General features: G+C 42.2%; 117 protein-coding genes and 1 other RNA gene (2 of these 118 running past the window's edge). 63 read left to right on the forward strand and 55 right to left on the reverse strand.

Annotated features, from left to right (window positions below; all coding sequences use genetic code 11):
* Window positions 1-571 carry the start of a tyrosine-type recombinase/integrase gene (locus D0907_RS02350; protein ID WP_118843971.1) on the reverse strand. Its footprint begins 626 nt before the window's first position, so 571 of the gene's 1,197 nt are visible here — the first part of the coding sequence; its start codon is at window positions 569-571; its stop codon lies off the left edge, out of view.
* Window positions 572-784: 213 nt separating this feature from the next.
* Here D0907_RS02350 and dusA point away from each other — a divergent pair, with 213 nt between their 5' ends.
* From dusA to D0907_RS02385, 7 genes are all read left to right on the forward strand, one after another.
* Window positions 785-1,720 (forward strand): tRNA dihydrouridine(20/20a) synthase DusA, encoded by a 936-nt coding sequence (gene dusA / locus D0907_RS02355; RefSeq protein ID WP_065978262.1) that lies wholly within the window; start codon window positions 785-787, stop codon window positions 1,718-1,720.
* 241 nt (window positions 1,721-1,961) lie between these two features.
* On the forward strand, window positions 1,962-2,636 hold the full coding sequence (locus tag D0907_RS02360; protein ID WP_036971361.1) for a PspA/IM30 family protein: 675 nt from the start codon (window positions 1,962-1,964) through the stop codon (window positions 2,634-2,636).
* Between the two features lie 10 nt (window positions 2,637-2,646).
* Complete coding sequence (locus D0907_RS02365; RefSeq protein ID WP_036971358.1) at window positions 2,647-2,853, forward strand: PspC domain-containing protein; 207 nt, start codon at window positions 2,647-2,649, stop codon at window positions 2,851-2,853.
* 9 nt (window positions 2,854-2,862) lie between these two features.
* Window positions 2,863-3,189, forward strand: a complete 327-nt coding sequence (locus D0907_RS02370; protein ID WP_036971355.1) for a hypothetical protein — start codon at window positions 2,863-2,865, stop codon at window positions 3,187-3,189.
* Between the two features lie 80 nt (window positions 3,190-3,269).
* A complete protein-coding gene (locus D0907_RS02375; protein ID WP_075594344.1) occupies window positions 3,270-3,776 on the forward strand; it encodes a copper chaperone PCu(A)C in 507 nt (168 codons plus the stop codon).
* A gap of 8 nt (window positions 3,777-3,784) precedes the next feature.
* Window positions 3,785-4,771: a DUF2333 family protein gene (locus D0907_RS02380; RefSeq protein WP_065978189.1), complete on the forward strand. Its 987-nt coding sequence runs from the start codon at window positions 3,785-3,787 to the stop codon at window positions 4,769-4,771.
* A gap of 4 nt (window positions 4,772-4,775) precedes the next feature.
* Window positions 4,776-5,543: a TIGR04219 family outer membrane beta-barrel protein gene (locus tag D0907_RS02385; RefSeq protein ID WP_075594345.1), complete on the forward strand. Its 768-nt coding sequence runs from the start codon at window positions 4,776-4,778 to the stop codon at window positions 5,541-5,543.
* Between the two features lie 17 nt (window positions 5,544-5,560).
* Here the strand turns inward: D0907_RS02385 and D0907_RS02390 are convergent, their stop codons facing one another.
* Complete coding sequence (locus tag D0907_RS02390) at window positions 5,561-6,448, reverse strand: TIGR03899 family protein (protein WP_065978187.1); 888 nt, start codon at window positions 6,446-6,448, stop codon at window positions 5,561-5,563.
* Entirely contained in the window at window positions 6,417-6,923 is a 507-nt protein-coding gene (locus D0907_RS02395; RefSeq protein WP_065978186.1) for an SRPBCC family protein, read from the reverse strand. Before D0907_RS02395 ends, D0907_RS02390 begins: the two co-directional genes overlap by 32 nt.
* A 254-nt stretch (window positions 6,924-7,177) precedes the next feature.
* On the opposite strand from D0907_RS02395, the gene D0907_RS02400 reads away from it, so the two are divergent.
* Both D0907_RS02400 and D0907_RS02405 read left to right on the forward strand, forming a co-directional pair.
* Window positions 7,178-9,373, forward strand: coding sequence for a bifunctional diguanylate cyclase/phosphodiesterase (locus tag D0907_RS02400; protein ID WP_118843973.1), 2,196 nt, complete (start codon window positions 7,178-7,180; stop codon window positions 9,371-9,373).
* Between the two features lie 121 nt (window positions 9,374-9,494).
* Window positions 9,495-11,672, forward strand: coding sequence for a YgiQ family radical SAM protein (locus D0907_RS02405; protein ID WP_065978184.1), 2,178 nt, complete (start codon window positions 9,495-9,497; stop codon window positions 11,670-11,672).
* 40 nt (window positions 11,673-11,712) lie between these two features.
* On the opposite strand, the gene mgtE is transcribed toward D0907_RS02405, so the two are convergent.
* From mgtE to D0907_RS02465, 12 genes are all read right to left on the reverse strand, one after another.
* Complete coding sequence (mgtE, locus tag D0907_RS02410; RefSeq protein ID WP_036971332.1) at window positions 11,713-13,071, reverse strand: magnesium transporter; 1,359 nt, start codon at window positions 13,069-13,071, stop codon at window positions 11,713-11,715.
* Window positions 13,072-13,286: 215 nt separating this feature from the next.
* The gene (locus D0907_RS02415) at window positions 13,287-13,559 is read right to left on the reverse strand and encodes an HPr family phosphocarrier protein (RefSeq protein ID WP_036971331.1); all 273 of its coding nucleotides are present in this window, start codon (window positions 13,557-13,559) and stop codon (window positions 13,287-13,289) included.
* Window positions 13,560-13,568: 9 nt separating this feature from the next.
* Window positions 13,569-14,417, reverse strand: a complete 849-nt coding sequence (gene rapZ, locus D0907_RS02420; protein ID WP_036971328.1) for an RNase adapter RapZ — start codon at window positions 14,415-14,417, stop codon at window positions 13,569-13,571.
* Window positions 14,418-14,870 (reverse strand): PTS IIA-like nitrogen regulatory protein PtsN, encoded by a 453-nt coding sequence (gene ptsN, locus D0907_RS02425; protein ID WP_036971327.1) that lies wholly within the window; start codon window positions 14,868-14,870, stop codon window positions 14,418-14,420. It lies immediately after the preceding gene.
* 3 nt (window positions 14,871-14,873) lie between these two features.
* Window positions 14,874-15,161 carry a ribosome hibernation promoting factor gene (gene hpf, locus D0907_RS02430; protein WP_036971325.1) on the reverse strand — a complete coding sequence of 96 codons (288 nt, stop codon included), beginning with the start codon at window positions 15,159-15,161 and terminating at the stop codon, window positions 14,874-14,876.
* Between the two features lie 26 nt (window positions 15,162-15,187).
* Window positions 15,188-16,684, reverse strand: coding sequence for an RNA polymerase factor sigma-54 (locus D0907_RS02435; RefSeq protein ID WP_036971323.1), 1,497 nt, complete (start codon window positions 16,682-16,684; stop codon window positions 15,188-15,190).
* A 114-nt stretch (window positions 16,685-16,798) separates the two neighbouring features.
* Window positions 16,799-17,524, reverse strand: a complete 726-nt coding sequence (lptB, locus tag D0907_RS02440; RefSeq protein WP_036971319.1) for an LPS export ABC transporter ATP-binding protein — start codon at window positions 17,522-17,524, stop codon at window positions 16,799-16,801.
* Window positions 17,521-18,042 carry a lipopolysaccharide transport periplasmic protein LptA gene (lptA, locus tag D0907_RS02445; protein ID WP_036971315.1) on the reverse strand — a complete coding sequence of 174 codons (522 nt, stop codon included), beginning with the start codon at window positions 18,040-18,042 and terminating at the stop codon, window positions 17,521-17,523. The genes lptB and lptA overlap by 4 nt, the downstream gene beginning before the upstream one ends.
* Window positions 18,032-18,586, reverse strand: a complete 555-nt coding sequence (gene lptC, locus D0907_RS02450; protein WP_036971312.1) for an LPS export ABC transporter periplasmic protein LptC — start codon at window positions 18,584-18,586, stop codon at window positions 18,032-18,034. The genes lptA and lptC overlap by 11 nt, the downstream gene beginning before the upstream one ends.
* On the reverse strand, window positions 18,583-19,134 hold the full coding sequence (gene kdsC, locus D0907_RS02455) for a 3-deoxy-manno-octulosonate-8-phosphatase KdsC (protein ID WP_036971309.1): 552 nt from the start codon (window positions 19,132-19,134) through the stop codon (window positions 18,583-18,585). The genes lptC and kdsC overlap by 4 nt, the downstream gene beginning before the upstream one ends.
* Window positions 19,135-19,136: 2 nt before the next feature.
* On the reverse strand, window positions 19,137-20,108 hold the full coding sequence (locus tag D0907_RS02460) for a KpsF/GutQ family sugar-phosphate isomerase (protein WP_118843974.1): 972 nt from the start codon (window positions 20,106-20,108) through the stop codon (window positions 19,137-19,139).
* Between the two features lie 3 nt (window positions 20,109-20,111).
* Window positions 20,112-21,080 (reverse strand): calcium/sodium antiporter, encoded by a 969-nt coding sequence (locus D0907_RS02465; protein ID WP_036971303.1) that lies wholly within the window; start codon window positions 21,078-21,080, stop codon window positions 20,112-20,114.
* 248 nt (window positions 21,081-21,328) lie between these two features.
* On the opposite strand from D0907_RS02465, the gene D0907_RS02470 reads away from it, so the two are divergent.
* From D0907_RS02470 to murA, 7 genes are read left to right on the forward strand one after another with little or no spacing between them, the layout of a single operon-like run.
* On the forward strand, window positions 21,329-22,147 hold the full coding sequence (locus D0907_RS02470) for an ATP-binding cassette domain-containing protein (protein WP_074989679.1): 819 nt from the start codon (window positions 21,329-21,331) through the stop codon (window positions 22,145-22,147).
* Window positions 22,140-22,919, forward strand: coding sequence for a lipid asymmetry maintenance ABC transporter permease subunit MlaE (gene mlaE / locus D0907_RS02475; protein ID WP_065978179.1), 780 nt, complete (start codon window positions 22,140-22,142; stop codon window positions 22,917-22,919). Before D0907_RS02470 ends, mlaE begins: the two co-directional genes overlap by 8 nt.
* Before the next feature lie 13 nt (window positions 22,920-22,932).
* Window positions 22,933-23,481, forward strand: a complete 549-nt coding sequence (gene mlaD, locus D0907_RS02480; RefSeq protein ID WP_036971296.1) for an outer membrane lipid asymmetry maintenance protein MlaD — start codon at window positions 22,933-22,935, stop codon at window positions 23,479-23,481.
* Window positions 23,482-23,483: 2 nt separating this feature from the next.
* On the forward strand, window positions 23,484-24,161 hold the full coding sequence (locus tag D0907_RS02485; RefSeq protein ID WP_036971294.1) for an MlaC/ttg2D family ABC transporter substrate-binding protein: 678 nt from the start codon (window positions 23,484-23,486) through the stop codon (window positions 24,159-24,161).
* Window positions 24,154-24,447, forward strand: coding sequence for an STAS domain-containing protein (locus D0907_RS02490; RefSeq protein WP_036971292.1), 294 nt, complete (start codon window positions 24,154-24,156; stop codon window positions 24,445-24,447). Before D0907_RS02485 ends, D0907_RS02490 begins: the two co-directional genes overlap by 8 nt.
* A gap of 5 nt (window positions 24,448-24,452) precedes the next feature.
* Window positions 24,453-24,710 (forward strand): BolA family protein, encoded by a 258-nt coding sequence (locus tag D0907_RS02495; RefSeq protein ID WP_065978178.1) that lies wholly within the window; start codon window positions 24,453-24,455, stop codon window positions 24,708-24,710.
* Between the two features lie 15 nt (window positions 24,711-24,725).
* Window positions 24,726-25,985 (forward strand): UDP-N-acetylglucosamine 1-carboxyvinyltransferase, encoded by a 1,260-nt coding sequence (gene murA, locus D0907_RS02500; protein ID WP_036971287.1) that lies wholly within the window; start codon window positions 24,726-24,728, stop codon window positions 25,983-25,985.
* Between the two features lie 54 nt (window positions 25,986-26,039).
* On the opposite strand, the gene D0907_RS02505 is transcribed toward murA, so the two are convergent.
* The 3 genes from D0907_RS02505 to D0907_RS02515 form a co-directional block, all read right to left on the reverse strand.
* A complete protein-coding gene (locus D0907_RS02505; RefSeq protein WP_036971284.1) occupies window positions 26,040-27,122 on the reverse strand; it encodes a trypsin-like peptidase domain-containing protein in 1,083 nt (360 codons plus the stop codon).
* 98 nt (window positions 27,123-27,220) lie between these two features.
* Window positions 27,221-28,573 (reverse strand): Do family serine endopeptidase, encoded by a 1,353-nt coding sequence (locus D0907_RS02510; protein ID WP_036971282.1) that lies wholly within the window; start codon window positions 28,571-28,573, stop codon window positions 27,221-27,223.
* A 123-nt stretch (window positions 28,574-28,696) separates the two neighbouring features.
* Window positions 28,697-29,140 carry a Z-ring associated ZapG family protein gene (locus D0907_RS02515; protein ID WP_036971279.1) on the reverse strand — a complete coding sequence of 148 codons (444 nt, stop codon included), beginning with the start codon at window positions 29,138-29,140 and terminating at the stop codon, window positions 28,697-28,699.
* 177 nt (window positions 29,141-29,317) lie between these two features.
* Here D0907_RS02515 and zapE point away from each other — a divergent pair, with 177 nt between their 5' ends.
* The 8 genes from zapE to D0907_RS02555 all read left to right on the forward strand — a co-directional run bounded on the left by zapE (window position 29,318) and on the right by D0907_RS02555 (window position 36,181).
* Window positions 29,318-30,406, forward strand: a complete 1,089-nt coding sequence (gene zapE, locus D0907_RS02520) for a cell division protein ZapE (protein WP_036971276.1) — start codon at window positions 29,318-29,320, stop codon at window positions 30,404-30,406.
* Between the two features lie 378 nt (window positions 30,407-30,784).
* Window positions 30,785-31,213, forward strand: a complete 429-nt coding sequence (gene rplM / locus D0907_RS02525; RefSeq protein ID WP_036971273.1) for a 50S ribosomal protein L13 — start codon at window positions 30,785-30,787, stop codon at window positions 31,211-31,213.
* Between the two features lie 8 nt (window positions 31,214-31,221).
* The gene (rpsI, locus tag D0907_RS02530) at window positions 31,222-31,614 is read left to right on the forward strand and encodes a 30S ribosomal protein S9 (RefSeq protein WP_095209788.1); all 393 of its coding nucleotides are present in this window, start codon (window positions 31,222-31,224) and stop codon (window positions 31,612-31,614) included.
* An 831-nt stretch (window positions 31,615-32,445) separates the two neighbouring features.
* On the forward strand, window positions 32,446-33,036 hold the full coding sequence (gene petA / locus D0907_RS02535; protein WP_036971266.1) for a ubiquinol-cytochrome c reductase iron-sulfur subunit: 591 nt from the start codon (window positions 32,446-32,448) through the stop codon (window positions 33,034-33,036).
* The gene (locus D0907_RS02540) at window positions 33,036-34,301 is read left to right on the forward strand and encodes a cytochrome b (RefSeq protein WP_036971263.1); all 1,266 of its coding nucleotides are present in this window, start codon (window positions 33,036-33,038) and stop codon (window positions 34,299-34,301) included. The genes petA and D0907_RS02540 overlap by 1 nt, the downstream gene beginning before the upstream one ends.
* On the forward strand, window positions 34,298-35,035 hold the full coding sequence (locus D0907_RS02545) for a cytochrome c1 (RefSeq protein WP_036971260.1): 738 nt from the start codon (window positions 34,298-34,300) through the stop codon (window positions 35,033-35,035). The genes D0907_RS02540 and D0907_RS02545 overlap by 4 nt, the downstream gene beginning before the upstream one ends.
* A gap of 79 nt (window positions 35,036-35,114) precedes the next feature.
* The gene (gene sspA, locus D0907_RS02550; protein WP_036971257.1) at window positions 35,115-35,741 is read left to right on the forward strand and encodes a stringent starvation protein SspA; all 627 of its coding nucleotides are present in this window, start codon (window positions 35,115-35,117) and stop codon (window positions 35,739-35,741) included.
* The gene (locus tag D0907_RS02555; protein ID WP_036971255.1) at window positions 35,741-36,181 is read left to right on the forward strand and encodes a ClpXP protease specificity-enhancing factor; all 441 of its coding nucleotides are present in this window, start codon (window positions 35,741-35,743) and stop codon (window positions 36,179-36,181) included. The genes sspA and D0907_RS02555 overlap by 1 nt, the downstream gene beginning before the upstream one ends.
* Window positions 36,182-36,249: 68 nt before the next feature.
* Here D0907_RS02555 and dolP read toward each other — a convergent pair whose 3' ends face one another.
* The 4 genes from dolP to D0907_RS02575 are packed head-to-tail and all read right to left on the reverse strand — an operon-like array spanning window position 36,250 to window position 39,709.
* Window positions 36,250-36,816 carry a division/outer membrane stress-associated lipid-binding lipoprotein gene (gene dolP / locus D0907_RS02560; RefSeq protein WP_036971254.1) on the reverse strand — a complete coding sequence of 189 codons (567 nt, stop codon included), beginning with the start codon at window positions 36,814-36,816 and terminating at the stop codon, window positions 36,250-36,252.
* Window positions 36,816-37,403, reverse strand: a complete 588-nt coding sequence (locus D0907_RS02565; RefSeq protein WP_036971252.1) for an SIS domain-containing protein — start codon at window positions 37,401-37,403, stop codon at window positions 36,816-36,818. Before D0907_RS02565 ends, dolP begins: the two co-directional genes overlap by 1 nt.
* Window positions 37,404-37,434: 31 nt before the next feature.
* Window positions 37,435-37,806, reverse strand: a complete 372-nt coding sequence (locus D0907_RS02570) for a YraN family protein (protein ID WP_036971250.1) — start codon at window positions 37,804-37,806, stop codon at window positions 37,435-37,437.
* 25 nt (window positions 37,807-37,831) lie between these two features.
* The gene (locus tag D0907_RS02575) at window positions 37,832-39,709 is read right to left on the reverse strand and encodes a penicillin-binding protein activator (RefSeq protein ID WP_065978175.1); all 1,878 of its coding nucleotides are present in this window, start codon (window positions 39,707-39,709) and stop codon (window positions 37,832-37,834) included.
* Window positions 39,710-39,770: 61 nt separating this feature from the next.
* Here D0907_RS02575 and rsmI point away from each other — a divergent pair, with 61 nt between their 5' ends.
* From rsmI to D0907_RS02595, 4 genes are all read left to right on the forward strand, one after another.
* Window positions 39,771-40,628, forward strand: coding sequence for a 16S rRNA (cytidine(1402)-2'-O)-methyltransferase (gene rsmI, locus D0907_RS02580; RefSeq protein ID WP_036971244.1), 858 nt, complete (start codon window positions 39,771-39,773; stop codon window positions 40,626-40,628).
* 42 nt (window positions 40,629-40,670) lie between these two features.
* Window positions 40,671-41,036, forward strand: an RNA gene (gene rnpB, locus D0907_RS02585) — RNase P RNA component class A.
* A 185-nt stretch (window positions 41,037-41,221) separates the two neighbouring features.
* The gene (locus D0907_RS02590; protein WP_036971241.1) at window positions 41,222-41,464 is read left to right on the forward strand and encodes an HP1242/YdcH family protein; all 243 of its coding nucleotides are present in this window, start codon (window positions 41,222-41,224) and stop codon (window positions 41,462-41,464) included.
* A 171-nt stretch (window positions 41,465-41,635) separates the two neighbouring features.
* Window positions 41,636-44,320, forward strand: a complete 2,685-nt coding sequence (locus tag D0907_RS02595; RefSeq protein WP_065978174.1) for a M14 family metallopeptidase — start codon at window positions 41,636-41,638, stop codon at window positions 44,318-44,320.
* 130 nt (window positions 44,321-44,450) lie between these two features.
* Here the strand turns inward: D0907_RS02595 and D0907_RS02600 are convergent, their stop codons facing one another.
* Together D0907_RS02600 and D0907_RS02605 are read right to left on the reverse strand one after the other, a co-directional pair.
* Window positions 44,451-45,911, reverse strand: a complete 1,461-nt coding sequence (locus D0907_RS02600; RefSeq protein WP_074988818.1) for a Gfo/Idh/MocA family protein — start codon at window positions 45,909-45,911, stop codon at window positions 44,451-44,453.
* Window positions 45,912-46,093: 182 nt separating this feature from the next.
* A complete protein-coding gene (locus tag D0907_RS02605) occupies window positions 46,094-47,167 on the reverse strand; it encodes a mechanosensitive ion channel family protein (protein WP_036971234.1) in 1,074 nt (357 codons plus the stop codon).
* Between the two features lie 122 nt (window positions 47,168-47,289).
* Between D0907_RS02605 and D0907_RS02610 the strand changes: the two genes are divergently transcribed.
* The 3 genes from D0907_RS02610 (at window position 47,290) to D0907_RS02620 (ending at window position 50,170) form a co-directional block, all read left to right on the forward strand.
* Entirely contained in the window at window positions 47,290-48,258 is a 969-nt protein-coding gene (locus D0907_RS02610) for a YihY/virulence factor BrkB family protein (RefSeq protein ID WP_075594467.1), read from the forward strand.
* 82 nt (window positions 48,259-48,340) lie between these two features.
* Window positions 48,341-49,183: a pirin family protein gene (locus D0907_RS02615; RefSeq protein WP_036971229.1), complete on the forward strand. Its 843-nt coding sequence runs from the start codon at window positions 48,341-48,343 to the stop codon at window positions 49,181-49,183.
* A gap of 9 nt (window positions 49,184-49,192) precedes the next feature.
* Complete coding sequence (locus D0907_RS02620; RefSeq protein ID WP_065978171.1) at window positions 49,193-50,170, forward strand: glutathione S-transferase family protein; 978 nt, start codon at window positions 49,193-49,195, stop codon at window positions 50,168-50,170.
* A gap of 28 nt (window positions 50,171-50,198) precedes the next feature.
* Here D0907_RS02620 and D0907_RS02625 read toward each other — a convergent pair whose 3' ends face one another.
* The 4 genes from D0907_RS02625 to D0907_RS02640 form a co-directional block, all read right to left on the reverse strand.
* Window positions 50,199-50,774 (reverse strand): AAA family ATPase, encoded by a 576-nt coding sequence (locus D0907_RS02625; RefSeq protein WP_075594466.1) that lies wholly within the window; start codon window positions 50,772-50,774, stop codon window positions 50,199-50,201.
* 92 nt (window positions 50,775-50,866) lie between these two features.
* The gene (locus D0907_RS02630) at window positions 50,867-51,127 is read right to left on the reverse strand and encodes a hypothetical protein (RefSeq protein ID WP_371915648.1); all 261 of its coding nucleotides are present in this window, start codon (window positions 51,125-51,127) and stop codon (window positions 50,867-50,869) included.
* Window positions 51,124-51,570 (reverse strand): hypothetical protein, encoded by a 447-nt coding sequence (locus D0907_RS02635; protein ID WP_075594465.1) that lies wholly within the window; start codon window positions 51,568-51,570, stop codon window positions 51,124-51,126. The genes D0907_RS02630 and D0907_RS02635 overlap by 4 nt, the downstream gene beginning before the upstream one ends.
* 5 nt (window positions 51,571-51,575) lie before the next feature.
* The gene (locus tag D0907_RS02640; RefSeq protein WP_074988822.1) at window positions 51,576-51,914 is read right to left on the reverse strand and encodes a DUF883 domain-containing protein; all 339 of its coding nucleotides are present in this window, start codon (window positions 51,912-51,914) and stop codon (window positions 51,576-51,578) included.
* A 470-nt stretch (window positions 51,915-52,384) separates the two neighbouring features.
* Between D0907_RS02640 and mraZ the strand changes: the two genes are divergently transcribed.
* The 16 genes from mraZ to lpxC all read left to right on the forward strand — a co-directional run bounded on the left by mraZ (window position 52,385) and on the right by lpxC (window position 70,115).
* Complete coding sequence (gene mraZ, locus D0907_RS02645) at window positions 52,385-52,843, forward strand: division/cell wall cluster transcriptional repressor MraZ (RefSeq protein WP_036971213.1); 459 nt, start codon at window positions 52,385-52,387, stop codon at window positions 52,841-52,843.
* Between the two features lie 29 nt (window positions 52,844-52,872).
* The gene (rsmH, locus tag D0907_RS02650) at window positions 52,873-53,808 is read left to right on the forward strand and encodes a 16S rRNA (cytosine(1402)-N(4))-methyltransferase RsmH (RefSeq protein ID WP_036971210.1); all 936 of its coding nucleotides are present in this window, start codon (window positions 52,873-52,875) and stop codon (window positions 53,806-53,808) included.
* The gene (gene ftsL, locus D0907_RS02655; RefSeq protein WP_036971208.1) at window positions 53,808-54,134 is read left to right on the forward strand and encodes a cell division protein FtsL; all 327 of its coding nucleotides are present in this window, start codon (window positions 53,808-53,810) and stop codon (window positions 54,132-54,134) included. The genes rsmH and ftsL overlap by 1 nt, the downstream gene beginning before the upstream one ends.
* Complete coding sequence (locus D0907_RS02660; protein WP_036971205.1) at window positions 54,131-55,948, forward strand: penicillin-binding transpeptidase domain-containing protein; 1,818 nt, start codon at window positions 54,131-54,133, stop codon at window positions 55,946-55,948. Before ftsL ends, D0907_RS02660 begins: the two co-directional genes overlap by 4 nt.
* Complete coding sequence (murE, locus tag D0907_RS02665; protein WP_118843975.1) at window positions 55,941-57,419, forward strand: UDP-N-acetylmuramoyl-L-alanyl-D-glutamate--2,6-diaminopimelate ligase; 1,479 nt, start codon at window positions 55,941-55,943, stop codon at window positions 57,417-57,419. The genes D0907_RS02660 and murE overlap by 8 nt, the downstream gene beginning before the upstream one ends.
* Window positions 57,416-58,804 carry a UDP-N-acetylmuramoyl-tripeptide--D-alanyl-D-alanine ligase gene (locus D0907_RS02670; RefSeq protein WP_118843976.1) on the forward strand — a complete coding sequence of 463 codons (1,389 nt, stop codon included), beginning with the start codon at window positions 57,416-57,418 and terminating at the stop codon, window positions 58,802-58,804. Before murE ends, D0907_RS02670 begins: the two co-directional genes overlap by 4 nt.
* Window positions 58,798-59,880, forward strand: coding sequence for a phospho-N-acetylmuramoyl-pentapeptide-transferase (gene mraY / locus D0907_RS02675; RefSeq protein ID WP_036971198.1), 1,083 nt, complete (start codon window positions 58,798-58,800; stop codon window positions 59,878-59,880). Before D0907_RS02670 ends, mraY begins: the two co-directional genes overlap by 7 nt.
* Window positions 59,881-61,206, forward strand: a complete 1,326-nt coding sequence (gene murD / locus D0907_RS02680; RefSeq protein WP_118843977.1) for a UDP-N-acetylmuramoyl-L-alanine--D-glutamate ligase — start codon at window positions 59,881-59,883, stop codon at window positions 61,204-61,206.
* Entirely contained in the window at window positions 61,203-62,378 is a 1,176-nt protein-coding gene (ftsW, locus tag D0907_RS02685) for a cell division protein FtsW (RefSeq protein WP_036971195.1), read from the forward strand. Before murD ends, ftsW begins: the two co-directional genes overlap by 4 nt.
* Complete coding sequence (gene murG / locus D0907_RS02690) at window positions 62,375-63,451, forward strand: undecaprenyldiphospho-muramoylpentapeptide beta-N-acetylglucosaminyltransferase (RefSeq protein WP_118843978.1); 1,077 nt, start codon at window positions 62,375-62,377, stop codon at window positions 63,449-63,451. Before ftsW ends, murG begins: the two co-directional genes overlap by 4 nt.
* Before the next feature lie 14 nt (window positions 63,452-63,465).
* Window positions 63,466-64,902: a UDP-N-acetylmuramate--L-alanine ligase gene (murC, locus tag D0907_RS02695; protein ID WP_206770699.1), complete on the forward strand. Its 1,437-nt coding sequence runs from the start codon at window positions 63,466-63,468 to the stop codon at window positions 64,900-64,902.
* Window positions 64,899-65,819 (forward strand): D-alanine--D-alanine ligase, encoded by a 921-nt coding sequence (locus D0907_RS02700; RefSeq protein ID WP_074988827.1) that lies wholly within the window; start codon window positions 64,899-64,901, stop codon window positions 65,817-65,819. The genes murC and D0907_RS02700 overlap by 4 nt, the downstream gene beginning before the upstream one ends.
* 1 nt (window position 65,820) lies before the next feature.
* Complete coding sequence (locus tag D0907_RS02705) at window positions 65,821-66,600, forward strand: cell division protein FtsQ/DivIB (RefSeq protein WP_065978161.1); 780 nt, start codon at window positions 65,821-65,823, stop codon at window positions 66,598-66,600.
* Complete coding sequence (gene ftsA / locus D0907_RS02710; protein WP_036971185.1) at window positions 66,597-67,829, forward strand: cell division protein FtsA; 1,233 nt, start codon at window positions 66,597-66,599, stop codon at window positions 67,827-67,829. Before D0907_RS02705 ends, ftsA begins: the two co-directional genes overlap by 4 nt.
* 21 nt (window positions 67,830-67,850) lie before the next feature.
* Window positions 67,851-69,101 carry a cell division protein FtsZ gene (ftsZ, locus tag D0907_RS02715; RefSeq protein ID WP_036971183.1) on the forward strand — a complete coding sequence of 417 codons (1,251 nt, stop codon included), beginning with the start codon at window positions 67,851-67,853 and terminating at the stop codon, window positions 69,099-69,101.
* Window positions 69,102-69,203: 102 nt separating this feature from the next.
* The gene (gene lpxC, locus D0907_RS02720; RefSeq protein WP_036971181.1) at window positions 69,204-70,115 is read left to right on the forward strand and encodes a UDP-3-O-acyl-N-acetylglucosamine deacetylase; all 912 of its coding nucleotides are present in this window, start codon (window positions 69,204-69,206) and stop codon (window positions 70,113-70,115) included.
* Between the two features lie 114 nt (window positions 70,116-70,229).
* On the opposite strand, the gene yjjG is transcribed toward lpxC, so the two are convergent.
* The 3 genes from yjjG to D0907_RS02735 are packed head-to-tail and all read right to left on the reverse strand — an operon-like array spanning window position 70,230 to window position 72,405.
* Window positions 70,230-70,904 carry a pyrimidine 5'-nucleotidase gene (gene yjjG, locus D0907_RS02725; RefSeq protein ID WP_075594461.1) on the reverse strand — a complete coding sequence of 225 codons (675 nt, stop codon included), beginning with the start codon at window positions 70,902-70,904 and terminating at the stop codon, window positions 70,230-70,232.
* A 12-nt stretch (window positions 70,905-70,916) separates the two neighbouring features.
* A complete protein-coding gene (gene yjjX, locus D0907_RS02730) occupies window positions 70,917-71,456 on the reverse strand; it encodes an inosine/xanthosine triphosphatase (protein ID WP_065978158.1) in 540 nt (179 codons plus the stop codon).
* Window positions 71,457-71,505: 49 nt separating this feature from the next.
* Window positions 71,506-72,405: a phosphoribulokinase gene (locus D0907_RS02735; protein WP_036971173.1), complete on the reverse strand. Its 900-nt coding sequence runs from the start codon at window positions 72,403-72,405 to the stop codon at window positions 71,506-71,508.
* A 168-nt stretch (window positions 72,406-72,573) separates the two neighbouring features.
* Here D0907_RS02735 and D0907_RS02740 point away from each other — a divergent pair, with 168 nt between their 5' ends.
* Both D0907_RS02740 and D0907_RS02745 read left to right on the forward strand, forming a co-directional pair.
* Window positions 72,574-73,443, forward strand: coding sequence for a TolB-like translocation protein (locus tag D0907_RS02740; protein ID WP_118843979.1), 870 nt, complete (start codon window positions 72,574-72,576; stop codon window positions 73,441-73,443).
* 64 nt (window positions 73,444-73,507) lie between these two features.
* A complete protein-coding gene (locus tag D0907_RS02745; protein WP_118843980.1) occupies window positions 73,508-73,873 on the forward strand; it encodes a hypothetical protein in 366 nt (121 codons plus the stop codon).
* Between the two features lie 164 nt (window positions 73,874-74,037).
* On the opposite strand, the gene D0907_RS02750 is transcribed toward D0907_RS02745, so the two are convergent.
* From D0907_RS02750 to D0907_RS02775, 6 genes are all read right to left on the reverse strand, one after another.
* A complete protein-coding gene (locus D0907_RS02750) occupies window positions 74,038-76,608 on the reverse strand; it encodes a M1 family metallopeptidase (RefSeq protein ID WP_065978155.1) in 2,571 nt (856 codons plus the stop codon).
* 112 nt (window positions 76,609-76,720) lie between these two features.
* On the reverse strand, window positions 76,721-77,398 hold the full coding sequence (locus D0907_RS02755) for a site-specific integrase (RefSeq protein WP_065978154.1): 678 nt from the start codon (window positions 77,396-77,398) through the stop codon (window positions 76,721-76,723).
* A 105-nt stretch (window positions 77,399-77,503) separates the two neighbouring features.
* Window positions 77,504-77,854 (reverse strand): DUF2750 domain-containing protein, encoded by a 351-nt coding sequence (locus D0907_RS02760; protein WP_036971160.1) that lies wholly within the window; start codon window positions 77,852-77,854, stop codon window positions 77,504-77,506.
* A 17-nt stretch (window positions 77,855-77,871) separates the two neighbouring features.
* Window positions 77,872-78,450 carry a glutathione S-transferase family protein gene (locus D0907_RS02765; RefSeq protein WP_118843981.1) on the reverse strand — a complete coding sequence of 193 codons (579 nt, stop codon included), beginning with the start codon at window positions 78,448-78,450 and terminating at the stop codon, window positions 77,872-77,874.
* Between the two features lie 60 nt (window positions 78,451-78,510).
* Window positions 78,511-78,792, reverse strand: coding sequence for a peptidylprolyl isomerase (locus D0907_RS02770; protein WP_036971157.1), 282 nt, complete (start codon window positions 78,790-78,792; stop codon window positions 78,511-78,513).
* Between the two features lie 75 nt (window positions 78,793-78,867).
* A complete protein-coding gene (locus D0907_RS02775; RefSeq protein ID WP_371915649.1) occupies window positions 78,868-79,407 on the reverse strand; it encodes a glutathione peroxidase in 540 nt (179 codons plus the stop codon).
* A gap of 111 nt (window positions 79,408-79,518) precedes the next feature.
* Between D0907_RS02775 and D0907_RS02780 the strand changes: the two genes are divergently transcribed.
* From D0907_RS02780 to D0907_RS02790, 3 genes are all read left to right on the forward strand, one after another.
* Window positions 79,519-80,031: a GNAT family N-acetyltransferase gene (locus tag D0907_RS02780; protein ID WP_036971153.1), complete on the forward strand. Its 513-nt coding sequence runs from the start codon at window positions 79,519-79,521 to the stop codon at window positions 80,029-80,031.
* Between the two features lie 111 nt (window positions 80,032-80,142).
* Window positions 80,143-82,092 carry a hybrid sensor histidine kinase/response regulator gene (locus tag D0907_RS02785; RefSeq protein ID WP_118843982.1) on the forward strand — a complete coding sequence of 650 codons (1,950 nt, stop codon included), beginning with the start codon at window positions 80,143-80,145 and terminating at the stop codon, window positions 82,090-82,092.
* Between the two features lie 19 nt (window positions 82,093-82,111).
* Window positions 82,112-83,239 (forward strand): response regulator, encoded by a 1,128-nt coding sequence (locus D0907_RS02790; RefSeq protein WP_036971147.1) that lies wholly within the window; start codon window positions 82,112-82,114, stop codon window positions 83,237-83,239.
* Between the two features lie 35 nt (window positions 83,240-83,274).
* Here the strand turns inward: D0907_RS02790 and queG are convergent, their stop codons facing one another.
* The 7 genes from queG to D0907_RS02825 all read right to left on the reverse strand — a co-directional run bounded on the left by queG (window position 83,275) and on the right by D0907_RS02825 (window position 90,638).
* Window positions 83,275-84,426: a tRNA epoxyqueuosine(34) reductase QueG gene (queG, locus tag D0907_RS02795; protein ID WP_231387306.1), complete on the reverse strand. Its 1,152-nt coding sequence runs from the start codon at window positions 84,424-84,426 to the stop codon at window positions 83,275-83,277.
* A 59-nt stretch (window positions 84,427-84,485) separates the two neighbouring features.
* The gene (locus tag D0907_RS02800) at window positions 84,486-85,703 is read right to left on the reverse strand and encodes a methyl-accepting chemotaxis protein (protein ID WP_074988893.1); all 1,218 of its coding nucleotides are present in this window, start codon (window positions 85,701-85,703) and stop codon (window positions 84,486-84,488) included.
* Window positions 85,704-85,790: 87 nt separating this feature from the next.
* Window positions 85,791-86,489 (reverse strand): glycerophosphodiester phosphodiesterase, encoded by a 699-nt coding sequence (locus D0907_RS02805; RefSeq protein ID WP_065978148.1) that lies wholly within the window; start codon window positions 86,487-86,489, stop codon window positions 85,791-85,793.
* Entirely contained in the window at window positions 86,486-87,352 is an 867-nt protein-coding gene (locus tag D0907_RS02810; protein ID WP_118843983.1) for a DMT family transporter, read from the reverse strand. Before D0907_RS02810 ends, D0907_RS02805 begins: the two co-directional genes overlap by 4 nt.
* A gap of 86 nt (window positions 87,353-87,438) precedes the next feature.
* Window positions 87,439-88,965 carry a polyamine aminopropyltransferase gene (locus D0907_RS02815; RefSeq protein WP_231387307.1) on the reverse strand — a complete coding sequence of 509 codons (1,527 nt, stop codon included), beginning with the start codon at window positions 88,963-88,965 and terminating at the stop codon, window positions 87,439-87,441.
* Window positions 88,955-89,773, reverse strand: coding sequence for a hypothetical protein (locus D0907_RS02820; RefSeq protein ID WP_036971135.1), 819 nt, complete (start codon window positions 89,771-89,773; stop codon window positions 88,955-88,957). Before D0907_RS02820 ends, D0907_RS02815 begins: the two co-directional genes overlap by 11 nt.
* Window positions 89,774-89,789: 16 nt before the next feature.
* Complete coding sequence (locus D0907_RS02825) at window positions 89,790-90,638, reverse strand: DUF350 domain-containing protein (RefSeq protein ID WP_231387308.1); 849 nt, start codon at window positions 90,636-90,638, stop codon at window positions 89,790-89,792.
* Window positions 90,639-90,819: 181 nt separating this feature from the next.
* On the opposite strand from D0907_RS02825, the gene rnr reads away from it, so the two are divergent.
* Both rnr and rlmB read left to right on the forward strand, forming a co-directional pair.
* Entirely contained in the window at window positions 90,820-93,285 is a 2,466-nt protein-coding gene (gene rnr, locus D0907_RS02830; protein WP_118843985.1) for a ribonuclease R, read from the forward strand.
* Window positions 93,286-93,299: 14 nt separating this feature from the next.
* Window positions 93,300-94,046, forward strand: a complete 747-nt coding sequence (rlmB, locus tag D0907_RS02835; protein ID WP_075594453.1) for a 23S rRNA (guanosine(2251)-2'-O)-methyltransferase RlmB — start codon at window positions 93,300-93,302, stop codon at window positions 94,044-94,046.
* A 75-nt stretch (window positions 94,047-94,121) separates the two neighbouring features.
* On the opposite strand, the gene D0907_RS02840 is transcribed toward rlmB, so the two are convergent.
* On the reverse strand, window positions 94,122-95,048 hold the full coding sequence (locus tag D0907_RS02840) for a manganese-dependent inorganic pyrophosphatase (RefSeq protein ID WP_036971127.1): 927 nt from the start codon (window positions 95,046-95,048) through the stop codon (window positions 94,122-94,124).
* Between the two features lie 151 nt (window positions 95,049-95,199).
* Between D0907_RS02840 and D0907_RS02845 the strand changes: the two genes are divergently transcribed.
* On the forward strand, window positions 95,200-95,709 hold the full coding sequence (locus D0907_RS02845) for a hypothetical protein (RefSeq protein ID WP_075594452.1): 510 nt from the start codon (window positions 95,200-95,202) through the stop codon (window positions 95,707-95,709).
* Window positions 95,702-96,511, forward strand: a complete 810-nt coding sequence (gene mutM, locus D0907_RS02850; protein ID WP_118843986.1) for a bifunctional DNA-formamidopyrimidine glycosylase/DNA-(apurinic or apyrimidinic site) lyase — start codon at window positions 95,702-95,704, stop codon at window positions 96,509-96,511. The genes D0907_RS02845 and mutM overlap by 8 nt, the downstream gene beginning before the upstream one ends.
* Window positions 96,512-96,561: 50 nt before the next feature.
* Here mutM and D0907_RS02855 read toward each other — a convergent pair whose 3' ends face one another.
* The 4 genes from D0907_RS02855 to D0907_RS02870 are packed head-to-tail and all read right to left on the reverse strand — an operon-like array spanning window position 96,562 to window position 100,156.
* On the reverse strand, window positions 96,562-97,050 hold the full coding sequence (locus D0907_RS02855) for a DUF3299 domain-containing protein (protein ID WP_036971118.1): 489 nt from the start codon (window positions 97,048-97,050) through the stop codon (window positions 96,562-96,564).
* Between the two features lie 8 nt (window positions 97,051-97,058).
* Window positions 97,059-98,381, reverse strand: coding sequence for an ABC transporter permease (locus D0907_RS02860; RefSeq protein ID WP_118843987.1), 1,323 nt, complete (start codon window positions 98,379-98,381; stop codon window positions 97,059-97,061).
* Entirely contained in the window at window positions 98,368-99,066 is a 699-nt protein-coding gene (locus D0907_RS02865; protein WP_065978142.1) for an ABC transporter ATP-binding protein, read from the reverse strand. Before D0907_RS02865 ends, D0907_RS02860 begins: the two co-directional genes overlap by 14 nt.
* Before the next feature lie 16 nt (window positions 99,067-99,082).
* Window positions 99,083-100,156, reverse strand: coding sequence for a CDP-glycerol glycerophosphotransferase family protein (locus tag D0907_RS02870; protein WP_176714537.1), 1,074 nt, complete (start codon window positions 100,154-100,156; stop codon window positions 99,083-99,085).
* A 217-nt stretch (window positions 100,157-100,373) separates the two neighbouring features.
* Between D0907_RS02870 and D0907_RS02875 the strand changes: the two genes are divergently transcribed.
* From D0907_RS02875 to D0907_RS02885, 3 genes are all read left to right on the forward strand, one after another.
* The gene (locus D0907_RS02875) at window positions 100,374-101,480 is read left to right on the forward strand and encodes a phosphoribosylaminoimidazolesuccinocarboxamide synthase (RefSeq protein ID WP_065978141.1); all 1,107 of its coding nucleotides are present in this window, start codon (window positions 100,374-100,376) and stop codon (window positions 101,478-101,480) included.
* A gap of 295 nt (window positions 101,481-101,775) precedes the next feature.
* On the forward strand, window positions 101,776-102,843 hold the full coding sequence (locus D0907_RS02880; RefSeq protein ID WP_036971106.1) for a CDP-glycerol glycerophosphotransferase family protein: 1,068 nt from the start codon (window positions 101,776-101,778) through the stop codon (window positions 102,841-102,843).
* A complete protein-coding gene (locus D0907_RS02885; RefSeq protein WP_036971103.1) occupies window positions 102,840-103,241 on the forward strand; it encodes an FAD synthase family protein in 402 nt (133 codons plus the stop codon). Before D0907_RS02880 ends, D0907_RS02885 begins: the two co-directional genes overlap by 4 nt.
* A 62-nt stretch (window positions 103,242-103,303) precedes the next feature.
* Here D0907_RS02885 and D0907_RS02890 read toward each other — a convergent pair whose 3' ends face one another.
* Window positions 103,304-104,056, reverse strand: a complete 753-nt coding sequence (locus D0907_RS02890; RefSeq protein ID WP_118843988.1) for a glycosyltransferase family 25 protein — start codon at window positions 104,054-104,056, stop codon at window positions 103,304-103,306.
* Between the two features lie 126 nt (window positions 104,057-104,182).
* Between D0907_RS02890 and D0907_RS02895 the strand changes: the two genes are divergently transcribed.
* On the forward strand, window positions 104,183-105,019 hold the full coding sequence (locus D0907_RS02895) for a sulfurtransferase (protein ID WP_075594065.1): 837 nt from the start codon (window positions 104,183-104,185) through the stop codon (window positions 105,017-105,019).
* Here D0907_RS02895 and D0907_RS02900 read toward each other — a convergent pair.
* From D0907_RS02900 to D0907_RS02910, 3 genes are all read right to left on the reverse strand, one after another.
* Window positions 104,994-106,532 carry a tetratricopeptide repeat-containing sulfotransferase family protein gene (locus D0907_RS02900; protein ID WP_036971096.1) on the reverse strand — a complete coding sequence of 513 codons (1,539 nt, stop codon included), beginning with the start codon at window positions 106,530-106,532 and terminating at the stop codon, window positions 104,994-104,996. The two genes, D0907_RS02895 and D0907_RS02900, sit on opposite strands and share 26 nt — an antisense overlap.
* A 55-nt stretch (window positions 106,533-106,587) precedes the next feature.
* Window positions 106,588-109,020: a TonB-dependent receptor gene (locus D0907_RS02905; protein ID WP_118843989.1), complete on the reverse strand. Its 2,433-nt coding sequence runs from the start codon at window positions 109,018-109,020 to the stop codon at window positions 106,588-106,590.
* A 181-nt stretch (window positions 109,021-109,201) separates the two neighbouring features.
* Window positions 109,202-109,558: a DUF5522 domain-containing protein gene (locus D0907_RS02910; RefSeq protein ID WP_074988837.1), complete on the reverse strand. Its 357-nt coding sequence runs from the start codon at window positions 109,556-109,558 to the stop codon at window positions 109,202-109,204.
* Window positions 109,559-109,601: 43 nt separating this feature from the next.
* Between D0907_RS02910 and D0907_RS02915 the strand changes: the two genes are divergently transcribed.
* On the forward strand, window positions 109,602-109,922 hold the full coding sequence (locus tag D0907_RS02915) for a hypothetical protein (RefSeq protein WP_036971092.1): 321 nt from the start codon (window positions 109,602-109,604) through the stop codon (window positions 109,920-109,922).
* Between the two features lie 94 nt (window positions 109,923-110,016).
* Here D0907_RS02915 and D0907_RS02920 read toward each other — a convergent pair whose 3' ends face one another.
* Complete coding sequence (locus tag D0907_RS02920; RefSeq protein ID WP_036971090.1) at window positions 110,017-110,985, reverse strand: class 1 fructose-bisphosphatase; 969 nt, start codon at window positions 110,983-110,985, stop codon at window positions 110,017-110,019.
* A 161-nt stretch (window positions 110,986-111,146) separates the two neighbouring features.
* Between D0907_RS02920 and D0907_RS02925 the strand changes: the two genes are divergently transcribed.
* Together D0907_RS02925 and D0907_RS02930 are read left to right on the forward strand one after the other, a co-directional pair.
* Window positions 111,147-113,576, forward strand: coding sequence for a zinc-dependent metalloprotease (locus D0907_RS02925; protein ID WP_118843990.1), 2,430 nt, complete (start codon window positions 111,147-111,149; stop codon window positions 113,574-113,576).
* 151 nt (window positions 113,577-113,727) lie between these two features.
* Entirely contained in the window at window positions 113,728-114,510 is a 783-nt protein-coding gene (locus D0907_RS02930) for a YggN family protein (RefSeq protein ID WP_036971085.1), read from the forward strand.
* A 151-nt stretch (window positions 114,511-114,661) separates the two neighbouring features.
* On the opposite strand, the gene D0907_RS02935 is transcribed toward D0907_RS02930, so the two are convergent.
* On the reverse strand, window positions 114,662-115,343 hold the 3' end of the coding sequence (locus tag D0907_RS02935) for a methyl-accepting chemotaxis protein (RefSeq protein WP_036971082.1). Its footprint extends 944 nt past the window's final position; the window shows 682 of its 1,626 coding nt (coding positions 945-1,626); the start codon falls outside the window, past its right edge; its stop codon occupies window positions 114,662-114,664.

Genomic DNA, 115,343 nt, shown 5'->3' on the forward strand with positions numbered 1-115,343 from the left:
CAGCGAATTCAACAAGACGCTTATGTTTCGGAACATTATTTTTTATGTCGTCTTTGAATTTTTTGATAGCTTCCAAAATAAAGTCAATGTCACCTCTGACTTGAAATTCTTTTTCGTGGGCAACTGCAATAACGGATTTTATGTATAAGATGTCTTGATATGTTGTATATGCAGAGACACCTTCATCCTTTCTTTCTTTGGCGTAGTTTATAATATCTTCTATTGTAAATGCGGATACTAAATTTATAGAAATATCTCTTTTAGTGATTGCTTTTAAAGCATAAAACTTACTTCGACCGAGTTCGTTACGGTATTGTTCTAAGTACATATTTATCAATGCAGACAGCGAAACATCCCTGAAATCAGACTCTTTGACTCGTGCTTGTGGCATACCATGTACATCAAGATATTGAGCACGATTTGTTGCCCAATGCTTAGCCTTCGCTCTCGTGGTAAAGGTATTGCTTTCTTCGTAGTAACCTTTTTCCAGAAGCTCATTCCTTAGGCGGACACGAGCACGAAACTTGATGCCTTTCTTGGTCTTACGTTGTTCTATGTTAACTGTCGCCATTTAGCTATCTCCTGTATAATAACCACAATGTCCTAATTCAGTAGGGTACTATAATTGTACCCTAGCATTGTACCCTTGGGGTACAATCAATGCAAAAACATACAAGAATGTGAAAAAATGAGTGAAAATGTGCATAGAAAAAGTAATGTAAAACATAGTAGTAAAGCTGGGTTTGTAGAGGGAGAGCTTGATAGGCGCTTTTCTGTTGCCCCAATGTTAGATTGGACTGATCGTCATTGTCGAACATTCCATCGTAAAATGACAAAACATGCTGTGCTTTACACCGAAATGGTGACAACAGGTGCTATTTTATTTGGTAAGGGTGATTACTTACACTTTAATCAACATGAAGGTCCTGTTGCGTTGCAGCTGGGTGGGTCTGACCCTGACGCACTTGCTAAATGTGCTAAGTTAGCGGCAGAGCGCGGTTATGACGAGGTTAACCTTAATGTAGGATGCCCATCTGATCGCGTGCAAAACGGTCGTTTTGGTGCGTGTTTAATGGCTGAGCCAAAGCTTGTTGCTGAGTGTGTCGCGGCGATGAAGGCTGAAGTATCGATTCCAGTGACCGTTAAAACACGGATCGGAATTGACGAGCAAGATTCGTATGAGTTTTTATGTGCTCTGATTGAAGCAAGCCACGATGTAGGCTGTGATGACTTTATTATTCATGCCCGTAAGGCATGGCTAAATGGGTTAAGCCCGAAAGAAAACCGTGAAATTCCGCCGCTTGATTATCCGCGAGTTTATCAACTCAAAAAAGACTATCCGCAACTGCACTTGAGTCTAAATGGTGGCGTGAAAACGATTGCTGATACAATTACGCACCTTGATTATGTTGATGGCATTATGATTGGTCGTGAGGCATACAGTAATCCATTCATTTTAAGTGACGTTGACGAAAAAATTTACGGTGATACCCCGTTTACTCTTAATCGTCATCAGGTTGTGCGAGCTATGTATGATTACATTGAAGATGAGATGAGCCAAGGCGCGAATTTTTGGCATATTGCTCGCCATATGTTGGGTATTTTCCAAGGCCAGCCGGGCGCGCGAGGCTTTAGACGCCACCTTTCAGAAAATGGTCATGGCAAAACGGCCGATTTAAGTGTTATGGATAAAGCATTGAGCTTTGTACCAGAAATTTAATGTTCAAATTGGAACAGAAAAAAAGCCACTCTTTTGTGGCTTTTTTTGATCCTAAAATTTGGTTTAAAAGTTAGTTTTTTAGTCAAATTAGTTATTTTCCATTCAGCTTAAAGTCAGTGTTTAGTTACGTGAAAACTAATTAACCTTATGTATTTTAATGGTTATTTTAAAATTTTTTGTAGTTGGCATAAGAATTGGAATCTCCTCGGTGTATTAACCCAATTATCAACAGGAGAATCACATGGGTGTATTAAATCGCGTAAACGACATTATTCAGGCTAATTTATCTGCTGCACTCGATAAAGCAGAAGATCCTGAAAAGCTGCTTAATTTACTCGTGCAAGAAATGCAGGATGCACTTAATGAGTGTCGTGCAACCGCTGCAACATTCTTAACTCAAGAAAAGCAAATAAAGCGTGAAATTGCAGCAAAACAAGCAAAGCAAGCTGATTGGCAAGCGAAAGCTGAAAAAGCACTTAGTAAAGACAGAGATGATCTTGCTAAAGCAGCATTAATTGAAAAACAGCGTTTAAACGCAGAGATTGAAGCGCAGCAACGTGAAATGGATAAAGTGGCTGACTCATTAGCGAAGTTAACAGACGACTGTCAGCGTTTGCAAAATAAGCTTGCAGATGCCAAAGCAAAGCAACTGACTTACATGCAAAAAGAGCGCGTGGTTACGGCACGCTTAAAAGTCAAAGAGCAGCTTCATAGTAACAAAGTTGCGGATGCGTTAGCGCGATTTGATTATTTAGAGCAGCGCGTTGAAAACATCGAGTCGCAAGTTGAAGCCTATGAGCTTACACACAGTGATGCTGCAAATTCGACAGCGGCGCAAATTGCTGCGTTAGAAAAAAATGATGCTATAGACAAAGAGCTGGCCGATTTAAAAGCCACAATGAAACAGTCGGCTTAGGAGGAAAACGATGAATACTTATCATACATCATCACGTTGGTTTAGAGATTTAACTAATAAGAAAATCTCTGGAGTGTGCAGCGGTTTAGCTGCTCGATTGGGCTTCCCTGTATGGTCAACGCGTTTGCTCATGATCATACTGTTTTTACATATGCCCTTCATTGTTGGGGTGGGTTACCTTGTTGCACATTGTAGCTTGCCAGTAAAAGGTTATTAGGAGCTGGTCATGAAAACGTTAGCTATTATTGTCTTAGCAATTTTACTACTGTGCACAGATACATTTGCATTTGTATCCTTTGATTCATGGCAGCTGCCTTTATCAATAGCCGATATGAGCTGGGCTGGGCTTGAGGTGGTTGGTGCACTTGTCGCTGTTATTGCTCTAGTTGCTGGGGTTGCTTTATTTACCATAGGCTTAATTGGTGCAGGTGTGGTTGCTTTAGTCGGGGTAGTGCTTGCGTTTTTATTTGGTTCTGTGGTGATTGCATGGCCCTTGTTATTAATTGCAGCTTTGTGTTGGCTGATTGCTGATAACAAGAAATCACCAGCTTAAGGTACGAATAAACTGCCTTAATAAATAAAGTATGCTAAATTTAGCGGGTAAGTTGATGTCTTAACAAGGATTAAAACATAATGAAACTGTTGCCCGCATTCTCTTTTCTTATCACAAGTTTATTTTATAGTACTTTTTCATCTGCCCACAGCGGTCATGACCATAACGATGTTGCAGAAGTAACCGTGAGCAATGCCCAAGTTCGCGAATTTTTACCTGCCAGTAAGGCCAGTGTCGCTTATTTTACGATTACCAATCCGAGTCAGCAGGCTACAACATTAACAAAGGCAACACTGGATGGTTTAGGGCGCGTTGAAATTCATCAACATACCCATGTTGATGGCATGATGAAAATGGAACAGGTTATTTCGTTAGAGATAGATGCTCACAGCAGCATTGAATTCAAACCCGGTGGTTATCATTTGATGGTGTTTGACCCTGAAGATGAGTTAAAAGCAGGGCAAGAACGAAAACTCACGCTATATTTTAAAGATGGCAACCGAGTATTTACTCAAGCCAAAGTTGTCTCTTTACATGATATGTCTAAAGAGGCATCACAAAAAAGTAAAGAGCACTCACATCACTAGGAGGTACCATGTCTGAGCATAAAGGAAAAATAGCCAGTGCATTACTTATTATCTTAATTATTTTTTACGCGGTTTCGGTTTACTGGAGTAGTGAACCTGACCGTATGGATGTTGTAGGTAAGGCAAAGCAAGAAGCACAAATGCGTGGCGAAAAGTTTGTCACGGGGTACACCACTACGACAACGTTAATTAATGTAGCTAGTACATTATTGAATAAGCCCGGTGGTTACTTGTCTAACGATATTATGCCACCCAGTGTCATGATGGATAATATGCCTGCATGGGAATATGGGGCGCTTGAAATGACGCGTGACCTTGTATTATCAATGCGTAAGGACTTTAGTCGTTCTCAGTCTCAATCAACAGAGCATGAAGCACTTAAAAAAGCGCAGCCGCAGTTTAACATCAGTTCCGAAGCATGGGCGTGGCCAAGCGCTGAAGCTGAATATCAAAAAGGCATTGATTTACTTGTTGTTTATCGCAGCCAAATTGCCGACCAAAATGACAGAGACAGTCAATTTTATGCACGCGCTGATAATTTACGTGGTTGGCTAAAAGAAGCCGAAAAGCGCTTAGGCAGTTTAAGTCAGCGTTTAAGTGCAAGTGTTGGCCAAGAACGCCTAAACACTGACTTGGCCGGTGATACGGCTGCCCACCAAGCAACTTATGCACCATTACAAAACCAAGTGAAAACGTCGTGGTGGGAAATTGATGATGTATTTTACGAATCAAGGGGAGCCACGTGGGCGCTGTTACACTTTTTACAGGCTGTTGAATACGATTTCGCAGATGTCTTAGAAAAGAAAAATGCCCGTGTTAGCCTACAACAAATTATTCGTGAATTAGAAGCCACACAAGAAACGGTGTGGAGCCCAATGATTTTAAATGGCAGTGGTTTTGGTTTTGTTGCCAATCATTCACTGGTAATGGCAAATTATATTTCTCGAGCCAATGCGGCTCTAATTGAACTTAGCGAACTTTTAGCGCAAGGATAAAATGATGAAAAAGTACTGTTTAGCGGCCGCGCTTTCGATGGCCTGTTTAGCTCCTACAGCTCAAGCTGACACTCTATTAGGTTTATACCTTGGGGTAGATGGCTGGCAATCAGATAATAGCGGTAGCTTTGCTCAAGACGGTAATTTACAAAGTTTTAATTTTGAAGATGAGACTTTCACAAGCTACTATGCAGCACTAGAGCACCCAGTGCCTTTAGTGCCTAACATCAAATTAAAATACACAGAGCTTGAGCTGAATGGTTCAACCATGTTGGATGAGTCATTTAGTTTTGGTGGTTCAGATTATGTTGTTGGTACACAAGTAGGCACTGTCAGTGATCTTTCTCACGTAGATTACATTCTTTACTACGAAATTTTCGATAATGATTTAGTGTCGATTGATTTAGGTGTGAACGCCAAGCAATTTGACGGTGATATTGTCGTGACAGGTACCTCGCAAGACGGGGGCCCAAGCACAACAGAACGTGTTGATTTCTCTGGTTTTGTTCCTCTTGTATACGGCCGCGCAGAAGTGGGTTTACCGTTTACAGGTTTAAGTGTTTTCTTTGAAGGCAGCTTATTAGCGATTGATGACAGCAAAGTACAAGACTACCAAGCCGGTATTGCGTATGCGTTGCTTGATAATCTTGCTATCGATTTAGATGTTAAAGCGGGCTACCGTTCAATGACATTAGAATTGGATGATATTGATGATATCTATACGGATTTAGATGCATCAGGCCCATTTGCGGGTATCCAAATTCACTTTTAATTGAGTATGCTGGCAGGTTATTTTGTAGCTTGCCAGCTTATTTCAAACTCATCGTCTAATGAGGTTGTTAGTATTTGCTTATAAGCCTTATTGATAGGTGAGACGATCAGTTTTCTTAATTCATCCCCCGTTTGTGTAAACTTATAATAGCTCAATACAAGGTCATTACTTTTTGCTTTTAAAATGAGTCGTTGATTCATAAAGCTTAGTGAGAGTTCTTGGCCAGCTTTCAATACTGCTGACTCTATTTCTTTACGATACAATAAGTTGATATCCATCAACGTTAAAATATCAGGAAAACTAACAGGGGTTTTACCCAAATTAAGGGAGACTTTGTTACCTTTTCTGAGTAAATCAAACAAGGATGGCTTTTTATAAAAGCCTAACAAAATTAGGTGACTGTTGTCTTTTTCGTTGTATCCACATAGCGACGTGCTGCGTTGCAGTGCATCTGCTTCACGTTGTGTCATGTACTTCAGCGTTTGCAAACTCTTGATTGAAAATGTGCCAGGTGAGACGGTTTCACCAGCCAGTATTTTAGCCCATAGTTTTTGCATCGAGATGTTTGCGGTGTCTTCACATAAGCTAATAAATCGTTCTATCCAGTCAGAATCAGGCTGTTGTTGGCCTGTAACATCTGGGCAAAATGCCATCGCCATTGCCATGATGGTTTCAATATTCTCTTGGCGCTTAATAAATTGAATTTCTTGGCGTGTTTGCGCTCGTTGCAGTAAGCTGGCTTCTGCATTTATTTTATACGCTAACTGCTGCTGCCCTTGTGAAGAGTAGCTGTCATCGCTGGGACTGTTGATTTTGACAGTCGATGACTTATGAATGGGATAACCAAGCTGGTTTTCAATGATATTAGCAAGATTAACTCTTGCCTGAGCCGCTTTGACTGTCATCGGGAGCAATGGCCTTGTTGTTAGTAGCTAACTGCGCAGTGGTCTTAATATTATTGAGCGCCAGTTTAACCGTGTTGTTAAGAATATATTGGCTTAGCAAAGCGAGGTAGCCGCCAATAATAGGGGTATTTACTTCACCATGTAGGGTGCAGATAATCTCAACTTCACTGCCTTTACCAACATAGCTTATCGAACCTTGGGCGATATGTTCCTGATTAAACAAAATATTGAAAGTCATTTTATCTGGACTTAACTGGGTGATTGTCATTTCACCTGAGCCAAACTTACTTTGCCAAAATTGATGAGCTCCAACGCCTTTACTTGGCTCAGCGACAGTAAACTTAATACTGGGATCAACTGCTTGCCATGGTTGCCAGCGTGGCCATTGTGTGAAATCGCTCACTAAGCTGGCTATTTCATCCGGCGCTGCTGTGACGTTAACCGACTTATTAACGGTGTATTTTTGTGACAGCATTAGGCCAATTACCAAGGCGATTAGCGCACTGATAAACAGCGTTTTTAGGCATAAAATGAATAATTTAATGATCCCACCTCAGGCAATAATTTGATAGCTTTCATAACATTATACGTATCATAGACTATAATCTACACAGTATAAGTTATCACTAATGTATCATAGCCGAATAAGTGATAGAATTTTAAGCAACACTGTAAACCGGAATTGAGCCATCGTTACTGTTTTACGCTGATTTGTCTAAGGAATTATTAATGGCATCAGAATCTAACGACTTTTTGTTTAGTGACCAAGATGATGAGCCGCTATTGAGCGAAACAGCCTCAGAGTTTTGGGATGTCTTAATTGTTGACGATGATCCAGAAATACATTCAGTAACAAAATTGGCGCTCTCAGGCGTTGAGTTTTGGGATAAAGGTCTGCGTTTTCATCATGCGTATTCCGGAGCAGAAGCACTTTCTGTGCTTAAAGATAATCATTCAATTTCCGTTGTATTACTGGATGTAGTTATGGAATCTGATGATGCGGGCTTGCAAGTTGTGAAGCAAGTTAGAGAGTCCCTCAATAATCATAATGTGCGCATTATTTTGCGCACGGGTCAACCAGGTTACGCACCAGAAGAAAAAGTAATTCGTGAATACGATATAAACGACTATAAAACAAAAACAGAGCTTACCCGCAGTAAGCTTATTACTGCGCTCGTGACGGCGATTCGTTCTTATGAGCAGGTCTGTCAGCTGGAGTTTCAAAGTCGAGCACTCAATAACATCCTCTATGCCTCAAAAGCTATTTTAGGTTTCACAGATATCAAAGCGTTTACCATGGCGGTAATAAAGCAGCTTTCATTTATTTTAGAGTGTGAGCCACAAGGGTTGCTATGCGGATCATTAGACGATGATAACCAAGTCTGTGTGCTTGGTGGTTGTGTCGAATACAACGAGTTTATTGGCCAAGGTGTTGAGCAGTTAGACAATGGGCGTATCATTTTACAGGTGAAAAACTGTTTAGAGCAGGGCACACATCAACACACTGAAATTGATAGCACTTACCTACTAAAAAGTAAAAATCGCCAAGCCGCTATATACTTAGAGACCGCACATATCCCGAGTGAGTCGCAGTTACAATTTGCAGAAATATTTCTCACCAATGTGAGTGTGGGACTTGATAATGTGCGTTTGTTTAACCGTTTACGTGATGCGGCTTATAAAGATACGTTAACCGGCCTTTCTAATCGCAATGATTTTATGAACAAGGTTGAGCGTTTTTATCATCCTGGTAAAAATGATTATGTTTTTTTACTGATCGACGTTGCGCAGTTTTCAGATATTAACAATGGGTTAGGCCAAGAAATTGGCAATTTAATACTCGTTGCTATCGTTGACAGGTTACGTCAAGAGTACCCTCAAGCTGAGTTGATATCGCGAATTGGTGCCGATGTATTTGGCTTATTACTGCCAAAAGAGCAATGTGACATTGAGATGTTATGTGAGCATTTAAGCTTGCCATTCAATGCGGGTGAGCACATTTTGCCGATCAATTTTAAAATTGGTATGTGCTGCCAAGGGGATTTCAAGCCATCAGGTATCGAAACCCTAAAGCTCGGTTATATTGCATTAAACCAAGCAAAAAAACAGTCGATGGAGGCTGTTATTACTTATACGCCTGACATGGAAGAGCAAATGGCATGGCGGTTAGGCATTATCAGACAGCTTCGCCAAGATTTTGAACAGCGTAAACTCGAAGTGTGGTTTCAGCCACAACTCGATTTGAAAACATTAGACATCATAGGATGTGAAGCTTTATTGCGATGGCCCTCAGGTAATGGCCAGTACATTTCACCCGCCATATTTGTGCCGATGGCTGAAGATGCGGGTTTAATTGTCGAAATAGGTCAATGGGTATTAGAGCAAGCATGCATGCAGCAAAAGCGTTTGGAGCAACTCGGTTTTGCAATTAGCATTGCAGTTAATGTCTCGGTGCCGCAATTTAAAGTGAAAGGTTATGCGCAGCGCGTAAAAGACACCTTAATTAATTACCAAGTTGAACCAAAGTTTATTGAGCTTGAAGTAACCGAGAGCGTTGTAATGGACGAACTTAGTAATGTTATTACGACGTTGCAGGAGCTTAAAGACTTTGGGATCGAAATTGCTATCGATGACTTTGGCACAGGCTTTTCATCGTTAAGTTATTTACAACGCTTACCACTCGATCGACTAAAAATAGACAGGGCATTTATCAAAGACCTTCCCGGTGAAGATTGTGAAGCCATTGCGGCGTTAATTATTTCTTTAGGCGCAAGATTAGGGTTGAAAACGATTGCTGAAGGAGTTGAAACACAAGCCCAAGCAGACTATTTAAGTGAACTTGGTTGCGATGAAGTGCAAGGCTTTATGTACGCTAAACCTATGCCAGAGAAAGAGTTAATTACGTATTTACAAGCTAAGCACTAATTGGCTTTGATAAAACTCAACGATTTAAAAGCGCCCTTCCATTTGAAGGGCGTTTTGTTTTCTATAATAATCCTTAATAGTGGGGTATAATTCGCCCCTTTTTGGTAGCAGAGTACATTTTATGAGCGCATTAAAAGCCGAGCGTGGCCTGTTTTCTTACCCTAAGTATTGGGCCGAATGCTATGGCACAGCGCCATTTTTACCAACCACCCGAGCAGAGATGGATGCGCTAGGCTGGGACAGCTGTGATGTCATTATTGTCAGTGGTGATGCCTATGTAGACCACCCAAGCTTTGGAATGGCTGTTATCGGGCGCATGCTTGAATCACAAGGTTTTCGCGTTGGTATTATTGCCCAGCCAGATTGGAATTCTAAAGATGCTTTTATGACACTTGGAAAACCAAACCTCTTTTTTGGGGTGACTGCGGGCAATATGGACTCAATGATCAATCGTTATACTGCCGAAAAACGTATGCGTCATGACGATGCTTACACACCTGGTAATGTTGGGGGAAAGCGTCCTGACCGTGCAGTTGTTGTTTATAGTCAGCGTTGTCGTGAAGCGTATAAAGATGTGCCATTAGTGATTGGTGGTATTGAAGCGAGTTTACGCCGTATTGCGCATTATGATTACTGGCAAGAAAAAGTGCGCCGAAGCATATTGTTCGACGCCAAAGCTGATATTTTGATCTACGGTAATGCTGAGCGTCCATTGGTCGAGGTTGCTCATCGTATTGCAGCCGGTGAGAGTGTCGATTCAATTCAAGACATTCGTGGTACCGCGGTTATTCGTAAAGAGCCATTACCAGGGTGGCGCGGCAGTGATTCAACAGCCATCGATAAAATTGGCAAAATTGACCCGATCCCTAATCCGTATGGTGCGGATGATGTTGGCTGCAGTAAATCTGAATTTAAACAAGCCGGTATTGATTTAAGTGCTGAGGCGGCAAAGCCGATAACAATTCAGCCTGCGCGTCCTAAGCCTTGGGAAAAAACCTATGTTAAGTTGCCAGCTTATGAGCAAGTAAGTGTAAACAAGCCTTTGTATGCGCATGCATCACGTATTTTACACCAAGAAACAAATCCCGGATGTGCACGTGCATTATTTCAGCGCCATGGCGATCGTTCTATTTGGGTTAATCCGCCGGCTTTTCCGCTTGAAACAGAAGAGATGGATGGCGTTTTTGGTTTGCCATATCAACGTATTCCACATCCAAGTTATGGTGATGAAAAAATTCCTGCTTACGAGATGATCAAAACGTCCGTGAATATCATGCGAGGCTGTTTTGGTGGGTGTTCATTTTGTTCGATTACTGAACATGAAGGACGTATTATCCAAAGTCGCTCGGAGCAATCTATCATTGACGAAATTGAACAAATTCGTGACAAGGTGCCAGGGTTTACAGGGGTTATCTCTGACTTAGGCGGCCCAACAGCGAACATGTATAAATTACGTTGTAAGAGTAAAAAAGCAGAAAGTACATGCCGTCGTTTATCGTGTGTTTACCCTGATATTTGTAAACATATGGACACCGACCACACGCCGACGATTGAGTTATACAAAAAAGCACGTGATGTAAAAGGGATTAAAAAGATCTTAATTGCATCGGGTGTGCGTTACGATTTAGCCGTTGAAGACCCTCGCTATGTTAAAGAGCTGGTCACTCACCATGTTGGTGGTTACTTGAAAATCGCACCGGAACACACCGAAGATGGCCCGTTATCGAAAATGATGAAGCCAGGTATGGGCGCTTACGACAAGTTTAAAGAGTTGTTTGATAAATACTCGAAAGAGGCAGGTAAAAAGCAGTATTTGATCCCGTATTTCATCTCAGCTCACCCAGGCACCAAAGATGAAGACATGGTGAATATGGCGCTGTGGTTAAAATCGAATGACTTTAAGCTTGATCAAGTTCAGAACTTTTATCCTTCACCCATGGCGAATGCGACGACAATTTATCATACCGAGATGAACTCGTTGCGTAATATTAAAAATAACACGGAGCAAGTACCTGTTCCAAAAGGGGCACGTCAGCGTCGTCTGCATAAGGCAATTTTGCGTTACCATGATCCGGCTGGTTGGCCGATGATCCGTGAAGCTCTTAAAAAAATGGGTAAAGCGAATCTCATTGGTAAAGGCCCTCATTGTTTAGTTCCTGAGGAAGGGCGCAATGAAAAGGCTGCTAAAGGGAAAGGGCGCACAGGCCGAGCTGCACTAACCCGCCACACAGGTTTTAGCCAATTTAAGAAGGCGAACACCAAACCGCGTGTTGGTAAAAATAAGCAACGAGCAACATAGATTATAAAAAGCAAAACGGCCCACAAGGGCCGTTTTTAGTTTAAATAAGTAACCAAGTCGCAGTGCCTAAAAAGGCAAAAATACCCACTATATCTGTCACCGTCGTAAGCACTACGCTGCCTGCTAATGCAGGGTCAATTTTCATTCTCTTTAAAATAAGCGGAATACTGGCCCCTGCAATACCGGCTGCCACTAAGTTCATGAACATAGCAAAGGCAAGCACCGCACCGAGTTTAAAGTCCCACTGCCACAGCGCGACAACACCCGCAATTAAAATAGACCAAATTACCCCGTTTAGCGCGCCGATAGCGAGCTCTTTGAGTAATAAAAAGCGTTGGTTAGTTTGGTTTATATGGCCAACAGCAATACCACGAATAACAAGTGTAAGCGTTTGGCTGCCTGCTACGCCTCCCATTGAGGGAACAATACCATTTAGTACAGCAAGAATAGGTAAGATAGCTAATGTATTCTCGAAAAAACTAGCGACTATTGCAGCGAGTAAAGCAGTTAATAAGTTGACTCCTAGCCAAATAGAGCGGCGCTGTGAGCTTTTCAATACGGGAGCAAAAGTATCTTCTTCATCATCAAGACCCGCTAAGCTTAATAAGCTATGTTCGGCATCTTCACGGATAACGTCAACGATATCATCGATGGTAATACGCCCTAGTAAGTGCGCGTTATCATCTACAACGGGGGCTGAAATCCAGTTATGGCGTTCGAATAATTGTGCCACGTCGCTTTCATCCATCGATATTAAGATAGATTCACAGTCTTCATCCATTAGGTCGCGAACCACTTTATCTGAGGGATTGGTCAACAACGTCGTTAAAGATAATGCCCCTAAAAAGCAATTATGTTTATCAACGACGTATAAATCATCGGTGCCTTCAGGTAAATCGCCGCGTAAACGCAGGTAGCGTAAAACAACATCTAGTGTGACGTCTGGGCGAATAGTTACCGTATCGCTGTTCATCAAGGCACCAGCTGAGCGCTCTTGATAGGACAGGGCTTGGGTGGCTCTTTCTCTGTCTTGCGAGTCCATGGCGCCGACAACGTCTTGGTAGACTGTATCAGGTAGGCTACGAAGAACCTCACCTAAATCATCGTCGTCCATGTCTTCGGTTGCGGCAGCAATGTGCTCAGGTTCCATTTGGGCAATAATGCCTAAACGTACATCTTCTGAGAGCTCTTCTAATACGTCACCACGCACATCAGGGTCTACCAGCTGCCAAAGCATACGGCGAATTTTATGCGGGGATGATTCTAAAAGGAGTGCGGTATCACACGGTGCTGTTTTTGCTAACATGCCGCGCACTTGAACAAATTGACCACTATTGAGTGACTTGGTCACCTGTTTTAGTTGTTGTAGCGGGTAATCTTGTTCAAAGGCTTCTGGCATTGGCGTCCTTACAACTGAAAAAATAGCTTAAAATCTGACTCAGCAAATACAGCATAGTTGCTAAATTTAGTATTTGCAGGGATATCGCCGCACTGAGATAAATTTACTAAGAAAAATGTATTTTAGAGAAGCGAGCGATATAAAAGTAGGATATTTAACAGGAATTTTAAATACCCAATGCAAGTTTAACGTAAACAGTCAAGGCTTAGCAAATGCTATTCTTGTTCATGAAAGCGTTGTGCAATTAATTCGCCTATTGCATTGAGTGCTGCGTCAGCATCGGGGCCTTCACACACCACACGGACTTCTTTGCCTTGGCTGCTTTCGAGTAACATTAAGGCTAATACACTATCGCCTTCGGCTTCTTTATCGTCTTGGTAAAGCGTTATTTTAGCATCGAATTGCAGTGCAAGTTGTGCCAAAACCGTGGCTGCTCGTGCATGTAAACCAAGCTTATTTTGGATTAAAAAAGTGTCTTCAGCATGCATCGTCGTTGCCTATTGGGTATCTTGCTCGCGGTGGCGTATTTTCACGTTTGCGTGACTTTTCGAAAAGCTCTCACCAATGGTTTGCGCTAAGTAAACCGAGCGATGTTGTCCACCTGTGCAGCCAATCGCAATGGTTAAATAACTGCGATTATTTCGCTCTAAGTGAGGGAGCCATGTTTGTACAAAGGTTTGAATTTGCCATGTAAACTTTTGCACTATGCTGTGACTAGCAAGGTAATCTTTTACTGGTTGGTCTAAGCCTGTCAGTGGTTTTAGATCCGGTTCCCAGTGTGGATTCGGTAAAAAGCGAGCATCAAATACGTAATCAGCTTCTTTTGGAATGCCGTGCTTAAAGCCAAACGACATAAAAGTAATAATGAGCTTTTTGTCTTTTTTACCCAGTATTTTTTCGCGAATAGATTCGGCAAGCTGATGCACGCTGAGATCGGTCGTATCAATCATAAAATCGGCACGGGTGATCAAAACATCCAGTAATACTTTTTCTTGTTTAATCGCTAAATCAAGCGGCAGCGAGTCAATCGATAATGGGTGTAAGCGGCGAGTTTCAGAGAACCGTTTGATTAGTGTTTGATCATCACTATCTAAATAAAACAACGTGGGTTTTGCAAAGCCCGGTAAATACTCAAGAATATCGTTAAATTCTTGCTGTTCTTTCGGCAGGTTACGCACATCGATACTTACAGCAATTTTGTCGTAATTATCTGACACACTGCGTACTAACGAAGGAAGTAGGTTTACAGGAATATTATCAACGCAGTAATAGCCTAAGTCTTCAAGTACTCGTAAAGCGACCGATTTACCTGAACCAGAGCGACCGCTGATAATAATTAATTCCATTTATGCCTCTGATGCAATGACTTTAAACAGATCACTATCTGTTTTAGCACTGCGTAGCTGTTTACAAAATTCTTTGTCTTTAAGTCTATCAGCAATTGTTGATAAGGTCTTTAGATGAAGTTGACAGTCACCATCTGGTACGATGAGTGCGACAAAAATATCCACTGGACGATTATCAATTGCATCAAAATTTATAGGTGACTCACTCACAATTACAAATGCGTGTGGCTGATCTGCACCGCTCATACGACCATGTGGAATCGCAATACCTCGGCCAATACCCGTGCTGCCCAATTTTTCTCTGTTCAATAGGGCATTGAGTATATCTTGCTGAGATAAATGAGGGAGCTGCTCATGAGCCAGTTCGCTGATAAATTCGAGAATTCTTTTTTTGCTATTAAAAAGGACCGCAGCTTTGCTGCAGTCCTGGTTAGTAAGTGAACTAAGTTTCATAATTTAGTGTCGAGCTAATTTCTCTTTGTGTTTAATTACTTGACGATCAAGTTTATCGATTAACGAGTCGATGGCTGCATACATATCTTGGTGTTCAGTAGAGGCAAATAACTCGCCTCCGTTTACATGTAAAGTTGCTTCTGCTTTTTGGCTTAGTTTTTCTACATCTAGAATGACATGAACATTATTAATGTGGTCAAAATGCCTTTCTAGTTTCGCAAACTTGGTGTTTACATAGTCTCTTAATGAATCTGTGATTTCTACATGACGACCAGTTAAATTTAGTTGCATAAGCATTTTCCTTCTATGTAAAACGTCTAAATCAGACTCTTACGCTGATTCGACGGAGGTATTGCTAGAGACTCTCGATATTTTGCTATTGTCCGTCTAGCTACTTTAATTCCTTGCTCAGCCAATATATCTGCAATTTTGCTATCACTCAATGGTTTAGCTGTGTTTTCTGCGGCGATTAGCTTTTTGATTAAAGCGCGAATTGCCGTAGATGAACACTCACCCCCATTTTCAGTGCTTACATGGCTGGAGAAGAAATATTTCAACTCAAAAATTCCCCGCGGGGTATGCATGTATTTTTGTGTTGTTACTCGCGAAATTGTTGATTCATGCATTTCGACCATTTCTGCGACATCATTTAATACCATGGGTTTCATGGCCTCAGGACCATGTTCAAAGAAAGCCTGTTGTTGTTGAACAATACAGTTAGTCACTTTTAATAACGTGTCATTACGGCTTTCTAAGCTTTTAATAAACCATTTTGCTTCTTGTAAATGAGAGCGAATAAATTGGCTATCACTGCTTGATTTTACAGAACGTGACATCGCCGCATAGTGGCTATTCACTCTGATTTTCGGCATGCAGTCTGGGTTTAGTTCAACTACCCAACGGCCTTTTATTTTTTTTACGGATACATCGGGTATCACGTATTCAGACTCTTCTCTAACAATGGTATCCGCAGGCTTTGGATTTAAGCTGTGGATCAATGTCATGACTTCTTTCAGCTCACTTTCTTTAAGCTTAGTCTTTTTCATCAAAGTGCGATAGTCACGACTCGCTAATAATTCAATATGTTCTGATAACACCATTTTAGTTTCAGCTAAATAGGGGGTGTCAGCATCGAATTGGCGTAATTGAATACACAAACATTCTTGTAAACTACGGGCGCCAATACCGACAGGATCGAATAATTGGATTCTTTTTAAGACAGCTTCGACTTCATCAAGTTCGATTTCTTCTTCATCGTTATTTTGATTGAAGCTTTCAACAATGTCTTCGCAGCTTACGGTTAAAATACCCGAATCATCAATTGCCTCAACAATCGCAACGGCAATCGCTTCGTCTGTTGGGCTGAATGGAGTCAGTTGTAACTGCCACATTAGGTATTCGTGGAGAGTTTCGGTTGATGCGCCTTGGTAAATTGATTCATCTTCAGGCATTGGACCTGAGGAACTTGATGGGGCAGCACTCATGTACTCATCCCACGTAACATCCATTGCTAAGTCGTCACTTACGGTGTCTTTGTTGAGGGCATCACTGCTTTCTTGCTCGTACTCGCTTGCAGCTTCGTCAGCCGACGCGCTTAGTTGGGTATCGTCAGATTCGGCTTTCTGCTCGTTCTTGCCAATACTCTCTTCTGCATAATCTGCTTCTTCAACTTCAAGCAAAGGGTTAGAGTCTAACGCTTCTTGAATTTCTTGCTGGAGATCCAATGTACTGAGCTGCAACAAACGGATAGCCTGTTGCAGTTGTGGAGTCATTGTAAGTTGCTGGCCCATGCGCAGCTGTAATGATTGCCTCATGTATCCCTAACAATCCTTTTTAGTCTTATCAAACAATAGCACGATGCCGTTAACTATTTATTTGATTTATTGTCATTGTTATAAGTCTAGCAGATGCTCTAGTCGGTGGCGTATTTAAAGCCTGAATTGCTCGCCTAGATACACATCGCGTACAGTTTGGTCGGCTAACACATGTTCAGGTGTACCTGATGCAATTAGCTCCCCATGAGAAACAATGTAGGCTTTTTCACAAACATCAAGGGTTTCTCTCACATTGTGGTCAGTAATTAATACACCAATACCACGATTTTTTAAGTGCTCAATAATTTTCTTTATATCTAACACTGAAATAGGATCAACACCAGCAAAAGGCTCATCGAGCAAAATAAATTTAGGGTCAGCGGCCAGTGCGCGTGCTATTTCAACACGACGGCGTTCACCCCCTGACAATGCCATACCTTGGCTGTCACGAATGTGTTGAATGCTAAATTCATCAAGTAAGCTGTTAAGTGTTTCTTCGCGGCCTTGTTTATTGAGATCTTTACGGGTCTCTAAAATGGCCATTAAGTTTTGATAAACAGTCAGTTTTCTAAAAATCGATGATTCTTGTGGCAAATAGCCAATACCTAAGCGAGCGCGGCTGTGCATTGGCAATAAGGTGATGTCGTTATCATCAATGCTTATTTTACCTTTGTCACTGGGCACTAATCCCACAATCATGTAAAAGGTGGTTGTTTTACCTGCGCCATTTGGCCCAAGTAAACCGACAATGCTGCCAGCTTCTACCTCAAGGCCTACATTTTTTACAACTTGGCGACCCTTATAGCTTTTAGCTAATAGCTCTGCTTTTAGTGTGCTCATGGCTGGCCTTCATCGTTCTTTTTGTTATCAACAGGCACTAAAATAGTGTGTACACGATCGGTCGAGTTTTCATCTTTCTCGGCACTTATCAGTTGCTGTTCCATATCGTATGTAATGCTCTTGGCACTGACTTTTTGGCCTGCTTGAGTCACTTGTGCATTGCCAACGAGTGTTAATAAGCGTTTAGCAACATCGTATCGAACTTCTTCAGCACTGGCGCTCATAATAGTGCCGTCAGCTTGTTTTTCTTCAAAGTAAGCGGGCTTTCCTGTGGCAATAATTAATTCAACCGTGCCTTCAACTTCACCTGCATGTGCTTCGAGTCGATCCGCTGTAATACGACGGTTACCATGTATGATCTCGACATTATCTTCGAAGATACCAATGCCATTTTTTAGCTGACCTTCTTGGCGATCAGAGCTAATGCTGATTGGTGTGCCAGCCTGCTCAGCAGCTGCGCCAGAAAACGCAATCAATAAGCTTGGGATCAGGAGTAATTTCTTAAGTTTATTGGTCATAGTATATGGTTCGTGTATGGTTAGTTAACTCAACAATTTCGGCTTTTAAATCGGCTTTTAAACCTTTACCGGTAATTTTTAAATTCGGTCCTGTCAGCGTGACAGGTTGCTTAGAAAACATGGTCATTTTGTCAATGTCGATGTTAATGTTCTCAGCTTTAATATCTTCGATCATGCCATTATGGGTAAGGTTTTTAGCAACCACATCCCCTTCGAATACAAGCTGATCGTTTTCATATAACGTGGCTTCTTTGGCTTTTACTTGCCAAACTTGCTGATCACCGTAAATGGTGAAAATGGGTTGCTCAAAAAAGGTAAACCCGAGCTGTTGATACAGCTCCATTTTAGCTGCGGCCACTTTATGACTGATTTTACCTTGATCATCATAGGCTGTTTGCTTTAATGCGATTGCGGTGTAATCAGGTGTAGCGATAATCTCGTCTTCACTGAGCACTGTGTTTGTCGGTTGATTAAAGTACGGATACCATAACCAAACCATGCTACAAACAAAAACAATACTTAGTAAAATACGGGCTATATTCATGCGCTCGTTCCATCGCTAGTTAGCGGTTTGCCATTTTCTAGCATTAATAAATCAGTTAGTTCACGCACAGCTCCAAAGCCACCAGGTAACAGGGTGGTGTAATGAGCCAGTTTTTTGATTAATGGATGAGCATCATTAACAGCAACGGCAAATCCGACTTTTTCCATAACCGGTAAGTCTGGACCATCGTCACCAATATAGGCAATTTGCTCATCTGTTAAGCTAAGTTTATCTTTTAACTCTTGATAAGCAATGAGCTTATTCTCTTGGCCCTGATAAATATGTTGTACCGTAAGGCTAGTCATTCGCTGCTGAACTATTTGTGAATGGCGTCCCGTGATTACGGCCACCTGAAAACCACTATTGATAAGGGCTTTAATGCCGAATCCATCTTTTGTATTGAAAGCTTTAAGCTCTTCGCCTTGATTGCCCAAATAAATACGGCCATCTGAAAAAACACCATCAATATCACAAATAAGCAGTTTTATTTTTTGAGCACGTTGACTCACGTCTGTGCTTACTGGTTGGTAAAGCTCAGCAAATGTCATGCTTAAAGTACTCCTGCTTTTAAAAGGTCTTGCATGTTAAGCGCGCCAATGGGGGTGTTGCTTTTGTCGATTACAATCAAACCATTAATACGTTTACGTTCCATAATATTAAGCGCTTCTGCGGCCAGCATATCAGCGTGTGCAGTTGTGCATGAGCGAGTCATTACTTGGCTAATTGCGGTGCTGTGAATATCAACCCGTTGCTCTAAAATACGTCGTAAATCACCATCAGTAAAAAGTCCCGATAGTGTGTTGTCATCACCAACAATTGCAGTCATACCGAGGCCTTTTGCCGACATTTCAATTAATGCATCTTTGATACTTTGCGATTCATTAACAATGGGAGTGGCCTCACCGGCGTGCATAACATCACTAAGAGAAAGCAATAAACGTTTTCCTAAGCTTCCGCCCGGGTGAGAAAGTGCAAAATCGTCTGCTGTAAAGCCTCTTGCCTCAAGCAGTGCTACAGCCATTGCATCGCCCATGACTAGCGTTGCCGTTGTGCTGGCTGTTGGCGCAAGGCCCAGTGGGCACGCTTCTTTGCTTACTTTAATACACACATGTACGTCAGAAAGCGTGGCCATTGTTGAGTCTGGGTTGCCTGTTAGCGAAATCATTTTTGCGCCAATGCGCTTAATGACAGGAATAATACTGACAACTTCGCTCGTTTCCCCTGAATTTGAAATGCACATAACCACGTCATCACGGGTAATCATACCAAGGTCACCGTGGCTTGCTTCACCTGGGTGAACAAAAAATGCAGGTGTTCCTGTGCTGGCGAGTGTGGCAGCAATTTTATTACCTACGTGGCCTGACTTGCCCATGCCAATAACGATAATTCGCCCAGTACATTGGAACATTAATTGACAGGCATTATTGAAATGCTGGTCAATGTATTGATCAATTTCTTTTAATGCTTGCGCTTCAATTTCGAGTACGCGCTTGCCTTGCGCGATAAAGCTATGTTGCGTCATTGATTATCCTATTTGGCTGAAAATATAGCCTTGATATGCAATAAATGCGACTAACAAAAAGCCACCTTCAATTCTATTGATACGACGTGCACCTTTTAAGTTCAATGACATGGCAATTAACACAATGGTGGCCGCTATCATAATAAGTGCATCGCGGTTAGCGGCTGATGGGTCGATAACCGATGGATTAATAATACCTGCCAGTGGCAGTACAGCCAGCAAATTAAAAATATTTGAGCCAACAATGTTGCCCAGTGCTAAATCGTCTTCATTTTTTAAGACACCTGCAATACAGGCAGCAAGCTCAGGTAAACTGGTACCAATAGCAATAATTGTTAAACCAATAACCAGATCAGAAAGACCAAAATATTTGGCAATATCAACCGCCGAACCCACTAGAAAGTGTGAGCTAATTGGTAGCAAAATCATGCCGACCACAAGCCATAATACTGCCGAACGCGTGCTGACATTATCGGGCACATCTTCACAGGCTTCACTAACAAAAGGGTCATCTTGATTTTTTGCTCGCAATGAAATGATCACTAATCCGGCAATAAATACGGCAAAAGCAAGTATTAAAGCAATCCCTTCGGCGAATGAAAAATAGTTGTCTGAAAATACATACCACGCGCCAATCGATACGATTAACACAAGTGGCATTTCGCGTTTTAGCGTCATTGAAGAAACAGACAGAGGACGTAATAGGGCCGTGACGCCCAGTACAAGCAGAATGTTGGTAATATTAGAGCCAATAGCGTTTCCGACAGCGGTATCTGTTTTGTTTGCAAGTGCTGCAGATGCCGACACCATCATTTCAGGTGCTGATGACCCCATAGCCACAACCGTTAAACCGATAATTAGGGTGGGGATCCCCATATTTTTTGCCAGCGCGGCTGCCCCATAAACAAAACGATCGGCACTCCAAACGAGTGCTGCAAAACCAATAATTAAAATGACAAAAGAAGTCACCATTGTGATACGCCAATATTACTTAAACAGATGACTGCAAATAGTAACAAAACCGAACCTGAAAGTATAAGTAAAAGAATGAGCTGGCAATGATTAAGGGCGGTGTTGTTACAATCTTAATTTAAGCGGGGGTTAAGCCATACGTTATTAGTCTTAGATTCATTTGATAGTAAATATTACAAAATTTTACGATTTGTTTTTTCCATCTTGACTAAAAAACCCTTAAAATGGCAGAACTAGTGAAAAAAGTTATGGAGAGCGACTTGTCGCAATCAATAGTAGAAATCAAGGATGTAACCTTTTCACGGGGCGATAGAATCATATATAAAAATATGAGTTTTAACATTCCGAAAGGCAAAATAACCGCTATCATGGGACCCAGCGGCATTGGTAAAACCACCATGTTGCGTTTAATTGGCGGTCAACTTAAGCCTGATTCTGGTGACATTTTATTTGAGGGCAACAGTATTCCAAGCATGTCGCGCAAGGAGCTGTACGCTGCCCGAACCAAAATGAGTATGCTGTTTCAAAGCGGCGCTTTATTTACCGATATGTCTGTATTTGACAATATCGCTTTTCCTTTGCGTGAACATACTCAACTTAGTGAAGATCTTATTCGCCTTGTCGTGCTCATGAAATTACAAGCGGTTGGTTTGCGTGGTGCGCAAGACTTAATGCCTTCAGAGTTATCTGGAGGAATGGCACGCCGTGCGGCGTTAGCGCGCTCTATTGCGCTTGACCCCGAACTTATCATGTATGATGAGCCATTCGCTGGCCAAGACCCAATTTCAATGGGGGTGTTGGTTAAATTAATAAAGTCATTAAACCAAGTGTTAGGTTTATCTTCATTAATTGTGACGCACGATGTGACAGAGGTACTCAGTATTGCTGATCATGTCATTATTATTGCTGATCAAGGCGTGATTGGTGAAGGCTCGCCTGAGCAAATGCTAAATCATCAATCAGAGCTCGTTCAGCAGTTCTTAAAAGGGTTGTCGGATGGTCCTGTCCCATTTCATTATCCTGCTCCTGCGTATGAAGAAGAGTTGTTAGGGGTACACCATGCTTGATCTATTACAGAGGTTAGGTCACAAAACGCTAGGGCGTTTTGCTGCGCTTGGTCGCTCTACGCAAATGCTGTTTGGCGCTTTGGTGAGTGTGCCAAACGTTAAAAAAGGCACGCCATTACTGATCCGCCAATTGTATATGGTGGGGTCACAGTCATTACTCATTATCATGGTATCTGGCTTATTTATCGGTATGGTGCTCGCGCTGCAGGGCTTCACCGTATTAGTTGGCTATGGCGCCGAAGACAGTTTAGGTCCCTTAGTGGCGCTGAGTTTGCTTCGTGAGTTAGGGCCTGTTGTCACCGCTTTGTTATTTGCAGGTCGAGCAGGCAGTGCGCTGACCGCTGAAATTGGTTTAATGAAAGCCACAGAACAATTATCAAGCTTAGAAATGATGGCGATAGACCCACTGAAACGCATTATTGCACCGCGTTTTTGGGCGGGTTTTATAAGCATGCCATTGTTGGCTCTTATTTTTTCTGCCGTCGCTATTATTGGGGCGCATTTAGTAGGGGTTGATTGGCTAGGTGTTGACTCAGGTAGTTTCTGGTCGATTATGCAATCACAAGTGTCATTTCAAGAAGACATTGTAAATGGCATGATTAAAAGTTTTGTTTTTGCCATGATTGTGACGTGGATTGCGCTTTACAAAGGCTATGACTGTATTCCTACTTCTGAGGGGATCAGCAAAGCGACAACAGAAACCGTTGTGCACTCGTCACTGGCAGTTTTAGGTTTTGACTTTATTTTAACAGCGGTAATGTTTACCAGCTAATTAGGGTATAAAGATGAATTCACGGAAATTAGAAATTTTAGTTGGCTTTTTTGTAGCCCTTGGTATTGCTGCGTTTGCTTTATTAGCATTTAAAGTGGCTAACGCTGGCATTAGTGGTAACGGTGAAACTTACCAACTGAATGCAAAGTTTGAAAATATTGGCTCTTTAAAAGCCCGTGCCCCAATTAAAGTCGGGGGCGTGGTGATTGGACGCGTTGAGTCTATTTCAATTCACCCAAAAGAGTTTGTGCCAGTGGTTAATATGGCCATTGACGCCAATTATTTATGTAAGTTTTCAGACACAACGTCTATCTCTATCTTAACATCAGGGATTTTAGGTGAGCAGTATTTGGGGATTAATCCTGTTATTGCACCGCAATCTGCTGAACAACGTTGTATGGGTGAAGATGTGACTGTGGATGAGCAAGATGCAGGATTGGATGATTTGTTCGGTGTTGAAAGTAGAGCGCTCGCCGATGGTGACTTTATTACCGATACAAAATCAGCGTTAGTATTAGAAGAGTTGATTGGTCAGTTCTTATTCAACCAGGGTGGTGAATAATTATGTTTAAGAAATTTTTAATCTGTTTGGCTGTGGTATTTGCGTTTAATACACAGGCCGCTGAACCCGCGGTTGATTTAAAAGACCCTTATAAAATGGTGCGTAAAGTGTCTGATAACACTTTTGCAAGAATCACCAACGATCAACCACTAATAGAGAAAGACAAAGAGTATCTTCGTACCATTGTTGAAGAAGAGTTAATGCCCTACATTGATTACAAATACGCGGCATTGCGTGTATTGGGTAATCATGTCTCAAAAGTGCGTGCGATTGAAGATAAAGAAGAAAAAGCCAAAGCGATTAAAGAGCTTCAGCGCTTTATCGATGTATTTCAAAAATATTTGATTGCCACATACGCCGGTGTGTTTACTCAGTACACCAATCAAAGTGTCGAGTTTGCACCTGCGCAGCCGTTTAAAGGCCAAGATGTTGTCGTTGTAAAAACGAAGATTGTTGAACCAGGTAAACCTGATATTAAAATCGATTTTAAAGTACGCGAAGACAGAGATGGAAATTGGCGTGCATACGATATGATTGCTGAAGGCATCAGTTTACTTGATGCTAAGCAAAGCGAAATGCAAGGTATCCTTCGCCAGCAAGGTATTGAGTATGTGAGTGACTTACTTGAGCAAAAGAGCCAGCTACCTGTTCAGTTTAGAGGCGAAGGTGGTGATGAGTAAAATATCGATTACTCAGCTTGAAGATAACCAGTTTCGAGTCAGTGGTGAACTGACTCGAAATTCAATCGGCCATGAACGCCTTCTTAACGCTAAGCCAGAATCTAAGCATAAAACATGGTATTTTGACCTTTCTGATGTATCGAGGGTTGACACAGCGGGCTTAGCTTGGTTAATTCACTCTTTCGCAGAATTAAAGCAGCAAGGTATTCGCCTTGAACTGCAAAATACACCTGAGCAATTGCAAAAATTAATGCAGTTGGGACAGGTCACAAACTTATTTGAGTGAGATTTATGGAAACAAGCCAAGTCGAAACGTTATTACGCGACGAACTAAAATTAGATGAAGTCATTGTTAAAGCAAATGGTAGCCACTATGAAGTGATTGCAGTGGGTGAGTGTTTTGACGGTTTAACTCGCGTTAAAAAACAGCAATTGGTGTATGCCCCGTTAATGTCAACTATCTCAGACGGTACAATTCATGCGGTGTCAATTAAAGCATTCACACCCACTGAATGGAAACGCGAACAAAAATTCATTTTACCTCAATAGTCGTAGGCTCCACTTATGGATCAATTCGTTATTCAAGGTGGTACCTCACTGGCAGGTGAAGTTACTATCTCTGGCGCTAAAAATGCCGCTCTTCCAATTCTTTTTGCTGCGCTTTTAGGGCAGGGTAAAAGTACTTTTAGCAATGTGCCTCGTTTACGCGATATTGGTACCACAGAGGCTTTATTAAAGACCTTAGGTGCTAATGTTGAATGGCAACAAGATACGCTGGTTATCGACGGTGCAACCGTTAATAAAACACTCGCTCCGTATGAGTTAGTAAAGCAAATGCGTGCATCAGTGCTTGCACTTGGCCCGCTTGTGGCACGTTTTGGTGAAGCACAAGTATCGCTGCCTGGCGGCTGTGCGATAGGTGCACGTCCTGTTGATATCCATATCCAAGGCCTTGAGCGTATGGGGGCGGTTATCAAAGTAGAAAACGGCTACATTAACGCCAAAGTAGACGGTCGTTTGAAAGGCGCTGAAATTTTCATGGAAATGGTAAGTGTAGGGGCCACAGAAAATTTATTGATGGCAGCGACACTGGCTGATGGCAAAACGGTGCTTGAGAATGCAGCACGTGAGCCTGAAATCACGGATCTTGCTAACTGTTTAATTGCCATGGGGGCAAAGATAACCGGAGCCGGTACGAGCCGAATTGAAGTTGAAGGTGTCGAATCACTGTCAGGCTGCGAGTACAGTATTTTACCTGACCGTATCGAAACGGGCACTTTTTTGGTTGCTGCTGCGATGGCCGGTGGTGAAGTGCTTTGTAAAAACACCGATCACCATAGCCTTGACCCTGTTATTGAGAAACTGCGTGCGACAAATGCATTCGTAGAAGTAACCGATAACAGTATTTACTTAGATATGCGTGGCCGTGAATTAAAAGCGGTGAATATTAAGACCATGCCACATCCTGGCTTCCCAACAGACATGCAAGCACAATTTACCGCGCTTAATGTTGTGGCGAAGGGCAGTGCAACAATTACCGAAACGATATTTGAAAATCGTTTTATGCATGTCCCTGAGTTACAGCGTATGGGAGCCAATATCCGCTTAGAGGGCAACACGGCGATTTGTGGTGATACCGAAAGGTTATCGGGTGCACAAGTGATGGCAACGGATTTACGTGCGTCAGCCAGTCTTATACTGACGGGGATTGTGGCACAAGGTGAAACAATCGTTGATAGAATCTATCACGTTGACCGTGGTTATCAACGCATAGAAGATAAGCTCAGTGCATTGGGTGCTAATATTAAGCGTCGTTCGAGTTAAGAACAGCACTGCTTGTTTAAAAAAAGGCCTATATTATATAGGCCTTTTTTATTGCTATAACTTGGTTTCGAGTTCTGCGACGGTGACCATTATTTTTAGAATCTTGCCATCACGGTACAGCTCAAATTCAATTTCTTTACCCGGCTCTGTATTGCCTATTTTCTCAAGCACTTGCTGTGGGTTTGCAACCGATAATCCGGCAATTTTAATGACAATATCTTGCTCTTTTATACCCGCTTGCCATGCAGGACCAAGGGGATCTAGGTTATTTATACGCATACCCGTTACTGGAGTGTAGCTGTCGCTTACATCTTTTCCGGTGCTGTCCACAGCGGTTCCAGTAAAGCCTAGATAACCACGGACGACACGGCCATGTTTAATTAGCTTTTCCATAATATCTTTTGCAAGAGAGTAGGGCACAGCAAAGAAGATACCTTGAATATCTAAGTTTTCACGGGTTTTAAATTGCGCAGATGTGATACCCACAAGGTCGCCTCGTGAGTTAACTAATGCTCCCCCTGAGTTCCCCACATTTATGGCCGCATCCATTTGTAATAGGTTATTGTAGGGGCTGTCGGTGATCTTTTGTTTGCCGGTTGCGCTAATAATCCCTTGGGTAATTGTTTGACCTAAATTGAGTGGGTTACCAATTGCGAGCACAACATCGCCTACTCGGGGCTTGAAGTTATCGTTAACAGGGATCACAGGTAAATGATCAGAATTTATTTTTAGGAGGGCTAAATCAGTTATGGTATCAAAACCAATTAGTTGAACGTCGTAAAAGCGACGGCCATCGGTTAAGATCACAATAATTTGGTCCGCATTATTGATCACATGGTAATTGGTTAATATGTAGCCATCTTGCGACATGATCACGCCAGATCCTAACTCTTGAATCGTATTTTGACGTTTGTATCGCGGTTGGTTTGAAATGCTCTCAGAAAAGATGGTCACCACCGAAGGAGCGGCTCTTTGCACAGCGCTAGAAAAGCTCATATGCTCAGACGACATCGCGGCTGGTAAGTTTACATTAGGAAAAAGTGCGCTGCGTAAACTGGGGCTAAATAACACCACCAAAAAAGCAATCCCTAATCCGGTAAAAAGTGGCGGAAGAATAAATTTAAATAGTTTTAGCACAATATTCTTATTATCAGTGAGCAATCCCCTAATGATGGCACAAAAAAAATAACAGCGGCAAGCACCGCTGTTATTTTTTCATGATTTATCAATTAAGTTTACTGGATCAGAACAAAAACAAGCTCTCTGCCGCGTTTCACACCGAGTACGATGTTACCTTGCGTGTTTTCGATAATTTTATTCATGTCACGAATATTCTCAACACGTTGGCGGTTCACTTGCATGATCACATCACCTTCTTCTAAGCCCACACGTGCGGCAGGTGAACGTGCTTCTACTGAGGCAACTTCAACACCTTTCCCATCGCTCTTTTGCGTGTTTTCAAGCGTTGCGCCTTGGAATGCAGGGTGTGTTTCTTCACCTGCTGAAACAGAAGTCGCGGCGCCATCAAGTGTGACATTTACTATTTTCACTTTGCCATCACGATAGATACCGAGCTTCACTTTTTTGCCTTCACCTAGGGTCGCAATTTTACTGCGTAGTTCGTGGAAGCCACTGATCTCAGTACCATCAACACTAATAATAACATCTCCAGCTTTTATGCCCGCTTTACTCGCTGCGGTGTCATCCATTACCTGCATGACATAGGCACCTTGCTTAACATCAAGCTTTTGCGCTTTTGCAAGCCCTGCATCCAACGGACGGCCTGAAATACCGAGTGAGCCACGGCGTACCTCACCGTGTTCAATAATTTGATCAACAAGGTTTTTCATCATTGTTGATGGAATGGCAAAGCCAATTCCCACGTTACCGCCAGAGGCACCTAAAATTGCGGTGTTAATACCGATTAACTCGCCGTTTAGATTAACAAGCGCGCCTCCCGAGTTACCTTGATTAATCGCAGCATCGGTTTGGATGAAATCTTCATAGCCCTCTATATTTAGACCACTGCGGCCAAGGGCACTTACGATCCCAGAGGTTACAGTGTGGCTTAAACCAAACGGGTTACCAATCGCGACAGCAAAATCACCGACGCGAAGCTTATCTGAATCTGCAATTTTTAAAGCGGTTAAATCCTCAGCATCGATTTGTAACAAGGCAATATCAGACTCTTTGTCACTGCCAATTTTTGTTGCTTCATACTCACGGCCATCTTCAAGCGTGACCACCATTTTTTCGGCATCTTCAACAACGTGATTATTGGTCACTACATAACCTTCATCGGCATCGATAATCACACCAGAACCAAGACCACTAAATTGACGCTTTTGACTGCCCCCACGCGGCACACCAAAAAAGTCATCGAAAGGGGTTGCTCTACGGCGGACTTCTTTAGACCCTGATACTTGAATACTCACGACGCCTGGGGTGATCTGTTCAAGCATTGGTGCGAGCGTTGGCAGTTGTTGACCATTGACAGCCACCGGAAGTTTGGCCATTGAAATACCAGGGGTTAACAATAAGCTAGTAGATAAAATAGCAGCACTAATAACAGATAATTTCATTTTCATAGTCTGGGTTTACTCCACTTCAGAGATAAAGCAAAAACTAAAAAGGGCTGCACAAGCAGCCCTTTTCTTCGTTTAGATATAAAGCTGTTATATCTAAAGACTATGGGGTCAAAAAAAAGTTCATCAAGAGGCTTTAGAATGTTCTGAAACTTTATTTGAACCAGCAAATAGACCTGTTTCACCTACTACATAGTCGGCTGGCTGCGCTTCTGCGTTTGAGCGATCGCTTTGGCGGTCTTGTAATGAATGTTGTAATTGCTCCGTGGTTTCTTTTGAAAAAAACGGCTCATTAGGGTGCTGCTTTTTATCTGTTAGGAGTAACTTATTTGTTTCTTCAACATGATTGAGCAATTGATCGTAGTTGTCTTTCATTTTTGAAACCAGTTTGCCAGTGCTGGCAAGGTGATCGGCAACGTCTTGACGATATTGTTCAAGTGCATTGTTGGCTTGTTCTACTTGATGCTCTAGCTCGTCTTGTTTAAATTGCTTTTTGGTTACAAATGCACCAATAAAGAATGCTGCGATTGCAACGATGATTAAAATACCTACCCAGGTAATTGTGCCCATAAATCCACCCCTTTGGGAAAAATAACTAAAACTTATGCCTTAAAAGCATTTATAGTCCAATCTTTATTAAAATATGCTTAATTTGATTGTGAAATCATACTGCGGGCTAATATACCCTGAGATACGATGCGTGTTAATATACTGTGCAAATTTAACTGTGTTTTATTGTAACGACCTATGACTCCTTGGCAGAAATACCAACAAGATTTACAACGTGAAGACTTCGTACATGATGCAGCGCAAGAAAATGCGGTTCGTCATTTGCAAAGACTCTATGATGACTTAACTGCTGACAAGCCAGCCGCCAAGGGATGGTTTGCCAAGCTCTTTTCTAAAGATAGCACGCCAGCTATAAAAGGGCTTTATTTTTGGGGCGGTGTTGGTAGAGGTAAGACCTATTTGGTTGATACATTTTACGAAGCACTGCCTACTGAGCGTAAAATGCGTGTGCACTTTCACCGGTTTATGCACCGTGTACATGATGAGCTTAAAAAGTTAAAAAACACCAGTAATCCACTGAACGTCGTTGCTGATATCTTTAAGTCGGAGACAGATATTATTTGTTTCGATGAGTTTTTTGTACAAGATATCACGGATGCAATGTTGCTAGGCGGCCTGATGGAAGCCTTGTTCGAGCGCGGTATTGTGCTTGTGGCAACGTCGAATATTGTTCCGGATGAGCTATATAGAAATGGCTTGCAGCGTGCGCGATTCTTACCAGCAATTGAATTAGTAAAAGCAAATACTGAAATAGTAAATGTTGATTCAGGGGTTGATTACCGTTTACGGACCTTAGAGCAGGCCGAAATTTTTCATAGTCCGCTCGATGCGCAAGCAGACGCAAACTTATTTGAATACTTTGATAAGCTTTCACCTGAGCCCGGCATTTTAGATACCGCTATTGAAATAGAAGGGCGCATGATAAAAACCCGTAAAGTGTCTGATTGTATCGTGATGTTTGATTTTAGCGAGTTGTGTGAAACAGCCCGTAGTCAGGTCGACTATATGGAGATCAGCCGTTTATACAACACCGTCATACTCTCGAATGTAAAAGCATTAGGACAAGCAAATGACGATGCCGCACGTCGTTTTATTGCATTGGTTGATGAGTTTTACGAGCGCAATGTGACGCTTATTATTTCTGCAGAAAAACCGATCACTGAACTTTACAGTGAAGGTAACTTAAACTTTGAATTTAAGCGCTGTATTAGCCGATTACAAGAAATGCAGTCGCTCGAATATTTAGCGCGAGAGCATTTAGCATAGTCATTGTTGAGTTGTTTTTTGTGAGTTTTCAGAAATTAGCCACTTGAGATGACGCTTTCTTTATAAATAAGTTGATAAAAAAGCCATCGCTCACATTAAGTGCGTAAATATTATTTCTGATTTCTGATTTCTGATTTCTGATTTCTGATTTCTGATTTCTGATTTCTTAGAATAAAAAACAACCATCATCTAGCAATGTGGTTTAAGTGCTGGTATACTCCCGCGTCTGCCACGTTGCGTTCTATTGCCAGATATTAGTTTAGCCTCTAATTGATGGCGCAAAGTCTTAAACTCGAAGGGGTTAAAGCATTCAACTTAGAGCGGTAATTAAAAATAATTACCTGTGGTTTTAAATTAAAAAACATTGGATTTTAATAAATGAAAACGTTTGTTGCTAAGCCAGAAACAGTAAAACGTGACTGGTACGTAGTTGACGCTGAAGGTAAAACTTTAGGTCGCATCGCTACTGAAATCGCTCGTCGCCTACGCGGTAAGCATAAAGCTGAGTACACTCCTCACGTAGATACTGGTGATTACATCATCGTTATCAACGCAGAGAAAGTTACTGTTACTGGTAATAAAGCAAAAGACAAAATGTACCACTCACATACTGGTTTCCCAGGTGGTCTTAAGTCTACTACTTTCGACAAGCTTCAAGCTGCAAAGCCTGAAATGATCATCGAAAAAGCTGTTAAAGGCATGTTGCCACGTGGTCCTTTAGGCCGCGCTATGTACCGTAAACTTAAAGTTTACGCGGGTACTGAGCACAACCATGCTGCACAACAGCCTCAGGTTCTAGACATTTAAGGAGCACTATCATGGCAAATCAATACTACGGTACAGGTCGTCGTAAAAGTTCAAGTGCTCGCGTATTCTTACGCCCAGGCACTGGTAACATCGTAATTAACAAGCGCTCTCTAGAAGAGTACTTCGGTCGTGAAACTGCTCGCATGGTTGTTCGTCAAGCATTAGAGCACGTTGAAATGACTGAAAAGTTTGACTTACACATCACTGTTTCAGGTGGTGGTACTACTGGTCAAGCTGGTGCTATCCGTCACGGTATCACTCGTGCACTTATGGAGTTTGACGAGTCATTACGTCCTACACTTCGTAAAGCAGGCTTCGTTACTCGTGATGCGCGTAAAGTTGAACGTAAGAAAGTGGGTCTTAAGAAAGCTCGTAAGCGTCCACAATTCTCAAAACGTTAATATTTACGTTTATCAGAATTTCAAAAACCCAGCTTCGGCTGGGTTTTTTGTTTTCAGCTATTTCTTCTAGGAATTAGACGTTAGAAATTAGAAGTTAGAAATTAGAAGTTAGAAGTTAGAAGTTAGAAGTTAGAAGTTAGAAGTTAGAAGTTAGAAGTTAGAAGTTAGAAGTTAGAAGTTAGAAGTTAGAAGTTAGAAGTTAGAAATTAGACGTTAGAAATTAGACGTTAGATCACACACATAAAAAGCGTGTTTGAGGTTAAAGTAATTTATTTTGTTCTAACCACTAACCACTAACCACTAACCACTAACCACTAACCACTAACCACTAACCACTAAATTTACGATTACTGATGTGAATAGGGATCAAACAGAGAAAGTTGTAACCTGCGTATGGTCCATTTTTTTCGTTCGATATTTAACCGGTCTTGGCAATTCCTTCGTATTACATTAAAAAAACTTCACGATTTCGCAAAATAAGCTCAAATCCATCAGTTAATTGATGAATTTTTTTGCTACAATTGGGGGGCAAGTAATGTGAGTGAGTTCAACAACAGCTAATGCAGATTTCTGTTTCCTCTTAGTGAGGTTGATCTTGGTCAGTATATTGTTTTTTATATGCGTTATCATAACCAACGGCTTCATACTCGAGCTTACCCAAATTAATAATTCATTAAATGGGGTTTATTCGAGCATGGGACTGTGAATAACCTTGTTTTAATCAAGGGTTTTAATTATGATCGCGTCTATTTTAAAATTTCTAAAAATTAACCTGCTGTAACTGATGTTCTCAATATGGCAAGTGTTGGGAATCATAGTGGAGATAAGTGGATGAGCAATGCGCCTGTAGACAATGGCCGACGTCGCTTTTTAACCATAGCTACCTCTGTTGTTGGTGGTGTTGGTGCGGCTGGGGCTGCTGTTCCTTTTATTGCGTCTTGGAATCCAAGTGAGCGAGCTAAATCTGCGGGTGCGCCTGTAGAAGTAGATATCAGCAAGCTTGAGCCAGGACAATTAATTCGTGTTGAGTGGCGAGGAAAACCTGTTTGGGTTATCAATCGTACACCAAAAATGCTTGAGCAGATGAAAGCTCACGAGGGGCAACTTCGTGATCCAGCGTCTGAAGAGCCTCAACAACCTGAATCATCAACGAACGAATACCGTTCGCAACGTCCAGAAATTTTCGTTGCTGTTGGTATTTGTACGCACTTAGGTTGTTCACCAAGCTTCTTACAAGGTGGCTTTGGTGAGAAAGTTGAAGGCACAGATGATGGTTTCTTCTGTCCGTGTCACGGTTCTAAATTTGATATGGCGGGTCGTGTATTCCAATCTGTACCTGCACCATTGAATCTAGAGATTCCTCCGTATACCTTCCTTGATGACACGACTATTTTAGTCGGTGAAGAAAAAGGAGCGGCGTAATGTTTGGTAAAATTATTGGTTGGATCGACGATCGTATTCCAATGACTCGTGTTTGGAACATGCACATTGCACAGTATCCAGCACCTAAAAACTTTAACTTCTGGTACTTCTTTGGCTCATTAGCTATGTTAGTGCTTGTTAACCAGATCGTAACAGGCATTTGGTTAACAATGAACTTTGTACCATCAGCTGAAGGTGCATTCGCATCAGTAGAATACATCATGCGTGATGTTGAATACGGTTGGTTACTTCGTTACCTACACTCGACAGGTGCATCAGCGTTCTTTATCGTTGTTTATCTGCACATGTTCCGTGGCATGATCTACGGTTCTTACCAAAAACCACGTGAGTTACTGTGGTTGTTCGGTATGTTCATCTTCTTAGCGCTAATGGCTGAAGCTTTCATGGGTTACTTACTACCTTGGGGACAAATGTCGTTCTGGGGTGCGCAGGTAATCATTTCACTGTTCGGTGCGATTCCGGTTATTGGTGATGATTTAACGCTTTGGATCCGTGGTGACTACGTAATTTCGGGTGCGACGCTTAACCGCTTCTTTGCACTACACGTAATCGCGCTTCCTTTAGTTATCGTTATCTTAGTGTTCTTACACATTGTTGCGTTACACGAAGTGGGTTCAAACAACCCAGACGGTGTTGAAATTAAGCGTAAGAAAGGCTCTGTGGCTGAAGAAGATAAGCCTAAATTTAAATTCCACGAGTATTACACCAACAAGAAAGACATTGTTGATGCAATTCCGTTCCACCCTTACTACACAGTTAAAGATATTGTGGGTGTGGTTGGTTTCTTAATCTTATTCTGTTGGGTTGTATTCTTTATGCCTGCGATGAATGGTTTCTTCTTAGAAGCGCCAAACTTCGAAGCAGCGAACCCACTGAAAACACCTGAGCACATTTTCCCTGTTTGGTACTTTACGCCATTCTATGCGATTCTGCGCGCTATCCCAGATAAACTAATTGGTGTTATCGCGATGGGTGCATCTATCGTAGTGCTTGCGTTACTACCTTGGATTGACCGTGGTTCGGTTCGTTCTATTCGTTATCGTTGTGGCTTACACAAGTTAAACATTGCTCAATTCGTGGTAACGTTTGTTATCTTAGGTTGGGTTGGTGCAACACCACAAACTGATTTCAAAACGCTGTTATCGCAAATCACGACTGTGACATACTTTATGTTCTTCGTATTGTTATTTGTTTACAGCAAGAACGAGAAAACTAAGCCATTACCAACGAGGTTGACGAAATGATGAAAAAGCTAATTATCGGTTTATTCGCATTGTTGCCAACGTTGACGATGGCAGCAGGTCCTTCGGTTCCTTTAATGGACGCGAACATTGACCTAAAAGACAATGCGTCTTTGCAACGTGGTGCTAAATTGTTCATGAACTACTGTCTTGGTTGTCACCAAATGCAGTATCAACGTTATGAGCGTACGTTCCGCGATATCGGTATTCCTACTGAAATTGGTCAAGAGCAACTTATTTTTGACGGTTCAAAAGTAGGTAGCCACATCAAGAATGCAATTGCGAAAGATGACGCAGCTAAATGGTTTGGCGCAGCGCCACCGGACTTAACGCTTGTAGCGCGAGTTCGTGGTACTGACTGGATCTATACGTATCTGAAGTCATTTTATAAAGATGAATCTCGCCCGTTTGGTGTAAACAACATTGTTTTCCCATCGGTAGGTATGCCGCACGTTCTTCAAGAACTACAAGGTTTACCGACACCTATCACTGAAGAAGTCGAGGAACATGGTCACACAGTGACTAAGGTTGTTGGCACTGAAACAGATGGTACAGGTGAAATGAGTGACGACGAGTACGATCGTGCTGCTCGTGACTTAACTAACTTCTTAGCTTACGTAGGCGAACCGTCACGTTTAGAGTCAGAAGCGTTAGGTCTTAAGGTAATTGGTTTCTTAGTGATTCTATTTATCTTGGCATTCATGCTGAAGAAAGAATACTGGAGAGATGTTCACTAATTCTGGACGTTTTGAAAGGTAATTTTGTGATAGGGGCTTAAGCCCCTATTGCTGTTTTTGTAATATAATGGAGGTAGGCATGGCCGTAGCTGCCAATAAGCGCCCTGTAATGACCCTGTTTTCTGGTGCTAACTGTATGTATAGCCATCAAGTACGCATTGTACTTGCTGAAAAAGGTGTAAGTGTTGACATTCACCTGGCTGAAAAGGATAACCTGCCAGAAGCACTTCATGAAATTAACCCTTACGGTACAGTACCCACACTGATCGATCGTGAGCTTGGTTTATATCAGGCAAACATCATCATGGAATACCTTGATGAACGTTTTCCTCATCCTCCACTAATGCCTGTTTATCCGGTTATGCGTGGCCGTAGTCGCTTAATGATGCACCGTATTGATACTGATTGGTACAGCTTAGCGAATAAAATCACAAGCGGTAGCAGTGAAGCAGCACAAGCACGTAAAGAGCTAACTGAAGCATTACTTGCAATTGCACCAATCTTCTCTGAAGCGCCTTATTTCATGAGCGAAGAATTCAGCTTAGTTGATTGTTATTTAGCACCGCTATTATGGCGTTTACCTGAACTGGGCATTGAGCTTTCAGGTTCGGGAGCTAAAGAACTTAAAGAATACATGCTGCGTTTATTTGAGCGTGAATCTTTCCAAGCTTCATTGACTGAAGCAGAGCGTGAGATCCGTTTATAATGACGCCAAATCGTCCTTATTTACTACGCGCTTTCTTTGATTGGATTGTTGATAATCAGTGTACACCGCACCTTGTTGTGAACGCTGATTTTCCTGCTGTACAAGTACCAACGCAATTTGTTCAAGACGGTCAAATTGTCTTAAACATTAGCCCATCGGCAGTTACAAACTTTGCTATGGATAACCAACAGCTAAGCTTTAATGCCCGCTTTGGTGGTCAACCGATGCAAGTGTATGTGCCTATGGGGGCTGTGCTCGCAATTTATGCACGTGAGAATGGTGAAGGGACTGTATTTACTGCAGAAGAATTCATCGAGGACGAAGAAGAGTTTGCTCCGGTATTAGAAAGTGTTGAAACGCCTGACGATATTTCGCCAGATGATGAGCCACCTGCTAAGCCTGAGAAAAAGAAGGGTGCTCACTTACGAGTGATCAAGTAGCCTTTTCAAATGCTCAAAAAAAACCCGCTTAAATGCGGGTTTTTTATTAATGAATATTGAGTGATTAACTATAAATACTCAAACACCTTAATGACACGCTCTACACCTGAGATGTTACGGGCAACATCAACCGCTAAATTAGCCTCCGTATCGCTCACTAAGCCCATTAAAAATACCTCGCCATTCTCTGTGACAACTTTAATGTTATTGGCACTGATGTTCTCTGCGGTAATAAGCTGCGTTTTAACTTTTGAGGTTAACCACGAATCGTGAGTTTGCGTACTCATGCCTATATTTGAGCTGATGCGAATTTGATTATGAATTTTACGAATACCGTCAACACCTTCGATTGCTCGTTGCGCTTCGTCTTTCATTTCTTGGTTGGCGACTTGGCCTATCATCAGCACAATGCCATTAACGCTAACAACATTTACATTCGCGTATTTATGTATGCGCTCGTTTTCACTCAGTGCGATAGAGCTTTTTATTTCGATATTATTATCGTCAATTTGCGAGCCAATAGTACGACGGTCATTGGCCGCAGTGACAGCACCTGCGGTACCAGCAACAACTGCAGCTGCACAGCCTTGCAGCAATAAAATGGTACCAAGTACAATAAGAGACTGTTTAAACATTAATTTTCTTCCTGTGGGAATAAGGTTAAATCGATAAGCTCGCTCAGGCAGTGCAAGTTCACTAAATGAGATTCAACAATGCGGCTAGGGCGTTTTGATGGCACGCGGATTTCAACATCGTTAGGGCCAAGCAAGCCAACTAATTCACCCCCATCGTCACCTACTAACACAATCACTTTCATATCGCGAGTTAAGGCCGCTTCTACGGCAGAAATTATTTGCTTTTCATTACCATTGACGGCGATAGCTAGCAGTAAGTCACCTTGTTGTGCGAAAGCACGGATTTGCCTTGCAAAGGTTTCGTGATCATCAATATTGTTGTTGGGACCTAAGTTAACTTGCTCCTGTGCCAAGGCTACTGCAGGTAGACACGGACGCTCAGTTTCGTAAAAGTTAATTAATAAACCAGCCATATGTTGTGCAAGCATATGGCAACTCGCGGTACCACAGCATAACAATTTATTACCATTGATAAGGCTTTGTGCAATGGTAAATGCCGCTGATTCAAGGGCGCTTGGGAGCACCTCGCCAGCCGCAATTTGAACTTGAATATTCTCGGTGAAAATCTTTTTTATTGTATCTTGCATAACCTACCAATTAAGCCGACGCCAAGCGGCGTTAGTACACATTTTTAAACCAGTTTATTTCGCTATTTAGTTCACCTGTTATGGCAACATAATCAATTCGCATAGCCTGATTTGATAATTTTTTTTCAGCAAGGTAATGGGCGATCGTTCGTCTAAGCCGTTGCTGTTTTTGCTTACTGAGCGCGTAATTTGCACCACCGCGAAGTTTGTTTTTTCTAAATTTCACTTCAACAAACACCAAGGTTTGCCCTTCGCGCATAATGAGATCAAGCTCACCATATTGGCATAAATAATTACGCCCAATGGCTGTTAGGCCATATTGCTTTAAATACTGCTCAGCCTGTTGTTCATAGTACAGGCCTTTTTCGCGGCTATTGTGCCACAATTGTTTAAACCACGACATGCTTTCATCCTTGTGCTGTCGTTACTTAATCAGCCGAATTAATCCCTGTTGCCGATTGCATAAATAACGGAATCGGTTGCTCTGTTGCTAATTCAACGGCAATGATTTGTTTGTTTTTGTACTGCGCCCAATCTAACGTACGGGTAACATACCCATTCGTTTCAATACTTAATTCGCCACTGATGCCAGCAAAACGTTTTCCTTGAATCATACTTAGTTGCTTAACATCACCTAATAGGCTGGTTGCATCATATGCCATGGCAAATAAGCGCTGACTTATATCTGTATTTTCAGGCCATAAGCGTTCGTATTGCTGACGCAAGTTATGCTGCTTTATCTGACCGTCAAGCATCCAAGGTAGTTCAGTAAAATACAGCCCTTCTAGATCACCTTTATCGGTACTGTCTATTTGTTTGCTATGGCTTTTAGAGCTTGCGTATAGCGGAATACGATCTGCGAAAGTACTTACATTAACATCTAAGTACGGTTTGATGAGGCGAGTTTCAGTTGCATCACCTAAAATATAAATAACATCAATATCGCTACGCGAGCGAGTTTCACTTTCGACTTCTTGCTTAAAGAGCGACTTAACCACTTGGATCCGCTCTTTACTTTGGTCCACTTCTAACAAGCCCGTGATAGTTTTTGGCATGTCATCTTTACCTGCGTAAAAACCAACTTGTGGTTTCACTTCACTGTAACGTTGCCATTGTTGGTTAAAGTACTCAACGAGGCGCTGGCCGTTACTGTTGTTTGGAGCAAGTAGCATTGGCTTTTGGTAACCAGCGGTTAAAAAGCGCTCTAATGCTTGTTGTATTTCGTGTTCAGGGCTTAATGCAAAGAAAAAATGCTGCTGTGAGATACGCTCACCCTCAAAACTATTAAGATGCATAACAGGGTAATCAATCAGCGTTTGTGCTGTGCTTAGCTTTTCAATATTACTTTTAAGCAATGGGCCAATCACAAAGTCAGCTTTAAATTCACTGAGTTTTAAGCTGATTTCAGCGGCAGAAAGTGATTCATCAATAAACAGTGTTTGTTCAAGTGGATGAGTATCAAGTGCGGCAAGTACACCCGCTTTTAATGCGTCGCCTAAGCGTTCGTTAGCGCCTGATAGTGGAATAAGCACCGCTAAACGATTGACATTAAGAGGCTCAACTTGCACAAGCTCAGTGACTTTCTTAGGTAAAATCTCTGCTGCAGGGTGACCTGGATAGCGTCGCATCCAGTTATTCATCGCTTGATGCAATTCAACCGGCGCCCCTAAATACACTTGGTGATAAAGCGCCAGATTAACCCAACCTTGTTGTACCACCGAGCCGCGATTAAAGCGCTCAAGCGCATAAGAAGATAGTTGAGTAAGGCTTGCCCATAAGTCTTTATTTAAATCAGCAACCGTGAAATTATTTTCGTTGCTAATGGTTGATGCTGCAAAGTAATAAGGCATTGCTTGTTTAGGCATGCCTTGTGATGCATAAACGCGAGCCGTTAAATATTGATGCCATGCTTTATGCTCTGGCAAGGTGAGTTGTGATTCGAGCAACTGTAGTTGCTCTAATGCGCGATCACTTTTACCTTGTTTCTCTTGTGCTAAAGCAATGTAAAGCTTGTTTTGAATTTGATCTACGCTTGGTGTGCTCTCGAGCTCAAAACAGATTGTTTCAAGCAATGACCAGCGCTGCTCAGTAATTGCTGCATCGCGAGCGGTATAAAGTAATTGAATTTTATCGGCACCTTGGCGATTTAACGCTGCTTGGTACATTGATTGCGCATCGGTTAGTTGTGATAGGGCTGTGTTTGCTTGCCCCGACTGATTTTCTGCCGTATTTGATGGTTTTTCGGTTGTGCTACAAGCCGATAACCCCGACAATACAATTAATAGACTAACAAGTTTAAGTCGCACAATGATTTCCCAATACGTTAACGCGATTTGCTTATATTACTGACTGACGCAGGAGACCTCAATGTTAAATGAGGAGAATTCAGATAAAATCGGCACTCTTTACATTGTAGCCACACCAATTGGCAACTTTGATGACATCAGCCAGCGTGCCATACAAACCCTATCTGAGGTTGACTTAATAGCCGCTGAAGATACTCGTCACACAGGAAAGTTGCTAAGCCACTTTAATATCAAAGCAAAAACCTTTGCTTTGCATGATCACAATGAAAAACAAAAAGCCCAGCAAATCGTCGATTGGCTAGAGCAAGGAATGAATATCGCGTTGGTTTCAGATGCGGGCACGCCACTGATCAGTGACCCGGGTTATGCCGTGGTAAACTTGTGTCGTGAGCAAGGTGCACATGTTACACCAGTACCTGGTGCATGTGCAGCCATTACGGCAGTGTGTTGTTCTGGTTTGCCGACCGACCGCTTTCAGTTTATCGGTTTTACACCTGCGAAAAGTAAAGCCAGACAAACTTTTTTTATTGAGGCTGTTAATTCAGGTATCACGAGCATTATGTACGAAAGTACCCACCGCATCATGGCAAGCCTTGATGATTTAGAAGCCGCATTAGGCTCAGACCAACCGGTGGTATTTGCCAAAGAATTGACCAAAACATTCGAAACTTTTTTCAATGGCAGCGTTGCTGAGCTAAAGCAGTTTTTAACGAATGATCCAACAAAGCAGCGCGGCGAAATAGTATTAATGCTGCCGGGTAAAGCGAAGCAAAGCGATGATATCCCAGAAGATGCCCGCCGTATGCTTGGCTTACTCGAAGCCGAAATGCCACTTAAAAAAGCCTGTGGCGTGGTTGCAGAGTATTTCGGTTTAAAGAAAAACGCGCTTTATAAAGCAATTATTGACGAAAAAGACTAATTCTTTACTGCACTCGGCTGCATGCTCAGGTATACTGCGCGCCGAGTCAGCCGAGATAATCGCTGCCTGCAACGAAAATGCGCAGGGGGAGGAAAGTCCGGGCTCCACAGGGCAGGGTGCCAGCTAACGGCTGGGGGGCGCGAGCCTACGACAAGTGCAGCAGAGAGGAGACCGCCAACTTCGGTTGGTAAGGGTGAAAGGGTGCGGTAAGAGCGCACCGGGCCACTGGTAACAGTTGGTTGCAAGGTAAACTCCACCCGGAGCAAGACCAAATAGGGTTCTATCATTTTAAATAATGAACGCGTGGCCCACGTGAGAACCGGGTAGGTTGCTTGAGCCATAGAGCGATTTATGGCCTAGACGAATGATTATCCACGACAGAACCCGGCTTACTGGCTGACTCACCAAATTAATGAAAGCCCACAGTGAAAACTGTGGGCTTTTTGCTTTCTAAATCACAAGCAATTTTTAACCAAGTATAATCATTCCCTAATCGCCATCATTATTGATCTTGAACAAGGTTGCTACGTTGACTCTGTTTCACAGAATGATACAGTGAATTTGAACTTTAATTCTAGCCAAAGGAGCTGCCCATGCTAGGCGAAAAACACTCGTTATTGAATGAATTCCCAGAGTTTAATGAATTAATCCACAACCTTGCCAAAAGCGATGCCCATTTTAAAAATACCATGCAACGATACGATGACATGGATAAAGAAATTAGAGAGCTTGAGCTTAATAGTTCTCCGATTGATGACAGTGAAATGCATGAAAAGAAACACCAAAGAGCTGCGCTGAAAGACGAACTTTATGATTTCTTAAAAGCGAAAGCATAAAACAGAAAATGACACCTAATGCCCCTTGCTCTTATGACTCTCGCTGACAAGGGGTGTTATTTCCCAGTTAACCCTAATTTATACCTTTCTAACGCTTTTAATTCCCTTATTTTCAATAGTTTTATATGTTAGTAACTGTTTATTCAGATTTTTTAAATGGGTGGAATTTATATGTTTGCGAAGGGAGCAATCAAAGCCGTCTCACTGTGTATTATGGCTATGTCTGTCAGCCTGAGTGCCGCAGCAAGTATCAACAATACAGAGACTATGTGGCCAGGCACGGTTTACAACACGGATATACCTACATTTAAGCAGGTTCTTGGTTATGATGTAGGTGAGCGCATTACTAATTACAACGATATGCGTCGTTATTTAACAGCCCTTGAGCAAGCCGCTCCTGAGCGTATTAAAGTTTTTAAGTATGCAAACAGCTGGGAAGGTCGTGAGCTTGTTTATGCGGTTGTTGGCACCGCTGAGCATATTCGCTCATTAGAAACCCTTGCAAAAAACACGCAATCGCTGGCAGACCCACGAAGTACATCTGCGAAAGATGCAAAGTCACTCATCAAAAACTTACCCACTTCAGTGTGGCTGCAGTATGCAGTACACGGTAATGAAATTAGCTCGACCGATGCGGCACTGTTCACCGCTTACCATTTATTAGCGGCACCGAACGATACCATTAACAGTAAAATATTAGAGAATACCGTTGTATTTATTGATCCCCTACAAAACCCTGATGGCCGTGAGCGCTTTGTTTCTCGCTATTATGCCACTGTCGGATTAGAGCACAGCGCAGACCGTTTAAGTGCAGAGCATAATGAGCCTTGGCCTCGAGGTCGAGTTAATCATTATCTGTTCGATATGAATCGTGATTGGTTAGCACTTACTCAGCCTGAAACAAAGGGGAGAGTAGCTGCAATTAATAAATATAAACCTCAAGTGGTGGTTGATATTCATGAAATGGGCGGCGATCAATCATATTATTTTGCGCCGGCTGCTCAGCCATTCAATCCCCATATGACAAAAACGCAAATAGCCAATATGGATGCTATTGGCCAAAATCATGCTAAATATTTTGATGAGTTTGGCTTTGATTATTTTACCCGCGAAATTTTTGATGCTTTTTATCCTGGGTACGGTGATAGTTGGCCTGTATTTTATGGTGCGTCAGCATCAACCTACGAAGTAGGCTCTGCTCGCGGCCATGTTTTTGAAAAAAACACCGGTGAACTTCTCACTTATTTTAATACAGTGAAGCGTCAGTTTGTGGCATCAATTTCTACCGCCGAAGGTGCAGCTAATCAACGTGAGAAGCTACTTAATGACTTTTACCAATATCAAGTTGATGCAATTGATTCAGGTAAGAAGAGTAAAGAACGTGTGTATATTTTACCGAACCAAAGTAACCGTGAAGGAACGCATAAACTTGCGACGTTAATGGCTGAACACGGCGTAGAAGTTCAACAAGCAAATGAAGATTTCAAAGCATGCGGTGTTAAATACAAAGCGGGTAGCTACTTTATTGATACAGCGCAGCCGCGTGGTGTATTTGTTCGTACTACATTTACAGACCAAGTTGATATGGCTGAAGCCTTTGTGAAAGAACAAGAAAGACGCCGTGCTCGTAACCTAGGCGACGAAATTTATGATGTCACAGGCTGGTCGCTGCCAATGATGTTTAATGTTGATAGCGATAGCTGTAGTAAGGCTGTGAGCGCTGACAGTAAAGCGGTTCAGGCTAACGACACACTGATTGGTAAAGTGAATAACCCAGAAGCCTCAGTGGCTTATATAGTTGCTTGGGGCGACACGGCCGCTGCACGCTTTTTAACCGCAGCGCTGCAAGCAGGCGTTAAGCTTAAAAGTGCTGACCAAGCATTTGTATTAGGTGATAAAACTAACTACCCAGCGGGCAGTTTAGTGATTGAAAAGCGCTTAAACGATAAAGACTTACTGACTAAAATTAGTCAAATTGCAGAGCAAACAGGTGCCATAGTCGATGGTGTTGATTCAAGCTGGGTGATTGATGGCCCCAGTTTTGGTAGTAATAAAACAGTGCCAATGGTGGCGCCAAAAGTGGCGATTGCATGGGATGTACCTACTAGTGAGCTAAGCGCTGGTAACACCCGTTTTGTTATAGAAAGACAGCTCGGCTATCCGGTAACGGCTATTCGTACACCAATGCTTGCATGGGCTGATTTAAGTGATTACCAAGTGTTGATTTTACCGGAAGGTAATTACGAGCAAGCATTAGGTAAATCGGGCGCGGCTAATTTAAAAAGCTGGGTTGAAGCTGGTGGCGTGTTGATTGCACTCGGTAATGCAAACCGCTTTACCACCCATGCTGATTACGGCTTATTAGATGTTAAGCGCGAGCAAGCCTACCGAGAAGAAAAAGCCGACAGCAGCGATGATAAAAGCAGTAAAGTGGCAGGGCAGTTATTCGCTTCTCGTGATGATTTAAAAGCAGCGAGCATCGAACCACACACCTCGCCAGACTATGTAGCCGGTGTACTTGCTAATGTTGAAGTAGACCAAGAGCATTGGTTAACCGCAGGCGTCGATAAAAATTTAGTGGCGGTGGCTTACGGTAATGATATTTACACGCCAATTAAACTTAACTCAGGCAAAAACTTAGCGTGGTTCACAGGTAAAGACGATGTACTGGCGAGTGGTTATTTGTGGCAGCAAAACAAAGCTCAGCTAGCTTACAAGCCGCTCCTTGTTCATCAACCACTAGGTAAAGGCATGGTGATAGGCTTTACACAATCACCGACGTATCGCGCCTACCTTGAAGGCATGAATGTATTGCTCACTAACACGATTTTCCGTGCTGCAGCTCATGCTCAGTAAGGTTTAGAACAAATCGAAATGCCCGGCCAAGTTGCGGGCTTTTTCGTGTTTAAAGCTTCTCTCAACATCTAAAATAAAAAAGCCCGCAGGGCAAAGGGCGGGCTTTTTAGTGTTCCATGGAGAGGAAGTGTTAAGACACAATCCCGAGTGGCTTACCTGTTTGCCAAGCGCCACGGGTAAAGTCTGGTATCGTTTTGCTGTTACTTCTGTCTGCAACCGATGCCATACTTTGTGGAAAGATAGATGACCAGGCTGCAGCATCGTAAACATCTTGATCCAGTGGTTCATTGTTACGCAAGCAGTAAATCATGCGCCATAACATTATGAAATCCATGCCGCCGTGACCACCGTTGCGAACGGCTTCTTCACCCATACGTTGCCATAATGGATGATCAAACTCTGCACGCCATTTTTCCATATCGTGATCCCAGCGATGGAAATTTTGCATATGTGGTTTACGGCCTTGTGAGCCCGCACTTTCCCATGCTGCTACTTCAGCTTCATATTGCTGCTGGTAGATTTTTGCAATGGCTGGTGGTACATCTTCTAGGGCAATGCGGTTAGGAAAACCTGCAAATGTCCCATTAGTACCTTGAATTAGGTTATGGCGGCTGTACGGGCGTGGGCTTGTGGTGTCGTGCTGAACCATAATGCTTCGGCCTTTCACTGTTTTAATAATGCTGGTGTTCATGTCGCCAGCAGTAAATTTCAGTGAACGACGTTCGTGGCCTGCAGGAAATTCACGTTCTGCGTAGGCTGCACGGCCAAGTGCAGGTGAGCTGACTGATGTTACGAAATCAAAGCGATCACCCCGGTTGATGTTCATATATTGAGAAACGGGGCCTAAGCCATGAGTGGGGTATAAGTTACCGTTTACTTTTGTATGCCAGTAAGTACGCCACGAGCCGGTACTGCGGTCAATTTCTTTCATTTGCCAACGCAGGTCATGAATATAAGCGGCTTCACCATGCAGTAACTCGCCAAATACGCCTTTACGAACCATGTTTAGAACCATTAACTCGTCACGGCCGTAGTTAACGTTTTCCATCATCATGCAGTTCTTTTGAGTGCGCTCAGCAGTGTTTACTAGTTGCCAGCACTCTTCCATAGTGGTTGCTGCGGGTACTTCAACAAAGGCATGTTTACCACTTTCCATGGTTTCAACACTCATTGGTGTGTGCCAACGCCAAGGTGTTGAAATGATCACGATGTCGATGTCATTGCGAGCCAGCATGTCTAAATAGGCTTTATCAGACCCCGTGTAAGCAGTTGGTTTAGGTAAGCCTTTTTCAACAACATAGTTAATTGATTTCTCGAGCATTAGCTGATCTGTGTCACAGATAGCTTTAATTTCAACACCTTCAATGTGGCAAAGGTGTTTTACATGGCCGCTACCACGTTGACCAACGCCAATAAAACCAACACGTACCACATCCATCGCAGGCACAGCTAAGCCCATTACGCTTTTACCTTGTGACGCAAGTGGTGTGCTTTGATTATCACCTTGTTGGCTTTTCGCACAGCCAGTCACGACTGTCGCGGCGGTAATAGCTGCGGCAGATTTTAAAAAACGTCGTCTATCTATTGTCATAACGATACCTAAATCACTGAGATTATTTTAATAGTGGGTTTCAGTTGTTTCTTTTTATCTTAATTGAAAGACAATTACAAAAGTTAACAGGTAATCAAAATTGCAGCATGTCCGCAATAATATATACAACTAACACAGTTCAATCTTGGTGTAATAGATGTATTTAATTTACAGGATAAGTATTAAATAATATTACTGCCTTGCTCAGGATCGCGAGACTGATCGGCTTGTTCACGAATATCATCTGCATCACTACTTATATCATCCAAGCTATGGTCGTCGAGAGTGTTTGATGTTTGTGGGGGCGAAGTGGTGTGATGACTGGTGTGCTCGGCATCGGTATTTAAAATAATTCGTTCGCGAGCATCATCTGGCATACTAATTTTTTCTGCTAAATAGGTGTTTACTAACATTCGCATTAGCTGAGATGCTACTTTAACCGTGCTATGTTCACTGCTGTTTACCCAAAAATAAATGGTTAAATTAAGCGTGGCAGATCCAAGCGATTCAATGAGAACCTGACTGGGGGGATCATTAATAACGGCAGGGTTTTGACTTACGACTTGCATGGCTAATTGCTGAGCATAGCGAATGTCATTATCGTAGCCAATGCCTACTGTAAAATGGCCGCGCATTTTGGGGTTCGCAGTAAGGTTTTTAATGACATTTTTATAGACGGTAGCATTCGGTATTTGAATATGATTACCATCAAAATCCACCAAAGTAGTGGCGCGAGCTGTGACTTTTTTTACTACCCCTAAGCGGCCATCTACTTCTATTACATCGTCAATCCGAAACGGTCGCTGTACGCTGAGTAGCATACTCGAGATAAAATTTTCGGCGATATCACGAAATGCGAAGCCAAGGATCAAGCCCACCAATCCTGTACCACTCATGATAGCGACGGCAAAACTGGTTAGCCCTGCAAGACGTAAAAATAAGTACACCCCAAACAAAATAATAACGATGCTAAAAAAGCGCCGTGTAACGACATGTAAAAGCTTACTTTCACTCACAAAACCCAGTGGTTTAATCAGTACATATGACAAAGGGCGAGCCAGTAAGTAGCAAATAATAATGGCGACAATACCGAGTGTGAGAGCCGGTAACATTTGCCAAGCAGTGTGTAAAAACTGCGTAACTTGTGAGTTTAAATCGTACCACGTAAGGCTTTCAATTGGCGTCGACGTCGTGGTTGATAGTATGGGTGTGATTAAATTAGTTACTTGATTAGTAAGATATAAATAAAAATTCATTGCACCACTCCATGGATTATAGCCGGGCAGTTATAAGCGTAGCTCAATGCAAGTTAGACGCCATTATTAGTGGCAAGTAGTTTGCAACGACACCTTAAGCTAAGTAGAAAGTGAGGAAGAATATGTCTCATGGCAATCGCGGTTTTCAGGCTCGCTCGCCGCTGGAAATTCCATTACGGGGTTGGTGGGATATAAGCAAACGGGTATATCATAATTTATCACAAGATAATTTATCGTTTGTTGCGGCAGGTGTCGCATTTTATGCACTGCTAGCAATCTTTCCTGCACTGGCTGCCATTGTGTCTATTTATGCCTATTTTGCTTCACCAACGGACATTCATGAGCAGTTATCTAAAGTGATTGCAATTTTACCTGCCAGTAGTCGCGATATTATTTTACTGCAAGTGAGTGAAGTGACGCAGCAATCGCAAAAAGTCTTGAGTATGAGTGCTATAGGCACTTTATTGTTAACAGTCTGGAGTAGCAGTAAGGGCTGCCAAGCGCTGATCACGGCCTGTAATATTACATACCATCAGCATAACAAACGGCAATTTTTTGTGGCGTTACTGGTCCGTTTTTTATTTTCGTTGGGTGCTATAATCGTCGCTCTCGTGGCGTTATTAATTATTGGTATTTTACCTATTGTGCTTAACCTGGTTGGCCTAACAGAGCTAATAGATTTAATGATCACGCTGATAACTTGGCCGCTGCTGGCAATCATTTTTAACGGTGCATTGGCATTTTTATACCGCTACGCACCTCATCGAAACCCCGCTAAGTGGCGTTGGATCACACCGGGTTCAATGCTCGCGACTGTATTATGGATCGGGGCATCGGTTGGTTTTTCATTTTATGTCTCGCAATTTGCACGTTATAACGAAACCTATGGCTCTTTAGGGGGCGTGGTTATTATGCTGATGTGGCTTTATATCAGTGCTTATATCATTATTTTTGGGGCGGCAATTAATGCCAGTGCTGAACAGCAAACGGTCATTGATAGTACTGTCGGCCCCGAAAAAGAAGTCGGAGAGCGCGGAGCAACCGTAGCAGATACATTGATGACACAGCAGACTAAACATTCTTCTGAATAGAACGATTGGCGCTAATTTTACGCATGGTTGTTAGTTAAATTGGCGTCTACAATCATTTCATATAATTTACGGGAGTAACGTTATGAAAGTGATTCAACAATTAAATAGCCATGCCACTCAAGATGGTGATGGTGTCAATATTAGCCGTATCCCAGGCTTTGATGGAAAATACTTAGATCCATTTTTAATGATCGATGAGCTTAAGTCTGACGATCACAGTGATTTTATGGGGGGCTTTCCTGCACACCCTCATCGTGGCATTGAAACCTTCACTTATATTATTAAAGGAGGGTTTGAGCACCAAGATCAAATGGGTAACAAAAAAGCGATTCGTGCAGGTGATGTGCAATGGATGAGTACTGGCTTTGGTGTGATCCACAGTGAAATGCCGTTAGCAGATGCAAAAGAAGGCATGCATGGATTCCAAATCTGGTTAAATATGCCAAGTGCAGAAAAGCTCAGAGCACCGCGTTACCAAGATACAACAGAAGCCCCCGCACCGGTGACTCGTAATGATCAAGGGGTTGAGTTAAAAGCGCTTGCAGGTAGTTGGCAGTTTGCCAGTGAAGAGCAGGTTTCAAGCTTACAAGATTTAGCCGCTAATGGCATGTTAGCTGATGTGACTTTGCCTGCCGGCACTGAATTTAAACACGCGCCTCTTAAGCAAACTAAAGTGATGTTGTATATACACACGGGAGAAATTAATACTGAACAGGGAGGGCCTGTTAAAGCGGGGAGCTTGTTAATTTTAGAGCCTGGCAGTGACATTGAATTTAATTCGCAAACGGGGGCGGGTGTCTTGGTGCTTGCGGGCGAACCACTAAAGCAGCCGATTGCTCATATGGGACCTTTTGTTATGACGACGCAAGCAGAGTTACATCAGGCTGTACGAGATTATCAACAAGGTAAATTTGGCACACTCTAGGAGGTTATCGTGGGATTACTTGTAAACGGCCAATGGCAAGATAAATGGTACGACACAGACAACAACCAAGGTGAATTTAAGCGTGAATCAGCGCAGTTGCGTAACTGGGTAACGGCTGATGGTAGCAAAGGGGCAAGTGGCGATGGGGGATTCAAGGCTGAGAAAGGTCGGTATCACTTGTATGTTTCATTAGCGTGCCCATGGGCTCATCGCACGCTGATTTTTCGCCATTTAAAAGGCCTTGAAGACTACATTAGTGTCTCGGTTGTGAGTCCTGACATGCTAGAGCATGGGTGGACATTCGATAAAGATAATCACAGCACAGGTGATGCTTTATTTGATAGCGACTATATGCATCAAATTTATACACGTAACAAAGCTGATTATTCTGGCAGAGTGACGGTACCTGTACTTTGGGATAAACAGACCCAGCGCATTGTCAGTAATGAGTCTGCAGAGATTATTCGGATGTTTAATAGTGCATTCAATGAACTTACTAACAATGAACGCGATTTTTACCCTGCAGCGCTACGTACTGAAATTGATGAAATAAACGAGTTTGTTTATCACAATATCAATAACGGTGTGTACCGTGCAGGCTTTGCAACAACGCAAGAAGCGTACACCGAAGCGTTTGATGATTTGTTTGCCGCTCTTGATAAAATAGAACAGCGTTTGACTCATAATCGCTACTTAGTGGGCGACACACTCACAGAGGCTGATTGGCGTTTATTCACGACCTTAATTCGCTTTGACAGTGTTTATGTGGGTCATTTTAAATGTAATTTACGCACCATCGAAAGTTACCCTGCAATTAGTCATTATTTACGCGAGTTATACCAAATTGAAAAGGTGAGTGAGACGGTCGATTTTTACCACATAAAACGTCACTATTACTTCAGCCATACGATGATAAATCCGACGCAAGTGGTGCCAAAAGGACCCGATATAGACTATGGCCGAGCGCACAATCGTGACCAATTATAGTACTCAGAGTAGCAGCTCATGTGAGCTGCTACTGATACCCTTTCATTACGTCGCGAATAGTGTCGATACCAAACATGACTTTTTGAATAAACGACTCAGCGCTTTTTACGAGATTAAAATGCGGGTGCTGTGACCATACTGCTTGTAATTTATCATCTAGCAAAATTGCTTGCTGGTCAGACTCGTTACGAACAGGGTTGTTACTGTGGATACTTTGCCCTGACTTGGCCGCGGTTTCAAAAAAAATCACAGCATCATATTGATTAAGTTCAGTGTGAAGATCGGTCCCTAAGCATTGAAAAAACTCCGCCTGATCACCTGGCCAATATGCGAGACCATCTAAGCTACCACGATCGCACAGCATTAAACGATCAGGGTGTATAGTACGTTGAATATGTTCAAGGTGTTTCTGTAAGCTGAAGATAGCTTGCTGGTGAGCTTTTACAAGGTGAGGGGCATTACCCCGTTCTATTCCGCCGCCAAATAACATGGTTGCCGATTCAGGCACTACCACAATTTGTTTCGAGAACTCGCGTCGTAATAAGTCGATTGCTGTTGTTTTACCGCCACCGGGGCCACCGGTTAATACAATCCGTTTTTTCAATTAGGTTATCCTGTTAACACGCAAAACTTATTTACACGGTAAAGAAAAGACTAACAAATGAGAAGTAAAAAGCGTATTTTTTGTGATAAAGATCACAACAGTCGTAACAGCCAGCTAAATTGACTGAGTTGTTTAAGCTTTCCATGCTGATGATCATCATTTTTTAAAGCCCCATAACCTACACCCGCCGAAAAGGCACTCGCAAGCCCGACTTTAGTAACGGCGAATCGCTTTAAGCGATAATTAAATGCTTGGTGATGTTGGCGTTTCAATTCATCGAGTAAATCCATTTGCTGGCTTAAGTTATTAACCTTTTTCTGCGGTTTTTTTATGAAGTAATCAATAAACATCATTTTTCCTTATTGAGGTTTAGTAACTGTCGAATACTTGTTATGGTTTTATCAAAGCCAATTTTGCTGCTGATATAACCAATATTTTTCCACAGCCAAATTAAGCAAAGTATTTGCATGGTAAACAGCGACACCGCTGACAGCCAAATTGATTCACTTAGACTAAATATAGCAAGACCGATGGATGCTAATAGTCCAGCCCAAAGTAACACCAATCCCCCAGCAAAACAGACGATCAATATTATGGTGAGTGCCAGTGAACGCATTGACAAACGCCATTCAGCAGCAGCTAAATCTTTGCAGATCCCCATTTGTTGACGGTAATCAACGTAAAGCTGTTTAGTGTAGTCAGTGAGTTTGGCAAGATGATCTTGCCACTGATCAGCATGGAGTTGCTGATCAGTGGTTTCTTGCGTTTTCTCATCAGTAGGGTGAGAGTGCGACATAATCGTTACTTATTACGACGGATTAGTGCGCTCACTAGCATACCTGCTGCAAATGCAATACCTGCTGTCGCTAATGGGTTTTCAGATGCTAGTTGACGTGTTTTGCCGCTGTATTCATTTATTTTTTCACGCGCAACCGCTTGTTTTTCAGACAATGTTTTTGCCGAATTAGTAGCTCCCTCTCGAACACTGTGTTCAGCGCTTGCTGCACGTGATGATAGAGCATCAACGGCATGATGCGCTGCTTCGGTTGCTTTTTCAGTAAATGGCGCCTCTACTTGAGCCGCTTTCGTATCTGCACTGCTTGTGGTGCTTGAATTCGATTTGTTTGTTGCGGTAGTCATAATCATTCCTTAAAAATTGCCATTAAATTGGTAAGTACACTGTCGCAACCTTCGTACCAACAAATAATATTATTTAATATCAGGTTGTTATGAAATTAATGGCTCATATAAGTCGGTATTACCCGTAACTATTGCAGGGTTATTGCGTAAAAATTACCGAATTCGATTTTATTCTACTAATTTGTAATTATTCATTGGTCATTCATTAGCCATTTTTACCCAATAGCTTGCCAAGAAAACTGCAAAAAAGATTTTTTTCTTTGTTTCCCACTTTTTCCCACGTAATTCAGTAGCTTTGCTTGAAGCCTTATTTTTTCTGGCTTTACAAGCAAGTTATGATGATCTGCTTACTTGACAAAATAGCTTGTCAAGCCCTAAACTGGAGCACTGTGGTAAAAAGTGGTTTTTAGTGGATCAAATTGGATCAGTAATAATCGTTAACGATTTACAACCTAATTTTAAGGCAAGCTATGTTTCGGGGTGCGAGCTCTCTGAGTTTGGATGATAAAGGACGCTTTGCGGTACCGACTAAGTACCGAGATGCGATCTTGTCTGAAGATCAGGGCACCGTTATTTGCACCGTAGCACTTAATGAGCCTTGTTTGTGGTTATATCCGTTGGCTGAGTGGCTTGAAATTGAATCGCGGTTATTAAAAATTTCTAATATGAATCCACGTGCACGCCGAATGCAACGTATGTTGCTTGGTAACGCTACAGAGTATCAACTCGATAAAAATGGCCGAATTTTGCTTGCACCGTCTTTACGTGCACATGCTGAACTTGGAAAAAAAATCATGTTGGTTGGCTTGATGAATAAGTTTGAGATTTGGGATGAAGATCGTTGGCATGAACAAATGCGCCAAGATACTGAGATAGAACGCCTAGGCGATTTTGAGGCGAATCCCGAATTCGATAATTTCTCACTCTAACCACAAATAAAAAAGGCAAAAAATAGCTAATGACAGCGCAATTTGAACATGTCTCTGTACTGATGGAAGAAACCATAAATGCTTTGGACATAAAGCCCGAAGGTATTTACATGGATGGCACATTTGGTCGCGGTGGACACTCAGGACAAATTTTAGCGCGTCTAAATGATCACGGTCGCTTACAAGCAATCGACCAAGATCCGCAAGCTATTAAAGCTGCCGAAAAATTTGCTGATGATGCCCGTTTTTCAATTGCTCATACCCGTTTTTCTAATTTAAAAACGGTGGCGGAAGACAATGACTTAATTGGTAAAGTCGATGGCATTTTATTAGACATTGGTGTGTCATCACCTCAACTAGACGATGCAGAACGCGGTTTTAGTTTCATGAAAGATGGCCCGCTTGATATGCGCATGGACCCAACCAGTGGTCGCAGTGCTGCACAGTGGTTAGCCGAAGCGGAACTTGAAGACATTACCCATGTGATCAAAACCTTTGGTGAAGAAAAATTTGGTCGTCGTATTGCTCATAAAATTATTGAAACTCGCGAGCACACACCGATTACGAGTACCAAACAATTGGCTGATTTAGTTGATCAAGCCGTGCCAGTAAAAGATAAACATAAGCACCCTGCAACACGCACCTTTCAGGCGATTCGAATTTATATCAACAGTGAGCTCGAAGAAATTCAAACGGCGCTTCAAGCTGCTGTTGAAGTATTAAAGCCGGGTGGACGGCTGGTGGTTATTTCGTTCCACTCACTCGAAGATCGTATTGTTAAGCAGTTTATTAAGAAACAGAGTAAGGGAGAGGCGATACCCAGAGGTCTGCCTTTAACAGATGCACAAATAAATAAAAACCTGACGTTAAAAGCAGTGGGTAAAGCCATTAAGCCGAGCAAGGAAGAAATTGAATTAAATCCTCGTTCGCGCAGCTCGGTGCTAAGGGTTGCACAGAGGTTGTAATGAAAGCAAAAGCGACACATCGCCAACCAAATTTATTTTTAGAGATTTTCAAAGGCCTAGGAGCTAATAAGCTGACCTTGGCCTTGTTGGTTGTGATTCTCGCATCGAGCTTGAGTGTCGTGCAGGTAACTCACTTAGCTCGTCAACAGTTAATAGAACAAGATAAGTTATTGCAAGAGCGTGATGAACTAGACCTTGAATGGCGCTACTTGTTGGTAGAAGAAGAGTTTTATTCACAGCATGCACGTATCGAAGAAGTTGCAACCATGCAATTAGAAATGAAACGGCCAACCAGCCAAGACGAAAAGGTGGTAATACTGCAATGATAAGCAGAAGGAAAAAGCCAACTAATACCTTGATCACATGGCGCTTTATGCTGGTGTGCTCGGTTGTATTTTTAGTCTTTATGACGCTGGTAGCGCGTGCCGCATTTTTGCAAGTAATTGAACCAGACAAAGCGCGTTCAGAAAGTGATAAACGCACAGTACGTGTTGAAAAACAACATGTACAACGCGGTATGATCTTTGATCGCAATGGCAAAGAGCTGGCGGTAAGTGTGCCTGTGGTTAGTGTGTATGCAGACCCCAAAGCATTGCATAAATCGTTGGTCAGCAAAGTGCTTCGCCAAGCGCGTAAAAATGGTGAAGATCAAAATGCACTGGCAGAGAACACCGCAGAATTAAATAGACGCATTGCCGCTTATTACAGCAATGATATTCGTTGGCGTGAGCTGGCGGATGTACTGCGTATTGAGCCAACTAAAATCAATGCGCGCCTGCGCGATAATCCGAAACGCCGATTTGTATATTTAAAGCGTCAGGTAACGCCTGCGGTTGCTAATTATATTGGTGATTTACGTTTGCCTGGTATTCATTTACTCGACGAATCAAAACGTTATTATCCTGCTGGCGAAGTGACTGCGCACGTGATTGGTTTTACGAATATCGACGGTCATGGAATCGAAGGAATCGAAAAACTATACGAACAACAACTAACCGGTGTTGAAGGCCAGCGTACTATTCGTAAAGATGCCCAAGGCCGCGAAGTTGAAGTACTTGATGAGCGTGAGCGTGTAGAACCAGAGAATATCCATTTAAGTATTGATCAACGTATTCAAGCCATTGCTTATAAAGCGGTGAAGTCAGCCGTATTATCTTACAAAGCAACATCGGGCTCGGCTATGGTCGTAGATGTAAAAACCGGTGAAGTACTGGCAATGGTTAATAGCCCTTCATTCAACCCGAATAATTTATCAGACGCAGCACCACACAAACGCCGTAACCGTGCCATTACCGATTTGTTTGAACCGGGTTCGACTGTTAAGCCACTAGCCATTTTGGCTGGTTTAGACTACGGCTCAATCCAACCGGATGAAATTATTGATACTTACCCAGGCTGGATGCGCGTTGGCGGGAGCTTAGTACAAGACACGCGTAATCACGGCGAAATGAGCTTAAGAGAAATCTTAAAGTACTCAAGTAATATGGGTGTGACGAAGGTCAGCCAAACCGTACCGAAAGACTATTTTGTGGGCCTTTATGAAAAAGTTGGCTTTGGCAGTGACAGCGGCACCGGAATGGTCGGTGAAAGTAGTGGCTTATTTTATCCACACCGTCGTTGGTCTGATCACGAAATTGCCGCTTTATCGTTTGGTTATAACTTAGCGGTAAGCACGGCACAAATGGCGCGTTTTTATGCCATGTTAGGGTCGGGTGGCGTTATGCGTCCTTTGACTGTGCTGAAGCAAGATTCAATTCCTGAAGGCGAGCGTGTTTTTCAACAAAAGGATGTTGAAGCCGTTGTTCACATGATGGAAAGTGTATTTGAAAAAGGCGGTACGGCACAAAAAGTTCACGTAGATGGCTACCGTGCAGCGGGTAAAACAGGGACCTCTAAAAAGGCCGCTGTGGGTGGTTATGGTGACGAATATGTCGGTTATTTTGCAGGTATAGCGCCAGCCAGCAATCCTCGTTTAGCTGTTGTGGTAATGATAAATGAACCGGGTGGAGATGTTTATTATGGCGGAGCGACGGCAGGTCCTGCATTTGCAGAGATTGTCTCCAATGCCTTAAGAATTTTAAACGTCGCACCGGACAAAGATGCGGTTGCGTACGTGGAAGGCAAAGATAACGATGCGTGATTTAAAACCCATTCTTAATCATATTGACGTGGAGGCTAATTCTTTATTAGTCAATCAACTGCGTCTAGATAGTCGCGATGTTCATCCCGGTGATGTATTTGTGGCAATTAAAGGCCATCAGCTTGATGGCGGCCAGTTTATAAAGAAAGCCATTGAAAGTGGTGCGGTTGCTGTGATTGCTGATCGCTTATGTGAGTTTGAAAGTCATTTCGAACCACTTTACTTAGTGTCTGATTTAGCTAAAAAGCTGCCAGCACTCGCTGCTGCATTCTACCAACAGCCCTCTGCTGAGTTAGATTTAGTGGGCGTAACAGGCACCAATGGCAAATCAACAACGACGGCAATGATCGCGCATTTAGCGCAGCAATGCCATAAATCTGCAGCGGTTATTGGTACGCTGGGTTATGGTCACCCTGAACAGCTAACACCCTTAGCCAATACCACTCCATCAAGTGTTGATTTACAACGTATTTTATCTGAACTACGTGATCAACACATGAATGTGGTTGCAATGGAAGTTTCATCGCATGGTCTGGTGCAACAGCGCGTTGATCATTGTCAGTTTAAAGCCGCCGTTTTTACCAATTTGTCGCGTGATCACTTAGATTATCATGGCACAATGGATGCGTATGGCGATGCCAAATTGATGTTGCTGCGTGATCATAATCCAGAAACTGTTGTGCTTAATCAAGACGATGCACAAGTCGAACAGTGGTTAGAAAAGTACGACTTCAATAACCTAATTTGTTATGGCCATAAAAATTTAGCACCGAAAGGCGCACGCTATGTCTATTTTAGCGATGTCGTTTATAGCAACACCGGTATTTCGGCAACGTTCGAAACAAGCTGGGGTCACGCTGAGGTGCAATCTGCATTATTTGGTGAATTTAACCTCTATAACCTAGCAGCAGCAATGGCCACGCTATTAGGTATGGGTTACCCGCTTTCACAGTTAGTAGACGCATGTAAATCATTGCAACCGGTTGCTGGGCGCATGCAAGCGTTTAGCGCACCGGGTCAACCAACTTGTATTGTTGACTATGCACATACACCAGATGCACTTGCACTGGCATTGCAGGCTTTACAAAAGCATGTCCCCGGGGGCGTGAGCTGTGTGTTTGGCTGTGGCGGTGACCGCGATAAAGGCAAGCGTCCAATGATGGCAAAAGCGGCTGAAGGTAATGCTGATCGTATTATCGTCACCAGCGATAACCCACGCAGTGAAGACCCAAATGCAATTATTGCTGACGTGGTCGCAGGACTTGAGCACCCAGAGCGCGCGCACTGCGAAGCAGACCGTGCTCGTGCAATTAGTTATGCAATAGAGCAAGCAAATGCCGATGATGTGATTCTTATTGCAGGCAAAGGCCATGAAGACTATCAAATTATTGGCGATCAGCGTATCGACTTCTGCGACCGCCAATATGTACAACAACAACTAAAAGAAAAATCGCAAGGGGCGCAGTTATGATCCCGATGGATTTTGATTGGCTAGCACAGGTTCTAGCAACCGATTACCGCGGTGGTAATCACAAAGTGAAAAATATAAATACCGACACACGCACACTGTGCGAGGGTGAAGTATTTTTAGCATTACAAGGGCCTAACTTTGATGGCCATAAATTTGTAGCGCAAGCAAAAGAAAAAGGGGCGATTGCAGCCATTGTTGCGCGCCCTGTTAACGTTGATATTGTGCAGTTTGTTGTCGCAGATACTCGCATTGCGCTGGGTCATATTGGGGCGGCGGTGATGGCAGAAGTCTCACCAAAAACCATCGCAATAACAGGCAGTGTTGGTAAAACGACCGTAAAAGAAATGTGTGCAGCAATTCTGTCAGGCCACGGTGAAGTGCTCTCGACTAAAGGCAACTTTAATAACGATATTGGTGTGCCGCTAACATTGTTGTGCCTTGAGCCTCAGCATGAATATGCCGTGATTGAATTGGGTGCTAATCATATTGGTGAGATTGCTTACACTGTTGCCATGACAAAACCAGATGTGGCTGTTGTGTGTAATGTTGCCGCGTCGCACTTAGAAGGTTTTGGCTCGTTACAAGGCGTAGCGACAGCGAAGGGTGAAATTTACGATGGCTTAAAACCGGATGGGGTTGCCATTGTTAATTGTGATAGCGACTTTGCTGATTATTGGTTAGATAAACTGACTCACCGAACAGTAAAGCGTTTTTCTACCACACAACAGTTAGATTATTGGGCTGAAGATATAGTGCTTGATGAACAAGCGCGCGCTTCATTTATGCTGTGTACAACAGAGCACAAAGTCCCTGTAACGCTTGCTTTGCCTGGTAAGCACAATATTGCTAATGCGCTTATCGCTACCGCGTTAACCACTGAATTAGGTGTGAGTTTAGACAGTATTGCAACTGCGCTTGCATCCATGGGCGAAGTAAAGGGACGTGTTAACGTACTGAAAGTATCAGATAAGCTAACGGTAATTGATGATACTTACAACGCAAATGTGCAGTCAGTTAAAGCAGCCATTGATTTATTGAGCGATATGCCCGGACGCCGTATTTTCGCCTTGGGTGATATGGGCGAACTTGGTGAAGAAGCACGTTTTTATCACCAACAAGTGGGTGAGTATGCTCAGCAAAAGGGCATTGATGAACTTTACAGCCTTGGCGTATTGAGTAAGTCGGCCAGTGATGTTTTTGAAAAGCCAAATCGTCATTTCTCAAGCCGTGAGCAATTATTACAACAATTACAAAGTGTGCTCGCTGAATCTCAGCAAAAGACCACCATTGTAGTGAAAGGATCGCGAAGTTCTCGTATGGAACTTGTGGTAGCAGATTTAGTTAACAGCCAGCAAGATGGCAACAATGGGGTAACGTCATGTTAGTGTGGTTGGCAGAGTATTTAACACAGTATTACAGCGGCTTTAATGTGTTTTCATACCTGACGCTGCGAGCGATTTTAGGTATTTTAACCGCCTTACTTATTTCACTTTATTATGGCCCTAAGCTTATTCGCGGTTTACAAAAAATGCAGATTGGTCAAGTGGTTCGCCATGATGGTCCGGAATCTCATCTGTCTAAAAAAGGCACGCCTACTATGGGCGGAATTTTGATTCTTGGTGCGATTTTTACCAGTACGCTGTTGTGGGCTGATTTATCAAATAAATATGTGTGGGCAACGTTATTTGTTGTGGGATCATTAGGCGTAGTGGGCTTTATTGATGACTACCGTAAAGTAATTCGTAAAGACCCCAAAGGTCTCATCGCTAAGTGGAAGTACTTTTGGCAGTCAGTGATCGCCTTAGTTGTGGCAAGCGCACTTTATTTTACTGCGCAGCAAGGCACTGAAACATCGTTAGTAGTGCCGTTTTTTAAAGATGTACTGCCACAACTTGGCTTGTTTTATATCGTCATGACTTACTTTGTTATTGTCGGCACATCTAACGCGGTAAACCTTACGGATGGGCTTGACGGTTTAGCAATTGTTCCGACTATTTTAGTCGCGTCGGCTCTGGCCATTATTGCTTATTTAACGGGTAACGTGAATTTCTCTAGCTACTTACATATTCCTCATTTACCGCTGGCAAGCGAACTGGTTGTAGTGTGCACTGCGATTGTGGGGGCAGGGCTTGGTTTCTTATGGTTTAACACTTACCCAGCACAAGTATTTATGGGCGATGTGGGCTCGCTTGCGCTTGGCGGCGCACTGGGCATTATTGCGGTATTAGTTCGCCAAGAATTAGTGCTCATTATTATGGGCGGTGTGTTTGTGATGGAAGCTTTATCGGTAATTTTACAAGTCGGTTCATATAAGTTACGTGGGCAGCGCATTTTTAGAATGGCGCCTATTCATCACCATTATGAGTTAAAGGGATGGCCAGAACCACGTGTGATTGTGCGCTTTTGGATTATTTCGATTGTGCTCGTGCTTGCGGGCCTTGCGACATTGAAGATCAGGTAAATGACAGTAATTAACGAGATTAAAAATAAACACATAACAGTGCTCGGACTCGGTGTAACCGGTCTGGGCATTGTGCGTTTTTTATTGTCTCAGAATATTCAGCCAAAGGTTGTGGATAGCCGAGAGCAGCCGCCAGGTGCTGATTGGCTAGCTGAGCATTCGAGTGAGCTGGTTACCCACTTTGGTGATTTAGATAATGCAGCGCTTAGCAATACCGACATCATTATTATCAGCCCTGGGCTTAGTTTAACAACGCCAGCAGTCGCAAAAGCAATGGCTGCGGGGGTAGAAGTGATTGGCGATGTTGAGCTCTTCGCGCGCTCAACAGATAAGCCTATTGTGGCAGTGACGGGGTCAAACGGAAAATCAACCGTGGTGACGCTGGCATTTGAGGTACTCAAAGCTGCGGGTTATAAAGTGGGCCTTGGCGGCAATATAGGCACGGCTGTACTTGATTTATTAGCGCATGACTACGATGTTTTTGTGCTTGAGTTATCAAGTTTTCAGCTTGATACCACCCAGAGCTTAAAAGCACACAGTGCGTGTGTACTCAATGTGAGTGAAGATCATTTAGATCGCTACCCAAGCTATCAAGCTTATATCGACTCGAAGCAACGTATCTATAATGGCGCAGCGCTTTGTGTTGTGAATGCCATTGATGCGGCAACACACACTGCAAAGCAGCCGCAGTTAAGCTTTGCACTTCGTAATGCCGATTACTCTTTAGTTGATCAACAGGGTGAACAATATTTTGCAGCACAAGGTAAGCCTCTGTTACCTGTAAGCAGCTTAAATGTTGTGGGTTCGCATAATCAACAAAATGCATTGGCAGTGATGGCGTTATTAAGCCCATTTGAAATCACAGCCGAGCACTATCTGCAAGCATTTAGTGCCTTTACTGGACTTGCGCACCGGTGTCAGTTTGTCGCTGAAATTAGTGGTGTAAAGTATTTTAATGACTCAAAAGCAACGAATGTTGGCGCGACTATCGCCGCAATTGAAAGCCTAGCCGATCAAGCAAAGCAATTAGTTGTTATTGCCGGTGGCGATGCGAAGGGGGCTGATTTAGATGCCCTAAAACCGTATTTGAACGACAAAGTAAAAGCCTTGGTCTGCTTTGGTAAAGATGCAAAAGCATTAGTGGCGCTTTCAGATAAAGGCCACCTTACTAACAACATGCATGAAGCAGTGCTACTTGCAAAACAGCTGAGTGATCAGGGCGATATCGTATTACTTGCCCCCGCTTGTGCCAGCATAGATATGTATAACAACTATATGCAGCGTGGGGATGACTTTACCCAGTGCGTATTGGCGGAGGCAGTATGATTGCATTTGCTGATATTCGTGACGCGCTTACACCTAAACAATCTGCACAACTTTATGATGTGCCGTTGATGTATTGCATGTTGATGTTGATTGGGGTTGGCTTTGTGATGGTGACCAGTGCATCGATGCCCACCGCTGAGCGTTTATTTGATAATCCTTATCACATCATTATTCGCCATAGCATGTTCTTAATTATGGGCTTTTTTCTATTCTGGATAGCCACCAATGTCCCAATGGATTGGTGGAAACGCAGTAACCCTTATTTACTCTTGCTGGGCTTAGCTTTACTGGTACTGGTATTGATAGTTGGTCGTGAGGTCAATGGTGCAAAGCGCTGGATACCAGTGGGACCCATTGGTTTTCAGGTAGCAGAAGCCGCTAAGCTGTATTTTTTTAGTTATATTGCTGGCTATTTAGTGCGTAAGCGCGCAGAAGTACAAGAAAACCTGAAAGGCTTCTTTAAGCCGTTAGCCGTGTTTGGTGTGTATGCTTTATTGATATTGATGCAGCCTGACTTAGGCACCGTAGTGGTTCTGTTTGTTACGACGGTGGGCTTGCTCTTTCTAGCGGGTGCAAAACTATGGCAATTCTTTGGTCTTATATTAACGGGGATTGCTGCGGTAGTCGTGCTGATTATTGCTGAACCTTATCGTATGGCACGTGTTACAGGCTTTCTTGAACCTTGGGAAGACCCGTTCGGAAAAGGTTACCAATTAGTACAGTCGCTAATGGCATACAGTCAAGGTGGCTGGTTTGGCCAAGGCTTAGGTAATAGTGTGCAAAAGCTACAGTACCTTCCCGAAGCACACAATGACTTTATCTTCGCTGTTATAGGTGAAGAGTTAGGGTTTTTTGGGGTGTTAAGTATTTTAGTGGTGCTTGCAATATTTGTTTTTAGAGCCTTGCTTATTGGTCAAAAAGCGTTGAAGTGCGGTAAAGAGTATGAAGGTTATTTTGCCTTTGCGATTGGTATTTGGTTTGCCTTTCAAACCATGGTAAATGTCGGCGCAAGTGCGGGGATCTTACCGACCAAAGGCTTAACCTTGCCGTTTATTTCGTACGGTGGTTCTAGTTTATTAATTATGACCATCGCAACAGGTGTACTTTTGCGAATTGATTTTGAAACCAAAATGGCGACAAAGCAAGCTACCTCACGCGGAGGCAAACGATGAGTAAAAAATTACTTGTAGTTGCTGGTGGCACCGGTGGGCATATTTTCCCTGGCATTGCGGTTGCAGATTTTTTAAAGCAGCAAGGTTGGCAGGTAAGCTGGATTGGAACACCCGATAGAATGGAAGCCAATGTTGTGCCCAAACACAATATTGAAATTGACTTTATTAACGTAAAAGGTGTGCGCGGTAATGGTATAAAGCGCTTGATTAAAGCCCCTTTTATGGTGATAAATGCCATTTTGCAGGCGCGTAAAATTTTAAAAGCGCAAAAGCCTGATGTCGTACTCGCCATGGGCGGCTATGTGACAGGCCCAACAGGAATTGCCGCAAAAAGCTTAGGGATCCCTCTGGTTATTCATGAACAGAATGCAGTGGCAGGTATGAGTAACCGTTGGTTAGCAAAGTGTGCGAATAAGGTTTTGGCTGCTTTTCCTTCGGCTTTTGCTAAAGGGCAGTGTGAAATCGTTGGTAACCCAGTGCGCGCTAGTGTTGCGACGGTAACGGCTAAGCAAACGCAAACGCCGATTAATGTGCTAGTGGTTGGTGGTTCGCTGGGGGCGCAAGTATTGAATCAGACTTTACCGGCTGTATTCAGTGAGCTTTCAGCGCAAACAACGCTTAATATATGGCACCAAACGGGTAAAAATAATGAACCTAATGTCACCGCGAGCTATCAACAGTTAGGGTTAGCTGATTTTAGCAAAGTGACTGAATTTATTGATGATATGGATAGCGCTTATCAATGGGCCGATTTGGTAATTTGCCGTGCTGGTGCATTGACAGTAAGTGAAATCGCTGCGGCGGGTCGAATGGCTCTATTTGTGCCGTTTCCACATGCAGTGGATGACCATCAAACGGCTAATGCAGGGTATTTAGTCGCCGCGCAAGCCGCTTTGCTGATGCCGCAAAGTGAGTTTACAAAAGGTGCGGTTGTGAATGTGTTATCACCTTACTTAAACGCACCAGAAAAAATTTCAACTATGGCAAGTAAAGCGAAACAGCTTGCCATTTTAGATGCCACAGCCAATGTTGCGAAGTGCTGTGAGCAGCTAGCAAATAGAAGAGATAAGTAGTGAAAGAAAGCACGATGAAAGAAAACAGCACTCGTCCTGCGATGCGTCGAATTGACACCATCCACTTTATTGGTATTGGTGGCGCAGGGATGGGTGGCATTGCCGAAGTACTTGCTTTTGAAGGCTACCGTATTACCGGCTCAGATATCGCACACAGTGCCATGACAGAACGCTTGATTCATGTCGGCGCAGAAGTGTTTATCGGGCATGATGAAAATAATGTCAAAGATGCCAGCGTGGTCGTGGTATCAAGTGCGATTAACGATCAAAACCCAGAAATTAAAGCAGCAAAAGCGGCGCGTATTCCGATTGTTCGCCGTGCAGAGATGCTTGCAGAATTAATGCGCTTTCGTCATGGCATTGCCGTGGCTGGAACACATGGTAAAACCACGACGACAAGTTTAATTGCGAGCATTTATGCACAAGCAGGGCTTGATCCCACTTTTATTATTGGCGGCTTGCTAAACAGTGCGGGTAGTAATGCAAAGGTTGGGAAAAGTGATTTTTTAATTGCCGAAGCCGATGAGAGTGATGCGTCGTTTTTACACTTACAGCCGATGGTGTCGGTGATCACAAATATCGAAGAAGATCATATGGATACCTATGGTGGCAGTTTTGAGAAAATGAAAGACACCTATGTCGACTTTATTCATAACTTGCCATTTTACGGTTTAGCGGTTGTTTGCATAGATTCTGAGGTGGCTGCAGAGCTTATTCCTCGTTTTGGTCGCCCAGTGATCACCTACGGTGAATCGGCCGATGCTGATTACCGCATGGTTGATTTTAGCCAGACAGCCAATACCTGTTCATTCAATGTAGTGAATAAACACGGTGAAAGCTTAGCTGTTAGCTTGAATATGCCAGGCAAGCACAATGCATTAAATGCAACCGCTGCGATTGCGGTGGCAAAAGATCAAAATATTGCAAATAATGCAATTTTAGAAGCGCTGGTAAAATTTGAAGGTGTAGGCCGTCGTTTTCAACATTACGGCACATTTGAAAATGAACGCGGTAATGTGATGTTAGTCGATGATTATGGGCATCACCCATCTGAAGTGGCCGCAACCATTGCTGCTGTACGTGAAGGCTGGCCAGATAAACGGTTAGTCATGGTATACCAACCGCATCGTTATAGCCGTACTCGAGATTTATACGAAGATTTCGTTAAAGTACTTGCCGATGTCGATCAGTTATTACTGCTTGATGTTTATGCTGCAGGTGAAGAGCCCATAGTCGGTGCTGACAGTAAGAGTTTATGTCGTAGTTTACGCCAACGCGGCAAAGAGCCATTGCATGTAGCAAGCAGTGCAGAGCTTGCAGGTGTGCTTGCTGATGTAATGCAAGATAATGATTTAGTTTTAACGCAAGGCGCTGGTAACATAGGCCAATTAGTGAAAAAGTTAGCAGCAAGCAACTTGTCTATTGAACAACTTAAGCAGGTAAATGTATGAGCCAGACAAGCGACAAATTTGGCAAAGTAGCAGTTCTTTTTGGCGGTACATCAGCTGAACGAGAAGTCTCGCTTAAATCGGGCCAAGCCGTATTGAACGCATTGCAGAGTGTTGGCGTTGATGCCATCGCATTTGATCCTAAAGAACAGCCTCTTTGGCAATTAAAAGAGCGCAATATTGAACGAGTATTTATCGCACTTCATGGCCGAGGCGGTGAAGATGGTACGATTCAAGGTGCGCTTGAATTTATGGGACTTCCTTATACTGGCAGTGATGTATTGGGCTCTGCATTGGCTATGGATAAAGTGCGTTGTAAGCATTTATTTAAAGCAATGGGTTTAAGCACAGCACCTTACACCGTTGTTGATAGCCGCCATGAGTTTGATAGCCAAGCAATCATAAATGAATTTGGTAAGGTGATGGTTAAGCCATCACATGAAGGGTCAAGCATTGGTATGGCTGAAGCGCATACGGCTGAGCAGTTAGATGCCGCTTTAAATGCGGCCTTTAAATTTGACAGCCAAGTACTCGTAGAGCAATGGATTACGGGTCGTGAATTTACCGTTGCTGTTTTAGGTCAAGATGTTCAGCCTGTTATTGAAATGACAACACCGAATGGTTTTTACGACTATCAGGCTAAGTATCAATCAAATACCACGCAGTACCATTGCCCTGCAGATTTATCTCAGCAAGAAACACAATTATTGCAAGATATGGCTCTTAAAGCCTTTGATTTGGTTGGCGCGAGTGGCTGGGGGCGTGTTGATGCAATGCGTGATGAACAGGGGAATTTTTACTTATTAGAAGTGAATACAGTCCCAGGCATGACCGAAAAGTCGTTGGTGCCAATGGCGGCTAAAGCCAATGGTGCAAGTTTTGAACAATTAGTTGTTCGCATTCTGGAGCAAACACTTTAATATGCATCCTTTTTTGAAGAAAGCGCAACAGTTAAAACAGCAACTTAATTGGTCGCTGATTTTTGGTGTGAGCTTTTTTCTGGTGGTCATTTTTTCTTTAGTAAAGATTACCACAGGGGTGTCTGATTGGTTGGTTGAAAACAAAGATGCGCAAATTAAGCATTTATCAGTGCTTGGACAGCCTCAATACACTGATGAAAAAGCAATTATTAGTGCGATAAAAAAAGCCGACTTATCGAGTTTTTTTGAATTGGATGTCAAACATGTGCAACGCTTGGTACAAAGTCTGCCATGGGTCGCAACGGCATCGGTAAGAAAACAGTGGCCAGATACCTTACAAGTGTATGTGGTTGAGCACCAAGCGGTAGCCCATTGGAACAGTGATTTACTCTTGAATCAATCAGGGGAAGTGTTCCAAGCAAGTAGTGATAAATTACCTGATACGCTACCGCAGCTATATGGCCCTGAAGGCAGTGAAATAGAAGCTTGGACGGCTTTTCGTCAGTTTCAAGCAATGCTAAGGGTGAATGATTTAGAGCTGACAAGTTTAGCGCTCTCTGAGCGTTTTTCGTGGCAGTTATGGCTTGATAACGGCATACGCCTGAATTTAGGCCGCAAAGAAAAAGCGAAGCGTGTACAACGTTTTATTGACGTTTATCCGCGCATGGAACAACGTGCAGATGCACAAATTGATGTTGTTGATTTACGGTACGATACCGGTCTTGCAGTGAGCTGGAAGCCACTTCAAGAAGAACAATTAGAAAATAAGAGTAAGGCATGACTAAGTCAGCAGAAAGAAACCTAGTGATTGGATTAGACGTTGGCACCTCAAAAGTAGTGGCCACCGTTGGTGAAATCACCGCAGATAATAAGCTCAGTATTGTGGGGGTAGGCAGCCAGGTATCGCATGGTATGGATAAAGGTGGCGTAAACGACCTTAACCTTGTTTCTGAATCGATTCGTCGTGCTATTGACGAAGCAGAACTGATGGCCGATTGCCGCATTAGTTCAGTGTACTTAGGTATTTCTGGTAAGCATATTCAGTGTCAGAATGAAAGCGGTGTGGTTGCTATTAACAACACCGAGGTGACAGATGAAGACATTGAAAATGTGATTCATATTGCGCGTTCAGTGCCAATTTCGGCAGAGCGCAAAATGCTGCATGCATTACCGCAAGAATACAGCATTGATATGCAAGAAGGCATTAAAAACCCATTGGGTATGAGTGGCGTGAGAATGGAAGCGCGAGCCCACATTATTACTTGCTCAAACGACATGGCAAAAAATATTGAAAAATGTGTAGAGCGATGTGGTCTTGAAGTGGACCAACTTATCTTTACTGCATTAGCGTCATGTTATTCCGTACTGACTGATGATGAAAAAGAGTTAGGGGTAGCGGTGCTGGATATTGGTGGCGGTACAATGGATATCACCATTTATATTAATGGTGCGCTTCGTCACTCAGCCGTTATTCCTGTTGCGGGTAATCAAGTAACGGGTGATATTGCAAAAATATTTAGAACACCTATATCACATGCAGAGTCACTCAAAGTACAATATGCCTGTGCAAGCAGCCAAATGGCGAGCAACGAAGACACGATTGAAGTGCCAAGTGTGGGTGGGCGACCTGCGCGTATTATGTCTCGTCATACCTTATCTGAGGTTGTTGAGCCGCGTTTTAGAGAATTATTTGAGCTGGCTATGGAAGAAATACGCCGCTCAGGTTTAGAAGACCAAATTGCTGCGGGTCTCGTCATCACTGGCGGAACAGCAAAAATGACAGGGGCAATGGAAGTGGCAGAAGACATTTTCCAAATGCCAGTCAGAATTGGCAAACCAATCGGGATTGTTGGTTTGACAGATTATGTGGATGATCCTTCGTACGCGACCGCGGTTGGTTTGTTACAATACGGCCGTACTATGCAATCGATGAATGCACAAAAATCGAAAGCTGAAGGTGATAATAATTGGTGGAACCGTATTACGAAGTGGTTCCAAGGTGAGTTTTAAAGCTCAAGTCGGAGAGTAAAGATGTTTGATATGATGGAACAGCACAGCGAAGAAGCTGTCATTAAAGTAATTGGTGTGGGCGGCGGCGGCGGTAACGCTGTTGAACACATGGTAAAACAACAAATTGAAGGTGTACGTTTTATTGCGGCAAATACGGATGCACAAGCATTACGTAATTCATCTGCCGATGTAACCGTGCAACTAGGTACACAGATCACCTCTGGTTTAGGTGCGGGTGCAAACCCTGAAGTAGGCCGTAATTCAGCAGAAGAAGACGCTGAAACTATCCGTGCTAGCCTTGAAGGCGCTGACATGGTCTTTATCGCAGCCGGTATGGGTGGCGGTACAGGTACGGGGGCTGCGCCTGTGGTTGCAAAAATTGCAAAAGAGTTAGGGATCTTAACGGTTGCAGTGGTTACTCGTCCGTTTGATTTTGAAGGTAAAAAGCGTGCTGCAGCGGCTGAACAAGGCATTAATGAATTGTCAGAAATTGTAGACTCTCTTATTACAATTCCGAACAATAAATTGCTTAAAGTTTTAGGCAAAGGGACTACACTATTAGATGCCTTCGCAAAAGCAAATGACGTGTTATTTGGTGCTGTTCAAGGCATTGCAGAATTAATCACACGCTCAGGTCTAATCAACGTGGATTTCGCCGACGTACGTACTGTAATGTCAGCGATGGGAACTGCGATGATGGGCACAGCGTCAGCATCTGGCCCAGACCGTGCACAAGAAGCAGCAGAAGCCGCTATTTCAAGTCCATTACTTGAAGATGTTGATTTAACAGGTGCTAAAGGCATTCTTGTTAATATCACTGCGGGCATGGATATTGCGATTGAAGAATTTGAAATTGTGGGTAACCACGTTAAAGCATTAGCGTCTGAAAATGCAACCGTGGTTGTTGGTGCGGTAATTGACCCAGAAATGAGCGACGAGTTACGTGTAACTGTTGTTGCAACAGGTTTAGGGGGCGATCGTCGTCCACAGTTTGGCATCGTTGATAATGGCTTTAAGAAAGCATCAGGCTCTGATGTACAAAGCTCAATGAACCAAACGACTAGCAGCATGTATGTACCAAGCTTTGCAAGTCAAGGCAGCAGTGATGATGTGAGCATGTCAGCTACATCTGAAAAGCAAGAGCCTGTAAAGCAAAGCACAACAAGCAGCTCTGTCTCGTCAAAGACAGCTGAGAGCAATAAAAAGTCTGATAAATCAGAGGGTGGCGATTATTTTGACATCCCCGCTTTCTTAAGAAAGCAAGCTGACTAAGACTTTCTACTGATAATTTGTTCGATAAATAAACAAATTTGGCAGCTGGATGTATTTATGATACAATCCGCCGTCTAACTGTAACTATAAGTGAGCGAACCTATGATTAAACAGCGTACGATTGCAGAAGTAGTCAAAGCCATAGGAATTGGACTTCATAAAGGTGAGAAGGTCACTATTACTCTCCGACCTGCGAGCGCAAATACTGGGATAGTATTTCGTCGTGTGGACCTTGATCCGGTTGTTGATTTTGAAACAACACCTGAAGCCGTTGGTGATACGCAATTGTGTACCTGTTTAACAAACAAAGATGGTGTTCGCTTATCAACGACTGAGCACCTAATTGCTGCGGTAGCGGCAATGGGTATTGATAATCTAATTGTTGAATTAGACAGCTCAGAAGTGCCTATTATGGATGGTAGTGCATTACCATTCATTTACTTGTTACAAAAAGGCGGCATTAAAGAAGTAAATGCAGCTAAGCGCTTTATTCGTATTAAAGAAAAAGTACGTATTGAAGAAGGTGATAAATGGGCTGAGATCGAACCATACGATGGTTTTCACATCGATTTCGAGATCGCATTTGATCATCCTGCTATCAATGAAAGTCGCCAACGTATTGGTTTAGATATTACGGCACAAAGCTTCACTGAAGAAATCAGCCGTGCGCGTACTTTTGGCTTTATGAAAGACATTGAATATATGCATGCAAACAACCTAGCCTTAGGTGGTAGCATGGATAACGCAGTTGTTTTGGATGAATTTAAAGTATTGAATCCAAACGGCTTACGTTACAGCGATGAGTTTGTTAAACACAAAATCTTAGACTGTGTGGGCGACATGTTTATGACGGGCCATAACATTCTAGGTAAAATCACGGCTTATAAGTCAGGCCATGATTTAAACAATAAGTTACTTCGTAAAATTATGGCAACTGAGTCAGCATGGGAATGGGCAACATTCGATACGCCAGTGACGATGCCAGCACCAGGCCTTGAAGTAGCAACAGCTTAATCGCACGCATATTACAGTTATAAAAAATGACGCTTTAAAGCGTCATTTTTTTTGCTTTACGATAAGCATAACTTGTATTACCAATCCGCAAAAATACTTAATCATTTTGAGTTGCTATAAACCAAGAATAGCTTCCAGTTCACATAACTGATTTATTTGGTAGGTGGGTGTAATCCCTTCAGGTAACTCAACGCCAGGGTGCTGAAGCCAGCAGGTATCAATGCCAACATTATGGCCACCGAGAATGTCACTGGCTGCGGTGTCACCCACCATTAAAATCTGTTCTTTCGGTGGATTACCCATTAACTGAAAAGTGTGTTGAAAAATCTCGGGTGCGGGTTTGGCTTTACCCACTAGCTCAGAAATCACCAGCCAATCAAACATGTCTTGCAGTCCTGTATGCTCTAGGCGCTTTTGCTGAAGTTTGGCAAAACCATTGGTAATGATACCCAATCTTGCGTGAGGCTTTAGCTTATTGAGTAGCTCAACGGCACCGGGCAATGGCACACAAATAGATGCCATCGCTTCTAAAAAGGCATCATTAAGCGTTTGAGCGGGCACATTGAGTTTGTTTGCCCATTCGGTAAAACGGGTTATCTGTAGCTCATTGGCAGTAATTTCATGCTTTTGATAGGCAACCCATAGTGGTTTATTGGTTAATTGATAGTCATGATAATCTGTCTCTGTAAAGTCTACGCCGTAATTGGCGAACATTACTTTAAGACCTGCAAATGCGTTAAAACTAAACAGGGTTTCATCGGCATCAAATAAAACATGTGTATACTTCATGATATTCCAAGTTTATTGGTTATAAAGTGTAGGGTGTAAAAACGGTGCCATAGCCAATGTAAGCGCTTGTATATAGGTGCTTTCGCGTGTTGCATTGTGATTGGTTAATAAGCCAATTGCACCACCTTGCTGTTTGATATTGACGGTATTGAAAGCTTCATCCATCACATCGCCCAACTCTTTACCCGCAAGTAATGCCTTGAAGAAAGGAGGTGGTAAAGGTAAGTTGCTGCTGCGGCCGACACTGAATTGTTCGCTATTGGCAATAACGACGAATGCAAACGTTGCTGCGCCGTAACTAAATTGCTCTGCGCCACCTTCCATTGCTGTGTAGAAATCGGCTTCGTAATGCGCTTGGCAGTATTTTACGCGATTTTCTGCCCCTATGCGGGTTTCATCTTCACCTAAAGGTTGGTCGGGGACGCCAGATGGTGCGTGAACACCTTGGCACTGAATGGTGTGCTCAGGAAAGTAAAGGCTAAAAATATGTTTAGCAGCATTCACTTTTACAGGGTTTTTAGATCCCACAATTACATTTAATGTCGTTTTCAAGCTGACTACTCCATCATTCCAGGCTGAGTCAGCAGTGTACCCGAGTCATTTAAATCGGCAAGTCAACGGGGGCTAAATTTTCAAGGGCACGTTTTTTTAGAATAATATCTTTAATGAGTGGTGTTAGTACCAGCTCCATGGCTAAGCCCATTTTTCCTCCAGGCACTACTAGCGTATTGATACGTGACATAAAGCTGCCTTCTATCATGCGTAAGTAATAGGGGAAGTCCACATCTTCAATACCTCTAAAGCGAATAACCACAAAGCTTTCATCAAGCGAGGGAATATCTTTTGCACTAAATGGGTTTGAAGTGTCTACAGTCGGTACGCGCTGGAAATTGATGTGAGTACGAGAAAACTGAGGGGTGATTTGGTTTATATAGTCATCCATACTACGAATAATAGACCCCATTACCGCTTCACGCGTGTGGCCTCGCTCTGAGGTGTCGCGGATTAGTTTTTGGATCCACTCAAGGTTGATAATTGGCACCATACCAATCAATAAATCAACATGCTTTGCAACATCGTGATCTTGGTCTACTGCACCGCCGTGTAAGCCTTCATAAAAGAGTATATCTGTATTCGATTCTAAGTCTTGCCACGGTGTAAAAGTCCCCGGTAGCTGATTATAAGGAACGGCTTCATCAAAGGTATGTAAGTAACGTCTGATTTTACCTTGGCCTGTTTCGCCGTATTGATAAAACAGTTGCTCAAGCGCACCAAAGTCATTCGCTTCACGACCAAAATAACTGATATGTTTGCCTTCTTGCTGTGCTTCTCGCACTTTTTTATCCATTTCTGGTCGTGTATAACGATGAAAGCTATCGCCTTCAATAAAGGCCGCATCTATATTTAAGCTTCTAAAAATATGCTTAATGGCATTGGTGGTGGTGGTGGTGCCAGCGCCAGATGAGCCGGTAATTGCGATGATAGGGTGTTTAGCTGACATAGTTGTTCTCGTTATTTGTTAAGCCGTGCAGTGTTACTTTTACCAATCAGAAAAACTGATAAAAAACGAACACGTCCTAGTTATAAAGGTCGAGCATAGTAAGGTCAAGTGACTGCCTGATTAAATAACGCTATCATGAGCCAATAAAAATTAAAACGAGAGAACATAATGAGATTACTTACCTCTTTCCTTTTTGGCGCATTTGGAACGTTTTTAAGCAGCCAAGCGGACGCAGCTATGCCTAAAAGCGAAGTGTTACTGGCTGATCTTGAGACCCCTTATGGTATGAAGGTAACAAGAATTACGGATAATAAAAGTTACAATAACCAACCGTTCTTAATTGATGAGGGGCTTTATTACACGCATGAGGTGCTTGGCGATGATGGACAATCGCAAACAGATTTATATTTCTATAATTTTACAACTCAGCAAGCAACAAATTTAACGCACTCTGCTGTTAGCGAATATTCACCCACATTAATGCCTAACAAGCAGGCGTTGTCAGCCATCGTTGTGGAAGAAGATGGTAAGCAAAAGCTCTGGCAATATCCGTTGCAGGGTGAACAATCTGCTGCGCGTATCTTCGAGTGGATTGAGCCTGTAGGTTACCATGCATGGGGCGCCGACAACGACCTTGTTATGTTTATTTTGGGCGAACCACATACCTTACAATATACCACGGTTGCAGCTGCTAAACCGAAGGTCGTTGCGAATGCTATTGGCCGAACCTTACTTTTTGATGCGCAAACGAATAGCTACTTATTTAGCTACCACAAAGATAAGCAACATTGGCTGGCGCGTTTTACACCCCAATTTGAGCAAGTAACAGATATTTTACGTCTACCGGCACAATTACAAGATTTCACCTTGTTCGATGAGCAGACGGTTATTTATGCGATTAATAATCGCGTTTATAAGCGAGATTTAATGAATCCAGAGCCGGTTTCTCAATGGTTAGATTTAACGTCTTATTGTGAAACCAAGATAACACGTTTGAGTTACCATAATAAGAAACTTGCCTTTGTTTGTGATAAATAAGTAACGCTTTTTAAGGGATTACTGTAATGTGGCTACTACTTCTCGTTTTAAAATAGGCGCGCATTTGTCTTTCTCTGCAGAACAACTTACTGAACAACTGATAAAAATTGGCTGTCGTAGTAACTTTAAAATAAAAAATATTAATGAGTTTATGCCCGCTAATTCCAAAGAAGCATTTTATGTGCATGAACAAAGCGGGCAGGCTAAATTAGTCATTAGGCCTGTTTTTGAGGTGTTTAGTGACGACTTTGAAGCATTGGACGGCATCTCTCGCATTAAAGATTATTTCCATAGCAGTGAAATGACACGTTTTCCTACACGTATTTATAAAAGTGCCCAGCCTATTCATTATGGGCTCGCATTTAAAGTTACTTCAGTGTTAGCGGCAGAACAGTTTATTAAGCAATTTAATAAAATTTTAGCGCAATAATTTTAACACAATAATTTTAACGCAATAATAGTGTCGCTATTTTAATGAATGCAGTTGGTTAATTGCATTATAAGTTAATGACAGACACGGCTATAAGTGCGGACTCGTTAAGAGTTATGGTAATAAAAAAGGGTCACAATGTGACCCTTTTTCACATTGTGCTGTTAACGTTTAAGAAAACTATTCACCGAGGCCAGCTCGCGCTTTTTAAGCGAAAGGCAGTCATTGACGCTTTCTTCAAGCTTGCTGAGTGAGCGCTCATACCCTGGTACTTCAGAGATTTTATCAGTGAAGAAGGTTTTTGTTGTGGCTAAGCTTTGAGCATCACAACTTGCCGTTGTGAAAAACGGTAAGTTCGGTACAAAAAATGGCGGTAAGTTTTTAGTGATGGCATCGTAGTTGTTATAAATCCAATCAATGAACAACGCTTGGCGTTCTTTACCATAACTTAGACCCCCTAATAAAGTACGCATATCTGAGGCCGTTACTTCATCAGTTAGGCTGTACTCAAGGACTGCTTTTTGTAGCTCTGGTTTACCAAAATAACCCATTGCAGCAAGCATTTTTGTGCGTACTTGCGGATCTTTTGTGGTTTTGAACGTTTCTTTGTACTTCGCGAGTAGTTTTTCATCACCATGATAAGCTGCAAGGTTTAAGTAGGTTGATGCTAAATATGGGTCAACATTTTCAGGATTGTTTAAGTAAAGTGCGGCTTGTGCTTTAGCCGTATCAATGACTTTGCGATCTTCACCATCAAAACCTAGTCGGCTGATCACTTGTGCTCGTAGCTGAGATACTGCAGCATCTTCATCAGCTTTGGCTGTTAAGCCATATTGCTTCGCGGCAGGAGCAATGCTCTTACGGATAAACTTAGGCCATAAGTCGCGGTTGCTATCGTCTTCAAAAACACGTTTTTGCGAAGCTAAGTAACCCAATGCTGTATTCGCTACAAGTGGGTGTGCATCGCTCACAAATGTTTCTAGGGTTTGCATTAAGCGGGCAGCAGAAATAACACCGGCATCAAGTAAAGAGTCAGCGGCAGAAAGGAGTGCCAAACGCTCACGGACTGTTAATTTGTCAGCTGCGTTATCTAGCAGGGCATTAAACTGCGCATCGTCTAGTAACCAACGGTAATAGCCCATAGCTCCTTGATCTGGGTAAATCCACTCAGGTTCAAAATCAAGTGTTAGCTGTTGTGTTTCTTTGTTTAGCAGCAAGTTAGCTGTTTTTACTTTGTCACCTGCACCATATTTTATAGCAACAGGCACGTTCCACAGTTGAGCAGGGGCTTCAACACCTGCATTCACAAAACGGCTCTGGCTGATGGTAATTTTCTTACCGTCTTGGGTTACTTTGATAAGTGGAAAAGAAGATTGCTCAATAAATGACTTTAATACACTCGCCACATCTTTATTTGAAGCTTCACCTAATGCTTGCCACAGGTCAGCTGCTTCAGCATTTTTATACGAGAATTTTTTCAAGTAGGCTTGAATACCTTGCTGGAAAGCATCTTCGCCTATCCAGTTTTCAACCATAGACAGTACCGCGCTCCCTTTACTGTAAGCAAGGCCAAGGCCATCCATGATATCAGCTTCAGTTTTAATCGGTTTACGAATGGGTTTCGTGCTTAAGCGTGCATCTAATGCCATCACATAGTTTTGCGGTAAATTTAAGTGTGATTCAAATTCAGGGTTAATTTGTGCCGTAATTTTTGCCGCCATCCAGCTTGCAAACGCTTCATTTAGCCATAAATCATTCCACCACTTCATGGTAACAAGGTTACCGTACCATTGGTGTGCAAGTTCGTGTGCAATGATTGATACATTACGTTCTTTTTTACTACGAGTCGCGGTCGCTAAGTCAACTAATAGAATGTCTTCACGATAAGTTACAAGACCAGCATTTTCCATTGCACCGAATGGAAACTCAGGCACTGCAACCGAGTCTAATTTTTTATAAACGTAAGGGATACCAAAGTAATCTTCCAGTGCTTTGAGAACGCGAGGCATATTTTCTTTGGCGTAATCCGCAAGATGAATCTTACCTTGTGGCGTTAATACTCTGCCAGGAATTGGCATGCCTTTAATTTCTAGCTCTTCAAAAGGACCGACCGCCATTGCTACAAGATAAGAGGGAATAGGAGGCGTTTTATCAAAATAGTGTGTTGTCATATCGCCATTGACCGTGGTTTTTAATACCGGCGTGTTGGCATACACTTTTTGTGTTGTCGGTGCAGTAATCGTTAACTGAAATGGAATTTTATAACTCGGTTCGTCAAAAACAGGGAAGGCACGGCGTGCATCACTCATTTCAAATTGAGTAAATAAATAGGGAGTACCTTGATCAAGCGTTTTATATAAGCCCACACTTTGGCGGTTATAAGGCGCAGTAAAATCAACCGTTAGCGTATACTTTCCAGGTTGGATTTTTTCATCACACGAAAATTTTACTTTGCCTGTTTTCAGCATGTCTGCACTTAGGTCACAATTTTCGTCACCTAGAATTTTTGCCATACTGACCGCGTAATCAATACCGTTTAATTCAATATAGTTCGTTGCTTTGAGTACTTCGATGGCAATTTCAGTGTGGCCAGAAAAAGTGTCTTTAGCAGGATCAAGTGTCAGCTCTACCTGTTGTGAGCTAGGTTTTGCTAGTTTTTCTATTACATATTCATTGGCATGGGCTGAGCTAACCGCAAGTGCAACACTCACAGTTAATAGGCTTTTTAAGAACATAAGTATCCCTGATTTTTTGTTGTTAGAAAGGCACTGACTTTGAGTGCTGTCTTCCATGCTATCAGGTTTTAAATTGAACAGTAATAATTAGTTAGTAACAAAGTTTGTCAATTTAATGATGGCGTTCAATGAAGCGTTGCCAGTGCAACTGTGGATTAATTTGCCTCACATTTTGTAGAATGCCGTTAAGCAACGACATATCGTTAAATAAAGAGCCTGAAAACTCTTTAAAGCCCATTAAATAGTTAAACGCATCTTTACTGTTAGCTTGTATTGCATGAATACGCACTTGTTGTTCAAAGTTGAGTCTTAAACTGCTGATAGCCGTTTTCATCCCTTGTTGATCAACATTGGGAATGGCACATTTTTGTAGATAACCAGCTCGTTCACCTTCACCAGAAAACCAAATACGGACTTTTTCACTGTAACGTCCTGACTTAGAGGGTAAGTCAAACATTAAGCGGGTATGCCCTTGTGCTTTTAAAAAGTCTAGGTATGGGTCAAGCCCTGCTGCGAATAAGGCATCATGAATCGGCACAAAGCGTGACTTTATCTTGCCGTGGGTATGAAAGTGAAAGCAACGCACATCTGACAATGTGACAATATCATCAAGGGTGAGATGGCCAATTTCATCACTGTAAGCGCCAGTATAATAAGCAAAAAGAGGAAGCCAAAAATGCCAGTGTTTTGCTTGTTCACGGGGCAAAAGCTGATCACTAAAGATGTAACCAGTATACAGGGTATGTAACTCCATGGCCGAAAAGGGCCTACGACCGAGATGGGACTTCAACCTAATACCTTGATAATAAAGATGTCTTGAAGAGTATACCTGAGAAATGTAAAGTTTCCAGCAAATGGCACTCTGTAACCACAGTACCATTTGCTGTCAATATAGTTAGTCGCAAAGGGCCTTAGCAAGACCTACAGGCTCTATTTCGACGCATACTTGGTCGTCGTTCCAATTTAGACCAACGAGCGCATCATCCTCGTTTAAGTCTTCAACCCACTCATCTAAAAATTCGTCTAAACCAATTTCTACCGGTGTATAGTCATTCCACTCGTCTTTACATTGTGCTTTTGCAGCGTCTTCTGTGCCCCATAGCAACAACACATCGGTGTCGCTAAATTGGTTTGATTCACACACAACAAAACCACCATCTTCGGCACCAAGTGCCCACATAGACTCGTTTAAACGTACTTTTTCAACAAAGTTAACTAATTCTGATTCTATTTCGATATCGCTCATTTGCTTAACCCTTATCATTAATTTCGTGGATCTGTGTGTTTTACAGCTGCTTTTGCTGAGAATTGTTGATAAAAGTCCGCTAAATTCTCGAGTTGACTCCAATCAGTTAATTCACGAAAGCAAATCCAATCTAGCAAGCAGTATAAACTGATGTTGAGGTATTCACAGCTTTTAAATGCAGGCTCAGATAAATGACTATTTAAATAGCGCAATGTTTCAGCAATTCGTTCATTTTGTAAATTAAAGAACAATTTATCGTCTTTTGTATCAAATCCTGAGCGCTGGCACAGTAGCATTTCAACGAGCGAGTCATTGCAGGCGTTAATAATGGTTAAAAGGTTTTCTTGCTGCCAGCTCAATAAAGGTTGATCTGATTTTTCTAATAAGTAGCGAATAATTGAGTTTGAATCGCATACACTAAAACCATTATCAATTAATATCGGAACTTTTCGAGCGGGATTGTGTGCAATCATAGTGTGTCTATCTTGCTGTGAAAAAATATCTAAATTAATAAACTCAAGCGCAATATCATTGTTCAGTGCCCACATTCGTATCCGGCGGACATACGGTGAAGTTGTTGAACCAAGCAGTTTCATAGATTAGTTTCCTATCAAAAAAAAAGCCGCGAAAGCGGCTTTTAACGATTCATTATGAAGTTAGTCTGTTCGGCTAGTTACTTCAAGTAGATGATAACCAAATTGAGTTTGCACAGGCCCTTGCACTTGATTTATTGGCGCTGAAAAAACAACTTTATCGAATTCTGGAACCATCATGCCCGGACCAAATTCACCTAACGCACCGCCATCTTGGCCTGAAGGACAATTTGAGTGAGTACGCGCGAGTTCTGCAAAGTCTGCGCCTTGTTCAATTTGTTGTTTAAGGTCTAGACATTGTGCTTCACTGTCTACGAGTATATGTCTTGCGCTGGCTACTGCCATAATAACTCCCCATTGTGTGTTTTTCTAAATTAAATAATGAGTTTAGTTCAAAATTTGCTGAACGAAAGGTTAAATTTATTTTGCAGCTAACTGCGCTTCAATCGCGTCACGCATAGCTTTTGATTCTGGTTTGGTTTTACTGTTAAAACGCTCAACCGTTTTACGGTCTGCCGAAACAATATATTTGTAAAAGTTCCAATTAGGTGAACTTGTTGCTTCGTTTAGGTGCTTAAAAATTGGGTTTGCGTCACTACCACGCACCGCGCTGGTAGCGAACATGGTAAAGGTAACACCGTAATTAATGTAGCATACTTTTGCGGTGTCTTTTTCGTCATCTTCTTCTTGGAAAAAGTCATCAGAAGGGAAACCAAGAACAACGAGACCACGGTCTTTGTATTCTTTATGAATTGCTTCTAAACCCTCAAACTGTGGCGTAAATCCACAGTTACTTGCGGTATTCACTATGAGCAATGGCTTACCTTTAAATTCGCAAAGATTAACACTTTCTTTTGAGCGTAATTTACGCAGCGTTACATTGGTAAAGTCATCACATTGAGTTTCTGCGACTGGGTCTTGAATTGACGGGGGAGATTCTGCTGCAAGATGAGTAGACATAAGGCTTGCACAGAGTAACAAAGCATATTTATTCATAATGATTTCCTGCTAGTTATTTGTGATGAATATACGCTAATATGCGAGAAAGTGATCATTTAATTTCAGTTATTTATGACTATTCGAACAGCAACAGAACACGACTTAACACAGATTGTCGCTATTTATAACGAAACAATTCCTGGGCGTATGGTAACCGCAGATACCGAAGAGGTAACGGTGGCTGAGCGACAAGCATGGTTCGCAGCCCATACAGAACAAAGGCCGATTTTTGTGTATGAGCAAAACTCGAAAGTACTTGCATGGCTCAGCTATAAATCTTTTTATGGGCGTCCAGCGTATGATGGCACAGTCGAAATTAGTATATATATTACCTCAAACGCTCAGGGGCAGGGGTTAGGTAAAACGTTGCTTTCGTTTGCAGAGGAGCATGCCAAAACGCTTAATATAAAAGTTTTGCTAGCGTTTATTTTTAGTCATAACCTGCCGAGCATTAAACTGTTTAATCGTTTTGATTATCAGGTTTGGGGAGAACTGCCTGAAGTTGCAATTATGGATGATAAAGCATACAGCCTCGTTATTTTAGGTAAGCACTTAGATCTTAAAGTAATAAAAAAAGCAGTGTAAATTTAGTGACTTTGTTTTTTTTCGACTACTCTAATTAGGTAATTATCATTAATTTGAGCCTAGTGTACTGTGCGAAGAATATTAATTGTCGATAGTAATAGTGTTTTAGCAATGCGCGTAAAAGTGTTATTGGAACTCATTGGCTGTAAAGTCGAGTTATTGCACTTTTCGATGATAGATGACACTGTTTTAACTCAAGAATTTGATTTAGTTGCGGCTTCTCATGGTGTGCCGACAGAAACTATAAAGAAACTGAGTGGGGTGTTTTCGCAAGAAAATTTTTTATTGCTTGCACCCAAAGCACAGCGTAGTGATTTACTCGAGCACTTCAGTGAAATTAATCGCTTGCTGCCTAATTCAGTGGTTATTTACCCATTTTTTGCAAACAAAGAAATTAGCACTTTATTGGAAGGGGTGTTAGAGCTGGGTAGTGACAACATCTTAAAGCTGCCCACGGTATTGGTTGTTGACCATCTCCCAGAACGATTAGAAAAAATTACTCAAAACTTAAAAGGCGCGCACATTAAAACCTTTAAAGCTGGGAGTAAGCTTTCAGCTATTGAAATAATAAATCAACACAGCATTGATTTATTAATAAGCGACTTTACCTTTGAAGATGGCACTGGACTTGAGTTGTTTAACAAGCTGAAAGGGACGCAGCCTAACAGCCGTTGTTTACTGTATACCTCAAAGCCTGAACAGGTTTCGATGATTGAAGCTATTCGTCAGGGGGTAGAGGATGTGCTGGTTAAGCCCGTTGATGATAATAGCCTATTACAGTCGGTTCATAAATTATGGCAAACGGAGCTACTCAAACGCCACAACGCAGAGTTAGTTGAGCGTTTACAAAATACCGTTGATGCCCTCATAGAAAAAGACAGCCTGTTAAGGGTTATTTTTAAACACACTCCCGATGCGATTATATTGTTTGATCGCACGGGTAAAATTATTGAAACCAATGATGCCTGTGAACTGTTATTTGAAAAACCGCTTAAAGAGTTTGAAAACTGCTCGGTGTTTGACTTTTTTGATACACCTTCAATAAACCGTATTAAAGATAAAATAAGCACCCTGAATAAAAATCGTCAATTTAGCTGTGACTTAAGACTGCTTAAAGAAAACGGCAATGAGGTTCCTCTGGTAGGCTCGTTTAACGAAATAGATCACCATGGTGAAATTGCGTTGGCGGTTATCTTTAAAAATGTTACCCACCTGAAAGAAAAAGAAGACTTGCTGCTTGAAGCAAAAGACATGCTAGAAGAAGAAGTTAAAGCGCGTACTGCACAACTTGAGCATGCTAAAAACGTTGCCGAGGCCGCAAATCTGAGTAAATCAGAGTTTTTAGCTAATATGTCTCATGAGTTAAGAACTCCCATGCATTCTATTTTAAGTTTTGCACGCTTTGGGCTTGAAAAAGTTGCAAATGACGATCTAAATAAAGATAAGTTAAACAAGTATTTATCGCGGATAGAGCAAAGTGGAGAGCGGTTGTTATCGCTGCTTAATAACCTACTCGACTTATCTAAATTGGATGTTGGCAAGTTTCCATTTAACCCTCAAAAACACAATCTGATCAACATTATAAAAACCAGTATTGATGATGTGTCTGGCACAGCACTTGAGCGAAATATAATGATTCGTCTACTGGAAACTGGGCAAGATATCGTTCTGGATTGTGATGAAGAACAGATCAATCAAATTATGCGCAATTTATTAGGAAACGCGCTGAAATTCAGTGAACCGTTCAGCGAGATAGATATTCAGTTATCAGTGCAAAATAACATCGCTGAAGTAGCGGTTGTTGACCGTGGTATTGGTATTCCAGAGTGTGAACTTGAAAAAGTATTTGCCAAGTTTGAACAAAGTAGCAAAACCAATAGTGGCGCAGGAGGCACAGGCCTTGGGTTAGCTATTTGTCGGGAGTTTGTGAGTTTACACCAAGGCACTATCTCCGCACATAACAACGAATATGGGGGCGCTACAATTTTAGTGCGATTACCTTTGAATATAGATTTGCCTCAGCATTTAGCGACTGAAGAGCAAACTATGAAGCTTAATTAACAAAACGGAAGAACTAGACATGGCCTTGAAGCGAATTTTAGCCGTCGATGATGAACCATTTAACTTAGAAATAATTGAAGAGATCCTCGAAGAACTCGATTTTGAGCTGAAAATGGTCAACAGCGGTCCAGAATGTTTAGATGTTGTTGAAGCGTTTGATCCACAAGTTATCTTGCTGGATGTTAGCATGCCACAAATGAGTGGTTATGAAGTATGCCGAAAGTTAAAAGAAAACCCGAATACAGAAAAAATAATCGTTATGTTTGTGTCGGCCAGAGGCACGGTTGAAGAGCGTATGGAAGGGTATTCTGTAGGGGCTGAAGATTATATTGTAAAACCTTTTGGGCATGATGAATTAAAGCTCAAGCTACAACACTTAAACCAAGTACTGATCGAAAAAGAAATGCTTGAACAACAAGTGGAAGACGCCACATCAACAGCCTTTAATGCAATGGCTAACAGTAGTGAAATGGGCCAAATTGTTAATTATATCGAGCATATCGGTTTAATTGATGATGAAAAAGAGTTGGGTAAAGCATTACTTCATTGTTTAAGCGCATTTGACTTACAAAGTAATGTTGAATTTCGCTTAGCATCGGGTCTAGAGCACTTTTCAGTGTCAGGTGTTTGTTCGCCCATTGTTGTTGAGCTATTTGAAATGCTTAAAAACAAAGGCCGTTTACATGAATTTTCGAGTCGAATTTTAGTAAATTATGAAATGATTAGCTTACTCATTTTGAATATGCCAGAACAAGATCCCGATAAACATGGCCGTATTCGTGACCACATTTGCTTTTTAGTGAGTGTGACCGAGCAGCAGCTTAAAGCGATAATTACAAAAAAAGAACTGGTTAAACAGCAACAGCAACTGAATGACGCAGTGTCTAAAGTACACAGTAAGTTTAAGGGGCTCATAGAGCTTTTGAATGACAATCGTATTAATAACGAAGCGGTGTTTAAACAGTTACAAGAGGATTTGGAACAACGAATACCCACAATGGGATTAGACGAAGACCAAGAGATCTTTATTTATCAAAAAGTCGATGAAACCATTCAAAACTCAGTAGCACGTGAAGAGTCAGTGCAGGGAGTAAAGGCCGCATTTAAAGAGATTGAAAACGATTTATCGGTCTTATTAAAGCAATGACACACTCATTGAGTACGCGCGGTACTGGCCGCGCTTTAAGCATCTCGTGGTAAGCCTTTTTCAACAATACGAATCAAACGTGCGGTTTTACGTAATTTAAGCTGACGCTTGTTCTGTTGTTGTGAAAGCGCCCACTCTATGTGCTCTGCGACCAGTGGCGTTGCACTTTGAAGCGCCTTTTTAAGCGCGATAATAATTGTGTCGCTATAGTCAGCATTACCAAGTCCAACCGCTAGATTTCTTTGCCAGCGCTCATGGCCAATACGACGAATCGGGCTGCCTTCAGTGTTTTTTAGGAATGTGGCTTCATCCCATGCAAAGAGTGTGAGTAAGTCTTGATCTTTTAATTGCGTTCGAGGATGGAAGTCGGCTTCATCGGTTATTTGTCCATAACGATTCCACGGACACACGAGTTGACAGTCATCACAGCCATACACACGGTTACCAAGTAATGAACGGTACTCTTCAGGAATAGGGCCTTGCAGCTCAATCGTGAGATAAGAGATACATTTACGGGCATCGACTACATACGGCTCAACAATCGCACCTGTCGGGCACAGAGTCATACACGCCACACACTTGCCACAGCCTTCAAAGGTATTTTCGTTATCGATAGGCAGTGGAATATCAACAAATAACTCGCCTAAGAAAAACCACGAACCCGCTTCTTTATTTATCAGAAGGCTGTGTTTTCCACGCCAGCCTAACCCTGCTTTTTCTGCTAATTGCCGTTCAAGGACTGGCGCAGAGTCCACAAATGGGCGAAATCCTAGCTGACCTACTTGTTGTTCTATTTTTTGGCCTAATTTTTTGAGGCGATTACGAATGAGCTTATGGTAGTCCCGACCTAGCGCATAGCGACTTATGTACGCTGTTTCGGTTTGCTTGAGGTTTTTAGCAAAGCTGGCATCGGGTGGAAGGTAGTTCATTTTAACCGAGATAACACGCTGAGTACCCGGTACTAATTCTGCTGGACGGGCACGTTTCATCCCATGCGCAGCCATGTATTCCATGTCGCCGTGGTAACCCAAATCTAACCAACGTTGAAGCTGGGCTTCGTGCTGAGAGAGATCAATATCGGTGATCCCGACTTCTGCAAAACCAAGGTCTTTACCCCATTGCTTAATTTGCTGCGCGAGTTGCTGGTAATCGATAGGTGTTGTCACGGTGAATAAAAAAGTAGCCAAGGAATGGCTACTTTATCATAGTTATAGAAAGCTTAGAATTAAAAGCGTTTCAGCGCCCATTAAACAAACCGCTTTAGCTGTTGTTGGGTTTGTTGGCTAAGTAAATGTGATTGCTCACAATCAGCAAGGGATTCATCTATTTGCTGTTTCGCTTGCTCACCTAACGCCACAATTTGCTCGACACTTTGGTGTGTTTGAGTTTGTGTTTGTTCTAGTAAATGAACAGCACTAACAATCTGTTGTAGCTGCTGTTGATTTTGCTCAAACTCACTCAGCATGTTGCTAAACCCTGCTGAGGTATTGCTAATGGCTGTTTCAGCTTCACTTGAATGGCTAATTAATAACTCAGACTCTTTATTTGTTTCGTTTACCAAGCTATTCATTTGATTAATAAAGTCGCTAATTTGACGGGTTGCATCGTTCACTTTTACAGAAAGAGTTCTAACTTCATCAGCAACAACCGCAAACCCTCGGCCAGCTTCACCAGCACGTGCAGCTTCAATGGCGGCATTTAAGGCTAACAAATTTGTTTGATCAGAAAACTCTTCAACCATTTTTAAAATAGCACGAATATTTTCACTGTTTTCTTTTAACCCCGACACGGTCGCAGAAAAGTTGCCAAGAATTTGGCTGATCATGGCCACTTTTTTTACCAGAGTAGATAGTTCCGCAGCTGAATGTTGTACAAAACTTAGATGCTCACTGTTAACCGTATGAACACTGTCGGTGTTTGCAGAGATATGCTCTAAACTTGTCGTAATTTGATTACTTGCATCGGTAATTGTATGGCTAAACGTAATTTGTTGATGGCTAAGCTTCGCTGTTTGCTGCATCGATTCTGTCATTTTTGAACTACTATCGGCACTGGCTTGCGCACTTTGGTATGTGGTGGCCAGTAGCTGGCTTAGGTGAGATGTAAAAGTATTGTATTGCTCGCTTAAATCGCGAAATTCATCAAAGGTAAAGTGTGGGAGTTTTGCCGATAAGTCAGCATCATGACGATTAATTTGCGCTAAAGTATCGCGCATAGCCTGTACGGGCCGCACAATTAAAAAACGCATATAAAAAAGTGTGAAAATAAAACTGCCAACAATAACGAGTGTCATGAGCCAGAATAGCCCTGTGCTTGCTTGCTGTTCAGATAAGCTACTGTAAAGCCAAATTAAAGTAATGACCTGAAAGGCAAACACAAACCCCAAGTTACCGACAATTTTACGCGTTAAGGTGTAAAAGAAAGTTTGTTCGATAAAATTATAAATGCGCATATAGCTACTCATTGAGGTGTTATGTTGATTCATGTCGGGCGTTTCTTAGTCTTATTTAATTCCACGTTATTCGACACAGTATAGCTTATTCTTTTTGAGTCACAGCGACTGCAGTGTCATTTGTGTATGGCATGGGAAATTAGTAAAAATTCCATCCACGCCATAATCAAGCATTAACTCGATATCTTCTACCTTATCGACCGTATACGCATAGACTTTAAGTCCACGTTGTTTGGCATCGGCAACAAACTCATGGTTTATAAAGTTTTTATCAATATGAATGCTGTAGGCATGCAGCTTTTGCGCAAACTCACTGTAATTGATAGGAATTGATGCGGTTAACGCGCCAATCTTCACCCAGGGTAACTTTTGCTTGAGCCACATGAGTTGATGATGATCAAAGGATGAGACTAAAAGATTATCTCTTGATAACTTTCCAGTGCTAATGTTTGATTCAATAAGCTCTACAAACTTATCAAGTGAAAAGGTATGTTTGAGTTCTAAATTGAGCAGTGTTTTATCATTAACCCAATCAATCGCTTGCTGTAGCGTTGGCACTATTTCGCCATTACCTGCATCGAACTGTTGAATTTGGGCTTTGCTGCAGGCATTCACTTTACCGCGACCTGATGTGGTCCGGTCAAGCCATGTGTCATGAATAATCATATAATCATCAAGGCAGCTTTGTACGTCGATTTCAATACCGTCAACAGCCAAATCTACAGCGGCTAATATGGCACTTTTGGTATTTTCTGGGTAGGTACCACTGGCACCTCTGTGAGCGAATACTTTTATCATTGCGTGTGTTTCCGAGTCACTGACCATGTTTCATAAAAAGCGGCGCTTATAACCAAAACGCCCCCCATAATTGTGCTTATTGTTGGTTGCTCATGCAAAATTAAAAAAGCCAAAAACGTGCCGTATAGCGGTTGCAAGCAAGAAATTAATCCAGCCGTTGAGGCTGATAAGTGTTGTAAACTTGCAGCAAAAAGTGAATGCGGCGCTGCTGTAAAAATAACCCCAGCGGTGATCAATAGCAGCCAATTAATTGTATCAACTTGTAATGGCGGTACTTCAAGGAAGGCGCACAGCATAATACAGGCAATCCACGTTTGATAAAGCATGGTCTGTGGGCCACCGTATTGGCTAAAGTAATGCTTATGAATAATATTTCTAAAAGCAAAAAAGAAGGCTGATAAAATACCGGTCGCAATGCCAAGCGTAACATCATTCCCAAGGCTTGCATCTGGGATGAGTAAGTAAATACCGAACATCACCACTACAGCGCTAATAATATCTTTCAGTTGCGGTTTACGACCATGAAAAAGAGGCTCTAAAAATACAGTGATCACGGGGTAAGTAAAAAAGGCAATCATGCCAACAGCAATACCGGCTAATTGCATTCCTGCAAAGTAGGTTAACCAATGAATACCGACTGTCACCCCGAGTAATAGAGCAATAAGATAATCACGGCGAGAGTGGAGTTTAATCGCCTTTTTTTGGATATAAAGTAAGATCAATAAGGCACAACCGGCAATACCTGTTCTGTATACGGTAATGTCTAATGCACTTAAGTTAATGAGCTTGGCAAACAACGCAGTTCCACCAAATAGCAACACTGCAATGTGTAAGTACATAAGACTTTGTTTGTGCGCCTGCATTGCGACCCTTGTTATTATTATGCTTAACTCTCTTTTTAACGGTAATCCTTTGCTTTGTAAACCATCCTATGGGCTAATCCATTGGTTTAGTTCCAGTGTTTCCAGCCTTTTAAATAATAGTGCAGCACATTGGGCTCATCGAGGGTCGAGACTTTTTCGTTATTTGCACTGATATCTGGCGTAAAAATAAATAGCTGTGCATCATTTTCTGGCCGATAGTAACGAGTATCTACATTGAGTGTTTGATGATTAGCACATTGAAGTTTACATGCCATAACAAACCCCCACTCACCAAATGAAGGAACGTTCAAGTGATAAGGCAAAGTATGGGCAAAGCCTGCTGCACTCATCGTATTATTAATTGACCAGAATGCGCGTTTTGCGAAAAACGGGCTGGTAGCTTGCGTTACGACGATTCCATTGTCGGGTAAGCGACGTTTTACTCGTTGGTAAAATTGTTGGCTATATAATCGAGCTAAATTGATTGCTTTAGGATCTGGCAAATCAATAAAAATAATATCAAACAACGTTTTATCTTGTTCTATAAATACATATGCATCCTGATGAGCCACCGTGACTTTAGGGTTACTGAGCGAGTGTTGATTAAGCTCTGTAAGGTTGTAGTTAGATCGAGCAAGCTCTGCGACGCTAGGGTCTAAATCAACAAGAGTAATGGATTCTAGTTGTGGGTATTTAAGCAGCTCTCTGGCAGCAAGACCATCACCGCCCCCTAAAATTAAAATGCGTTTTGCATTACCGTGCCTCACCATCGCTGGGTGAATAAGCGCTTCGTGATAACGGTATTCATCTATCGAAGAAAATTGTAAACCGCCATTCAAATAGAGGCGAATGTCATCTTTGTGGCGCGTTAGAACGATTTGCTGATAGGGCGTTTGTGCTGAGTGAACCACGCGATCATCATAAATTTGGCTCTGCCAATGATGTGTGAGTTGTTGACTGGCATATAAACTCAATCCTAATACTGCGCTGACTAATACAAGCGTTAGTCTGAGTATTTTCCGTCGGTTGCGGCTTATATGGTCTACAAAATACCACAGTAATAACAGTGCAATACTGAGATTCATTAAGCCAAAGCTAAGTGACGTTTTAAATACACCTAACCACGGCAAAAATAGAAAAGGAAATAACAAGGTCGCCAGTAGGGCGCCAAAGTAGTCTATTGATAATACATTGGCAAGATTGGCTTTTAACGCGTAGTGCTTTTCCATCAAACGGCTTAAAAGCGGAATTTCTAAACCAATTAACACCCCGATTAATGTGGTTAATATGACACTGATTGCCTGTAACGGCAAAGAGTATGCGTAAGCAAAGTAGAGAAGGGGAACACTAAGCCCGCCTAACAATGCGAGCACTAGTTCAAAGGCTATAAAATACACCAATAAGGGGTTATCAGGGACAAAGCGCGAAAAATACGACCCGATGCCCATCGCCGCCATATAAACGCCGATAGTGAGAGAAAATTGGGTGATGCTGTCACCCAAAAAATAAGCCCCTGTTGTGGCAATTAATAGCTCATAAATAATAGAGCACAGACCCGCAACAAAAATACTAAACAGTAAAATATGGCTTTCACGGATTGTTTTACTTTCCACCAGAACCGCCTCGAGAGCGAAAACCTGGGCTGCCAATACTCTGTTCTCGTAATTGTTTATCTACCGTGATGTTGCTGTGATAAAGAGAGTACATAAGCCAATCACGTTCATCATCATTTTTGCTGTAAGCATACATAGAGGCAAGACCAATGGGGGTGAAAAAAAGCAGCACGATAGGCCAAACGGCGACACGGGTTTCCATGGCTTTTATGGCTTCGGGGTTTAATTTATTAATTGGCTTATATGTAATATCAGAGCCTTCACGCTCTGCTTCAAAGCGATGTAGAACCACAAAAATGCACATGCCCGCTACTATTCCTGATAGCCACATAAAGGGTAATAATATGTTGCTATTGCCTTTAATCGGAATGATGCGAAACGAATAACTAAAATGCTCTGCACGTGTGTTTGGGCCAAAACTGCTACTAACATAAGCACTGTATTGGCCTTTCTTAGGAAAATGCACCTCGTGATGAACTTTCTCTCGGTACTCGGTCCATTTACCTTCTGAATCTCGACCCGTTTCAGCCCATAGTTCATCAGAATAACTGAATAGGTAATTACCTTCAGGATCAAAAATTTCAATATCGATGGCTTTCCATGAGTTCAAAGGTAAGCGGCCTTTGATCTCGAAACGCATCATTTGGCCATCTTCAGGAACATTAAATAAATAGGGCTTATCTTGGCCATCATATTCTTTGAAGTTGCCATATTGGCCATTTTGCAGAGGCTCTTGAAGGTCTGCGCGTATCAAAAAACAGCTTAAAAAAGCAATCGACGCGATAGTAAAAAGCTTATAGATGTTCATCCTTACTCCAATAAGCTTAAATAGCGATCGTGATAATCACTGCAACACTTATTGCGATGCTGCTTTCGATAACGGCAACAGCGGTATTATTGTCATGCATAGCTTGGTCAAGAGAGATTTTACTGAAGATAATTTTATCAACCAAGTAACGTACGATCGGCAAGATTAAGAAGCCAAACAACGCATCAATAAAAAATAAACTAAGACTTTGTTGCCAAGTATGAAAGCCACCAAGCAGGGCATGGCACAGAATGATTGCTAACGCTAACATGGTGCCTGAGAAGCTCATCGCTACAGCTTTATTGCCTTTTTCAAGCTGTTCATGCAGGTCAAAAGCAGTGAGGTGATCATAGCCTTTAGCAAACATGATCAGCAAAAGCTGTCCGAGTGCGTAAAATACAATGGCTGATAACCACGTCCCTTCACCCGTTAAAGCGCCACCAATGATTAAGGCTGCAGCCATGTAATTAGCAGCTTGTACTAAGCCAACGGCTTCATTTTGTCGATTAATTAACTGTTCTTGGTTGCAGAATAAACGCAGCAGTAACTTATCATTTAGAAAGCGTGAGCATGTTAATAACACCATGCCGAGTACACTATACAGCGATACATTAATTAAGTCGGTCAGTAGGCCCTTGCTTGGTCCTGCTAGTACAAACCCATAAATAATCGTAATAGCGACCAAATAGCCACCAATTGATAAACCTAATGCTGTATTGGCATTATCTGTTAATTGATTTGTGGTGTTGTAGGAGGTTGCTAAGTTATACGACAGCTTTGCGAGTGCGATTATCGCGATAAAAAGAGCGATGTATGCGCTGTTGTACGCCATTGCTGCAAGGTAGTGGGTTAAATTAATATCCATATATATTTGTTAGGTTGTTGTTATTTTCAGAAAATATTACCACAGACTCTTTACTGCGAAGAATATCAACGTGTTATTTTTGGCATATTTAGTTAATTTCTTAAAAGTTTCATAGCATTTGCCTGTCTCATTGCGTGGTTATGGGTTAAAATAACAACATAACCAACTAACAAGATAGTGAATGACAAAACAGGATCCCAATCTCAGTCGAGAACAAGAAAAGTACGAAAACCCAGTCCCTAGCCGTGAGTTTATACTTACTCACTTAGAATCTCGCGCTAAACCAGCAAACTTCACACAACTTTGTGACGAATTACACGTGGATGACACTGAACGCCAAATTGCGTTTAAACGTCGTTTGCGCGCTATGGAGCGTGACGGTCAGTTGTATTTCAATAAATTTAAATGCTACGCGTTGATTGATGAATCAGGCCTTGTGAAAGGCAAAGTAGTTGGCCATCGTGATGGGTTCGGCTTTTTAGAAGTTGAAGGCGAAAATAAAGATTGGTTTATCGCAAAACACCAGATGAACATGGTGCTGCATGGCGACATTGTGCTTGCTAAAGGCAATCGCAAAGGCGGCAGTGGTAAATGCGAAGCGCGTATCATTAAAGTGTTAACGAATGAGCGCGCCCCGATTGTTGGTCGTTATTTTGTTGAGCATGGCATTGCGGTGGTTGTTGCCGAAGACCCGCGAATCACGCAAGATATTATGATACTGCCTGGCAGTGAGAATGGCGCGCGCCATAATCAAATGGTTCAAGTTCAGATCACGCAAAACCCAAGTCGTCACATGAATGCAGTGGGTAAAGTAACGGAAGTATTGGGTGAGCATTTAGCCCCCGGTATGGAAATTGAAGTAGCACTTCGAAACCATGATATTCCGCATGTATGGCCTGAAGCCGTTGAAAAGCAAGTTGCCCATTTAGGTGAATTTGTTGATGAGCAAGCAAAGCAAGGCCGAGTCGATTTACGTGATTTACCATTAGTAACAATTGATGGTGAAGATGCACGAGACTTTGATGACGCCGTTTACTGTGAGCGAAAACCATCAGGTGGTTGGTGTTTATGGGTCGCGATTGCTGATGTATCACATTATGTTGGTATGAACACGCCACTGAATAAAGAAGCGATAGAACGCGGTAATTCAGTGTACTTTCCTGAGCAAGTGATTCCCATGTTGCCGAAGGTGTTGTCAAATGGTTTGTGTTCATTAAACCCCAATGTTGATCGCTTATGTATGGTTGCCGAGATGACCGTATCTGAGCAGGGCACCTTAGAGAATTATAAGTTTTACGAAGCGGTGATGAATTCACATGCCCGTTTTACTTACACTAAAGTGCATGCAATTTTGCAAGGTGATGAAAGGCTGTGCGAAGAATACGCGCCAATGGTGCCGCATTTAACTGATTTACATCAAATGTACATGGCACTGAAAGCAGCTCGTCAAGAGCGTGGTGCAATTGAGTTTGAAACGCTAGAAACGCGTTTTGTGTTTGATGCTCACCGAAAAATTGAATCAATCGTTCCTGTGGTGCGTAATGATGCGCATAAGCTCATTGAAGAATGCATGATTTTGGCGAATGTATCGGCAGCTCGTTTATTAGAAAAACATGAGGCCAGTGCACTTTATCGTGTGCATGATGAACCTGATGCTGAAAAGCTTGGTTTTTTCAGAAACTTTTTATCTGAACTGGGCATTGAGTCAACATTGTCAGATGAGCCGACACCAAAAGAAATAACACATGTACTTGCAAAACTAGGTGACCGTCCTGAAGCCGAGTTAATTCAAACCATGTTATTACGTTCGATGAAACAGGCTGTGTATCAACCAGACAACATTGGGCACTTTGGTTTGGCGTTACCTGCTTACGCGCATTTTACATCGCCAATTCGCCGTTACCCTGATTTAGTTGTGCACCGTGCGATTAAAGCTGTTTTAAAAGCACAAGGCCAACAAACGTCGGGCGAGTATGCTTACAGTAATGATGAAGTTGATATTTTAGGCGAGCAATGTTCAACCACTGAACGTCGCGCAGATGATGCGACCCGTGAAGTCGCCGATTGGCTTAAATGTGAGTTTATGCAAGACCATGTTGGCGATGAATTTGGCGGGGTTATTTCATCGGTCACTAACTTTGGTTTATTTGTTCGCATAGACGACTTACAAATAGATGGCATGATCCACGTAACGAATCTTGGCAATGAATACTTCCATTATGACAATGCAAAACACTGTCTTATTGGTGAGCAAACTCATACGGTTCATCGCTTAGGCGATAAAGTGACGGTTCAGGTATCGTCTGTCAGCTTAGATGAGCGTCGAATTAATTTAGTGTTTGCTGGTAATGTACCGCAAGACCGCTATGCGCGACGCCGTGCGCAAAGTGCACCTGCAAAACCGAGTATTCGTGCGCAGTTAAAAGCAGGGAAAATCCCTGGCAAAAAAGGGGATGATAGTCGCTCAGACCCTAAATCTTCAGAGAAAGATAATGCAAAGCGTGGCAAGTCTTCTCATGCAAAAGGGCGTAAAAAACCTAACAGCAAACAAGCGGATGTTGTAAAAGCAGGTAAGAAGAAGAGCAAGAAAAAAGCCACCAAAAAGGCAAAAAGACCGGGCAAGAACGCCCGAAAACGTACTAGCTGAGGAGCAAATAATACGTGAGTAATGAATTAATTTTTGGTTTTCACTCTGTTGAAGCTATTTTAGCAAAAGAGCCTGAGCGCTTTTTAGAAATTTATGCGCTAAAAGGGCGTGAAGATAAGCGTTTAAACCCGATTATTGATGAAGCTCGTAAGTTCGGTATTTCAGTGCAATTTATGCAGCGCAAAGCACTTGATAACAAAGCCAATGGTGAACAGCACCAAGGGATCATTGCTAACGTGAAAGCAGCGCGAATGTACAATGAAAAAGATCTCGACGAAATCATTGCCCGCGAAGACACGCCTTTCTTGTTAGTGTTAGATGGCATAACCGATCCGCATAATTTAGGTGCGTGTTTACGCAGTGCGGATGCAGCAGGCGTACACGCGATTATTGTGCCTAAAGATAAGTCTGCAAAGCTTAATGGCACAGCACGTAAGGTAGCCTGTGGTGCCGCTGAAACAGTGCCTTTAGTACAAGTGACAAACCTTGCACGCACATTACGTGAAATTAAAGACGCAGGTGTGTGGGTTGTTGGCACAGCGGGTGAAACTGACACCGAATTATTTGATGCTAACTTAACAGGCCCAATGGCCATAGTGATGGGAGCCGAAGGTGACGGTATGCGTCGTCTAACTCGCGAGCACTGCGACCTACTCGTTAAAATACCCATGGCAGGCACGGTATCAAGTTTAAATGTATCGGTTGCGACCGGTATTTGCTTATTTGAGGTATTACGTCAGCGTAATGCGACGCAGCTTTAATCTTTGCGTTCGACAATAAAAAAGCCGATATAATATCGGCTTTTGCATATCTATATTCGGCACCGCGAATGACAATTAGATTTTTGCGAATGCGTCTTGTAGTGGCGGTACAACTTGCTTTTTACGGCTTAATACACCATCTAACCATACTTTGCCATTCTCAGATTTAACATCATATGCCGCTTCAATAACAGCAACGTCATCAGAGCTTATCAGCATCTGTGAGCCTTCTTTCATGATATCTGTTAATAGTAGTAATACTGAGTGACGGCCGCCTTCTTCTTTTAGCTTCACGATGTCAGCTTCAAGGTCTGCTTTGATCTCATCAAAAACAGCAAGGTCAATGACTTCTAGTTGACCAATACCGACTAGCTTGCCGTTCATGTTGAAGTCTTTAAAATCACGCATAACTAGGTCGCGAGCTGGCGTGCCTTCTACTGCAGATTTTACTTTGAACATTTCCATGCCAAGTTCTTTGAAATCTTCGATACCGGCAATGTCAGCAAGTGCTTCAACACACTTAATATCAGCAGTGGTGCATGTTGGTGATTTAAAGATAACGGTGTCGCTTAAAATAGCGCATAACATGATGCCCGCGATGTCTTTCGGGATTTCTACATTGTAAAAATCATACATCATTTTAATAATGGTATTTGAGCAACCCACCGGACGAATCCAACACTCAAGAGGTGTTGATGATGTTAAGTCGCCTAATTTGTGGTGATCGACTACACCTACAACGCGTGCTTCATCGATGTCATCAGGTGCTTGTGTTTTTTCTGTATGGTCAACGATATAAACGTCTTCACCTGCGTAGCTAAGTTTAAGCTCAGGTGCTTCGAAGCCAAATTTATCTAAGATAAATTGTGTTTCAGGTGATATTTCACCTAAACGCGTTGGAATGGCCGGTTCATTGATTTGGTTTTTTAAGTAAGCAAGCGCAATTGCACCGCAAATTGAATCTGAATCAGGGATCTTATGGCCCACTACATACATTGACATTGACGGAACTCCTTTAAATTTGGCAGATATTTTAGCAAAGTCTCTACAGATTGATACATAACAGACATGAAATTTTGTTGATCAATTACAACTGCCAATTAACCAGAATTTTAGTTACACTTTAACGTATTGAAAGTAGAGGAAGATACACATGCGATTGAGCAGAAAAGCGTGGAATAATGTGGTCATTATTTCAATGCTATTGATGATTTTTTTCTTCAATGGTTTACATAAAAAGCTCAATACTCAACCTGCAGAGGACGGCATGCACGCGCTGCTACCTGAACAAAGTTTTATTTTGGCGATGGCATTTCCCGAACTTAAAATTGAGCGAATTGGCACTTCTTGGCGTAGTCAAACCTTACAAGAAACAACATGGCACGGGGATGAACAAGCGTTAGAGCAATTAGTTGAGCTGTGGCAGCATCAACAGCTCAATCTTGCAAGTATACCTGTAAGTAAGCTTTCGAAGACATCAGCGAACTATGTTGCTTCAGTGTGGTTAGCGGGTGAGCAATTACCTGCGGTGTATCAACTTTATACCATTGAAGGAAATTACTACCTACTCGATAAGCGGTTACAGCGTGTATTTGCGCTTGAACACGCCGATGCCGCTCAGTTATTTCCGTTATATCCGTTTAAGAGAATGACAGATGCCTGAATTACCAGAAGTTGAAGTAAGTCGGTTGGGGATTACTCCGCATGTGCTCGACCACGTAGTGACTAAAGTGAATATTCATAATGCCAGCATGCGCTGGCCAGTGCCTGATGATGTATATCAGTTACAAGGTCTTAAAGTTACCTCGATTGAACGTAGAGCAAAGTATTTATTACTGGGTTGTGAGCGTGGAAGTGTCATATTACATTTGGGAATGTCAGGCAATTTACGCGTTGTGAATGCCGATGAACCACTTAAAAAACATGACCATATCGAGTTTGTTTTAGAGTCTGGAAAAGCGCTTAGGCTAAATGATGCGCGCCGCTTTGGGGCATGTTTATGGCAAGCACCTGGCGAATGCCATACTTTACTGACCAAGCTAGGCCCAGAACCTCTTACTGATGATTTTTTTGCTGAGCGTGTTTACGAGCAATCAAGAAACAAGAAAGTACCGGTTAAGCAATTTATTATGGATAATGCCGTGGTTGTTGGTGTGGGGAATATCTACGCCAATGAGTCGCTATTTAAAGCGGGGATCCACCCCAAACGTGAAGCGGGAAAGGTATCCTTAAAACGTTATCAACAATTAGTGCCTATAATTAAAGACACACTAGCTGCGGCGATTAGTCAAGGCGGCACGACGTTAAAAGATTTTGCGCAAAGTGATGGTAAACCGGGTTATTTTGCTCAGCAATTATTGGTGTATGGCCGCAAAGGTGAGCCGTGCGTTACCTGTAAAGAGCCGTTAAAAGAAATTAGATTAGGCCAAAGAAGTACCGTGTTTTGTGCAAATTGCCAAAAATAAGCGTGTATTAATAAGGCAGTAAAAAGCACGCCCGTTGGCGTGCTTTTTAATTATAGCTCGAACGGGGCAACACCGACGGCTTTCATTTTATAGCCTACTTGGGCTATTTCACCGGACCAAGTCTCAGTGCTTATTACCCCTGTTACCACAATGGCATCATATAGGCTCTCGATTGGTACGCCACCTTTAATGGTTACATGAACAATTTGATTAGGCGGTGGAGGTGGTACATGAATACAAGCACCAAAATACGGCACAAGTAAAAATTCAGTAATTACCTCACTGTCCCCTTCAAGCGGGACGACAAAGCCCGGAAGACTGACTGATTGGCCATCAAGTTCTTTGACTACAGGAGCATCAAGGTCTGGTTGTACCCAGTTTTGCTCGCTGCCTTCATGGTTTGCTTGTGCTTGCGTGTCAATTTGCACGTGCCCTTTAGGGATTAAATCTTCCCAGAAGATTTCCTTTGGTGGTCCAGCATAAGCCCCTGTGCATAGTAATAATGTCGCTAAGACTGCGAACTTTTGAAAAAACTGCATAACATTCCTTAAATTTTAATACTCATACCATCTGCAAGTGAGTAGAAATACGCGCGGGTCGCAGGAATTAACCCAACAATAAAGCCTGCTGCTATTATCGCAGCTAATAGCATGAGTTCATAGGATGACAATAACGCTATATTTAGACTTATTCCTGCATGGCTTTGCAAGTAATCTGCGCTCAGTAGCATTAAGCCATAGAACAGTACAATGCCGAGCAGGCAACCTAACCCAGTGATGAGAATTGATTCAACACTGATCAAGGTGAATATATGCCACGGTCTCGCGCCAACAGAACGCAAAATTGCCAACTCTCTTCGGCGTTGGTTTAGGCTCGATAACAGGCTAGTTAGCATACCAAGTAAACTAATTAAGACCACGACGATGGAAAACAGCAGCAAGATTTTTTCGACAATTGACAGCATCTCCCACAGTTCACGCAATGTGACTCCCGGCATAATCGCTAATAAAGCCTCCGGTTTATATTGGTTGATATTACGGCGAACTTGTAATGTGTAAAGCGGTGAATCGAAGCCAAGCAAAAAAGCGGTAATTTGCTTAGGATTTCCAACCAAATTAATCTCGTCATGCTCATGCTCATGCTCATGCTCATGCTCATGCTCATGCTCATGCTCATGCTCATGCTCATGCTCATGAGATTCATCTTCGACATGGTCGGCTTCGTGCGTATGAGATTTACCATGAATCGTGTCAATTGCAGCAAGTGGTATATGGAGAGTTTTATCAACCGGCGTACCTGTTGGCTCTAAAATACCGACTACCGTGAATGGGTTATCATCATGATTATGAAAACTAGTGTTACCCATGCCATGCGCAATAACGACTTTATCGCCCAATTTATAATTAAGCGAACTGGCAACTTCTGAACCCAGCACCACTTCAAATAAGTGATTAAACTGCTGGCCTGATGCAAAACGAAGAGGCTGCTTTTTTCCGAACCGATAATGGTTGAAATAATCTTTATTGGTCCCGAGCACTGCAAGGCCTTTGTGACTATCACCCAACGACAGTGGAATGGCCCATTTTACGCCACGTTGTTGCGTAATGTATTGATAGCTGTGCCAGCTAACCCCGTTATTAGCATGGCCAATACGAAACACCGAAGATAACAATAATTGGATGTCGCCGGTGCGAGCACCAACAATTAAGTCAGTGCCGGAAATCGTGTTACTAAAGCTACTTTTAGCATCGACCCGCACTCGCTCAATTGACATCAAGAGCATGACGCTAATGGCAATCGTAAATAAGGTGAGTAAGGCACTGGCTTTGCGGTTTAGTAAACTTTTAATCGCGAGTTTAAGCAGCGACATGTGTGCCTCCTTGTAACTCTAAAAGGTTAACACTGCGCTTAAAAAGCCCTTGCAAGGTTTCGTCATGGCTTACAAATACCAGTGTACTGTGCGTTGCTTTAGCCTGTTCAAACAGCAATTTAACGAATGCTTGGCGATTTTGTGTATCGAGTGCGGAGGTCGGTTCATCGGCAATAATAATTTCAGGGCTGCCAATGAATGCACGTGCAGCTGCAACACGTTGTTGCTGACCGATGCTCAGTTTAGAGACAGCCTGATGCTGTAACGCATCTGTCAAACCAAGTGCTGTTAAAAGACGACTTGCTTCAAGGTTAATAGAAGGGCTGTTATTAAGCGCCTGCTTTTGCCGTAATTTAGAAAATTGGCAGCCTAAAATTACGTTTTCAATAGGTGATAAATACGGCAATAAATTAAAGTTTTGAAAAATATAACCAATGTGATCGGCTCGAAAACGATCGCGTTTACTATTACTTAATTGGTTAACAGCCTTATCTAAAAGAGTGATAGTCCCTTGGTTGGGAGTGGTGACGCCCGCAAGCAAAGACAATAGCGTCGACTTACCACAACCACTCGGGCCATGTAAAAACACATGCTCACCTTGCTCAATATGCAGCGAAGCAATATTAATGGTGGGCGAAGCTTGTTGTGCGTGCCATTTAAATAGCACATTTGAAAGCGTGATCATAACGACCTATTCGTTGTTACCATCGCCAGTAATTTAACTTTTTACGCATTTTAAAATTACGAATAAAGTTACGTGGTTTTGGCTTAAGTACTGGATTGTTCAATAGTAATTCATTGCTTGCTGCAAGTACACGCTGACTCGATAAGCCATCTTGGTAGGGGTGCAACTGCTGACAAAAGTGCTCAATTTTTGTCATCAGCTCAGTAGGCGTTGTGAGCGCATAATCGATTGCTTCTTCAACTTTATCTGGGTTTGTTACATCAATAAGGTGCTCACCGGGTGCTTGATTACAAAAAGTTACCACGGGCTTTCTTTGCAGTAAAAACATCAGCAGAATAGAGGAGGTATCACATAGCATGACATCTGCCGCTTGTAGTAGCGGTAATACGTTATCGGTTTCTACGAAAGTTAAATTATCGTTTTGTAAGTCTTTATATTGCTCGACTAACTCACTCGGCATTTTTGGGTGGAATTGCACTAAAATACGCCACTTACCTTGCTGACTGTATGCTTTAATGTGTTCGTAAAGTTTAGGGGCTAGCGATAATCGCTTTGAAAACGTTGAGCAGATCAATAAGGTCTTTCTAGGATCATTTGGGTTTTTATAAGGGTTATTTGCGATCTGTGAAAAGAACGGATCGAGCGTTGGCCAACCGGTTTCTTTCACTTCAAAAAAGCCATATTTTGTTGCAAGTGCCTTAAATGGAGCCGTTGTATTCGGTCCTTGAGTACAATATAAGTCAAAACAACCACGAATTTTAAAGTGATCATTCTCGCCTTTTCTGTTTAGCTTTCCGGCATCAAACCCATGAAAAACGCCGACTTTAATTCCTGGAATAAATGTAGGGATAATATTTGAAGGTGCATAAACAACATCAGGTTGCCAGTTGTGAACCTCTTCTATAGTACTCAGAGTCTGTTCACCCTCATTTAAGAATTCATGATTAACGTTGCTACCCTCTAAAAACCACCTAACTTGGCCACCGCGCGCTAAGATTGCTTGCTGTAATGGGCGCAAAATAGCGTACGAATAGTTTTGTGAAATATACATTAAGTATTTTTTTTCTGCGGTAGCTGCTAAGTAATTCAAAAAAACCTCCTATTGCGAGAGGCGTATTATAGCTAAATATTGTTTATGACAGCAAAATTACGGAGATTTTAATTTTTTTTGATTTTATCTGCGGAGCCTCGTAGCGGATCTGAGCGCAATGATTGAGCTTTCACAGCGTCTAGATTATTATAGGCGGCCATAACCCCAATCCCATACATGTGCTTTTAAGAGCATGCCAAATACTATCGGAGATAGCATGACTAGCTATAAAGTTTTAGACGTAAACGATGATTTACCGATCCGTACCAAAGGTGCGGTACACAGTGGTAAAGTGCGTTCAGTTTATTGGTTAACTGATGAGGACAGCGCGCGTTTAATTAGTGAAAAAGGGTATCAGGTTCCAAAGGGGACTGAGCTTGCTATTATGGTTATCTCTGACCGTATTTCAGCATTTGATTGTATTTGGCAAGGTGAGAATGGCTTAAATGGCGTGCCTGGTAAGGGGATCGCGTTAAATTCAGTTGCATCTCATTGGTTTAAATTGTTTGATAAAGCAGGCCTTGCTGGTAACCATATCGTTGATATTCCTCACCCTTATGTGTGGATTGTACGCAAAGCAAGTACAGTCAAAGTGGAAGCAATTGCACGCCAATACATCACGGGCAGCATGTGGCGCGATTACGCAAAGGGTACCCGTAACTTTTGTGGTATCGATTTACCAGAAGGTCTAACAGCAAATCAAAAGCTAGATAACGTACTTATCACTCCTTCAACGAAAGGAATTATTACCGGCGTAGCTGAAATCCCCGAAGTGGATGATGTCAATATCACGCGTGAAAACATCACTAATAACTTGTCAGTGTTTAATTTTAAGTCGGCAGATGATGTTGCGAAGTACGAACAGTTACTGGTTGAAGGCTTTAAATTAATCAGCGAAGAGCTTGCTAAACTTGACCAAATTTTTGTAGATACGAAATTTGAGTTTGGTTACGTTGAAGACGTTGATGGTTCTGACAAACTTATATACATCGACGAAGTGGGTACGCCTGATTCATCACGTATTTGGGATGGGCAAGCGTATCGCGATGGTAAAATTATCGAAAACTCTAAAGAAGGCTTCCGTCAGTTATTAATCAATAATGTGCCTGACAGTGATGTGTTATTAAACAAAGATCGTATGGATGAGCGTGAGCAGCTTGCAAAAGACTACACCTTGCCAGAATCTGTGATGCTTGAGGTATCAGATACTTATGTGGGTATTGCAAGTAAGATCATTGGCCAAGAGATCACTATTCCAAGTGATCCACGCAGTGAAGTGATTGCCATTTTAGATACAGAATACGGCTTAATTAAGCAGGGCTAAGCTGTATTCTTTCGTCAGTGACGCACTGATGTAGCGTATAAAAGCCAAGTTTGCTAAAAGGGCACTTGGCTTTTTTGTTTCGAGGGGGGGGGGAATATCACTCGTTTTATTATCTAGGTAGAGCAGAGAAAGATTAATGCTTCATTGTTTTAAGAACTTTGATACCCTTTGTATTCTAAAAGTCTAATTTAGTTTGATAGGGTGTTATTAGCCTCTTTTTATTTAGGTTAGATGGCTGAAACAAAAAATCTATTTATGTACAATGAGCCCCCTTTTGGTAATTAAGTTGTGAAAAATGCAATTATACTTTGACGTACTGCACCTGTATTACATTCCTCAATATGTGCCAGTTTTACAGGAATTGTTATCAAAAGGTCATAAAGTTTCGATGGTTTTTTACAAGAACCAAGATAGGCGAAGCGTAGATGTTAGCCATAGCTTTATAAATAAAAACTCAATAAATGCTATTTGGTTAGCAAGCAGTGATGATGCATTTAATTTTTATCAAAACTCAAATGCAGATTGGATCGTGTTTGGCAATAGCTTTGAAAAAGTTGAACTTTTAAATAAAAAGACTGTTTTAATGCAGCATGGAATTGGGCCAAAGCAGTGTTATTACGATGTATCTCAAAACAAAACGACAGTGCGTTTTGTAGAAGGTGAGCATAGGTTAGCGCGTTTGAAAAGTCTTTACCCACATAGTAACTTTATCGATGTTGGTTATGCGAAGCTTGATCCCATATTTAATCAAACACTTGAAAAGCTTGATTTAAGTGATTTAGGATTAGATCCTTGTAAAAAAACACTCTTATATGCCCCTACTTTTTACCCCAGCTCTATTGAATGTTTTAGCGATGATTTTCCCTCTCACTACCGTGATTTCAATATAATTATAAAACCTCATCATTTTAGTTTGTTTAAACAAAGGTATAAAAAGCAACGTTTAAAGCTAGAGCAATGGGCAACGTTTAATAATGTGTACGTAGCAAGCGAGTATGATTTTGACCTTACCCCTTTTTTGGACATTGCTGACATTATGATATCGGATGCTTCATCAGCAATTTTTGAATTTGCGGCATTAGGTAAACCTGTTGTTTGGTGTGATTTTTACAAGTTACGTTGGTCTTACAAAGGAATTTTCTCTTTTAGATTGAAAGCAAGGTTGGATGACGATATTGAGTATTTCCATCAGCTTTGTAATCGAGCTAGCTGCTACGAAGAATTACAATCTATCATTGGGTTTGCAGAACAGCAACCTGCTGAATTTGTTGAATTAAGGGAAAACATTATTTATAAGCTTGCAGGGAAGACGGATGGACACTCAGCAAAGAGAATTGTCTCTTATTTAGAGGAGCATAAATGAAACGTGTTATAACGTTTGGTACGTTTGATATTTTTCATGTAGGGCACATTAATATATTAGAACGGGCAAAAGCGCTTGGAGATTATTTAATTGTGGGGGTTTCTTCTGATGACCTTAACTTATATAAAAAAGGACGAAAACCTGTATACAGTGAAGCAGATAGACTAAAAATTATTAGTTCGATGAAATGTGTCGATGAAGTATTTATTGAGCATTCATTGGAGCTTAAAGCTGAATATATCAAAGATCACCAAGCTCAACTTCTTGTTATGGGAGATGATTGGGCGGGCCGTTTTGATCAGTTTAAGCATTTATGCGATGTAGTCTATTTAAAGCGAACACCATCAATCTCAACAACTGAGATAATTGAAGTTGTGCGCGATCCTTCGAGTAAATAACAAAAACTACCACATTATTTTGTGCGAGTGAATTGACCGCCTGATATTTGTTCAACTTAATATTAGGTCTCTTTTTCGGTCATTATTTTCTCTAACTCTGCAGTTTTCACTTTTCGCTGCAAATACATGCAAGTTCTGTATTTGAGGTTCCTAAGGAATGTGGATCGTGATGAGTGCCTTCCAGAATTTGCCATCACTATATCACTTTCAAAACTTCTGTCTTCTGAAATTGGATAGGGTTTGATACCTAGCATTTGCAGCCCTACCTCGCTATGGAATTGCATATCCACATCGACAGGCCGGCAGAAGGGTTTTCGAGTAAGTAATTTTTTTGCTCCAGGTAAACTTATTAAGTATCCCTGTGTGCCATTTGGGGCTTTTCGATAATTACCAAGTGTGAAATTATGTTGAAGGCTTTTGCTATCAATAAACGGAAAATCTCTGTTGTCAGAAAGCTTAATGAGATCCCAACCATGCAGCGAACTTGATAATTCTATGATTGATATTAGGTGCTCTTCAATAAACAGGTCGTCTTCAAGCACTAAACAATGATTAATTTTTTCATCGACCATTTTTTGCCATATACGCATGTGGCTTACATAACAGCCTATTTCGCCTAGCGTTAAGTCACGATGATATTTTTGTTTATTGTTTTGCGGTGAATACCACTCATCTAATTGCTCTTTAGTGAGTTCCTTGCCAATTGTTGCAGGAAACCTCTCGGCGCTGATACCTAAGTTCGCAAGTCTATTATTGAGTGTTTTCCAGCGCTTTTCACTGCCTTGCATGTTAATGACAAATATAGGAACTGACATGACTTCTATTAATTAACCTTTTCTAATTTTTATTCTAACATTTAGAATAAAAGATATATTCAGAATTTGAAAGTTTGATGAATTGCGTTTGCAGCGTTTAAACACTTATGACTAAACAGGAATTAAATGAAAAATATAGTCTCAGCCTCATGGTTAAATAATAACCTGACAGCGAAGGATCTGGTTATTTTTGATGCGGGTATGGTTCGCCCCGGTCAGGAGGGCAGCTACGCTCCAGCCGCTATGCTACCGAATGCACAGCGCTTTGATTTTAAAAATACACTGGCTGATAACTGTAATCCGGTCCCAAGTATGATGTGTAGTAGCGAGCAATTCACCGAACACATGCAAGTCGCGGGAGTTAATCAGAATTCACGTGTTGTTATTTATGAAGACCAAGGTTTATTTAGTTCAGCACGGGCATGGTGGATGTTTAAGGCTATGGGCTTTGATAACGTAAAAGTCTTAAGTGGAGGTTTAGCAAAGTGGTTGGCTCAGGGATTTGATGTTCACTCTGAGTATTATACGCCGACAACAAAAGGTAACTTTGTTGCACAGCCCCGTAAAGATTATTTTATCACGGCAGAACAGGTACTAAATTCACTTTCAGATACGAGTATTATCACGCTAGATGCAAGGCCTACAGCTCGTTTTACTGGCGAGCAAGCAGAGCCACGTGATGGCATGCGCAGTGGTCATATTCCGGGTAGTCGTTCTTTACCTTTGTCAGATTTATTGAATGGCGGGGAGCTTAAGTCTCTTGATGCATTACACACATTGTTCAACTCACATGTAAATGGACACACTCAGCTGCAATTTAGCTGTGGTTCAGGAGTGACGGCCTGTGCCCTTGCTTTGTGTGCGGATGAGTGTGGTTATACTAACCTTCGGGTTTACGATGGTTCATGGAGTGAGTGGGGAGCTTGTCACGATTTACCTATTGAAAAAGGCCCGCATCAATAAATGCAGCGTAGTTATGCCAGCTGCCGATACTATTTTTGTTAAGTGGCTGGCGAATTTGCTTTTTACTCGCTGTCGCAGATGCTGCGTTATTTTTATAAAATGCCAAACAGCTTGCTTGCCAATTTAAGTTACAAAATGCATAAAGCTTTTGGGTTTGTTTAATTGGCTCTTCGACTAACTGCTCGTAACTCTGTAAATACACTTGTTTAGGGTACTTAGTGGCAAAGTGCGTCGCTAAAGCGGTGTAGTCTTGGTGAAAGGCGACAATATCGTAAAATGTAAAGCTGTAATGGTGAAAGACACTTTGCGGGTTATATAACTGCCTGTAATTGGCTACGCTGCAATCATGCCAATTTCGTTGCATACACACTATTTTGGCGTGAGGAAAAGCCGCTAAAATAAAATCAATATAGTAAAAATTAAACGGTTGTTTATCACAACTGCGCAGTGTGTTACTGAGTTTTTCGGCTCGTTGTTGGTAGTGGGTTATTGTTTGGTGAATGTCAGCGCTAGCGTAAGCCTTGGCGAACATTTCACTATCAATAACACGGTTTGATTGTGTGCCATGTTGCATGAGTTGTGCGATATCATTCAGTTCGCCAATCCCTTGTAATTCATCACTTTGGTTAAGTATTTTTTCAACGAGAGTGGTGCCTGAGCGCGGCATCCCTACAACAAACACAGGGGCAAAGTCAGAGTTACTAGGGGATAATTGACTGTGTGTGCTGTGTCTCATTAATGTTTGGCAAAACTGACGATGTTGCTGTGATTGATAGTTAAGTTGTTGCGCAATAGCTTGTTTACTGTGCGTAAAGTACTTAAATGCATTCTCGTAGTCGTTTAAATGCTCATAATTTAAAGCAAGACTATGGAAATACGCCTGTTGATCACTCGCTGTATGTACGCGTTTAGCTTGGGGGTGTAACACGTTTAAGTGCTGCTTAGCTTCTTCGGTATTGTTCAACTCGGCCAGTGAATAATGGGCTTGATAATAGTGCTCGTGTTCAGTAATAAGCTGCTTTAATAGTGTTTTAGCTTCGCCAAACAGGCCGTGAACTTTTAAGGCCACTGCTAAGTTATAGCTTATTTGAGGTGTTTGCTTATCAAGTTGATAGGCTGATTGTTGAAATGTAAGGGCATCATCATAATAGCCTAAGCGAGTTGCAATGTTGGCGAGTGTATCTAACTCCAACGCACTGTAATGCTGTGTTGCCATTGCACTTTTATAATGAACAGTGGCGCGACTTATCTCCCCTCGCAATATAAGGTGCTTAGCGAGGTTTAAATGATAAATATTTAAAGGCTCAATACTGAGGGCTTTTTCAATTAACTTAACCGCTTTATTTAAATCACCGGCAGCTGTATTTACTTCACTGAGTAAAAAGTAGCTAACGTGATCATGCGGGTTTTGCTGCAGGCGTAAAACTAACTGCTGGTGGGCTTCAGCCAGTTGTTTATTCGCTAGAAGTTGATGTATATGTGTGCGAAGCGCGTGTTGAGTACTATTAAGCATGGTTCATCTTAAAAGCCTTGCGGTAAACCAGCAAGGCTTTTATGAGATAGGCTAATTATAGCTCAAAGTTATAACTAAATTTTAAGCCAATAGTACGGGGTGCTGTTGTGTAGTGGCCATATACACGTTGTAACTCAGGTAACTCTTTGTTTAGCTCAGCATATTGAGACTGTCCTGCCCATGACTTATCACGGCGTACAGAGGTAAATGCATACTTATCAAAAAGGTTATCGATGTATAAGGTTGCTGACCACATATCGTCTGTAATTTTTGCTGATAAATTGCTAAGAGCGTAACCTGGCAGTATTTCACCGTCGGCTTTTAAACCTACTTTTGTGATTACATCGCTTTGGGCTGTAATCCCGTAGTTTACGCTAAGTAACTTATCACCGAGGATGTCTTGCTCATAACGCAGACCAAATGAGAACTGATGTTCAGGTGCTCCCGGTAAACGGTCTCCTTTTGCGCCGTCATAGTAGCTTTGATAGTGTGCAAGTTTGTCATCAAGAACACCAAATAAATAAGGTGTATCTTCAGTTAGCTCTGCTTTAGCGTACGCGTAGGTTGCATAAGCAGCCCATCTGTCGCCGATCATGGCACGGGTAGACAGTTCAACACCTTTTGAGTTGGCAGAGCCTGCATTTGACGTGATAAGTTCTTGGCCGTTAACAGTACTGCTGCCGACTTGCGCATCTTTCCAATCAACGTTGAATAGCGCGGCATTAAAGTGCAAGCGATTACGCAACCACGATGATTTAAAACCAAGTTCGTAGTTAACGGTGGTATCCGGTTTATAATCTTCTTCGTTTGGAAGTGCACAAACGATTTGTTGCTCTGGCAATACGTCTGGGCATGGTGCAATCCCATTACCACCACCAATACGGAAACCTTCACTGACGGTAAAGTAAGCAAGAATACCATTATCAAACGTGTAATTAGCATTAAACTTAAATAAGTTACCACTATCGCTTGCACTGACATTTTCCATTACTAGGTTATCAAGTGAATCAAAGTCGCCTGAATATAGTGGTGTTGCAGAGCCCGACGTGGTCGATACGTCATATTCATAAAAACGCGTACCTAAAGTGACATCAAACTGATCAGTGATGCTGTAGCCAATTTCACCGAAAATAGCTTTTTCAGTGGTTTCACTATCTGAAATGAGAATGTATTCAAGATCTTCTTCTACATTTAAAATGCCACCCCCCCAGTACTCAGTAAGACCCGGCGTATACTCGCGGTCATCAGAGTGGCTTTCTAGTTTGTTGTAGAAACCGCCGACAATCCAGTTGAGGTTACTACTGCTGTTTGATACGAGGCGCAGCTCTTGAGTGAAATTATCGCGCTCTGATGTATCGTGCGTGTAACCAACAAATGCAGGGAAATCAGCATAGCCAGACCAAATATCGTAGAGTAGATCTGTTTGGTCTCGTTGACCCGACTGCTCGTAGCTTGACCAGCCAGATGCTGAAACAAGTTCAGCAAAACCAAGATCTGCTTTTATTTCTAAGCTTAATAAATCGTTTTCTTCTTCACCAGGTTCAAGCACTCGCGCGACATTGTCGTATTTACCTGATACGCCTTGCAAAGCACTGCTATCAGCCAACGAGCCGTATTGCGATGTTGAGTTGCCGCCATTTTCTTGTTTTTGATAGAAGTAGTTAAGCGTTGCATCAACTGTTTCTGTTGCTAACCAACGCAGTGATAAGCGGGCAGTGGTAATTTGCTCATCGTTCACGTCACTGACGCTTTTAAGGTTCGCATTAACGTCGCTACTGTCGCTAAAGTCAGGATTTGGGTTAGACACACCCGGCTCTTTAACCACGTGGGTGTAATCAATGTAACCTGGGTTATCGTAATAGTTCAAGCTGGCACGTAATGCGAGTTTATCGTCAATGAGTGGGGTGTTAAATACCACACCAAACTCACCGCCAGTGCCATCACTTTCATTCATGCTGAATACATCACCGGTTACTTTACCTTCAGTGATATCAAGTTCTGGCTGCTTTAATAAATAGCGAATTGCGCCACCTAAAGTACCTGCACCATACAGGGTGCCCTGCGGACCAATGAGGACCTCTACACGGTCAACATCAGTTAAACGCAAATCGATGCTGAGCGGTATTTCACCAACATAAGTTGCAACAGTGCCACTGTCAGAAATACGGTCTGAGGTATTTGTATTAAGACCACGTACAATGATCGGAGACCCTTCACGACCACCTTGGTCAGAAATTGTTAAACCGGGTACCCAGCGTGCAACATCTTCAAGATCGCCAATATTCTGATCGCTAATTACATCACCATTTAAAGCGGTGATATTAAGTGGCGCATCTTGTACTGAACCTGCTCGTCGCGTTGCAGTGATTTGAATAGTTTCAATTGATTTATCAAGTTCAACAGTATCATCAGCAGCGAGTGCGATGTTGCTATTGATTAAAACCGCAGAAATTGCACTGGCAAGTAGAGCAGGCTTAAAGGTATTCATGTTTGATTCCGATAAAGTTACAGTAAAATTATGCTTAAAAAACACACTAAGTTAATAGTTTAAGCAATAAATAAGGGATATTAAGTGAATTTATATCCAATTATAATGTATTTTTATTCTTGCAGTCATGCGTTATTTGCAATTAAATGCAAAATAATTGAATAAATACTCTACTTTACTGTTATTTATCGGTAAATGGGCAGTGAGTGCAGCCATTTGAACAGCAATGACCACGCTTTAAAAAGAACCAGCGGCTAAATACCATGTAGTTGTTCTGCATTGTGTAATCGAGATTTTCTATTAAGTTTCCATGATGCGAAAAGGGTTTTGCAAAAGCCAATTGCTGTGCAAGGGGCTGTTCATATAGTGTAGATAAAAATAGATTTATCTTTTTAATTGTACAATCACGGCATAAACAGGATGTTGCGGCGTCATCAAGTGGTAAAATAGCAGGTAACTCATTACACCAGCATGCGTTTATATCGTCGGCACGACATGTCAGTGTCGCATTACACTGTGAACAACTAAGGATGGTCATTGGCTAGAAGTAATTTTTTGATATTAATAGGTAAGCATAGCAAATGGATAAATTAGACGCACTAAGTCAGTTTGCGAGTTTTGGTAAGAAACGCGAGCAAGCTGTGGCTGTAATCGTTAATACCGCAGATGATCAAGGCGCTATATATACACTAACAAAAGCAACTTTTTGTAATGTGCTAGAGCGTGTGATCAGCAATGAAATTGATATTGATGAGTTAGAATTATGGGCGAGTGTTTTAGAGTCACGCCAAGATATCGATGAAAGTGCTGTTGAAGGGGCTATTTTCGCGTTGAGTAATGCTGAGCAAATGGGCGAGCTGAGTAAAGAGACGCTGATTACGTTATTAGCACTTATTAAGTAACTTTTGTTGGCCCTGTGATTGCACAACCGGGAGTGAGAAATAAAAAACCGTGCTGCTTTAACAAACACGGTTTTATTATTTTTAATAGCTGTCGCTACTTATGATAACTCAAGCAAGTTTCTACTTCGTTTTTGGAACCTAAAATCACCGCGACACGTTGGTGAATGGCATTAGGTTGGATATCCATAATGCGCTCAGTGCCGGTAGAAGCAATACCGCCAGCTTGTTCAATTAACATTGCCATAGGGTTTGCTTCGTATAGTAAACGTAATTTGTTTGGTTTATTGGGATCTTTTGTGTCAGTAGGGTAAGTAAAAATCCCCCCTCGACATAACACGCGGTGAACATCTCCGACCATTGCGGCAATCCAGCGCATGTTAAAGTTGCGTCCACGAGGACCTGTATCACCAGCAATCAAGTCAGTAATGTAGTTTTGCATAGCCGGTTGCCAATGACGTTGGTTAGAGGCGTTAATTGCAAACTCACTGGTCTCTTCAGGGATACTGGCAAAGTCTTCTGTTAATAAAAAGGTACCGTGTGTTTTATCTAACGTAAAAAAGCGAGTGCCTTTACCCGTTGTTAATGCCAGTACTGTCGATGGGCCATATAAAACATAACCAGCCGCGACTTGGTTTTTACCTGGTTGCATGAAAATACTTTGGTCAGCTGGGTCTGCACCTTCAGGGGCTTCCATTATTGAAAAAATAGTACCAACTAAGGAGTTTATGTCGGTATTTGATGAACCATCTAGCGGGTCAAACGCCACAATATACTTTGCGTCCGGATTCCCTGCTACAGTGAAATCTTCTTCTTCAGAAGCGATGGCTTTTACGTAGCCCGATTCTAATAAGATATCTTTTAAAAGCTGGTTGGTAAGGACATCAAGCTTCTTTTGTGTTTCACCTTGAATATTTTCATCAAGAGTTGACCCTAATACGCCAGAAAGGGCGCCTTGGCCAACACGGAATGAAATTTCTTTACATGCCGCAAGAACCGTTCTGATCAATGAAATCAGTTCTCGTGGGCAGCCATCTTCTAACAATACCGGTGGGAGTCTACGCATTCTATTTTCCTGATAACGTTGTAGCTAGACATTTTTTAGTGTGAGAGAGAATGTCTTAGCAAGCGCTGAATTTCGTCTTAAATAGCTGTTTTTTATCGGCGATACTTTATACTGCCTAATACCTGTACAGTATTTAAAACGCGAATAACAAAGATAAGATTATGCAAAAAATACCATTACTACGATACCTGCTCTTAGCTGTGTTACTTACTATGATAACCCAAGCACACGCAGCAATTAAGTCTATAAATGATTTTACTGAAAAAATGACACATTTTTCAGGTTACTTTTCCTTTTATTACGACACTGAAAACGGCAAAGTCTATGTTGAGGTAGATAAACTCACGCAGCCGTTTTTATTACAACAAAGCTTGCCGTATGGCGTTGGCTCGAATGATATTGGTCTAGACCGAGGGCAACTTGGCAATACCCACCTTGTGCAGTTCGAGCGTTTTGGCGATAAAGTCATGTTACGTGCACTCAATACGTATTATCGCGCTAACACTACCAATGTCGCTGAACAACAAAGTATAAAAGAGGCATTCGCGTCAAGTATTCTTGCCGGCTTTGATGTTGTCGCCCAATCCGATTCTGCCACCCTCATTGATTACACTCCTTACTTATTAAGTGATGTGCATGGCGTTACTCGCAGCTTAGCAGCTCGGGGGCAGGGTAGTTTTAATGTAGACGCCAATCGAAGTGCGGTGTATTTAACGCGCTCAAACGCATTCCCAGAAAATACTGAGCTTGAAGCGGTTTTAACCTTTCAAGGTAGCAACCCTGGTAAGTATGTTCGTCAAGTTAGTGCGCACCCTTATGCGCTGACAGTGCACATGCATCACTCTTTAATTAAATTACCCGATGACAACTACACGCCGCGTAAATTCCATCCGCAGGCTGGTTTTTGGAGTATTGAACATAAAGATTATGCGGCACCACTGGATGAAACCATGTATGTGCGTTATATCCCGCGTCACCGTTTAGCTAAAAAAGATCCAAGCTTACCAGTTAGTGAGCCCGTTGAGCCGATTGTGTATTATTTAGATCCAGGTGTGCCTGAGCCAGTGAAAACAGCACTGATAGATGGGGCTAAATGGTGGAACGATGCTTTCACAGCAGCAGGCTACAAAAATGCCTTTATTGTGAAGGTGCTGCCTGATGATGCTGACCCTATGGATGTGCGCTACAACGTGATTCAATGGGTGCATAGAGCAACCCGAGGATGGTCATATGGCAGTTCAGTGATTGACCCACGTACGGGTGAAATTATTAAAGGCCACGTGACTCTTGGTTCATTGCGTGTACGTCAAGATATCTTACTAGCAGAAGCATTAGCTGCCCCGTATTTAGAAGGGAATGAAGTGGCAACGCGTTTACATGCGATGGCGCTTGACCGTATTCGCCAACTCAGTGCGCACGAAGTAGGGCACACTCTGGGTATTTCTCACAACTTTGCAGCGTCTGTTGCCGACAGAGCCTCTGTCATGGATTACCCGCATCCTTTATTAAGTTTTAATGAGCACGGTAAATTGGATGTTAGTCGCGGCTATGCATCTGGGATGGGCGTTTGGGATACTCAAGTCGTTAAATATGGCTACAGTGATTTTAGCAATCAAGATGAAACAAAGCAGCTTGCTGCTATTCTTGCCGAAAACAAAAGTAAAGGTCTTGAGTTCATCTCAGACAGTGATGCTCGGGCACAAGGTGGAGCACACCCTACGGGACATCTTTGGGATAATGGCAGTTCGCCCAGTGATGAATTAGTGCGTGTACTTGCTGTGCGCAAACAAGCACTCGCTAGTTTTGGTATTCATAATATTAAAACGGGTACTGCATTGTCGCAGTTAGAGGAAATGTTAGTGCCGTTATATTTGTTCCACCGCTATCAAGTTGAAGCTGCAGTAAAGCTCGTAGCTGGCGTAAACTACGAATATGAAGTACGAAATGGCTCACAACCTAAAGGTGCACAGGTGGTTGCAAAACAAACGCAACAATTAGCCGTTAATGCGCTTCTTGAAACGCTTAAGGCTGATAATCTTGTCTTGCCTGAATCGATATTATCGCTTATTCCGCCAAAAGCGTACGGAGAGTCAAAATCACGTGAGAGTATTGTTGGTCGTACAGGACTGACCCTTGATGCAATGGCACTTCCCGAAGTGGCGGCGACACATAGTTTAAGCTTACTGTTTAATAGTCAACGTGTTAACCGTTTGGCACAACAACACGCCAGAAGCGATGCGTTTTATGGGTTAGATGCGTTAATAGCACAAACGTATCAGCAAATTTTTGAGCAAAAAATGGATGACGGCCTAGCGGGTAAAATAACTCAGCGTGTACAACTGTTAACGGCAAAGCAGTTCGCTGATTTAGTTGCCAGTGATGAGGTTGATCCTGAGGTGCAAGCGCAGTTTCGTTATTACTTGGCAAAGCTTGCAAAAAGTTATCAGCAAGAGTCAATGCTAGGCAGTGCCTCGGTAGGGAACAGTGCATTTAAGCAATTTTTGAGCGAGCAGGTGTCGCAATTTTTAGACACGGGGAAATGGCCGGATAACTTTAAAGCATTACCCATGCCTCCGGGCTCGCCAATTTAACTTATTAGTCTAAAAAGTAAAACGCCAAGCCTTACCATGGATGAACGTTTAAGCTATTGTGAAAGCGACGTTAGGCCTTGGCGTTTTACTTGCATAAAATTGGATATTTGCTAATCTAGCGGCCTCTCTTTTTTGTCTTTTTGGGGTGTATATGGCGTTACTCTCTCGCTCGTTATTGGCAGCGGCCATTGCATTCTCTAGCTTTTCTAGTTATGCCTCGTTAGAAAAAAAACAATGTGAGGTCGAGCTAAGTCATGGCTTAATTATTACTGACGATGTCATTCGTATTGTTGATAAAGGCCAAACTCGTGTGCAAATTAATAATAATAACCAGCTGTTTATTCGTGGTTATTGGGTTGATTTAAATCCAGAAGAAACCAAAGTTGTTGAGCAATTTAGTCTTGGTATCCGAGATACGGTGCCAGAATTAGTTGAACTGGCCACTGACGGTGTGAATTTAGGGTTGAGCGCAATTGAACAAGTTGTTGAAGGGATGTCTGATAAAGAGCCTGAAGTATTAAAAACTCAACTACAATATGTAGAACGCGCGTTGATGGATAAATTTAAGCGCGGTGATGACTTTTTCTTTATTGCTCCGCAATCATTATCGAAAATTGATGATTTCTTTACTAAAGAGATCAGTCAAAAAATTCACTCAGCGGTGCATGGTTCATTAGGCGCTATTTTAGTTTCGTTAGGGGATGCCTTTAAATCTCGCGAAGGGAATATTGAAGACCGCATCAACGACATGGGACAGCGTATGGATATTATATCTAAAGAAATAGATAAGTCCCTCCAAAAGAAAGCAGAGCAACTTGAAATGAAAGCCTCTGAGTATTGTGAGTGTTTGAACTCGTTAGATGTTACCGAGTCACGGTTGCAAAAAATAGTACCAGGGATGGCTGACTTTGATTTGGTACAGATTAAATCCTAGTACAGTTCAGGCCTTAGTTAGGTAATCAATAATAAAAAGCCCAGTTGTTTTCTGGGCTTTTTAGTGTCATGTACTGTGTTGTTTTAAATGTGCTGACACACTGAGAACTCATTATGACAAATGCACATAAATAACACGTTAAGTGTACTCATTAGCTAAACTTAGCTGTTTCGGTTTCTAAGTTTGTGGTGAGGCCTTTAATTAAATCAGTCGCAGTGTGTGCTTGATTTGATACATTGGCTGTTTGTGCTGCGGTATCAGAGATGGTCACAATACGTTTTGCCGTATCTTCACCTGCATCTAGCTGCTCTTTCGCTGCAATTGCAATTTGGTGACTCATTTGAGCAATGGCACTAAGCGAGCTGGCGACGCGATTAAGCGCTTCGTTTGCTTTAGTCGACTTTTCTACCGTTTGTTCACTGGTTGCAATACTTAACGACACGGATGATTTAGCGTCTTGCGTTGCTGATTGCAGTTTCCCAATCATATTACGTATTTCTTCGGTACTGGTTTGAGTACGCTGCGCAAGACCACGCACTTCATCGGCGACAACGGCAAAACCACGACCTTGCTCCCCCGCTCGGGCGGCTTCAATGGCTGCATTCAGAGCAAGTAAATTTGTTTGCTCCGCAATACCTTGAATAACGCTAAGTACGTTAGCGATATTATTTACCTCATCATCAAGTACTTGAATGTTATTGCCCGCATTGTCAATTTGCTTCTCTAACAGGGCAATGGTTTCGGCTGCTTCGTTGGTTAAATGGCTGGCACTTTGCCCTTGATTCTCAGCTTCTTGGACTGAATAAGCGGCTTGCTCGGCATGCTCAACGACG

The organism is Pseudoalteromonas lipolytica (assembly GCF_003515105.1).
GTDB classification, from domain to species: domain Bacteria; phylum Pseudomonadota; class Gammaproteobacteria; order Enterobacterales; family Alteromonadaceae; genus Pseudoalteromonas; species Pseudoalteromonas lipolytica.

Coding starts and splice junctions, on each gene's coding strand:
- dusA (WP_065978262.1), top strand. CDS start 785: ATGTTAGATTGGACTGATCGTCATTGTCGAACATTCCATCGTAAAATG.
- D0907_RS02360 (WP_036971361.1), top strand. CDS start 1,962: ATGGGTGTATTAAATCGCGTAAACGACATTATTCAGGCTAATTTATCT.
- D0907_RS02365 (WP_036971358.1), top strand. CDS start 2,647: ATGAATACTTATCATACATCATCACGTTGGTTTAGAGATTTAACTAAT.
- D0907_RS02370 (WP_036971355.1), top strand. CDS start 2,863: ATGAAAACGTTAGCTATTATTGTCTTAGCAATTTTACTACTGTGCACA.
- D0907_RS02375 (WP_075594344.1), top strand. CDS start 3,270: ATGAAACTGTTGCCCGCATTCTCTTTTCTTATCACAAGTTTATTTTAT.
- D0907_RS02380 (WP_065978189.1), top strand. CDS start 3,785: ATGTCTGAGCATAAAGGAAAAATAGCCAGTGCATTACTTATTATCTTA.
- D0907_RS02385 (WP_075594345.1), top strand. CDS start 4,776: ATGAAAAAGTACTGTTTAGCGGCCGCGCTTTCGATGGCCTGTTTAGCT.
- D0907_RS02390 (WP_065978187.1), bottom strand. CDS start 6,448: ATGACAGTCAAAGCGGCTCAGGCAAGAGTTAATCTTGCTAATATCATT.
- D0907_RS02395 (WP_065978186.1), bottom strand. CDS start 6,923: ATGCTGTCACAAAAATACACCGTTAATAAGTCGGTTAACGTCACAGCA.
- D0907_RS02400 (WP_118843973.1), top strand. CDS start 7,178: ATGGCATCAGAATCTAACGACTTTTTGTTTAGTGACCAAGATGATGAG.
- D0907_RS02405 (WP_065978184.1), top strand. CDS start 9,495: ATGAGCGCATTAAAAGCCGAGCGTGGCCTGTTTTCTTACCCTAAGTAT.
- mgtE (WP_036971332.1), bottom strand. CDS start 13,071: ATGCCAGAAGCCTTTGAACAAGATTACCCGCTACAACAACTAAAACAG.
- D0907_RS02415 (WP_036971331.1), bottom strand. CDS start 13,559: ATGCATGCTGAAGACACTTTTTTAATCCAAAATAAGCTTGGTTTACAT.
- rapZ (WP_036971328.1), bottom strand. CDS start 14,417: ATGGAATTAATTATTATCAGCGGTCGCTCTGGTTCAGGTAAATCGGTC.
- ptsN (WP_036971327.1), bottom strand. CDS start 14,870: ATGAAACTTAGTTCACTTACTAACCAGGACTGCAGCAAAGCTGCGGTC.
- hpf (WP_036971325.1), bottom strand. CDS start 15,161: ATGCAACTAAATTTAACTGGTCGTCATGTAGAAATCACAGATTCATTA.
- D0907_RS02435 (WP_036971323.1), bottom strand. CDS start 16,684: ATGAGGCAATCATTACAGCTGCGCATGGGCCAGCAACTTACAATGACT.
- lptB (WP_036971319.1), bottom strand. CDS start 17,524: ATGAGCACACTAAAAGCAGAGCTATTAGCTAAAAGCTATAAGGGTCGC.
- lptA (WP_036971315.1), bottom strand. CDS start 18,042: ATGACCAATAAACTTAAGAAATTACTCCTGATCCCAAGCTTATTGATT.
- lptC (WP_036971312.1), bottom strand. CDS start 18,586: ATGAATATAGCCCGTATTTTACTAAGTATTGTTTTTGTTTGTAGCATG.
- kdsC (WP_036971309.1), bottom strand. CDS start 19,134: ATGACATTTGCTGAGCTTTACCAACCAGTAAGCACAGACGTGAGTCAA.
- D0907_RS02460 (WP_118843974.1), bottom strand. CDS start 20,108: ATGACGCAACATAGCTTTATCGCGCAAGGCAAGCGCGTACTCGAAATT.
- D0907_RS02465 (WP_036971303.1), bottom strand. CDS start 21,080: ATGGTGACTTCTTTTGTCATTTTAATTATTGGTTTTGCAGCACTCGTT.
- D0907_RS02470 (WP_074989679.1), top strand. CDS start 21,329: ATGGAGAGCGACTTGTCGCAATCAATAGTAGAAATCAAGGATGTAACC.
- mlaE (WP_065978179.1), top strand. CDS start 22,140: ATGCTTGATCTATTACAGAGGTTAGGTCACAAAACGCTAGGGCGTTTT.
- mlaD (WP_036971296.1), top strand. CDS start 22,933: ATGAATTCACGGAAATTAGAAATTTTAGTTGGCTTTTTTGTAGCCCTT.
- D0907_RS02485 (WP_036971294.1), top strand. CDS start 23,484: ATGTTTAAGAAATTTTTAATCTGTTTGGCTGTGGTATTTGCGTTTAAT.
- D0907_RS02490 (WP_036971292.1), top strand. CDS start 24,154: ATGAGTAAAATATCGATTACTCAGCTTGAAGATAACCAGTTTCGAGTC.
- D0907_RS02495 (WP_065978178.1), top strand. CDS start 24,453: ATGGAAACAAGCCAAGTCGAAACGTTATTACGCGACGAACTAAAATTA.
- murA (WP_036971287.1), top strand. CDS start 24,726: ATGGATCAATTCGTTATTCAAGGTGGTACCTCACTGGCAGGTGAAGTT.
- D0907_RS02510 (WP_036971282.1), bottom strand. CDS start 28,573: ATGAAAATGAAATTATCTGTTATTAGTGCTGCTATTTTATCTACTAGC.
- D0907_RS02515 (WP_036971279.1), bottom strand. CDS start 29,140: ATGGGCACAATTACCTGGGTAGGTATTTTAATCATCGTTGCAATCGCA.
- zapE (WP_036971276.1), top strand. CDS start 29,318: ATGACTCCTTGGCAGAAATACCAACAAGATTTACAACGTGAAGACTTC.
- rplM (WP_036971273.1), top strand. CDS start 30,785: ATGAAAACGTTTGTTGCTAAGCCAGAAACAGTAAAACGTGACTGGTAC.
- petA (WP_036971266.1), top strand. CDS start 32,446: ATGAGCAATGCGCCTGTAGACAATGGCCGACGTCGCTTTTTAACCATA.
- D0907_RS02540 (WP_036971263.1), top strand. CDS start 33,036: ATGTTTGGTAAAATTATTGGTTGGATCGACGATCGTATTCCAATGACT.
- D0907_RS02545 (WP_036971260.1), top strand. CDS start 34,298: ATGATGAAAAAGCTAATTATCGGTTTATTCGCATTGTTGCCAACGTTG.
- sspA (WP_036971257.1), top strand. CDS start 35,115: ATGGCCGTAGCTGCCAATAAGCGCCCTGTAATGACCCTGTTTTCTGGT.
- D0907_RS02555 (WP_036971255.1), top strand. CDS start 35,741: ATGACGCCAAATCGTCCTTATTTACTACGCGCTTTCTTTGATTGGATT.
- dolP (WP_036971254.1), bottom strand. CDS start 36,816: ATGTTTAAACAGTCTCTTATTGTACTTGGTACCATTTTATTGCTGCAA.
- D0907_RS02565 (WP_036971252.1), bottom strand. CDS start 37,403: ATGCAAGATACAATAAAAAAGATTTTCACCGAGAATATTCAAGTTCAA.
- D0907_RS02570 (WP_036971250.1), bottom strand. CDS start 37,806: ATGTCGTGGTTTAAACAATTGTGGCACAATAGCCGCGAAAAAGGCCTG.
- rsmI (WP_036971244.1), top strand. CDS start 39,771: ATGTTAAATGAGGAGAATTCAGATAAAATCGGCACTCTTTACATTGTA.
- D0907_RS02590 (WP_036971241.1), top strand. CDS start 41,222: ATGCTAGGCGAAAAACACTCGTTATTGAATGAATTCCCAGAGTTTAAT.
- D0907_RS02595 (WP_065978174.1), top strand. CDS start 41,636: ATGTTTGCGAAGGGAGCAATCAAAGCCGTCTCACTGTGTATTATGGCT.
- D0907_RS02600 (WP_074988818.1), bottom strand. CDS start 45,911: ATGACAATAGATAGACGACGTTTTTTAAAATCTGCCGCAGCTATTACC.
- D0907_RS02605 (WP_036971234.1), bottom strand. CDS start 47,167: ATGAATTTTTATTTATATCTTACTAATCAAGTAACTAATTTAATCACA.
- D0907_RS02610 (WP_075594467.1), top strand. CDS start 47,290: ATGTCTCATGGCAATCGCGGTTTTCAGGCTCGCTCGCCGCTGGAAATT.
- D0907_RS02615 (WP_036971229.1), top strand. CDS start 48,341: ATGAAAGTGATTCAACAATTAAATAGCCATGCCACTCAAGATGGTGAT.
- D0907_RS02630 (WP_371915648.1), bottom strand. CDS start 51,127: ATGATGTTTATTGATTACTTCATAAAAAAACCGCAGAAAAAGGTTAAT.
- D0907_RS02635 (WP_075594465.1), bottom strand. CDS start 51,570: ATGTCGCACTCTCACCCTACTGATGAGAAAACGCAAGAAACCACTGAT.
- D0907_RS02640 (WP_074988822.1), bottom strand. CDS start 51,914: ATGACTACCGCAACAAACAAATCGAATTCAAGCACCACAAGCAGTGCA.
- mraZ (WP_036971213.1), top strand. CDS start 52,385: ATGTTTCGGGGTGCGAGCTCTCTGAGTTTGGATGATAAAGGACGCTTT.
- rsmH (WP_036971210.1), top strand. CDS start 52,873: ATGACAGCGCAATTTGAACATGTCTCTGTACTGATGGAAGAAACCATA.
- ftsL (WP_036971208.1), top strand. CDS start 53,808: ATGAAAGCAAAAGCGACACATCGCCAACCAAATTTATTTTTAGAGATT.
- D0907_RS02660 (WP_036971205.1), top strand. CDS start 54,131: ATGATAAGCAGAAGGAAAAAGCCAACTAATACCTTGATCACATGGCGC.
- murE (WP_118843975.1), top strand. CDS start 55,941: ATGCGTGATTTAAAACCCATTCTTAATCATATTGACGTGGAGGCTAAT.
- D0907_RS02670 (WP_118843976.1), top strand. CDS start 57,416: ATGATCCCGATGGATTTTGATTGGCTAGCACAGGTTCTAGCAACCGAT.
- mraY (WP_036971198.1), top strand. CDS start 58,798: ATGTTAGTGTGGTTGGCAGAGTATTTAACACAGTATTACAGCGGCTTT.
- murD (WP_118843977.1), top strand. CDS start 59,881: ATGACAGTAATTAACGAGATTAAAAATAAACACATAACAGTGCTCGGA.
- ftsW (WP_036971195.1), top strand. CDS start 61,203: ATGATTGCATTTGCTGATATTCGTGACGCGCTTACACCTAAACAATCT.
- murG (WP_118843978.1), top strand. CDS start 62,375: ATGAGTAAAAAATTACTTGTAGTTGCTGGTGGCACCGGTGGGCATATT.
- murC (WP_206770699.1), top strand. CDS start 63,466: ATGAAAGAAAACAGCACTCGTCCTGCGATGCGTCGAATTGACACCATC.
- D0907_RS02700 (WP_074988827.1), top strand. CDS start 64,899: ATGAGCCAGACAAGCGACAAATTTGGCAAAGTAGCAGTTCTTTTTGGC.
- D0907_RS02705 (WP_065978161.1), top strand. CDS start 65,821: ATGCATCCTTTTTTGAAGAAAGCGCAACAGTTAAAACAGCAACTTAAT.
- ftsA (WP_036971185.1), top strand. CDS start 66,597: ATGACTAAGTCAGCAGAAAGAAACCTAGTGATTGGATTAGACGTTGGC.
- ftsZ (WP_036971183.1), top strand. CDS start 67,851: ATGTTTGATATGATGGAACAGCACAGCGAAGAAGCTGTCATTAAAGTA.
- lpxC (WP_036971181.1), top strand. CDS start 69,204: ATGATTAAACAGCGTACGATTGCAGAAGTAGTCAAAGCCATAGGAATT.
- yjjG (WP_075594461.1), bottom strand. CDS start 70,904: ATGAAGTATACACATGTTTTATTTGATGCCGATGAAACCCTGTTTAGT.
- D0907_RS02735 (WP_036971173.1), bottom strand. CDS start 72,405: ATGTCAGCTAAACACCCTATCATCGCAATTACCGGCTCATCTGGCGCT.
- D0907_RS02740 (WP_118843979.1), top strand. CDS start 72,574: ATGAGATTACTTACCTCTTTCCTTTTTGGCGCATTTGGAACGTTTTTA.
- D0907_RS02750 (WP_065978155.1), bottom strand. CDS start 76,608: ATGTTCTTAAAAAGCCTATTAACTGTGAGTGTTGCACTTGCGGTTAGC.
- D0907_RS02760 (WP_036971160.1), bottom strand. CDS start 77,854: ATGAGCGATATCGAAATAGAATCAGAATTAGTTAACTTTGTTGAAAAA.
- D0907_RS02765 (WP_118843981.1), bottom strand. CDS start 78,450: ATGAAACTGCTTGGTTCAACAACTTCACCGTATGTCCGCCGGATACGA.
- D0907_RS02770 (WP_036971157.1), bottom strand. CDS start 78,792: ATGGCAGTAGCCAGCGCAAGACATATACTCGTAGACAGTGAAGCACAA.
- D0907_RS02775 (WP_371915649.1), bottom strand. CDS start 79,407: ATGTCTACTCATCTTGCAGCAGAATCTCCCCCGTCAATTCAAGACCCA.
- D0907_RS02780 (WP_036971153.1), top strand. CDS start 79,519: ATGACTATTCGAACAGCAACAGAACACGACTTAACACAGATTGTCGCT.
- D0907_RS02785 (WP_118843982.1), top strand. CDS start 80,143: ATGCGCGTAAAAGTGTTATTGGAACTCATTGGCTGTAAAGTCGAGTTA.
- D0907_RS02790 (WP_036971147.1), top strand. CDS start 82,112: ATGGCCTTGAAGCGAATTTTAGCCGTCGATGATGAACCATTTAACTTA.
- D0907_RS02800 (WP_074988893.1), bottom strand. CDS start 85,703: ATGAGTAGCTATATGCGCATTTATAATTTTATCGAACAAACTTTCTTT.
- D0907_RS02805 (WP_065978148.1), bottom strand. CDS start 86,489: ATGATAAAAGTATTCGCTCACAGAGGTGCCAGTGGTACCTACCCAGAA.
- D0907_RS02810 (WP_118843983.1), bottom strand. CDS start 87,352: ATGCAGGCGCACAAACAAAGTCTTATGTACTTACACATTGCAGTGTTG.
- D0907_RS02820 (WP_036971135.1), bottom strand. CDS start 89,773: ATGAACATCTATAAGCTTTTTACTATCGCGTCGATTGCTTTTTTAAGC.
- D0907_RS02825 (WP_231387308.1), bottom strand. CDS start 90,638: ATGGATATTAATTTAACCCACTACCTTGCAGCAATGGCGTACAACAGC.
- rnr (WP_118843985.1), top strand. CDS start 90,820: ATGACAAAACAGGATCCCAATCTCAGTCGAGAACAAGAAAAGTACGAA.
- D0907_RS02840 (WP_036971127.1), bottom strand. CDS start 95,048: ATGTCAATGTATGTAGTGGGCCATAAGATCCCTGATTCAGATTCAATT.
- D0907_RS02845 (WP_075594452.1), top strand. CDS start 95,200: ATGCGATTGAGCAGAAAAGCGTGGAATAATGTGGTCATTATTTCAATG.
- mutM (WP_118843986.1), top strand. CDS start 95,702: ATGCCTGAATTACCAGAAGTTGAAGTAAGTCGGTTGGGGATTACTCCG.
- D0907_RS02855 (WP_036971118.1), bottom strand. CDS start 97,050: ATGCAGTTTTTTCAAAAGTTCGCAGTCTTAGCGACATTATTACTATGC.
- D0907_RS02860 (WP_118843987.1), bottom strand. CDS start 98,381: ATGTCGCTGCTTAAACTCGCGATTAAAAGTTTACTAAACCGCAAAGCC.
- D0907_RS02865 (WP_065978142.1), bottom strand. CDS start 99,066: ATGATCACGCTTTCAAATGTGCTATTTAAATGGCACGCACAACAAGCT.
- D0907_RS02875 (WP_065978141.1), top strand. CDS start 100,374: ATGACTAGCTATAAAGTTTTAGACGTAAACGATGATTTACCGATCCGT.
- D0907_RS02880 (WP_036971106.1), top strand. CDS start 101,776: ATGCAATTATACTTTGACGTACTGCACCTGTATTACATTCCTCAATAT.
- D0907_RS02885 (WP_036971103.1), top strand. CDS start 102,840: ATGAAACGTGTTATAACGTTTGGTACGTTTGATATTTTTCATGTAGGG.
- D0907_RS02890 (WP_118843988.1), bottom strand. CDS start 104,056: ATGTCAGTTCCTATATTTGTCATTAACATGCAAGGCAGTGAAAAGCGC.
- D0907_RS02895 (WP_075594065.1), top strand. CDS start 104,183: ATGAAAAATATAGTCTCAGCCTCATGGTTAAATAATAACCTGACAGCG.
- D0907_RS02900 (WP_036971096.1), bottom strand. CDS start 106,532: ATGCTTAATAGTACTCAACACGCGCTTCGCACACATATACATCAACTT.
- D0907_RS02905 (WP_118843989.1), bottom strand. CDS start 109,020: ATGAATACCTTTAAGCCTGCTCTACTTGCCAGTGCAATTTCTGCGGTT.
- D0907_RS02910 (WP_074988837.1), bottom strand. CDS start 109,558: ATGACCATCCTTAGTTGTTCACAGTGTAATGCGACACTGACATGTCGT.
- D0907_RS02915 (WP_036971092.1), top strand. CDS start 109,602: ATGGATAAATTAGACGCACTAAGTCAGTTTGCGAGTTTTGGTAAGAAA.
- D0907_RS02920 (WP_036971090.1), bottom strand. CDS start 110,985: ATGCGTAGACTCCCACCGGTATTGTTAGAAGATGGCTGCCCACGAGAA.
- D0907_RS02925 (WP_118843990.1), top strand. CDS start 111,147: ATGCAAAAAATACCATTACTACGATACCTGCTCTTAGCTGTGTTACTT.
- D0907_RS02930 (WP_036971085.1), top strand. CDS start 113,728: ATGGCGTTACTCTCTCGCTCGTTATTGGCAGCGGCCATTGCATTCTCT.